A 115,343-nucleotide genomic window follows, 5' to 3' on the forward strand; every position below is an offset into this window, starting at 1 on the left:
GTAACCTCCACCTCATCTCGATATTGTTTAACCCATTTATACAATGAATACGGGGAGATTCCATGTTTTCGTGCAGTTAATGCTACATTCCCCCGGTCTAGTGCTTCCTCGACGACCTGTATTCTCAGCTCGTCAAACTTACTATGTTGCACTCTCATACGGACTACCTCCAGCTAATTTTTATTGTATATTGTTTAGCCTGAAAGTGTCCAAGGTGATTAGGGGGCTTTATAGATTTAGACGTTGTTTTGCTGAAGAAGGGCGATAATGTTGCACAAAATACAACAATCCCCCTCTTATTCCGCGGTAGGACCTGAGATTGCTGCACAATATACAACATTACTAGACTAGCTAAAAGCTTTCTGCAAGAAAGCTGTTTCGGAAGTATAAGCTCGGCTACCCTATCACATACAGTCATTTGTTCAACTTATATAGCGAGGGAGCTGCCTTCACGGTTTTATTGAAAAACCGGAGGCGGCTCTCTTTTTCTTATGTAGATTGCCATTACCGACGGCGCATTGCACTAACGCTTCCCTCTCTTAGCCTCCCGAAACGAGCTCGGCGTTTGGCCGGTCGCTTTTTTGAACAGCATGGAGAAATATTTGTCGTTGCCGTAGCCAACGCGGGCGGCGATTTCATGTACCGGGGCGTCGCTCTCGATGAGCAGGCGCTTGGCCTCCTCAATGCGGCGGGTGATCAGATACTTGAAGGGCGAGTCGCCCAGTTCTTTTTTGAACAGATGGGACAAATAGTGCTGGTTGACGTAAAGCGTGTCGGCGATCTCTTTGAGCGTGATGCTCTGCGTGTAGTTTTTATCGATAAATTGCTTGGTCCTTACGGTGATTTCATTAATATCTTTCAGAGAGTTAAAAGGATACTTCACATCGACGATCCGGTAAATGAGCGTGATGAGCGACATGAGCAGGTTATTGCTGAGCGTTTCGTAGCCGAGGATTTGCGAATCGCATTCCTGCAGCATTTCCGAGAGATAGCTTTCGACTTTATAGGCGTATTTCTCGCAAGGGATAACCGGTTCTACGTAAGCGGGGAGCAGTTGCCCGGGCGAAATGCCTTCAATATGCACGTTACCGACGCCGCAGTAAATGACTTTAAACGGCCCCGTATTCAGCGCTCGTTCCTCGTGGGGAACCCCAGAGTTATAGACAGCTACATCACCCTGCTGCAGGGGGTATACCTTCCCCCCGATGCGGAATTCTCCGGTTCCTTCAACAATATATATGATTTCGCAGAAATCATGGATTTGCGGTGGGGCATAGAAGGCACGTTCATCGATCACTTGACCGGCATAGAGCAGCTCCGGCGTCTTTTTGAAACGGAAGCGGTCGCTTTTGCTATGAGGAATTTCTATTTTTGGCACGGTGAATGAATCCTCTCCCCCACTTATTCGATACCTCCATTATATCCGAAGACCCGTCATGATGGAAAAAAGCAGGCTCTTCCGTCAAGTTCAATATATTGCGCTTTCCCGGTGAAAAATGGCAAAATAATAGGTTCTCGAACGAAGCCTTCGATCTTACAATGGGATTGAATGAAAAGATCAAGGAGGCAGAATATTCATGGTTGAAAACGATTTCAGATGGCGCAGCGGTTTCCCGAAAATTGGTATTCGCCCGACCATAGATGGCAGAAGAAGAGGCGTACGTGAATCTCTGGAAGAACAAACGATGAATTTGGCTAAATCCGTAGCCAGCTTTCTGTCTGAAGAGCTGCGTTACCCGAACGGGCAGCCGGTGGAATGTGTCATTGCCGATACGTGCATTGGCGGGGTTGCAGAAGCGGCGGCAGCTGCCAAAAAATTCAAACAAGCCGAGGTTGGTCTGACAATCACAGTAACCCCTTGCTGGTGCTACGGCACGGAAACGATGGATACCGATCCTTCGATTCCTAAGGCGGTGTGGGGCTTTAATGGTACGGGGCGTCCAGGTGCAGTATATTTGGCGGCCGTGCTGGCTGCTCATGCACAAAAGGGACTGCCGGCCTTTGGCATTTACGGGCAGGACGTACAGGATGAAGGAAATAATCAAATTCCGGATGATGTCAAAGAGAAGCTGCTGCGGTTCACGCGGAGCGGTCTTGCGGTAGCGATCATGCGCGATCAAGCCTATTTGTCCATGGGCTCCGTATCCATGGGGATCGCGGGTTCCATGGTAAACGATTCTTTCTTCCAAGAATACTTGGGCATGCGCAACGAATACATCGATATGAGCGAATTTACGCGCCGGATGGATGAAGGCATTTACGATCCTGAGGAGTATGAAAAGGCGCTGGTCTGGGTGAAAAAGAACTGCAAGGAAGGGCCGGACAACAATCCGCCGCACCTGCAAACGTCTCGTGAACGCAAGGATCAGGAGTGGGAGACGGTCGTGAAAATGACGCTCATCGCGCGTGACCTGATGATTGGCAACCCGCGGCTGGCCGAGCTTGGGTTTGAGGAGGAAGCTCAGGGCCATCATGCGATCGCCTCCGGCTTCCAAGGACAGCGGCAATGGACCGACCATGCTCCAAACGGCGATTTCATGGAAACGATGTTGAATTCCTCCTTTGATTGGAACGGAATCCGTTCTCCCTTTGTGGTAGCTACGGAAAATGACAGTCTGAACGGTGTCGGCATGCTGTTCGGCTATCTGCTCACGAACACAGCGCAAATTTTTGCCGATGTACGGACGTACTGGAGCCCGGCTTCCGTGGAACGGGTCACTGGTCATAAGTTGGAGGGCCCCGCAGCAAACGGCATTTTGCACTTGATCAATTCGGGGTCGGCTACGCTTGACGGCACCGGTGAGCAAACGAAAAACGGCGAACCGGCCATGAAGCCGTTCTGGGAAATCAATGAAGCAGAGGTCGATAAAATGCTTCAAGCGTCGCAGTGGCGTCCGGCTTCGGTCGAATATTTCCGCGGTGGCGGCTTCTCTACGGACTATCTGACTCGCGGCAATATGCCGATGACGATGATCCGGTTGAATTTGGTAAAGGGCCTCGGACCGGTATTGCAAATTGTGGAAGGCTACTCCGTGGATTTGCCGGAGGATGTGCACAATACGCTCGATCAGCGGACCGATCCAACGTGGCCATCGACCTGGTTTGCGCCGATCCTGACTGGCACGGGCGCATTTACGAGCGCCTACGATGTAATGGACAACTGGGGCGCCAACCACGGTGCGATCAGCTACGGCCATATCGGCGCCGATCTGATCACGCTGGCCTCGATCCTGCGGATTCCGGTTGCCATGCACAATGTGTCGAAGGAGAAAATTTTCCGCCCTCGCGCCTGGAGCATGTTCGGCACGGAGCATCCGGAGGGTGCGGATTTCCGGGCTTGTGAGAATTTTGGGCCGATGTATCGGTGACTCCGGTATTGCGTCCGGTGATCTGTTGTCCGTCGACTAACCGGATGGCTAACGCCATCGGTTGCGTACTCCCAAAGGATCCCCGGCCGCAAAACCATCGTCAAGCAGGTTGAAGAGCTGAGGGTAGAGCTTCGGAGGGTTAAGGCTGAAGGTGAGGCTACCGTGGCAAGTCCCCGGTGACTCCGGTATTGCGTCCGGTGATCTGTTGTCCGTCGGCTAACCGCATGGCTGACGCCATCGGTAGCGCACTTCCAAAGGATCCCCGGCCGCAAAACCATCGTCAAGCAGGTTGAAGAGCTGGGGGCAAGGCTTCGGAGGATAAAAACTGAAGGCGAAGCTCCGGGTGCATAAGGCTGAAGGCGAAGCGCTGGAGTTTTGAGGCCTCGCGTGCGCTAACCGAATGGCTAACGCCATCGCTTGCGCACGGCACAAGAACGAGGGTCTTTTTAACACAGAAAAAGGAGCGGAAGAGCTTATGGAAAATATGGTAACGCGGCGAGAGTTGTGTAAATATGGCCGAAAGATTGTGGAGAAAGGGCTGGTTGTGGGGCCGGGGGGGAATATTAGCGCCAAAGCGGGCGACAAAATGTACTTGTCGCCGAGTGGGTTTGCGCTGGAGGAAATCGAGCCTGAGCAGTGGGTGGAGGTCGATATTCCGACCGGCCAGATCACCGATAATGGGCTGCGGCCCTCGTCGGAGGTGCTGATGCATTTGTACGCATACCGGCAGAAGCCGGATATGGGGGCGATTGTTCATACGCATCCGTCGCAATGTATAGCGTTTACTTTAATAGGTCAGGATTTGCCGATCATGTTCCCGGACCAGGCAGCGCTTGTAGGTAAAACCGTCTACGTACCGTACATTATTCCGACTACGGATCTTTTGGCGAACGCCGTTGCGGCGAAGGTGAACGAAGCAAGCTCGATTTTACTGGGGAACCACGGTCTTGTGACGACAGGTCGCAATTTGCGTGAAGCCTATTATCGGACTCAGGTCGTTGAGGAAAGCGCCAAAATTTATTTGAGCGCCCGGGCGGCTGGAACTCCGGTTCCGCTGACCGATCAGGAAGTGGCGGACATCGCGGCGCTGGAGAGTGAGGATTATCGGATTCAACTGCTGAACAAAATGAAATGAGCGGACGGTGGCCTTCATGTCATTGGATAAAGCAACCCCCTGCGTTTTGGCTTTCGATTTAGGGGCTAGCAGCGGCCGGGCTTTTGTGGGTGAAATCGTCAAAGCTGACGGCGCTGGAGGGCCCAGTCAACTCAAAATTACGGAAATTCATCGTTTCTCGAACGATCCGGTTCGGATCGGCAGCCATTTGCATTGGGACACGTTGATGTTGTTTCAAGAAATTAAAAAAGGTATCCGCAAAGCATTCCAAGCCGGCTTCCGGCCGCAAAGCTGCGGTATAGACACGTGGGGCGTCGATTTCGGCTTGCTCGACCGGAACGGCGAGCTCATCGGCATCCCCTACCATTACCGGGATCACCAGACGGATGGATTGGTGGAGGAAGTATCTGCTAAGATCGGGCCGGAGCGGTTGTTCCGTGAGAGCGGCCTGCAATTTATGCCTTTCAACACGTTATTTCAGCTCTATGCCATGAAAAAAGCGACTTCTCCCATGCTGGACATCGCGGATACACTGCTGCTGACTCCGGATTTGTTGAGTTATTTTCTGACCGGGGAAAAGGTTTGCGAGTTTACGATGGCGACGACGACCCAGCTATACGATCCGGGCCGGGGAGCATGGAATTTGCCCTTGATGAAGGAACTGGGCTTGCCGCTCCACATTTTGCCGGAGCCGATTTACCCGGGAGCCGTAATTGGAGAGCTGACCGAGGACGTATGTGCAGAACTGGACGTGCCTCCCCTCAAGGTCGTAGCTGTAGCTTCGCACGATACGGAATCGGCTGCGGCGGCCGTACCGGCGGACTCGGATTCTTTTGCCTATCTGGTCAGCGGCACGTGGTCGCTGCTCGGCACGCAGATGGCGAAGCCGCTGCTTCATTCGACAGTTATGGAGCACCAGTTCTCGAATGAGGGCGGGGTGGATGGTACGTACCATTTGCTCAAAAACATTATGGGATTGTGGATTTTGCAGGAATGTAAGCGTAAGTGGGAGCAAAGCGGCAAGAGCTTATCCTTCGCTCAGCTGGTCAAGCTGGCCGGGGAGGCAGAGCCGCTGCGTTCCTTCATAGCGCCGGATGATTTACGCTTTATGAATCCACCGGATATGCCGGAGGAGATTCGCCGATACTGCGTAGAGACTGGCCAGCCTGTACCAGACACGGAAGGCCGTATCGTCCGCTGCATTCTCGAAAGCCTTGCACTGCGGTACCGGCAAGTGCTGGAGCAAGCCGAGGAGCTGATGGGCGCGCATTTTGCAAAGCTTCATATGGTGGGCGGCGGGATTCAAAACGAACTGCTATGCCAATTCACGGCGAACGCCTTGGGGCGTCCTGTCTGGGCCGGACCGGTGGAAGCGAGCACGATTGGAAATCTCCTGGTGCAATTCAGATCCGCCGGTATGATTCGGGATATGCAGGAAGGCATCGCCCTAGTGAAGACATCTTTTCCTCTGCAAGTCTTTGAGCCGGAGGAAAACGACAGTCAAGGACTGTGGGCTACGTCCTATGAACGCTTTTGTCGATTATAGTAAGTGACCATACCTAAGGTAACCTTTTAAGCAGTTTTTGATGAAATGAGACTTGCATTACTAATGATTAAGCTTGTACGATAGCAGGTAATTACCTGAAGTGTGGCTAGCTGCGCTTAACCTGATGGCTGGAGGTATGTTATGTTAAAAGGAATTTCCCCCCTTATTTCGCCGGATTTGCTGAAAATATTAGCGGAAATGGGGCACTCGGATGAAATCGTATTGGCAGATGCCAATTTTCCGGCTGCAAGTCATGCCAAGCGCCTCGTTCGCTGCGACGGGCATGGTATCCCTGAACTGTTGGAGGCGATTCTTCCGCTGTTTCCGCTTGATGTCTATGTAGACCATGCAGTCTCACTAATGGGGGTAACTCCAGGCGATGCGGTGGAGACGCCAATTTGGGAAAAATACCGGGCAATCGTAGGTCGCTATCATTCGGTCGAGGACGCATTTGAAGAGATTGAACGGTTTAATTTCTATGAAAGAGCGAAGCAGGCTTACGCGGTCGTATCGACGGGAGAGAAGGCGCTGTACGCGAATGTGATTCTTAAAAAAGGCGTCGTCATCCAAGGGTGCGATTAGGCCGCAAACCGGTGGGCACGGACAGTAATGCTCGCCCCTGCGGGTCATATCAATAAAAAACGAGCTCACCAGTAGCTTTCAAAGCGATGGCAGGCTCGTTTTTTATTTTCATAACCGCAGCTACTAAAAATAAATGTATTTGATACAGCTATTTGATCGCAATTTGGCGGGTGGGGAAAAGCAAATGCATAAAGTGCATCTAAATGGGCTGTAGAGACACGGGTTTGCAGCAGAGGGTACTTTTAAATGTACTAATTACAACTAAAACGGATAAGTTTTGAAAATATCCATCAAATAGATGTACTTAATACATTTAGATCCGGGCTGATCCTGAGCTACTCTAAGCTACCCTAATCCGATCCCACGATCTACGATATTCAATCGACGATCCTACGCACGTCTCAAATGACCTACGAGTGGACACCCTCTTCCACCTCAAGCATCTGGATGAAAGCCTGTAAAGCACTGGTGGTGAAGGAATTTTTGCGGATGATAACGACCGTTTGCCGGTAACGTATCGCTTCGGGGACCTCATGTACAAGCACGGCGCCCGCTTGCTCCTGCTTATGAATAACTACGCGCGGCAGCAGCGTAATGCCAAGTCCGGCCGACACACCTCCGATAATAGCCTCAAGCGTACCGAACTCCATGGTGTTAAGATGCGACACACCCTGGGAATGAAGCCACTGCTCCAACGTTTCGCGATAAGGACAGCCTTTGCTGTACACCAGGTTTGGCTTCGTGAGCGCCTCTTCAATCTCGGTAACCCATGGGGCAGAAACCAAGACGACTTCCTCGTTAAATGCAGGAATGGTTTGCAGGTCGGGGTGATTGCAGGGATTATTTATGAAGGCAACGTCCAATTCGTATTGGACAACTTTTTCTATTAATTTGTTGGAAAGATCGGTCGTAAGCGATAACGTCACCTTTGGATGCTGTTCATAGTATTTGCCAAGCAGGGTCGGAAGTCTAACCGCCGCTGTCGTTTGCGTAGAACCGATCAAGAGCGGACCGCTTGGTTCGCTGGAGGGGGTGAGCGCTTGGGCAGCTTCATCCAGCAAGCCGACGATTTTGTCCGCGTAGGTTAGCAGCATTTTGCCGCTGGAGGACAGCGTAATCCCTCGATGATGACGGTGAAAAAGCAGGGTGCCAAGCTCAGATTCCAGGTGCCGAATTCGTGCCGTCACGTTCGATTGGACGTAACCGAGCAGCAAAGCCGCCTTCGTGATGGAGCCCTCGCGGGCCACTGCTTGAAATATACGCAAATCTGCACTTTCCACTAACAATAACCTCCATTTTGCCCGTCTCCCAATCATATTGTTCGACAAGGCCATCCATTTCCTTCTACCATTTGATATCACAAAATGTGATATTTCATATCTCTACCAATCATTATACATATGAATAGCCTTTTACTACAATAAAGTCATGAAGGCTCATTAAGGAGACTCAAGGGAAACGCTGCAGGCAGCAGCATTTAGATCCAAATAATTATTAGTCTGGAGGGAAAATATATGGATTACAGCAACAAAGTAGTTTTAGTGACAGGCGGGGGAACGGGGATTGGGAGAGCGACCAGTCTTTTGCTCGCTGAGCGGGGGGCAACCGTGGCCGTAAACTACTCGCGGTCCAAAGCCGAGGCGGAGGAGACCGTCTCTCAAATCAATGAATCCGGCGGAAAGGCGATGGCGATCCGAGCCAATGTGTCTAAAGACAATGAAGTCAGGAAAATGGTAGAGGACATAGTCCAGAAGTTTGGGGTGATAGATTTCCTTGTCAACAACGCCAGCATTACACGCTACATTCCGATGAATGATCTGGATTCGGTAACAGAGGAGGTGTGGGATGAGCTTTTTGCGGTAAACGTCAAAGGGATGTTCAACTGTGCGCGTGCGGTTGTGCCCTACATGAAAGCCCGGAAACAAGGGGCCATCGTAAATGTAGGAAGCATTGCGGGACTGACGGGAAAAGGCTCATCGCTGCCTTACGCCGTCTCCAAAGCGGCTGTACATGGTCTTACCAAGTCGCTGGCTCACGCCCTGGCGCCGGAAATCAGAGTGTGCAGTGTGGCGCCAGGTGCCGTTAAGACTAGATGGTGGGAAGGAAAAGAAGAGCAGATGCACTCGTTAATTTCTCATCTCCCGCTAGGGCGCATATCGACAGCCGATGACATTGCTGAGCTGATCTGCGCAGTGCTTGTACAACCTTCTCTTACAGGACAAGTTATCACAGTGGACAACGGCCAGACGTTATAATTTTCCGATAGAAAATAGAGGGGCGCGAGCCTCAAAAGCTATGCCGCGAAAATAGCGGTAAAAAAGGGCCCTATTTAGGCCCTTGCAGTAAATTTTGCTTAGATAGGGGAATAAAATGGACCTATTTCTGGATTAGGCCAGCCAAAGGGACGTTTTCCGAGGGTTGATCTGGGAATAAGGCCATTAGATTCCTCTATTTCTTAAGTTTTTAGTCAAATGGCTAAAATAGGTCCCAATTTTACCCTTATAATAGTGTGGTTAAGTAAAAGTGATCTTCCTCAAGCTCTAATCCTCAATCACATCATACAGCACCCGGGCCAGCAGGTCCTGGCTGTAATTGCCAAAGTTCCTTCCGAAAATCGTAAGCCCGCGTTTATTGACCGACTCCTCGGTAACGGCCATCTTGAAGGTAAGTTCGCTTTTATAGTTGAGATTGATCTGATCCAGCGTCACGTCCGAAATTCGGCAGCCGTCGATGAAGCTACCCTCGTTGTTAATACGAATGAGCTTCAGCATGCCGTACTGATTTAAGTGTGGGGGCCACCAGTCCGGGTTGAACGTACCTCGCGCATCACCGAAATCCCCAGGACTCGTCCAGAAGCCGATTTCGACGCCGTTTAAATAGAAATAAATATCGGACGGGTAATTATCGAGAAAACCCGGGGCTTCCGAACCCAGCTCCATTGAAAATTGAATTTCTCGAAAGGTTTGATTCGGCTTTAAATAATTCGGAATGCGGTACTCCAAATATCCTTCGGCGAGCCAAATGATTTCCGCATCGATCCGCTGAGGATCAGCAAAGTAGCGAGGGTCATCAAAATCGCCGACAATGCTGTCCTTCGTAGCCAAACCGCAGGTGGGCGATGCTTGATAGTCACTGTAATGCCCGACCTGAATTTCTACTTCGTACAAGTTTTCAACTTCTTTACTACGCAGATCAATCATCAACTTATCTTTATTCAAAAAGCAAATCTTCTGAATGCCATGCTTGCCTACCGAGGTGTTAATCTCGATCAGCCCGCTTTCCTCTAGCTTCTTTACATGCATCGTGATGGCACCGTTGCTCAAGTTCAGCTTGTTGGCTAAATCGTTCAAGTTGAGTGCCTGGTTTTTGGCAAGCAATTCGAGGATTTGAATCCTGATCTCGGAACTTAAGGCTTTAAAGATGTCGATTCCACTCATCAAATCCTTAATGTAAATCATTTTAGGAACACCCTTCTTCCAAATATATAGTACTTCATTTAGTTTAAGTAATTATAAATCAACTATACTATTTTATAAAGCTAATTAATCATATTAGCGTATATTTTTTGCTGGAGAGACGAAAACTATCTATAAAAAATGATTTGAATTATAAAACACTGAAATAAACAGAGTCAAAATATGAGCTTTTGAAGTGATATTTCGATGATTTTTACCCAAATCAGCACAATTTTACAGTTTTATTTACAAAAACATAAAAAGGTTTAGTAAAATATATTTACAAGCAGACAATCATGTGTTAATTTATATTTGTAAGCGAATTCATTCATGTTCTATTAAATAAGTTTAAGTTTTATTGAAAATGGAAGGTGATGAACTTGTCGTCAATAACACTGCGAGCAAAGATGGTTGTGGATAAAGCGTTTAAGATTGCTGAGGTAGATAAACGAATATACGGCTCGTTTATAGAGCATCTTGGAAGAGCGGTGTATGGGGGGATTTATGAGCCTTCTCATCCCACTGCGGACAGCTTCGGATTTCGTAACGATGTGAAGCAACTGGTTAAAGAACTGGATGTACCGATTATCCGTTACCCGGGTGGCAATTTTGTATCCGGCTATAATTGGGAAGATGGAGTAGGTCCCGTAGAGTCGAGACCTAAACGTCTGGAACTAGCTTGGAGAACGGTGGAACCAAACTTCGTCGGAACAAATGAATTTTTTGAATGGGCTAAAGAAATTGATTCAGAAGTCATGATGGCAGTGAATCTTGGAACACGTGGTGTCGATGCCGCTAGAAATCTATTGGAATATTGCAACCACCCAAGTGGAAGCTATTGGAGCAATTTGAGACGGAGTCATGGATATGAGCAGCCGCATCGAATTAAGACCTGGTGCCTTGGCAACGAGATGGATGGTCCGTGGCAGATTGGGCAGAAGACGCCTCAGGAATACGGACGGCTAGCCTATGAAACCGCTAAAGCGATGCGCCTTGTAGATCCGAGTATTGAACTGGTTTCCTGCGGAAGCTCAAGTTCCTCGATGCCGACTTTCCCGGATTGGGAAGCCATAACGTTGGACCACACCTACGATGCAGTGGACTATGTTTCTCTACATCAATATTACGGCAATAAGGACAATGATACAGCGAATTATTTGGCAAGATCGATGGACATGGATCACTTTATTCGTACGGTTATATCTACCTGCGATTATGTGAAAGCTAAGAAGCGCAGCAAAAAGACGATGTATCTTAGCTTTGATGAATGGAACGTTTGGTATCACTCCAACAGTGCGGATGCCCAGATTGAGCCATGGAGCATTGCTCCACCGCAGCTGGAGGATATATATAACTTTGAAGATGCTCTGTTAGTGGGAAGCATGCTGATTACTCTACTCAAGCATGCTGACCGGGTGAAAATGGCCTGCATGGCCCAGCTAGTCAACGTGATAGCTCCGATCATGACTGAAAATGGAGGCCGGGCATGGAAACAGACGATTTTTTATCCATACCTGCATGTCTCTAAATTCGGAAGAGGGGTTTCCCTGCAGCCGATCGTCGATTCTCCGGTTTATGACGCTAAGGATTTCACGGATGTTCCTTATCTGGACAGTGCGGTTGTCTACAATGAAGCCGACGAGGAACTGACCATTTTCGCAGTCAATCGTCATCTGCAGGAAGCCCTGGATTTCGAATGCGACATCCGTAGCTTTGAGGGCTATCGCGTGACTGAGCACATTGTCATGGAGCACGAGGATTTGAAAGCGGTCAATACGGCTGATCAAGAAAATGTGAAACCCCATTCTAATGGAAGCGCAGCGTGCAGTAATGGCTTCATTAACGCCCGACTGTCCAAGGCTTCCTGGAATGTTATTACTTTGCGCAAGGTGTAATGACTTCGTTTGATGTAGTTTGGACTAAAGTCCGCGAACCAGGCGGTTGAGATATGACATCTAGATTAGCTAGTTCGATGGACTTTAGTTCTTTCTATATATTTTGACCATTTTTAGGAGGGGTTAGGGTGTTAAAGACAAAAAATTGGGTTACGCTTCTATCGATTGTCCTCTTGTTGTCTACCGTGCTTGCTGGTTGCGGTGGTAATAATGGAGGAGCCAAAAATGCCGGTAAAACAACGGAAGAGGGAGCATCAGGAGGAACTAAGGAATTAACCTTCATGTACCGTGGTGGTACGGATGAGCAGAAAGCCTATAGTGCCGTAGTTAAAAAGTTTGAAGAAGATCACCCTGGTGTTAAGGTCAAAATTGTGGTTACAGCGGCTGACCAATATGCAACAAAATTAAAAGCTGCAATTACAGGTAAAAAGCTGCCTGACGTATTCTACTTTGAATCTGGGGACTTGAAGGCGTATTACTACAACGATATTTTGATGAACCTGACGCCTTACATTGAGAAAAATAAAGATATCGATTTGAATAACATTTGGAAATATGGCGTGGACTTGTATCGTTATGACGGCAATATGGCGGGGCAAGGCGACATCTATGGTATGCCGAAAGACGTTGGACCGTTTGCGCTTGGATATAATAAGACTATGTTTGAAAAAGCGGGAATTCCACTTCCTGACAAGGACAAGCCTTACACTTGGCAAGAGTTCATTGATGTAGCGAAAAAATTGACCAAAGATACGAACGGGGACGGAAAAGCTGATCAATTCGGGACAGGCTTTAACGTAAACTGGGTGCTTCAATCCCTCGTTTGGAGTAACGGAGCGGATTGGCTTGATTCCTCAAAGCGGAAAGTAACGATCGACGATCCGAAGTTTGCGGAAGCCCTGCAATACTTTGCGGATATGCAAAATGTGTACAAGGTTACCCCTTCTGCAGAAGATGCGCAAACCTTGGATACTTATCAACGCTGGATGAAAGGTGAGTTGGCTTTCTTCCCGGTAGGTCCTTGGGATATGAGCACGTACGAGAAACTGCCGTTTGATTATGATTTGATGCCTTATCCTGCAGGTTCTACAGGTAAATCGGCAACATGGACCGGATCCCTCGGTATCGGTGTTTCCAGCAAAACGAAATATCCAGAGGAAGCGGTTGCCCTGGTTAACTACCTGACGGCTTCCAAAGAAGGCATGAAGATGCTTGTTGATGCAAAAGTTCAAATTCCTAACATGCTTGACATGGCGAAGGAATGGGCAGCAGATACTTCGACTAAACCGGCTAACAAACAGGAATTCCTTGATGTAGTAGGTGAGTACGGAAGAGTATTGCCAGGTCACTACACTTGGACTGCGGAATGGTATGATTTGTTCTTTACCGACATTCAACCTGTGCTTGACGGTAAAATCACGGCTGCTGACTACGTGAAACAGGAACAGCCGAAGATGCAGAAATTGCTGGACAAAGCTATCGAACAAGAAGAAAAAGCTAAAGCTAAAGGTAAGAAATAAGGTAGCATTGAAAGGTTGAACTAAAACCGGTGGAGATGATGTTAGTTGCCAATGTTGCTATAACAGAGGGACTAACATCATTTTCATTCTGGTAATTGAATGAGAGGTGACGAGCATGCAAGCTAAATCAAATCTGTATCGAAAAGAGAGAATATACGGATATTTATTCATTTTGCCACCGATTCTTGGCTTTCTTCTCTTTACATTGTTTCCTGTAGCCTATTCATTTTTCGGCTCATTGACCGATTGGGACGGCCTGGGAGAAATGGACTTTATCGGTTTAAGCAATTTTAAAGACCTGCTCACGGATGAGCTGTTTCATAAGGCGGCATTCAATACATTATTTATGATGATCGGCATTCCGATTGGTCTCGTCCTTGCTTTGCTGATCGCATTGGGGCTTAACCGGGGAATCCCCGGCACCACAACATTTCGCGTCATTTATTACGTTCCCGTTATTTCATCTTTGGCGGCAATCTCCATTATGTGGAGCTGGGCATTCAACGGCGATTATGGTCTGGTCAATCAATTCCTCGATCTGTTTGGAATCAAGGGGCCTAACTGGCTCATGAATACACACACGGTTAAGCCTGCACTCATTATGATGACCGTTTGGAAAGGGCTCGGATATACCATGCTGCTCTATTTGGCCGCACTGCAAAGCGTGCCGCGTTCCTATTATGAAGCGGCCGAGCTTGACGGTGCCAGCGGGTTCAAGTCATTCCGTCACATTACATGGCCTATGGTGAAGCCGGTTACTTTCTTCATTGTCGTAACGAACATTATCGGTGGATCGCAGATCTTTACAGAGATCAACATTATGACGAGCACAGGGGGCCCAGAATACTCCTCTGCATCCGTCGTGTTCTATATTTGGCAAAAGGCATTCGATAACTTCCAGATGGGGTACGCGTCTGCAATGGCCGTGGTTTTAGGCATATTCATATTTATCGTAACTTTGATCCAATTCAAAATGAACGAAAAGTCAAACTTCGATGTGTAATTGTTTAGGAAAGGAGAGAATATGAATATGTCACATTCGACGAGAATTAAGCTGAATAATACAATCATTTTCATCATTTTGGCCATCGGAGCTATTGCGATGATCGCACCGCTTCTATGGATGCTCTCGACGTCTATTAAGCAAAAAATCGATGTGTTCGCATTGCCTCCAGTATGGATACCAAAAGATCCTCAGTGGGGCAAGTATGCTGAAATTTGGACGGCGGGTCCGCTGCTTAACGGGATTAAAAATAGTGTCATCATCGCGCTTTCCGTTACGGTCGTAGGAACCCTTACATCCAGTTTGGCCGCCTTTTCGTTCGCCAAGCTGAAATTTCCGGGTAAGAACGTAATTTTCCTCTTGTTGCTAACGGCTTTGATGATTCCATATCCTGCGGTTATGATTCCACAATTTATCATGTTCTCGGAGCTTGGTTGGATTGATACGCTGCTTCCTCTTATTGTTCCGGGATTGTTCGGCAACATCGTAATGATCTTTTTCCTGCGTCAATATTTGATCAGCGTGCCGAATGAGGTTTTGGAGGCCGCGAAAATCGACGGCAGTTCTTACTTCCGATTGTTCTCAACGATTACGTTTCCGCTAATCAAGCCGGCCGTTGCCGCTCAGCTGATTTTATGGTTCATGGCGATTTGGAACGATTATTTGGCGCCGATTATTTATCTAACCTCTCCAGAGAAGCAAACGCTGCAGCTCGTTATTGCGAACTTTAACGCAACTTACGCGATTCAAACGGATTATCCGCTCATTATGGCCGCCTCCGTCATCGCGTTGCTGCCGGTTCTTACGATCTTCTTAGTGTTCCAGAAGCAGATCATCGAATCCGTTGCGATATCCGGGGTTAAAGGATAAACCAAACAGATCGGTTGTGAAAAATATGAAAAAACAGGTGGTGCTGCCGGGGATGTTATTGTTGCTAATGCTTGGAATGGGCGGATGCTCGGGAGATCGCACACCGGATCCCGTTTTTCCGGAGGCTCCCGAAACGACCGCGATGTATGATACTTCGGTGCTTCATAACGAAGCAAAGTGGACGATTAACAATGCTCATGATCCCGGGATTATCAAGACGGATCAGGGTTATTACATCTTCTCCACGGACGTCAAGGTTGGTGGAGATCCACGGCCGGGGGTTATGGTCCGGAAATCGGATGACTTGATCTCATGGAAATGGGTGGATTATGCTTTACCGGGCATCCCGGAGGAAGCCTTGAAATGGACGGGGGCTACCAATCTATGGGCGCCGGATGTCGTAAAACACGAAGACACTTACCGTATGTATTATTCGGCTTCAACCTTTGGCAGCAGACAGTCCATGATCGGGATGGCGACTTCGAAATCCATCGAAGGGCCATGGGTGGACCAAGGGGCCGTCATTAAAACGAAAAACGATGACCCGATTAACGCGATTGATCCGAACGTCATTGTCGATGCAGAGGGCAAGATGTGGATGGTCTATGGCTCTTTTTTCGGCGGGATTCATATTGTTGAACTGGACCCATCTACGGGAAAACCGAAAGAGCAAGGGTTCGGCCAGCTCATTGCGGCTCGCGACATGGCCACGGAGGATGGGGCGGTTGAGGGACCTTATATTGTGTACAATGAAAAGTTCAAAAAATACTACCTGTTCGTATCCTACGATTCGTTGTTTGAGGATTACAATGTGCGTGTTGCGAGATCGGACTCGATTACCGGCCCTTACGTTGATTTCAACGGGCGGGAAATGACGGACACCAAACACGAGCCGCAATATGAGGTCGGAAACAAAATTTTGGGCGGCTACAAGTTTGGCGAAGATGAGGGCTGGGTCGCTCCTGGGCACAATTCAGTTCTAAAAGACGGAGAAAACTACTATATTGTACATCATGCCAGAGGTGAAGCCGATAAAAACTGGTCTTACCTGCATGTGAGAAAAATCGTGTGGACCGAGGACGGATGGCCGGTAGTTTCGCCGGAACGTTATGCAGGAGAAAAACAGCAGGATATTCCGAAAAAGCTGCTGTCTGGAGAATGGGAGAGACTTGAGCACGATCCGTTTGTGGATGGGCAAGTGGAGTCTTCCAAGCTATCACTGCTTAGCGAGGGCAAGCTGGAGGGCAGTCGCGGCACCGGTACCTGGTCGTTTGACGGGAAGTACACCTTGACGTTGACCTGGGATGAACCGTCGGAAACCGGCGGCAAGGTGGAAAAAGTACAGCTGCTTCCTTCATGGGATTGGGAAAAAGGAGTACAGACCTTAGTCTTTACTGGTATGAGTGATAAAGGCATTGCCGTTTGGGGTAAGCAGATTTCTGCTGAAAGTAAATAAAGAAATTGTATAAGAATGGGGTGATTTGGTGGTTGCCATCAACCTAAATGTCAAGGAAACCAAGGGAACGATCAGCCGTCACTTGTACGGACAATTCGCAGAGCACCTGGGTAGATGTATTTATGAAGGACTATGGGTAGGCGTGGATTCTCCGATTCCGAACACGGACGGCATCCGTAACGACGTGCTCGAAGCGCTGAAAAAGCTGAACATCCCGGTGCTGCGCTGGCCGGGAGGATGCTTTGCTGACGAATATCATTGGAAGGACGGCATCGGCCCCAAGGAGTCACGCAAACGAATGGTTAATACACATTGGGGCGGTGTGGTTGAAAATAATCACTTTGGCACGCATGAATTTTTCCGCTTATGTGAGCTCCTGGATTGTGAGCCTTACATTTGTGGCAACGTGGGAAGCGGCACGGTTCAGGAGATGTCGGAGTGGGTTGAGTACATGACCTTTGACGGGGAGTCGCCGATGGCGGACTGGCGACGTGAGAACGGCAGAGAGCAGCCATGGGAACTTAAGTATTTCGGCGTTGGCAATGAAAACTGGGGCTGCGGCGGGAATATGCGTCCGGAATACTATGCCGATTTGTACCGCCGTTACCAGACATATGCTCGAAATTACCGGGACAATCATCTGTATAAAATCGCTGGCGGTGCGAATGTTGACGACTACAATTGGACGGAAGTATTGATGCGCGAAGCGGGCCGCTTTATGGATGGGCTCAGCCTGCATTCTTATACGATTCCCGGCAGCTGGGAGGAGAAGCGTCCAGCGCTTGGATTTGACGAAGCAGAATGGTTTGAAACGATGAAGAAATCGCTTCATATGGACGAACTGATTACCGGGCATTCTGCCATTATGGATAAATACGATCCGGAGAAACGGGTTGGATTGATCGTAGATGAATGGGGAACCTGGTTCCTTCCCGAACCGGGGACCAATCCCGGATTCCTGTATCAGCAAAATACACTACGAGATGCGCTTGTGGCGGGGATCCATTTGAATATTTTCCAAAATCACAGCAGCCGTGTGAAAATGGCTAACATTGCCCAAATGGTCAATGTGCTGCAGGCTATGATTTTAACCGAAGGCAGCAAGCTTGTACTGACACCAACTTACCATGTGTTCGATATGTACCAGGTCCATCAGGATGCGAAGCTTCTTGAAGTGGATTTTGAAAGCCCGACATACAGCTATGGAGATGAATCTATTCCTCAGATTAGTGTATCGGCCTCCATCAATGAGGTGGGAGTAATTCATATTTCAGCTTGCAATCTGCATCATGCCGAAGATGCTCCGGTTCATGTTTGCTTGAATGGTGTCGAGATAAGTGAAGTGGTGGGGACACTCTTAACCCATGCATCGCTAGGAGCCTATAACAGCTTTGAGCAACCTGAAACGGTTCACCCGATTGTCTTTGAAGGGGCCGTTCTTGAGGGTGGCAATTTGAGCTTTGTGCTTCCATCAGCGTCCGTAGCTGTTTTCGCGCTGAGATAGGAGTTCAGCGATGAAAGGCCAAGCTCAAGGCTGCAAAGGCTGTACGGAAAGCGTCAGGGTCACCCCGGAAAAATTGGAACGCCTCATAGAAATTGCTATTCAAGGTAGAGAGGTGGTTACAGAGGAGGAAGTTGAGCATCGGCTCCGCCAGTGCAGCAGCTGCTCCGGTTTACAGTACGGCACAACCTGCCAATACTGCGGTTGTCTTGTAGCCGTACGAGCTCAACTTCTCGCGTCGGAATGTCCCCATCCGTCTGCTTCCAGATGGGACAAAACATCGGCGAACCTATAAAATGACCAAGTTGCTTAAGGTACTGCTTAAGCCTAAAGTTTCTATCCTTTTAATACTGTATCAACGAACGACATCATTTGAATGAAGCCAAAAGGAGAAAATCATGGACAATAATCGAGAGTATGTAAACCCGATTGTGGAGCAGCGGGCTGACCCGTGGGTCTATAAGCATACAGATGGATTTTACTATTTTACTGCATCGGTTCCCTCATACGACCTTATCGAAGTTCGCAGAGCGGCTAAAATTCAGGGATTAGGTACGGCTGAGCCGGTAGTTGCTTGGCGTAAGTACGACTCTGGCCCGCTGAGTGCAAATATATGGGCGCCGGAAATTCACTTCATTCAAGGAAAATGGTATATTTACTTTGCTGCAGCCAGAACGACTGAAACGAAGGATGGATTGTTCGACCACCGTATGTATGTCCTTGAGAATAGCTCTGCCAACCCGCTTGAAGGAGTATGGGAGGAAAAGGGACAGATCCGCACACGCTGGGAATCGTTTGCCTTGGATGCCACAACGTTTGAGCATCGTGGACAATTGTACTACGTTTGGGCCCAAAAGGATCCTGCCATCAATGGAAACTCTAATCTTTACATTTCCAAGATGGAAAATCCTTGGACATTAACCGGGGAGCAAGTCATGATCTCCACCCCAGAGTACGATTGGGAGACGATCGGCTTTAAAGTAAATGAGGGAGCGGCTGTGTTGAAGCGGAATGGACGTATATTTATGAGCTATTCGGCTAGCGCAACTGACCACCATTACTGCATGGGCTTGCTTACGGCAGACGAGAATGCCGATTTGCTCGACCCACAATCCTGGGCGAAATCGCCTGTGCCTGTATTTCAAACTAATGAAGAAAACGGGCAATATGGACCCGGTCATAACAGCTTTACGGTGTCCGAGGACGGTCAAGATGTGTTGATTTACCACGCACGGAACTATAAAGAAATTGTCGGCGATCCGCTTTATGATCCGAACCGCCACACCCGAGCGCAATTGATTGAGTGGAACGAAGACGGTACGCCAAGCTTCGGAATCCCTGTGGAGGACGGAGTACGCTTGTAATTTTTTAGTGAAGCCACGGATACTCGCTCTAATTCCATTTGATATTATGAAAAAAAGGAGCATTATGCTGCAAAGCATATTGGCTCCTTTTTTCATATTTAAAAATATAAAATGGCTGTGGGAAAGCATCTTGTTACCCACGTAGTAATTGCATTTTGTACAGTTAATCCTTGGTATTATGACAGGCTTAGAAATGTAGTTGTAAAAAGTGCAGTTAAAAAGGGAAGAATCGTCTCTTCTGCCCGTTTAGCCCATTTTAGTTGCACGTTTTACAGTTAAAATTCAGAAATCCGTAATTTGCCGGAAAATAGATGCACAAAATGCACTTAGTGGTGTGAATTCAAGCACACCGCTACCGCAACTGGGGGGAGATGGGCAGTCGGATTCCTATTTAATCCTCCTGCACATCGTAAAGTACCCGGGCCAGAAGGTCCTGGCTGTAGTTGCCAAAGTTTTTACCGTAAATCGTTAGTCCGCGTTTGTTGGCGGACTTGTCGGTAACGGCAATTCTAAAGGTCAGCTCGCTCTTATAGTTCAGGTCAATCTGATTCAGTGTCACGTCCGAGATTCGGCAGCCGTCGATGAAGCTCCCCTCATTATTAATGCGAATGAGCTTCAACATGCCATATTGATTCAAATGCGGCGGCCACCAGTCCGGGTTAAACGTTCCGCGCGCGTCGCCGAAATCGCCGGGACTCGTCCAGAAGCCGATCTCGACGCCATTTAAATAGAAATAAATATCGGATGGGTAATTGTCGCAGAAGCCTGGGGCCTCCGAGCCTAACTCCATCGAAAACTGAATTTCTCTAAAAGATTGGTTCGGTTTCAAATAGTTTGGAATGCGATACTCCAAGTAACCGTCTGCAAGCCAAATGATTTCTGCATCGATTCGCTGTGGATCGGCAAAGTAGCGAGGATCATCAAAATCCCCGACGATACTGTCCTTAGTTGCTAAACCGCACGTAGGCGCAACCTGATAATCGCTGTAATGCCCGACCTGAATCTCTACCTCGTACAAATTTTCTACATCTTTACTGCGTAAATCTACCATTAACGTGTCCTTATTGAGATAGCAGATCTTCTGGATGCCGTGTTTGCCTACCGAGGTGTTAATCTCGATTAACCCGCTTTCCTCCAGCTTTTTAATATGCATCGTAATGGCGCCATTGCTTAAATTAAGTTTGGTAGCCAAATCGTTCAAGTTGAGTGCCTGATTTTTCGCGAGCAATTCGAGGATTTGAATTCTGATCTCAGAACTTAAGGCTTTAAAGATGTCGATCCCGCTCATCAAATCCTTAATGTATATCATGGATTGAATACCTTCTTCCAATAGGAATTATGAATATTTTTTATTTTATATTATTATAAACTAACCAAACGGGTTGATAAAGAATTAAATCATAATTTGTAAAAAAATATGAAGAGGAAATGTATACTTAAAAACATACAACCTCTTATATTTAATTATACATAAAATAAAAAGGATGATGTTAGTTTAAATATTGCCAAATAATTAACATAAAACGCAGAATTTATTTTTTATTTAAATATATATAAAAAGTTTTAATTGGTTATATTTATCGTCTTCCTTTTGTATATTATTGTGTAGCTGTAAGCGAATTCATTTACAAGTATTATCTCTATGGAAACGGAATTGATTTTTTAGGAGGGTCAAGTATGAAAAAAGGAATAGCCATTCTGATCATTTTGTCGATGACAATGATGCTCTCGGGCTGCGGAAAGTCATCATCCACTGCAACTGGGGGAAAAACGTCCGTTCTGGAGGGCGGAGCCGGAAAAAGCGCAACGGAACTTTCCTATTGGACCTTTGTGGAGCTGCATGGTCAGCATTTTGAGAAAATGCTGGAGAAATGGAACGCAGCGAACCCGGACCGTCAAATCAAGCTTAACGTAACGGTTATGCCTTACGATGATATGCACAACAAGCTGTCCATTGCCGTTCAGACGGGAGTGGGGGCCCCGGATATAGCCGATATCGAGCTGGGCAAATACCCGGACTTTATGAAGGGAACTCCACAGTTGGAATCGCTTAACGATGTAGTTGAACCATACAAAGGCACGGTTGTTCAATCTCAGCTGGATCTGTATAGCAAGGACGGGACTGTTTACGGACTCTCTACGCATGTAGGCGCAACCGTAGCGTTCTATAATACGGAAATATTAAAAGAAGCGGGCGTGGACTACAAAAGTATCGTCACCTGGGACGATTATAAAAAAGCAGGTAAACAGGTTTACGAAAAAACCGGTAAATCGATGGGCACGGCGGATACCAGCGCAACCTGGCAAACCTCGTTGCTGCTAGCTCAGCAAGGTTCCGATTTTACCGATGATGCCGGAAACCCCAAGGTAAATTCGGAGCAAATGATCAAAGCGCTGACTCTATTAAAAGATTTGCAGGACAATCACGTGATTTCCACGATTGCCGGCGGCCAACCCGATTCCGAGGAAGCCTACGGGGAATTTAATTCCGGCAACTACGTCAGCGCATTTATGCCTCTCTGGCAGATGTCCCGCTATACGAATTACATGACCGATCTCTCCGGCAAAATCGCCATTGCCCCTCTCCCTGTTTTTGAAAAGGGGATGCCCAGATCTTACGGAGGAGGCGGAACCGCAACGGTTGTAACAAAGACCGCCAAGGATGTTCAATTAGCGAAGGAATTTATCGCATATGCCAAGCTGTCTCTAGATGCCAATATCGAAATCTGGAATACGTTAGGTTTTGACCCGATCAACATGGATGTCTGGGAAATGAAAGACGTGACGCATAATCCGGAAAATAAATTCGTCAAATACTTCGTAAACAATCCGTTCGACGTCCTAAATGAGATCAAAGACGAAATCAAGCTCATCAAATCGACCTCCGCAAGTCCAACCATCAACAATGTTCTCTGTACGGTGACCCTCAATGAGATTTTTGAAGACGGCAAAGATATCAAGCAGGCGCTGGATAACGCGCAAAAGCAGATTGAACAGGAACTAAAATAGTGAGCGAAGGTGTGAAGCGTCATGTTTCGAAAGTTTATTTACTCGCAGAAGGTGGCTCCTTACGTATTTGTGCTCCCGTTTATCCTTGTCTTTGCTTTGTTTTGGGTGTACCCCTTAGCTAGTTCATTTGGTATGAGCTTTCAAAAAGTGACGCTAGGGCAGGAAGCGACGTGGATCGGTTTTGACAACTACAGCAAATTGATGGGCGATGGCGTCTTCCTAAAGGCCGTTTCGAACAGCGCCATCTATATGGTGCTAACGCTCGTAATCCTCATTCCCTTTCCAATGCTGTTTGCCGTATTAATCAACAATAAGCTGATGTGGGGTAGGGAATTTTTCAAATCCTCGTTTTTCTTTCCAGCGCTCACTTCGGTCGTTGTAGCAGGGACGATTTTTCGGCTGATGTTCGGAGAAATGGAGGGCTCACTCATTAACAGCTTTTTGGGACTGTTCGGCATCGAGCCGATCAAGTTTCTGAAGGGGCAGGCTACTGGACTTGTCGCTCTATTGGCGCTTGCTACCTGGAGGTGGATGGGAGTCAATATGCTCTATTTTTTATCCGGTCTCAAAAACATACCAAACGAATATTACGAGGCCGCCTCCATCGACGGAGCATCCCCCTTTCAGCGATTCACCCAAATCACGATGCCGCTGCTGAAGCCCACCACGATCTATGTACTGACGATCAGCATTTACGCGGGTCTGGCGATGTTTATTGAGAGCATGATGCTGTGGAACGGGAACAATTCTCCGAAAAATATCGGTCTGACCATCGTTGGCTACTTGTATCGTCAAGGGATTGAGAAGAACAATCTGGGATACGCTGCGGCCGTCGGGATCGTGCTGCTGGTCATTACGATGATCATCAATCTTTCGCAATTGGCCTTTACCGGCATGTTTAAGAAGGAGGACGAGTGATGCTATGAGAAAAGAAGCTGGGATAAAAACCATCCTTTTTGCTCTTTTTGCTGTGTTATGCGTCATTATTCTCCTACCGTTTTATGCCGTCACGATTGCTTCATTTAAGCCTGGTGAAGATTTGATTCGCTATGGACTTAATTTAAGGTTTGATTTATCCGTTATGGGCTTTGATAACTTCGTGTATTTATTTACAGGGGATCACGCATATTTTACCTGGTTCTTTAACTCCTTGATTCTAACGGTTATTCAGGTGACTTTAACCCTCCTGATTAGTGCCACGGTTGCTTACGGATTTTCGGCCTATGAATTTAAAGGGAAAAACTTTCTTTTCATATGCGTGCTGCTTATTATGATGGTTCCGTTTGAAATTCTGCTTCTTCCTCTATATACACTTACATACAACATCGGCATGATGAATTCCTATTCCGCCATCGTCTTGCCCGGTATCGCGAGCGCGGCGACGATTTTTTTCTTCAGACAATACTTGCGTGGGATTCCTAAAGAAATTATTGCAGCGGGGCGAGTGGATGGGGCCAGCGAATACGGGATTTATGCTCGATTGATTTTACCGGTAATGAAGCCGTCCTTTGCGGCGATGGCGATTTTGAATGGGATGAACAGCTGGAACAATTTCCTCTGGCCGTTTATGGTGTTGAGCGATGAAGCCAAGTATACACTTCCGATCGGGCTAAAGACGCTGCTGACCCCATATGGGAACAATTACGATCTTTTAATTGTAGGCTCCTTCTTCTCTATTCTGCCAATCTTTATTTTGTTCGTCGCTTTCCAAAAATATTTTATCGATGGGATGACGGCAGGGGCGGTAAAGGGGTGATATGAGATATCAAAATAGTGCAATAAATGAACAGAATAATGTTTGTTGACATTTGGAAAAATTACTATAATTAGATGAAAACGCTTTATTCGTGTTAGCTTTTTAACAGCACGATCACTCGCTGGAAAGGTAAGATCATATTATTTTCCGGCTGGAGGAATGCAGAATGATTAAGGTACTGATAGTAGATGACGAACCCAAGCTGAGAGAAGGACTACGTTCATTTATCGACTGGGATGCTTTAGGGTACATGGTGGTTGACACTGCTGCCAACGGAAACGAAGCACTGGAGAAATATCAGGTGCATCATCCCGATCTCGTAGTAGCGGACATTCGGATGCCGGGGATGGATGGCTTACAGCTAATTCGCAAATTGCGTGAGCAGGATCCGGATCTGCATATATTAATCCTTAGCGGTTACGCCGATTTCGAATACGCGAAGAAGGCAATCACGCAGCGGGCAGACGGTTATTTGCTAAAGCCTGTCGATGAGGATGAGTTTACGGATTATTTGGTAAAGATTAAAAAGGCGATCGATGAGGCTAATGCTAAGGAGAATTGGAATCAGGTAACAAAGGAATGGAATCGTGAAGCCCTGATTCAGTCGATATTAACTGGCTCGGAGGGGCAGGATTCATCTCCCTTGTGTGAACGTGCCAAGGATATTGGCATTGCCGGGAGATCCTTTCAAATTTTGCTTCTGGAGCTGTTTGCAGAGGATGGATCCGACCAGGATATCAATAATTTAGTGAGAAAAACTTTGGCAAAACGATTTGAAGAATCCGGGCGAGGCTGGGTATTTGGCATCCATGCCAAGCTCGGGGTACTCCTTAATGAACCCCTTTTGTCGGTAGAAACCGATGAGGTATATCGGGAAATTCAGGCTGTGTTGACCGGTAGAGACACAGTCTTTTCCGCCGCTCTTGGCGAGAAGGTCAGCTCCTTAACTGAAATAAGAGCTTCTTATGATGTAGCTTCTGAACTGCTAAAGCACCATTTTGTTCTGGATCACGGGGCAATCATGACAGAGGAATTCCTTAGGCAAGGCGGCAGCGCCGACCATGATCAGAAGGACGATTCAATAGAGGAGCTAAGTGAGCAGCTTTATTTTGCTGTAGACATCGGAAATCGAGAAGCAGTGGGCTCCTTAGTTCGGCAAATCGGGCAAAGGCTAGTTGCCGAGGGATATCCTGAAAAGGAAATCAAGCGCCGGTTTGTTGGGGTGTTGTCTTCTATTCTTAGTAAAGCGCTAAAGCAATCCCCCGAACTGCAGGACCACAGCAAAGGTTTTTCCGACCACTTGACCGAAATTCACAAGGTTCAGACTGTAGGTGCATTGTATAAGACGGCTGAGGAATTTCTTGGACTTATTATGGTTCGACTTGGTGAAGGCGGCAAGCAGCGGGAAGTTAAAATTATGTTGGACTTAATTCACCGTAATTTCAGCGAAAATTTAAAATTGGAAACGCTATCTGGAATCTTTAATTATAACAGTGCCTACTTGGGAAAATTGTTCAAAAATGAGACTGGCGAATACTTCAATACGTATTTGGACAAGGTTCGAATCGATAAGGCCAAAGGTTTCTTGGAGGAAGGATATAAGGTTTATCAGGTCGCTGAGAAGGTTGGTTATACCAATGTGGATTATTTCCACAGCAAATTCAGAAAATACGTAGGCACTTCGCCATCCGCCTATCGTAAGCAAGTAGGCAACGATTAAACAGGGCGCAAAGTAAGATGGAGACAGCGCGAGCCGGAAGCTCTTTTTGAACTTCCACGCTCGCGCTGTTTGGTTTTATTAACCCAGTGATTCGATATTTTTATATGAAAACATGACTAATATCCCGTGTATAAAGCGTTTTCTCGGCAAGCTATTATAGGTTTGGAGTATAAAAAGACTAAGAAAAGTGCGAAAGCTTGATTAAGCGCTTTCAAACGAACCTACAAAGAGGAGCGAGATTGCCGTATGACTGAAAGCTATAAATATCCTTTTCAAAATCCGGATTTGCCGGTTGGCGAACGGGTCAATGATCTGATATCGAGATTCACTTTGGATGAAAAGGTTGAATTAATGTGTCAATTTCAAGCGGAAATTCCGCGCCTTGGCGTGAAGCCATATAAGCAGGGCACGGAAGGAGCTCATGGAGTGGCTTGGCTTGGCGAAGCTACGGTGTTCCCGCAAAACACGGGGCTGGCCTGCACCTGGAACCCCGAGCTGATGCGTAAGATCGGGTCTGTGATCGGCGATGAGGCGCGGGTGTATTACCAGAAGAACCCGGCTATCAACGGGTTAACGATTTGGGCACCGACGGTTGACATGGAGCGTGACCCACGTTGGGGCCGTACGGAGGAAGCTTATGGGGAGGATCCTCATTTGACGGGAACCTTGACTACTGAACTGGTCAAAGGTCTGCAAGGGGATGATCCTTTCTACTACAAGGCTGTAGCCACACTGAAGCATTTTTATGGAAACAACAATGAAGTGGATCGAGGCTGCGATTCGGCTAGCATCGACCCTCGAAATAAAAGAGAGTATTACTTGAAGGCGTTCGAACCGGCGTTCCGCGATGGACGTGCAGGTTCCATGATGACCGCCTATAACAGCATCAATGGTACACCGTGCAACCTCAACCCTGAGGTTAACGACATCGTCAAAGGCGAGTGGCAAATGGACGGCTTTATCGTTAGTGATGCCGGAGATGTGATTGGTACTGTAAACGAGCACCATTACGTTGACTCCTATGCGGAAGCGGTGGCTGGCTCGGTGAAAGCAGGGATCGACAGCCTCACTGATGATCAGCCGATTTCGTTCCGGGCCCTGCATGACGCTTTGGATCGCGGTTTACTCACAGAAGCCGATTTGGACAAAGCGCTGCGCAATACGTTCCGCGTTCGGTTCCGGCTCGGTGAATTTGATCCGGAGGATCGCAATCCTTACAGCCATGTGCCGGAGGAGAAATTATGTGCCCCTGAGCACTCGGCGCTTTCATTAGCGGCTGCTCGGGAATCGGTCGTGCTGCTGAAGAACGACGGGCTTCTGCCGCTAAGCTCTGGTTTAGGCTCCGTAGCAGTAATCGGGCCGCTTGCAAATGAGGTGTATACCGACTGGTACAGCGGTACGCCAGCCTATCGCATCACACCGCTCCAAGGCGTTAAGGAAAAAATGAACGATCGTCCGGTTCACTACAAATCGGGGCTGGACCGCATTCGTCTTCGTTCCGCTGCCACCGGCAAATATGTGGGCATTACGACAACCTCAGACACTGAGGCGGTGCTTACTGCGGCCTGCGAAGATGTCAATCAGGCGGAAGTGTTCGAACGAAACGACTGGGGTTGGGGACAGTGTACCTTGGTCGCTGTAGGAAACGGCAAATTTGTGACCGAGAGCGAATCGGGTCTGCTTACGGCAACTTCGAAGGAAGCGGCGGGCTGGTTCGTCAAGGAAGCTTTCGGGTTTGAAACTCTTCCAAATGGCTCGGTAGCGATGAAGTCATGGGAAGGTAAACCGGTTCTCCTAGGAGAAAAGGGAAGCCTATCCGTTATTAAAGATCAAGAAGAAGGCTTGGCCAGTGAGTGGATCGTTGAAGTTGTAGAAGACGGTATAGAGCAAGCTGTACTAGCGGCAAAGCAAGCGGAAACTGCGGTCGTATTTGTAGGAAATAGCCCATATATTAACGGCAAAGAAACAACAGACCGGCCCGACATTACGCTTGCTCCGGCGCAGCAGGCGCTGATTCAAGCGGTGAAGGCTGCCAACCCGAATACGGTCGTGTTCATCGTAGGCGGTTATCCATTCGCTGTTAACTGGGAAAACGAGCATGTACCTGCGATTCTTTTTACGTCCCATGCCGGTCAAGAGCTGGGCCACGCCGCCGCCGATGTGCTGTTTGGCGATTACAATCCAGCAGGGCGGCTTAACATGACTTGGTACAAGTCGGTGGATCAGCTCCCTGATTTGAAGGACTATGACATTATTAAAGGTAAACGGACTTATCAATATTTTGATGGAGAGGTGCTATATCCTTTCGGTCATGGTTTAAGCTATACCCGCTTTGAATACAGCGAACTTTCTTTGAGCCAAGCTGCTATGAAGGCTGACGGAACGCTGACGGTTTCGGTGGGTGTCAAAAATAACGGGGACCTGGCAGGGGATGAAGTGGTGCAGTTGTATGTTCGGGCCGAATCGTCCCGCGTTATCCGCCCGCTCAAGACGCTGAAGGGCTTCAATCGGATTCATTTGAATCCGGGAGAATCGAAGACCATTTCGTTTGAGCTAAAAGGTTCGGAGCTGGCCTTCTGGGATGTCACCCGTGACCGCTACTGCGTAGAAACTGGCATCTATACGATTATGGTAGGCTCTTCCTCTGCAAACATTGCTCAGAAGGTAGAAATCAGCGTCGAGGGTGAAATTGTTCCGCCGCGTTCGCTTCAAAGTCCAGTCAGAGCCATAAATTACGATGACTATGAACAGGTTTATGTGGATGAATGCTGTGAAGGTGGGGAGAGCATTCGGACGGTTCAAGGTAGCGGCTGGATCGCTTTCCACGACGTGCAGCTCGAGCTGAGTACCGCTTCACAATTTGAAGCGCGTGTTTCTGGAAATATCAAAGGCGGAGAGATCAAGGTTAAGCTGGATTCTCCGGACGGTGAGACAATATGCACGTGTACGGTATTGCCGACAGGCGGTCGCCAAGCTTGGACTACAGTAACGGCACCGTTATCTGAGGTATCTGGACAGCGTAAAGTGTATCTGTTGCTGCAAGGAGAAGTGCAAATTAGCTGGTTCCGTCTAAGCTAATACAGCTTTGGCTGGCATATATGGGTGTACTGAATAGGACTAAGCAGGAGTGCTTAGTCCTGTTTTAACAATCTTTTACGAAATTCCGAAGGCGAGCAATTCATCGATTTTCGAAATACCCGGATGAAATAGCTAATATTATCGTAGCCTACCTCTAGGGCGATGTCCGAGACTTTTCGCTCGGGCTGCCTTAGCAGTTCGGCTGCTTGCCTAATTCGGAAGGAATTGATGTAATCCATCGGTGTTTGACGTGTCATCGATTTAAAGAACCGACAAAACTGTCCCTCACTCATCGGAATGAGCGCAGCGAGCTCGGAGAGACGAATCGGATGTCCATAATTCTGTTGGATGTGGAGAATCACCGTCTTAAGACGCTCGATTTTGGATGATTCGCTTCGGCTTCCAGTCGATGACCGGTTACTAGCACTTCCTGCTGCGGCAATGTCCGCCAACATTAGATACAGATGACCTTTTACGGCCCCCTCGTATCCCGGAGTTTCGCCCTTGCAGCTCTTCATCATGGCAAGAATATGCTCCAGCAGAGAGATTTCCGTATCGTCCTGTCGCGTGATATGCCGGGGAAAGGTTGCCTTTCGCTCCTGGAGGGGGAGGATCAGGTTTTCCTGGACCGCATCGTAGTGAGCGCTGGCTAGCAGCTGCGTGTCGAATACTAGAGAGAAGAAGGCACAGCCTTCCGTACCATGGGCATGGGCGGCGTGAATATCGCCTCCATCTATAAACACAGCTTCACCCGCACGAACCGGAAAATACTCGGTATCAACCTGAAATAAAGTCTCTCCCTCAAGGCAGTAAAAGAACTCTGCTTCATCATGCCAATGGCAGTCGATGACATGTTCTCCCGGACCATAGCGGAACCAGTAGGTGCCAAACGGCAGACGTTCGTTCCCGTGGCTACGGCTTTCTTTTAGTGCACGCCTTAGTGCTTGGTCCATTTTACGGATCACCTCATCAATATAGTGTTATATTTTCATCGAATTATGTTAGTTTATCTATGAGGATATCAGTATAATGCAAGTATAGAACGTTTCTTAACGAAAAACAATGTGACTAGGAAAGGCGGTATTTAAAGATGAAATTTACTGATGGCAACTGGCTGATTCGCGATGGATTTACACTTTCTCCAGCAGTTCAGGCCTATGACTTTACCGTTGAAAACAATACGCTGATCGCATCGGCGTCTACAACACCAATTCGCGGCCGGGGAGATATGATTAATACTACTCTCTTGACCGTTCAGTTTCATTCCCCGCTGCCAGGCGTTATTGGCGTCAAGCTGATTCATTTTGCTGGAACCGTGGATCACGGACCGTCGTTTGAATTGGCCCAAGGTGGCGACCATGTTGAAATTACCGAAAATGAACAATACGCCGAACTGAAGAGCGGAAGCCTGAGCGTTCGTATCTCCAAAGGACCTCAATGGACGGTTGACTTCTATCGCGGCGAAGAGCGGATTACGGGCAGTGGCTTCAAATCGATGGCACATGTAACCGAAACTGGCGGCAACACATATATGCGTGAAGAGCTGGACCTGCGTGTCGGCGAATGGGTATATGGTCTTGGCGAACGCTTTACATCCTTTCTTAAAAACGGCCAGATCGTTGATATTTGGAACAAAGACGGCGGTACAAGCTCGGAGCAATCCTACAAGAACATTCCTTTCTATGTAACGAATAAAGGATACGGCGTACTAGTCAATGATCCGGGTGCGGTCTCGTTTGAAGTCGCTTCGGAAAAAGTGAAAAAAGTACAATTCAGCGTACCGGGCGAATCCATCGAATACTTCGTCATCGATGGACCGGAGCCAAAAGATGTGTTGAACAAATATACAGACTTAACGGGGAAACCTTCCCTTCCGCCAGCATGGACGTTCGGTTTGTGGTTGACAACGTCATTTACGACGGACTATGATGAGTCAACGGTAAATTCGTTTGTCGATGGAATGGCCGAGCGTGATTTGCCGCTGCATGTGTTCCACTTCGATTGCTTCTGGATGAAGGAATTCCATTGGACAGACTTCAAATGGGATGAGCGTGTATTCCCAGATCCAGTAGGCATGTTGAAACGTCTGAAGGAAAAAGGCCTCAAAATCTGCGTTTGGATTAACCCGTACATCGGTCAGCGTTCCCGTCTGTTTGAGGAAGGTAAGAAGAACGGTTACTTACTCAAGAAACCGAACGGCGACGTTTGGCAATGGAATCTGTGGCAGCCGGGTATGGCAATCGTGGACTTCACGAACCCTGCCGCATGTGAATGGTATGCCGATTATCTGCGCGAGTTGGTTGACATGGGCGTCGATTGCTTCAAAACCGACTTCGGCGAGCGTATTCCGACGGACGTTGTATACTACGATGGTTCCGATCCGGTTAAGATGCACAACTACTATACGTACTTGTACAACAAGGTTGTCTTTGAAGTTCTGGAAGAGAAATTAGGCAAAAATGAAGCTGCACTTTTCGCACGTTCCGCTACGGTTGGTGGGCAAAAGTTCCCGATTCACTGGGGCGGAGACTGCTACGCGGACTATGAATCGATGGCGGAAAGCCTTCGCGGCGGCTTGTCGCTTGGCCTTGGCGGGTTCGGCTTCTGGAGCCATGATATCGGCGGCTTTGAAAATACCGCTCCGGCTCACGTATTTAAGCGCTGGCTTGCTTTCGGCTTGCTTTCCAGTCACAGCCGTCTGCATGGCAGCAGCTCGTACCGGGTGCCTTGGGCTTATGATGATGAGGCGGTTGATGTAACGCGCTTCTTCACCAAACTGAAATGCCGCTTGATGCCGTATATGTTCGATACAGCTGTGCAAGCGACGAAGCAAGGTGTTCCGACGATGCGCGCGATGTTCCTGGAATTCCCGCAGGACCCGGCGACCGAAACGTTGGACCGTCAATATATGCTTGGCGATTCCCTGCTCGTAGCTCCGGTATTCAGTGAAAAAGGCGACGTGACCTATTACCTGCCGGAAGGGAAATGGACTCACTTCCTGACCAATGAAACAGTAGAAGGCGGCAAATGGCGCAAAGAAAAATACGATTTCTTCAGCCTTCCATTGTTTGTTCGTCCAAATTCGATTGTTGCTTTAGGGGCGAATGACTCCCGTCCAGACTATGATTTCGCGGACGGCGTAGAGCTGGGATTGTATCAAATCGAAGAGGGCGCTGTTGTCACCCGGACAATTCGTAATGAAAAAGCAGTTGCCCAACTCACAGTGACCGCTACGCGTAAAGGTAATAGCCTGACGTTAACTGCAGAAGGAGCAGGTAAACCTTTCTTGGTATCACTTCATGGCATGGGCGAAGTGGCCTCAGTTCAAGGCGGCAAACTCGCCGAGAATGGTACGGTTGAGGTTTCCTCCTTTAATGGCAAGCTCGAACTGCAAATTACTCTAAAATAACAATTCACATAGTCATCGGCCGCAAGGTCGCCGTATACTGTCTATATCAAACAGGTGGCCCAGCTCATGCTAGGCTGCCTGAACATCCCCTTTTTACAAGGGGATTTTTGCCTTTTAGGGAGGTGCTCCGATTGCTAGATAAAATCGTACGCATGACCAATAATATAAAGCTGAAGCATAAGCTGATGATTACCTATGTTATGGTTGTGATGATCCCAGTCTTAATTGTCGGTATGGCCATAACCGCCTATTTTCGCAGCCAGGCTATGGACCGGGCGATTGCGCAAACCACAAACAACGTGGAGAAGGTCAAAACCCGTACGGCGACGATGCTGCGCGTACCTGCGGATATTTCCGACGCATTTATGCTGGACAAGCGACTGGGAACTATTGCAAGTACGAGGTATTCCAGTGTGCTGGAATTAACAAGGGCTTATTTGAGTTATACCGATTTTCGGGAGTACGTCCGGCGTTATCGGGAAATCTCAGGGATTCGTTTTTACTACGATAACCCAACCTTAATTAACAACTTGGAGTTAATCCCGGCGGATAGCAATATTAAAAGCACGTCCTGGTACGAAAAAGCGATGTCGAGCAAAAACTCTGGCTGGCTGTACATTCATGACCAGCAAGAGATCCCCGTCAACCGGCTTAGCTTGATTCGGCAAATATCGTTTGAGGGAATCCCGAAAAGTGGCGTACTTATGGTCACAATGAATCAGGAGGAGCTCAACCGAATGCTCCGGCAGGAGCCATTCGAAACCTTGATTGCCGATGAGCAGGGGTATATCGTCGCCTCAAAAAATCCGTCATTGGTTGGTAAAACACTCGAATCGCTTGATTTCGGTGTTGATTTGCGAAAGCAGCATAAAGGAACGCTGAAAATGAATGTGAAGGGAGAGCCCTCCTATGTTGTAGTGGATACGCTGACTCCCGAATCAAGCATGAATGGTCTGAAATTCATCTCTGTGTTTGCAACCAAGCCGATCGTCGAAGACGCCAATCGAGTGAGCTATGTTGGACTTGTCATCATCTTGCTAGTATTACTGATTGCCCTGTTTTTCGTCTATATTGTGTCGCTGCTCACCACAAACCGGATGCTCCGGCTAAGCCGTCACCTGAACCGTTTGGCTCTCGGCGATTTGAACGTTGTCTCCAACATCGATGGCAATGATGAAATCGGTCAGCTCTCCCGTCAATTCAACTATATGGTCGGCAGCATTAATCGGCTGATGGAACAAGTCGTGGAAAAGACAGAGCAGAACAACGCCTTAGAACTTGCACAGCGTGAAATCAAATTGAAAATGATGGCTAGCCAGATTAACCCTCACTTTTTATTTAATGCGCTGGAATCTATTCGAATGAACGCTATTCTCAAAGGAGATAAAGAGATTGCGAATGTGGTGCGAATGCTTGGCAAATTGATGCGTAAAAATCTCGAGGTTGGCCGGGAGCATACCCCTCTCAAGGAAGAGATGGAGATGGTGCGTTCCTATCTTGAAATTCAGAAATTCCGGTATGAGGACCGGCTAAAATATACGTTAACCGTTCAGGACGAGGTTGCCGGGATCCGAGTGCCACCGCTAATCATTCAGCCGCTCGTGGAAAATGCTGTTGTCCACGGAGTCGAGGACAAAGAGGACGGGGTAGATGTGGATGTTCGGATATGGAATGAGGCCGGACTCGTTCATGTTTTGGTTCGAGATAATGGAATGGGTATGACTCCCGAACGCCTCGCTGAGGTCACGGAGACCATAACCGGACCGGAAGAGCCTGAGCGAAATCGCATCGGTCTGCGTAATGTTCACCAACGACTGGTGTTATCGTACGGAGAGGAGCACGGGCTCAACATTTCCAGTGTCAGCGGCGTTGGAACGGAAATTACCTTCACCATTCCGATGAAAAATGAGGATAACTGATTTCCTCACCTTTGATGTCTAATTTTTATATGGTTTTCTTTAAAATGTGTCGGGTATTTCCGTCACCCCCTTTGGATTATGATAGAGCTACAGAAGAGAAGGGGGGATAGGACACATGGAAACGCTGTCAGCACAGCCTAGCACTAAAAATGTAAGCGCAACCCCTACACCGCCTAAGAAGCGGAAAAAAGGAATTTGGCAGAGTATAGTGCAGCAAAGGTATTTGTATCTGATGTCCTTGCCATTTGTCATATGGGTATTCGTATTCAGCTATTTACCGATCTGGGGTTGGACAATGGCTTTTCAAAACTATAAGCCGGCCAAGTCTTTCGCCGATCAAAAATGGGTGGGGTTTGACAACTTCGTACGATTATTCCAGGATGAACGGTTTTATCTAGTCTTGAGAAATACGCTAGCGATGAGCATATTGGGGATGATCGTCAGCTTCGTATTTCCGATTACATTCGCGATACTCTTGAACGAACTGCGAGGGAAATTTTTTAAACGCACGGTTCAGACCGTATCTTATCTGCCACACTTTGTATCCTGGGTTGTCGTTGGGGGGATCATTACGAAGATGCTCTCTATTGATGGAGGGATCGTCAATGAACTTCTCATATGGCTAGGCATCACAGACCAGCCGATACAGTTTATGGCAAAAGGACATTGGTTTTGGGGGATTTTAACCGCTTCAGATGTATGGAAGGAAACCGGCTGGAACGCGATTATCTATTTAGCCGCTATTACTGGGATTGATAAAGAGCTTTATGAAGCGGCACGAGTGGATGGTGCAGGAAGGTTCCGGCAAATATGGAACATTACACTTCCGGGAATTCGGACTACTATTGCAGTTCTGCTGATTATGTCGATCGGTCATCTGATCGGGATCGGGTTCGAAAAGCAGTTCCAGTTAAGCAATGCATTGGTTACGGATTATTCCGAAGTATTGGATATATACGCACTTAAGTATGGCATTAACATAGCTCACTTCTCCTACGGGACGGCCATCAGCATGTTTACCTCTGTGGTAGGTATTGTCCTGCTGCTGCTTGCGAACGGAATCATGAAGAAAACTACAAAAGAAAGCATCATGTAGGGGGAGGGAACAAAAGTGGCGAGCAATAAAGCGTTTAACCTTACCAGAGGCGACAAAATATTTAACGTATGCAACTTCATTTTAATGGCGGTCATCCTGTTAATCACCTTGTACCCTTTCCTGAATGTGCTAGCGATATCTCTCAATGATTCAACTGATACGGTTCGCGGGGGAATTTACATTTGGCCTCGGGAGTTCACTTTAGAGAATTATAAGACGATCTTTGGCTATTCCACGCTAATACAAGGGTTCAAAATTACAATATACAGAACAATTATTGGTACTGTGTTAGGTTTGATCAGTTCCTCGATGGTTGCTTATACCTTGAGCCGGCCGGATTTCCGGGCACGAAAATTCGTTTCGACGTTCCTGGCGATGACCATGTATGTTTCTGGTGGCTTAGTGCCGACTTACATGCTGATACGGCATCTTGATTTGATCGGAACTTTCGCCGTGTATATCCTGCCTGGGCTGATCAGTGCGTTTAACGTATTCGTCATCCGCTCGTTTATGGACGGGCTGCCTTATGCGCTACAGGAATCAGCGAAGCTGGACGGTGCGAACGATTTCATGATCTATTACAAGATTATTTTACCGCTCTGTAAGCCAGTCCTTGCAACAATCGCTCTTTTCCTGGCGGTTGGTCAATGGAACGCCTGGTTCGATACTTATCTGTATAACGGTAATAAAGAGCATTTGACCACGCTCCAGTATGAACTCATGAAGATTCTACAAAGCACCAACCAGGGTTCAAATATGGCAAATGCCAATGATCTGATAAACCAGATGTCTCAAGTATCACCGGAATCGATCAAAATGGCGATTACGATTGTAGTCACTGTTCCGATCCTGTTCATCTACCCATTCCTGCAGCGTTACTTTGTAGAAGGAATGACGCTCGGAGCAGTAAAAGCTTAAACTTACGATAATCAATGCGGTTCCGCCGCAGTGATCTGCGACGGAACCTATATTAAACCGAGTAATTCAATGTAAACACAATGTTTTTAGTTTTTATTGCTGATGAATGAAAGCCCTTACTTGATGTTGATGAAAGAAAAATGAAACGTTTTCATAAAAGGTTCACTTACATTCGGTATATGCAGGTATAGCCTGTTATACAATATAAGCTTTAATATGATACGAGGGGGAACGAGAAAATGAATTGGAAAAGTCCTAAAACATTCGCTGCGCTCTTGTTGGCAAGTACTTTGCTGGTTGGCGGATGCGGAAGCAACAATGCAGCTAATAAAGCTGACAGCAATGCTGGCAATGCCAAAAGCGAAAATGCGGCTGCTGCCGACGATAAGAGTCCGGTTACTTTTACTTTCTTCGGCGCTGATGCCAGCCCAAGCTGGAACAACATGCAGGACGAAGTAGGTAAAGTGATTACTGAAAAAACCGGTGTCACCATCGATGCTGAATACGATGTAGGCAGCGGCGGCGGGGAAAACAAAATCGCCTTGATGGCTGCAAGCGGCGACGTACCTGATCTTATTTTTGCAAAAGGTAACTTGTCCACGTTGGTTGACGCTGGTCTCATTGTGGATATGGCTCCGCTGATTGACAAATATGCGCCAAATATCAAGAAAGTTTTTAGCGATAACATGAACCGCTTGAAGTACAGCAACGATGATCCGGCCATCTATTCCCTGACTACTAACATGGGCGTAGACAACCAATACTTTGATGCTACCGGCGGCTTTGAAATCCAGCATCGCGTGCTGAAAGAACTCGGCTATCCGAAGGTTCGTACAGTTCAGGATTTTGAAAACGTACTCAAACAATATGTAGCTAAGCACCCGACGACAGATGGTCAACCAACGATTCCGCTCACGCTGAACGCCGATGACTGGAGAATTATGATTACGGTAACGAACCCTGCGTTTATCGCAACAGGCGCTCCGGATGACGGCGAATACTATGTCGATCCAAAAACGTATGACACAAAACTTCACTATAAACGTCCGGAAGAAAAAGAATATTTCCGTTGGTTGAACCATATGTACAACGAAGGACTTTTGGATAAAGATACGTTTGTACAAAAAGACGACCAATACAAAGCAAAAATTGCCAGCGGTCGCGTTGTTGGTCTGATCGACCAAGAATGGGGTTATAATGACGCTGAGAACGCTCTGAAAAAAGCCGGTAAAAATGATTATACGTATGCTCACTTCCCTGTAACGTTGAATGAGCAATACGTCGATCACTCCTTCCAACCTGCAGGGGTTGACGGTGCTGGCATCGCCATTACAACCAAATGTAAAGACCCGGTTCGTGCAATCAAATTCCTTGACTGGTTGGCATCTGACGAAGGTCAAGTGCTGAGAAACTGGGGTATTGAAGGCAAACACTATACGGTTGACGCAAACGGTAAACGTGTTATTCCTAAAGAAGTACAAGACAGAAGAGTAAATGACACAACAAACTTTACCAAAGAAACAGGTTTAGGTAATCCAGCTGGTCTGTACGCCGCTTTTGCACCTCGTTATGGCGACGGAGTGAAGGATTCAACGGGTAACTATTATACGATTAACTTCCCGGAACAAATTGTAGAGAGCTACTCTGATGCAGAAAAAGAATCGCTGAAAGCGTACAAAGCTACAACATGGAAAGACCTGTTCGAAGGCGAGGACAAATTTGAGCCTAAGGAATGGGGCGCATTGTACAACATGCCTGTTCCTACGGACGGTGACTACCAAGTTATATACAAGAAAACGCAAGATATTATTCGTAAGAAGATTCCTGAAGCTATTCTTGCCAAAACAGCTGATTTTGACAAAGTATATGATGGTTTCTTGGCCGAACTTGAGAAAGCCGGAGCTTCGAAAATGGAAGCTGAATACACGGATCTGGTTAAAGCAAGAGTATCCTTGTTTACCGGTAAAGATGTGAAATAAGGTTAGATCCACTGATAATTAGATACAAAGCATGAAAAGGCCCGTATACCCTTCGGGCCTTTTCTGCAAGTTTGGACAGTTATCGCTGACTTTTCCAGCGTGAAGTAATATTATCAATGGTAAATAGATATAAGACCATTACTAGAAAAAGTAAAGAAGGTGAATGCTCTGAAACATTCAGACGAATCAGTATGGAGGCTATGGTATAACCAGCCCGCGTCCCGATGGGAGGAAGCTTTGCCAGTCGGTAACGGGAGAATTGGGGGTATGATTTACGGAGGGGTGCTTGGTGAAGTCATTGCTTTGAACGAGGACACGCTTTGGTCGGGTTTTCCACGTGATACGCAAAACTATGATGCCATCCGGTATTTAAAAACCGCTCGTGAACTCATATTTTCCGGGAAATACAAAGAAGCTGAAACGTTGATTGAATCTAAAATGTTAGGCAGGGGAGTGGAATCTTACCAGCCTCTAGGCAACTTGATCATAGAACAGAGGGCTGCCGGAGAAGTATCGCAGTACCGCCGTGAGCTGGATTTAGAGTCCGGCATAGCTGCCGTGTCCTACCAAATTGGGGATTCGGCCTATCGGCGAGAAGTTTTTGTTAGTGCCGTGGATCAGGTCATGGTCGTTCATATCAGCGCAATGGGTGAAAAAGCGCTCGACATCACTGTCACTTTGGATTCGCTTCAGAAGTATAGAGTGGAAGGAAAAGGTACATCCGGTATCGTGTTGCATGGACAATGTCCAACCCACACGGCGGACAATTATCTAGGTAATCATCCTCAGTCCGTTCTGTATGAAGAGGGCTTGGGCTTGGAATTCGAGGCACATGTGCAAGCGTTCACTGATTGTGGGGACGTTCATGCAGATGAATCAGGAAAGCTATCGGTTTCTGGGGCACATGAGGTAACTCTTCTTTTTGCTGCTGCAACGAATTTCTTCGGATATAACGTGATGCCTCAAGCCCAGCAGCAAACCATGAACGAAAAATGCGAATTAACACTTTCTGCGGCAGGAATATTTGGATATGAGTTACTCCGAACTAGACATATAGAAGATCATAGCCGTTTGTTTAAGCGTGTAGATTTGCAGTTGGGCTGCTCGAAGAGAGCTGAATTGCCTACCGATGAGCGGCTTGAAGCATATCGCTCGGGAGCAAATGATGGAGGGCTTGAAGCTCTATATTTTCAATATGGCCGCTATTTACTGATGGCCTCCTCCAGACCGGGGACGCAGCCGGCCAATCTGCAGGGCATATGGAACCCTTTGGTGCAGCCCCCGTGGAATAGCGATTATACGACCAATATCAACACACAGATGAATTATTGGCATGCCGAGGTAGCCAATTTGAGTGAATGTCATGAGCCCCTCTTTGAGATGATTAAGGATTTAAGTGAGACAGGCGCCAGAACTGCCAAAATTCATTACGGTTGTCGTGGCTGGACTGCACACCACAACGTTGATTTGTGGCGCCAATCCGTGCCGACTGACGGGAACCCTAGCTGGGCGTTTTGGCCAATGGGCGGGGTATGGCTTTGTCGGCATCTTTGGGAGCATTACCTCTATGAGCTCGATGAAGCTTTCCTGAAAGAAACCGCCTACCCCTTACTGAAGGGAGCCTCTGAATTTTGCTTCGACTGGCTCGTTCCTGGTCCGGACGGCAAGCTTGTGACGGCACCATCCACTACGCCGGAAAATAAGTTCCTCACACCGGAAGGGGAGCCCTGCAGTGTATCCGCCGGGTCAACGATGGATTTGTTCCTCATTCGCGAGTTGTTTGATCATACGATCCAAGCGGCGGAAATTCTTAATATTGACGAGGAATGGCGTAAGCAGCTGGAGGATGCAGCATCGCGGATGGCCCGGCCCCAAATTGGACCGGACGGCAGATTGCAAGAGTGGAGCGAAAACTTTGCGGAATCGGAGCCGGGGCATCGCCATGTATCGCACTTGTATGGTCTTTACCCTGGCAATGCTATCACTATAAGAAACACCCCAGAACTGGCTGAAGCGGCCAAAAAATCTCTGGAGTACCGGATTAAAAACGGCGGGGGCCACACCGGCTGGAGCTGTGCTTGGCTGATCAATTTATATGCGCGGCTGGGTGACGGAGATTCGTCCTACCGCTTTGTACAAACGCTGTTATCCCGCTCTACGTACCCGAATTTGTTTGATGATCATCCACCGTTCCAAATTGACGGTAATTTTGGTGGAACGGCGGGCATAGCGGAGATGATCGTTCAGAGCCATATGGATGGCCTGGATCTGCTCCCGGCTTTGCCTAAAGCGTGGTCCTCTGGACATATACGCGGATTAAGGGCACGCGGAGGGTTCACGATCAGCATCGCTTGGGAGGACGAGAGCATAAGCTCGGGCTGCATAACTTCCTCCAAGGAGGGGTGGTGCACTGTCAGAGGACCTGGCTCTTTCCGGATTCAGCTCCCTGACGGCAAATTTGCCACTGCCGGTGAACGATTCTGGACTGAGTCGAACAAGTCTTACTTGATCTCAAAGGTATAATCTTTGCTTTTGTGGTAAAAAGAAATTTCTAGTGCAGGCGGCGAAACTGCTGTGGAGTCATTCCTGTATGTTTACGAAAAGTAGCGACAAAATGACTGGCATCGCGGAATCCGGTTTGTCCGGCGATGGTGGAGACGGTAATACCCGGCTCATCGGCCAATTGCTCCTTCGCTTTGTGAATGCGCATCTGTGTGAGGTAAGCATAAGGAGCAAGGCCGAATGTTTGCTGAAATAGCTTGCTTAAATGGCGCCCCGACATTCCAAGGACATCGGCTAAGTTGTCCAGACCGATGTCGGGGTTGCCGTACTCTTGCTCCATCCATTGAAGCAGGGGAGTGAGCTTCTGCATATTTTTGGAAACCGACATATTGCTGGCTTGTCCAAATTTACTAAGTATACCAAGAAATCGGTAAGCATCTGTTGAAGTTTCGAGGCCGAACAGGTCCATCCCACTGCTGACCTTCTTTAACATTTCGCCGAGCATCGGGGCGACCGGAGCCTCGGTATCCCATCGGAAAACAGAGGGCGCCTGAATATCATATGCGATAAGGATAGGAGCTGCTGCTGCTCCGCCAAACGTTAAATAATATGTTTCCCAACCCGAGCTCCGCACGGCCTCATAAGCATGGGACATCCCTGGTGGGAGCAAGACTCCTGAGCCTTGAGACAGCAGCACCGTTTCCGTCCCATAGGTTAATTTCCCTTCGCCCTCTTCGGTTTGCAGCCAGTGGTAATAAGGGTATCCATTGGGACGGGTAATTCTTTCTTGTTTCGGATTGTAGCCGATGCTTTCTACCATTAAAGGGAGATCCAGGTTTACTGATGGGGAGAAAACAAATCGGGTAAATGCCCGTGTGCTCATTTAATAAATATCTCCTTCATTTGAGTTCCATATTATTATATGTCAAAACAATATTATTATATATAAAGCTAAGAAAATTCACCTTACAATGGTTATATACTTATATTGTTAAAAAGGATGTGCTCACAGTGATTAATGAAAAGTTACCTAAAATATGGTACGGCGGAGATTACAACCCTGAACAATGGGAGTCGGAGGTATGGAAAGAAGACGAGCGTATGTTCAAGCTGGCCGGCATCGATGTTGCGACAGTGAACGTATTCTCCTGGGCTATGAATCAGCCTGATGAGGAAACCTACGATTTCAGTGTGCTTGATGAGACGATCGACCGCCTATATAAAAGCGGGGTCTATGTATGCTTGGCTACAAGCACTGGAGCTCATCCGGCTTGGATGGCCCGTAAGTATCCGGACGTGCTTCGCGTAGATGCTCAAGGACGTAAACGGAAGTTCGGCGGTCGTCACAATTCCTGTCCGAATTCACCGACCTATCGCAAGTATTCCGCTAGAATGGCCGGCAAACTCGCTGAACGCTACAAGGACCATCCGGGGCTGCTGATCTGGCACATCTCCAATGAGTACGGCGGATACTGCTACTGTGAACACTGCGCTGCAGCCTTCCGCGTATGGCTGAAACAGCGGTACGGAACTCTTGATCAATTGAACCGGGCATGGAACACCCGCTTTTGGGGCCACACCTTCTACGATTGGGAAGAAATTGTGCCACCAAGCGAGCTGAGCGAGGAGTGGGGCGGAACTCGTACCAATTTCCAAGGCATTTCTATAGATTATCGTCGTTTCATGTCCCAATCTTTACTGGATTGCTACAAGCTTGAATATGATGAACTCAAAAAGCATACGCCTCATATTCCGGTAACTACGAACTTGATGGGCTTTTACCCTGAGTTAAACTATTTTGAGTGGGCTAAATATATGGATATCGTCTCCTGGGATAACTATCCTTCCCTGGATACGCCTGTCAGCTTCACGGCCATGACGCATGATTTGATGCGTGGACTCAAAAGCGGAGATCCGTTTATGCTGATGGAGCAAACACCAAGCCAACAAAATTGGCAGGCTTACAACTCCCTGAAGCGTCCAGGTGTAATGCGTCTTTGGAGCTACCAGGCTGTTGCCCGGGGGGCCGATACGGTTATGTTCTTCCAGCTTCGCCGTTCTATCGGAGCTTGTGAAAAATACCATGGCGCTGTCATTGAGCATGTAGGACACGAGCATACCCGTGTATTTAGAGAATGTGCCGAGCTTGGCCGCGAGCTGGAACAACTAGGCGATAAGCTGCTGGATGCACGAACCGAAGCGAAAGTCGCGATCATTTACGATTGGGAGAATCGCTGGGCTACGGAATTGTCAAGCGGCCCTACCGTGGCGCTCAATTATGTGAATGAAGTACACAAATATTACGACGCCTTGTTCCAAATGCATGTTGAAACCGATATGGTATCCGTGGAAGAAGATTTGAGCAAATACGACATCGTCATCGCTCCGGTGATGTACATGGTTAAATCAGGCTTTGCCAAAAAAGTAGAGCAATTTGTGTCTGACGGCGGTACTTTCGTCACGACCTTCTTCAGTGGACTCGTCAACGAGAACGATCTCGTCACTACAGGCGGATATCCTGGCGAGCTGCGGTCTGTGATGGGCATATGGGCTGAGGAAATCGATGCCTTGTTCCCGGGCCAGAAAAACCAGGTTGTGATGAAGCAGGCTTGGGGTGAACTGAAAGGCCAGTATGAATGCGGCTTGCTGTGCGATCTCATTCATGCCGAAGGTGCCGAGGTGCTGGCCGAATACGGCTCCGATTTCTACGAAGGTATGCCGGTTCTAACCGTCAACCACTTTGGTTCCGGCCGGGCGTATTATGTGGCCAGCAGCCCGGAGGCTTCCTTCCTTCAAGGCTTCCTCTCGAATCTGTGTGAAGAGAAGGGAATCAAACCACTGCTCGGTGCGCCAGCAGGTGTAGAGGTGGCTCGTCGGGTGAAGGACGAAAAATCATTTTTGTTCCTGCTGAACCATAACGCAGAAGCCTCTGAAGTACAAATTGGCTCGGAAGAGAAGAAGGATCTGCTTGCAGATACGACCGTCTCCGGTACAGTAACCGTACCGGGCCGCGGGGTCGTTATTTTGGAGAGCAACAACACTGGGAATTAATTCTGTAAAATTGAACTAAACCGCATGCTCCCTTCGAGGAAGCATGCGGTTTTTCTATGTAATCAAAAAAAGGTGCCAAAGGCACCCTTTTTTGAAGCTATTGTCTTATTACAAGTACGTCTTGAGGCGGTCTGCCCGTACTTTGAATTTGGGAAATTTCGGAGTTTGTAAGGTTGCGACCTACCAAGATTAACGAAGATGTCACATTGTTAAAGTTAAAATTACTTAAGTTCGCTACGTTTTGGCTGCCGCGGAACACGCGGAATGACCCCTGGAAATTAATTTGTGAAAACAGTACGAGCGTTACTTGAGAGCTCTGTACCACATTTCTGAGACGGAAGCTCGACAGAACGTTGTTGAACCGAAATGCTCCAAGGTCTCGAACTGCGACACCTCCACGTCTGAAAAGAATGCGGCGAACGGAAAAATTGTTACCGGACCATAGAGCCAGACGTACATCGCTGTTTGCCAACTATATCACTCCTTTTCTGAGATTGATATAGTTTATTAGCAACATCAAGAAATGGTATAAGATAGATACACCGGTTAAAAAGTTGGTTTTTTCTTTATCAGCTATGCTCCAAGATTGTGTTCAGCGTCGTACGGTCGAGACCGCGCACGAGACGGATCAACAATTCCTTTGCTGCTTCGTAATCGTCCGTATGAATGATTGAGGACGAGGTGTGTATGTAACGCGAACAAATCCCGATGACGGCGGAAGGCACACCAATGCCGCTTAAATGTACTTGACCGGCATCTGTTCCTCCCGGGGAAACAAAATACTGATATTTGATTTTATGCGTATCCGCAGTATCTTGAATATATTCAACCATGCCCCGGTGCGTCAGCATCGTAGGGTCGAAAATACGGAGAAGCGCTCCTCCGCCAAGCTGACCGAAGGCCCGTTTGTCCCCGGTCATGTCATTGGCTGCGCTGGCATCCAGGCCGAAGAAAATGTCCGGCTTGATTAAATTAGCAGCCGTCCGTGCGCCTCTAAGTCCAAGCTCCTCCTGTACGTTGGCTCCGGCGTAAACGACATTGGGGAGCTTTTCTCCGTGTAAAGCCTCCATCATTTCAATAGCTAGACCCACACCGTAACGGTTGTCCCAAGCTTTGGCCATTATTTTCTTCGGATTGACGAGTGGTGTAAACTCGCAAATCGGCAAAATCTGCTGGCCAGGACGAACGCCGGCTGCTTCAGCTTCTTCACGGCTGTCCGCACCGATATCGAGATACATTGTTTTGATATCAACCGGTTTATTGCGCTGGGACTCATCCAGCAAATGGGTTGGAATCGATCCGACAACCCCGATGATTTTTCCCTTTGGGGCTATAATCTGCAGTCGTTGCGCCAATACGGCCTGACTCCACCAGCCTCCAAGCGGCTGAAAAGATACCATGCCATTGTCGCTGATGCCGGTCGTCATGAACCCGACTTCATCAAAATGCCCGGCCACCATGATCCGCGGGCCTTCCTCATCTCCGCGCAGAACTCCAAACAGACCTCCTAGGCGATCTTGTACAAATTCCTGTGTATAAGCTGATAATTTGTCCTTAACGAAAGCGCGAAGGTCCCGTTCAAATCCGGGCGCTGCAGGAAATTCAGTCAGCTGTTTAAACAGCCCCAACGTTTTTTCATTCATTTCTTTCTCTCCTTTTCTTGTTGTTCGTTAGTAAACATACATTATTTAGTATGGACTACCTTTTTTCAATTGTCCATGTGCCTTTTCCGCTCCGCCTATTCGAAGGCAGGACATGCACAGGCAATGGCAAAGCGGCGTATACTGCAGCAAAGTTGCAGCTATGGGCGATCGAGGAGGCCGTGTATAATGGAACGATATTCCAAGGACTGGTTGGTGATTTGTCTTCTTTTTATTCTACTGGTCATTATTCTTCAATATCTCTGATTGAAACCTTAAATTGGCAAGGACGTTTACCCGGCTGGAGTATTCCAGACGGTTTTTTTGTGTTAGCGAAGATATGGATGATTTACCAACATAACTGGCACCAAAATGACAAATAATGAATCTGCAAGCAGCTTATGAAGAGTAAGAAAGGGGGATGCTACCGTCATTGGTGTAATTCATGTGATATTCGGCTTGGGAGGAGTTCATTAGGATGCTGATCGGCGGGCAGATCTGGGAATTCCCCTCCAAACCGGCTATAACGGGGGAGGCAACCGTTGTTGGACCCGAGGAAGTAGCCGGGCCGCTAGCTTCGGATTTTGATTTTATATATGACAATCATGGGCGCGTTACTCTCACCGTTGTCCTACCAGCAGGGAGAGAGCATTCCTTGCATTGCCCACGCGGTTGCTCTGGAAAAGGAGGAAAGCAGATCATGATCTATGTTTGGGCTTTTGTAATAGGTGGGTTAATATGCGTTGTCGGACAATTGATGCTTGATGTGCTCAAATTAACACCGGCTCACACGATGAGTACACTTGTCGTCATCGGAGCTGTTATGGATGCAGTAGGCTGGTATGACCCGCTCGTGAAATTTGCTGGAGCAGGAGCTTCCGTTCCCATCACCAGCTTTGGTAATTCACTTGTTCACGGAGCGCTCACCGAACTGCAGCGGGATGGATGGATCGGTGTAATTACCGGTATGTTTAGTGTGACGAGCGCAGGTATTTCTGCGGCGATCATCTTCTCGTTCCTTGCCGCCCTTATCGTACGGCCTAAAGGGTAACAATCATTGAACTTTATGGGCTTACGAGTGTACTCCCTATCTATCTTCATGTACAATAGGAAGATATATACAGGTATTTTTGGGAGGGAAAACACGTGCCCGTTCAGGAGCAATCGATACGAACTTTGACTGCCGTAAAAAACAACTTGGAATCGTGTATTTTGGGAAAATCATTTGAAATCAATCTTCTGCTCTCCGCATTGCTGGCCGGCGGCCATGTGCTGATCGAAGACGTGCCGGGTACGGGAAAAACTCAGCTCATAAAAGCTTTGGCTAAATCGATGAGCGGTGACTATCGGCGTATTCAGTGCAATCCGGATATATTACCGAGCGACATTACTGGGGTATCGGTATTTCATCCGCACGAGGAGCGGTTCGTGTTTCGACCGGGCCCGGTAATGACGAATATTTTGCTGGCAGATGAAATCAACCGGGCGACCACCAAAACGCAATCCGCCCTGCTTGAAGTCATGGAGGAGCGCTGTGTAACCGCCGATGGCTTTACATATGAGCTGCCAAATCCGTTCATGCTCTGCGCTACGCAAAATCCGATTGATTTTGAAGGAACGTATACGCTCCCGGAAGCACAGCTAGACCGGTTTATGATGAAAATTAAGCTTGGGTATCCCGATGCTTCCACCGAGAAGTCGATGCTTCAAACCCACAGCCAGGGGCAACCCGTGGATCAATTGAAGCCGGTTACGACAATGGAAGAGGTTTATGCGATCCAGCAAGAGATTCGCGACGTCTATATAAATGAAGCTTTAACTGACTACTTACTGGAGATTGTTCGCCGGACCCGGGAGCATCAAGACATCGTTCTTGGCGCATCCCCACGGGCATCCCTGGCGTTTATGATGGCGGCCAAAGCTTTTGCTTTTGTCCAGGGCCGCGATTACGTTCTGCCTGATGACATTAAGACGTTGTCGCCATTTGTGCTTGGCCACCGTATCTTGCTGCGCCCGGAATCCCGACTGGGTCAGACCAATGCTGGCCTGGTGCTTCAGCAAATTTTACGGCAGGTCCACGTGCCGGTAGCCGCGGGACGGTAACCATGCGTGCGCTCTTGTCAGGAGTAAAGACAGGACTTGCTTCCCGTAGATTTTGGATGGTGTTTTCCGTATGGTTCATATGCTTGTTATACGTTCTGTTCCAAGGCGGAAAGACGTCGATTATGTTATTTATGATGATCTCTGTTCTGGCCTTGTATTGGATGATTGGTGGTCTGGGTGGGGTCAAGCGAATCAAGGCGACAAGAAGCTTAGCGCTCGGAATTGAGCGGGGAGGATTCCTGCAAGCGGGAGAGCAGGTATTAGTAAAGCTAAGACTCCAGCTTCCCGGGTTTATGCCGATTCCTTATCTTGTAGTCCGTGAAGTTCTGCGCCGGCACAACGGAGATTCCTGGGCTTTTGAAGACAGTGTCGTTCCCTATACACGTGGTCAAGCGGAGCTAATCTACAAGACACCGCCTTTGGAGCGAGGAACGTATATTTTTGCCGATACGACCTGCTTTGCAGAGGATATTTTCGGATTAATGGAGCACTCGAGTTCGTTTCATACCGGTGGGGAATTTCGAATTGTCCCCCGGACTGTGTTCATTCCGCATTGGGAGCTGTACAGCCGTAATTCTCCGTTAGCGGGGCCGGAAACGGCCGTAACGCTATCCCGCAGGGAGTCCACGCAAATTAACGGTGTTCGCGATTATGTTTACGGCGACCGGATTTCGCGGATTCACTGGAACGCTACCGCCAAGACGGGAACGTGGAAATCTAAAGAGTTTGAGCATGAATCGCTGCCGAAAACGATGCTGGTGCTGGATGCCCACACCTCCAGTTATCTAACGCCAAATCAGTTTGAATTAGCCGTGTCCACCGTCGCATCTCTGCTCGAGTATGGAGCGCGGGAGCGAATCAGCATGGGACTCTGCACGATGGGAAAAACGATGCGCTTATTTGCCCCGGCAGAAGGATATTTGGACCGTCAGCGCATGATCCATTATCTCGTAGATATCGATGCTGATGGATACGGAAATCACAGGGATAAACTGGAAACCCAGAAGGAGGGATTCCCACCCGGGGTATTCTTTATTCTGATTAGTCCGGTGGCAGACGAGAAGGCCCTGACCATACTTAACTGGGCCAAAACTCGCCAAATGACCCCATACTATATCCGAATCGGGCAAGAAGCCTTAACTGCTTCAAATGGCGGCGAACGACCGACTTGGCAGGCATCGCTCCAGGAAAAGGGCCTACGGGGAGTTTACGTTTCCTCACTTCGTGATCTTCCGGCTGTGATAGGAGGTGCGAAGCTGTGACGGAAATGGGAACCGCCCGAAAATTTTTCGCATACCGCCTGTTATCCATGATATGGCTTGTGCTGATCGCGTTACAGTGGATTGATTTTACGGAACCTCTATGGTTCTCCAGTACGACATCGTTAGTGACCATTACCATTATTGGCATCGCCTTGATTGAGGTACTGCTGCCGCTTAAAGCCGCATGGAAATGGACCGTGAAAATAGTATACATTTTTGGAGTTTGGCGGCTGGTGTTAACATCTTATGGAGTGTACGTGCCGACAGGTCCGTTATTTCCGGATCAGCTTCGCGGTATGGTGCTTTCCTTTACGCCTTATATATGGTTTTCGCTCGCGGCTTGGGCGCTTCTGGAAATAGTGACACGACTCATCGTCAACCGTAGATGGATTTTGTTTTTTATAGCTATAAATCTAATCGCTTTTGCAATTATAGATTCTTTTACTTCCTATTATTTATGGTCAAACGTAGCTTGGATTGTGTTCGCCGGCCTTGGCTGGCTCGTGTGCTATCATTTATACGAATATCGGCGAAAATATCCGCAGGGATGGCAGCGTCTTCGGCGGAAGCCATTGAAAATCGCCGCCAATATTTTGTTGATTTTTACTTGTGTTCTACTTATTGGGATTAGCATGCCGTCTGTTTCTCCTATCTTGACCGATCCATATACGGCTTGGAAGAACCGGTCGGAGGGGCAAGGGGGCAGCGGAGGGACGGCAAAATCAAAGGCTGCGAAAAAAGCTGTTCCTACCTCATCAGTGCAGGAGGAAGTGCTCTCCGGTTACAGTCGGGATGATAGAAAGCTAGGAAACGGTTTTGAATTCAGCTATACCCCGGTCATGACGGTTCAGTCGTCTGTAAGATCCTATTGGCGCGGAGAGACGCGCCGGATTTATTCCGGGAAGGGATGGGCTGATCTGGATGAAGAACCGCGAGAGACAAAGCGTTACAAAGGAGCTGCAACCAGTGAGCCGCTAGAAATTGAGCAGCCAGGGAAGGTCGAGAAGAGAGAAGTCGAACAAATTGTTACGATGAATACCAACAACACCTACCCTGTTTTATTTGGAGGCTATTCGATTAAAAGTGTGGAACTGCTGGACGAGCGGCAGGAGACGCCGGATATGCGCTGGACTTCCCGAGAGGCTGAGATGTTCTGGAACGGGTACAAAAGGAACAGCAAACAGCCTGATTATCCGCAAAAGTATAAGGTGGTAGCGGATATTCCCGTTTACCCGATCGAGAAGCTGCGGCAGGCCAGCTACGAAACGCTATACAAGGATGATCCCGATAAAGATTACTTGCAGCTCCCAAGCGATCTTCCACAGCGTGTGAAGGATCTCGCGAAACAGATTACTGCCGAGGGCAAAACTCCTTATCAAAAAATGGAGCTCCTGCAAAGCTATTTAAGTGTAAATTACGAGTATACAAACAAGCCGGATCTGTCCAAGAAAAAGAGCGATGATTTCGTAGACAGCTTTCTCTTCGAAATCAAACAGGGGTACTGCGATTATTACTCAACTTCGATGGTAGTCATGGCCCGCTCGCTCGGAATTCCCGCGAGATGGGTAAAGGGGTATGCTCCCGGTAGCCAGCCTAATAATGAGGCTATGATGATGAGAAATCCCGGAATGAGCGGGGAATACCGGGTCAGCAACGCTGATGCTCACTCTTGGGCGGAGCTGTATTTTGGAGATTACGGATGGGTTCCCTTTGAGGCGACTCCCGGATTCGACGCACCGATTTTGTACACAGAGGAAGAAAGTACGGAGACAATGGCGCCTGAAACGCCTGAAGAGACACAGACCGTCAAACAAGAGGAGGGCTTCCTATCAAGTATAGATCCTGTCATATTGCGCAGGATATCTGCCGTTGCAGCGGGTGTGCTGCTGGCATGGCTGCTTTATCAGTTCAGAAATGAACTATACTTCATCTGGCTCCGAATCCGTTTGGGCCATGCTTTAACGCCGGGAGAGAAAACTGTTTTCGGCACGCTGCGAGCGGTAAGAAGGCTGCGGCGGAAAGGGCTCCAGCGAAGCGATCAGGAAACACTGCGTGAGGCGTTTAGCCGTTGGAAAGAGGAACGACCGCAGCTGAAGGATGCGCTGAGCGAGCTGCTTGCCACCTTTGAGAAGGCGAGCTACAGTCCGGCTGCGATATCAACGCACGAATGGCGAAAGGTTCAGCAATTGTCTAATCAATTAGTGAAGCTAAGCCGGCAGAGGACAACCAAAGGTTAAATCGCTGATGTAATCAGCATCTATTTGACGACAAAACTTCCTTCGTGCTTGCACGGGGGATGTTTTCTTTTTTAAAATATAAGGAAGTCGGGGAAAGATTATGGTATAGTTTGTCGTATGAAACCGAGGTGAACGTATTTGTTTGAGAAATTTATGCCGAATATGCGTGTGGACAGCGTATTCGAAATCGACCTGGAAGGGCTCTACGCCAAAGGGTACCGGGGGATTATTACCGATCTGGACAACACCCTTGTCGGGGCAAAGGCGCCGTCTGCCACCCCCGAACTGGTCGAATGGTTTGAGAAGGTGAAAAAATGCGGGTTTAAACTCGTGATTGTGTCAAACAATAATTTGGACAGGGTGTCTGTGTTTGCGAACCCTTTAAATATTGAGTTTGTTCACGCGGCGAGAAAACCGGCGGGGTCGGCTTTCCACCGGGCGATGGAAATGATGAAGCTAGCGCCGAAGGAAACGATAGTCGTTGGCGACCAAATGATGACCGATGTATTCGGCGGGAACCGCTTGGGGCTTTTCACCATTTTGGTGCTGCCGATATCAATTGGTGATGAAGGTTTTGGAACTCGTATCAACCGAAGATTGGAGCGTTTCGTCAAGCGGCGGTTAGGTAAAATCGGCTTATGGCTGGAGGAGGAAAAGAAGAAATGACGGAGGTAAAGGGCGCAGATGGCGCTCTACGATGCAGCGGATGCGGCATACGGCTGCAAACGGAGGAACAAACCAAACCGGGTTATGTTCCTCAGCAAGCCTTAGAGAAAGAACCGATAATATGTCAGCGTTGTTTCCGCATTAAAAATTATAATGAGTCATCTTCGGTGACGGTAGAGCAGGACGAGTTCCTGAAGCTGTTGGCTCAAATTGGCGGTAAGGAAGCGCTTGTGATCCACATCGTGGATCTATTTGATTTTCAAGGCAGTGTGATCTCCAGTTTGCAGCGATTTATCGGCAACAATCCGGTGCTGCTCGCTGTGAATAAGATCGATCTATTGCCGAAGGTTACGAACTGGAATAAGGTACGGAACTGGGTTCAGAAGGAAGCCAAGGAGATGGGGCTCAAGGTAGAGGATGTCATTCTTTGCAGCGCCAAGCAGAGCAGCGGGTTTGACCGGCTGCTTGAAGCGGTGTCCGAGTACCGGGGAAATCGCGACGTTTATGTCGTCGGGGCAACGAATGTCGGAAAATCGACGCTCATTAATCGGCTGATTCACGATTATAGCGATTTGGATCAAGAGCTTACCGTTTCTCGATATCCGGGGACAACACTCGATATGGTACATATTCCGCTGGATGATGGGAAATCGATCATCGATACGCCGGGAATTGTATATCCATCCCGGTATAGTGAACTGGTTGCACCTGTAGATTTGGGCGTGATTCTGCCGGATAAATCGCTTAAGCCTGCGGTCTATCAATTAAATGAGGGACAAAGCATCTTTTTCGGCGGATTCGGACGTTTTGATTTCATCCAGGGCGAACGTCAATCTTTTACTTGCTTTGTCAGTGGACGAGTGCCGCTTCATCGCACCAAACTGGAGAGAGCGGACGAGCTTTTTGCGGAGCATGCCGGGGAGATGCTGGCACCGCCAAGCCGTGAAAATCTGGCCAATCTACCGGAATGGACGAGGCATGAGTTCCGGATCAACAAAGGAAGCAAACAGGACTTGTTCATTTCGGGCCTCGGCTGGATCAAAATCAACAATGACTTTGGCGCTGTGATCGCGGCGCATGTCCCAAAAGGGGTTAAAGTGATGGTTCGCCCTTCCTTGATCTAGGGACGGTTCATGGGAGCGCCAACGACCATCCCAGGTCATCTCTTTGTTTACGAAGAGATTTAGGGGGAGAAGCTATGGAGGAACAAGAGAAGGTTGTGCAGACGAAGGAGGAACGTCTGCCTTTGCTGCTCGGCGTCATTGGAGATCCAATTATTCATTCCAAGTCTCCGGCTATGCACACAGCGGCTCTGAAGGCATGTGGCATAGCCGGTACGTACCTGCCGCTGCATGTCAAAGGCGAAGCCTTAAGCGATGCCGTTCAGGGTATCAAGGCGCTCGGATTTCGCGGTATTAATGTGACGGTTCCACATAAAGTGGAAGTGATGAAGTACTTGGACATCATCGACGAGGGTGCGCTGCACATCGGCGCGGTAAATACGATCGTCAACAATGGCGGTGTTCTGACCGGCTACAATACGGACGGCGTAGGCTATATCCGCTCGCTTAAAGAGGAGACCGCCCCCGATTTGGAGGGGAAAACGGTCCTCGTGATCGGTGCAGGCGGAGCGGCCCGCGGCATTATTTATGCTCTGCTTAAAGAGAAACCCGGGCAAGTGATTATCGCTAACCGGACCGCGGATAAAGCCCGTGAACTTGCGTCGGAATGGGCTGATCTTGGGCGCATTAACGGGTGCGAGCTGGAGAGCCTCGGCGATTTTTTGCCGAAAACGGACATCCTAATCAATACCACAAGCGTGGGAATGTATCCGCAGGTGACGAAAACTCCGATTGATCTTGGTTTCCTTCCAGAAGGGATTGTTGTCAGCGACCTTATTTATAATCCGCTGCGAACGGAGCTGCTTCGCCAGGCCGAACTAAAAGGCTGTACGATTCATAATGGACTAGGCATGTTTATCTATCAGGGAGCATATGCATTCGAGCATTGGACCGGATGCCCTGCCCCGATTGAGGCCATGAGGGCGGCTGTTCTGGACAGCATGAGGCTGTAACTAGAATAGGGCTGCTGCTCGGCTCGGGTACAATGGATGAAGTCATAACATGTAAGATATAAACAGTAAGGGGTCTTGAAATTTTATGTTAACTGGAAAACAAAAACGTCATTTGCGCAGCTTAGCGCACAGTCTGCAGCCGATCTTTCAGGTTGGAAAAGGCGGCACCAATGAACAAATGATTCGTCAGATTTCCGAGGCGCTGGAGCGCAGAGAGCTGATCAAAGTATCCATTTTGAACAATAATTTGGACGATCCAAAGGAAATAGCCGAGGAACTGGCAGAAGGTGCCGAAGCCGAGATGGTTCAGCTCATCGGTAGAACGATTGTTCTTTACAAAGAATCGCGCGAATACAAGCAAATCGAGCTGCCTTAGGTTTGATGGGAGGAAGCGGGAGATGAAGAAAATCGGAATTATGGGCGGAGCATTCGATCCGATCCATCTCGGTCATCTTCTGGCGGCGGAGGCCGCCAGGGAGCAGTATCACCTGGAAGAGGTGTGGTTCATGCCTTCCCATATCCCTCCGCACAAGCATCAAGCCGGGGTTAGTGGAGAACAGCGGCTTGAGATGGTTAAAGCCGCCATCCAAAGCAATACCGACTTCAAGCCGCTGGACATTGAACTGCAGCGGGGCGGGGTTTCGTATACGGTAGATACTATTCGGGAAATCCGATCGATCCATCCCGATTTGGAGCTGTATTTCATCATCGGGGCGGATATGGTGAACTACCTTCCCAAATGGGAAGGGATTGAGGATTTGGCCGGGATGGTTCGTTTTATCGGGCTGCAGCGGCCCGGCAGTTTTCTGGAGCTCGACGCTTTGCCGCCATTTATCCAGGAATCGGTTTTACTTGCGGAAATGCCGCTGGTTGATATTTCGTCCAGCCTGATTCGAAGCCGTCTTCTAGCTGGACAATCGGTACGGTATATGGTGCCCGACCCCGTGTACGAATACATGATTAGGAGTGGATTGTATGGGATACACGCGTGAGGAACTTATGGCCGCCATTTCGGCCGGTATGCCCGCAAAGCGGTGGCAGCATGTAGAAGGAGTCATGGAGAGTGCTGTTATTCTGGCCAAGCGTTATGGGGGAGATCCCGAAAAAGCTGATCTTGCAGCGCTGCTGCATGATTTGGCCAAGTTCTGGCCGATTGATGAACAGGAGGCCATTATTCGAGATAACGACTTGAATACCGAGCTGTTGGCCTATGATAAGCAGCTGCTCCATGCCGAGGTTGGCGCTTTTATCGCCCGCTGGGATTACGGGGTGGGGGATCAGGAAGTGCTTGATGCCGTCCGCTACCATACGTCCGGGCGCATTGGGATGACGCTGTTGGATAAGATCGTATGTCTGGCAGACTACATCGAGCCGGGGCGAAATTTCCCTGGAGTCGAGAGGATCCGGGAGCTGGCCGAGACCAGTCTTGACGATGCGCTTATCGCCGGGTTTGACTCGACCATTAGCTTTTTGCTGGAGAAACACAAGGTCATATTTCCAATGACAGTACTGGCTCGAAATGACCTTATCCAAAATAAGACGGAATAAAGTTTATTACTATTAAAAGGACTATTTTAGGAGGCTGAATGAATGGCGGTAACATCCAATGAATTAATGAATATGGCGGTTCAAGCCGCTGATGATAAAAAAGCGATGAATATCGTAGCGCTCGACTTGAAGGGCATCTCGCTGATCGCCGATTATTTTGTCATCTGCCACGGGAACTCGGACACCCAGGTACAGGCGATTGCTACGGAGATTCGCAAGCGGGCTCATGAGGCCGGAGCGCATGTCCGCGGTTTGGAAGGGATGGATTCCGCCCGTTGGGTACTGATGGACCTTGGCGATGTCGTCGTCCACATTTTCCACCGCGATGAACGCGAGTATTACAATATCGAACGGCTGTGGTCCGACGCCAAAATTGTGGAGACGGTATGAGCTTAATAGCGGGTACTATTGTCTCTTTACCGATCGACCGCGAGGTGTCTCCGTACGGCTATTTTCTCAGTGGGGGCGAGCAGGATGTGCTGCTTCATTACTCCGAGCTAACGCGGAAAGTGAAGCCGGGTGAAGCTGTAGAGGTGTTCTTGTTCTATGATACCGAAGACCGGTTAGCGGCTACGATGAAGAAGCCGTATTTGACGCTTGGAGAGCTGGCCCTACTCGAGGTTGCCGACGTCCATCCACGGCTCGGCTGTTTTTTGGAAATGGGCCTGGGACGACAGCTTCTACTACCTATTCGGGAATTGCCTGAGCTAAAGGAACTCCATCCGCAGGTAGGCGATCATGTATATGTCATTATGGAGCATGATAAGCAAGGGCGGCTTAAAGCCAAACTCGCCGGTGAGCAGGAGCTTGCCCCGCTTGCCTTCCACGCGCCTTCGTCATGGAACAACCAGTGGCTGGAGGCTATTGTGTACAAGCCGCTGCAAATGGGTACGTTCGTCATTGTACAAGGCGGCGTTTTAGGCTTTGGCGCCATCGGCATGATTCATGCTACGGAACGCCATCGGCTGCTCAGACTTGGGGAGCAGATTAGTGTTCGGGTCGCTCACGTCCGCGAAGACGGACGCGTTAACCTGGCGATGGCCCCACGTAAAGAGATCGGTATGGGCGAGGATGCTGAACGCATATACGCCTATTTGACAAGCCGGTCCGGAGGCGGGATGCCTTACTCTGACGCAACACCGCCCGATTTGATCAAGCAGCGGTTCGGCATCAGTAAGGCTGCGTTCAAGCGGGCGCTCGGGAAATTGATGAAGGAAGGCAAGGTTGAGCAGAAGGAGAACTGGACTTATTTGGTTCAGCCAGCAGATGAGGCCGTCAATAAGCAGGCGGATACCGATCAGGATAAGAAGTAGGATGAAGATCGATAGCTTTACAAAAGAAAGAACGGTGACCAAGCATGGCTTCATATCGAAAATTCGCCTATGTTTATGATGAATTGATGGAGGATATGCCTTACCCGGATTGGATCCGATTTGCCCGGACGGCTTGGGAACGGTGTGGGATGCCGAGGACGGTTGTAGATCTCGGCTGCGGAACGGGAAGCATTGCAATTCCGCTCGTTAATTCCGGTTTTGAAGTAACGGGAATCGACCTGTCAGCCGATATGTTGTCGGTGGCCCGTCGCAAAATGGAGAGCACGCCGCAAGGTGTCCGCTTGTTTCGTGAGGGCAGCGTCAGATGGGTTCAACAGGACATGAGAGAATGGAATACGCCAGAGCCGGTCGATTCTGTCATCTCATTTTGCGATTGCTTGAATTATTTACTGGAGGAAGAGGACTTGGTCCGGACCTTCCGCCGTACATACGAAGGCTTAAAGCCCGGCGGATCGTTTTTGTTTGACGTGCACCACCCAAACACATTGATTCGGTACGAAGAGGAGCAGCCCTTTATTTGGGACGATCTGAACGTCTCCTATATGTGGACCTGTGAACGGGACGCTTACCGCAACGAAATTGAACATCATCTTACGATTTTTGCGCGTGAAGAGGAAAGTGGCCCTGGCCTTTACCGACGTTTTGAGGAGACGCATGTACAGCGGGCCTATGATCCAAAATGGATGAAAAGCGAGCTGCTTAAATGCGGCTTCAAAGATGTGACCTGCTATGCCGATTTCGAATGGGTAGAGGCGGAAGATGATGCGGCGCGCCTGTTTTTTGTCGCCATCAAATAACAGTAGACATGGATAACAGAGCCTCCCAACGTTGATGCCGAAATTCCGGCGGTTTGGCGGGGCTCTTTTTACCATATTAACGGCATTACAAAATGAACGTTTTGATTTGCTGCAGGCGATGAATCTCATACGTGGGACGGATCTCGGGTGGGTTCGGTAGATGCCGTGGATTAAACCAGCAGGTATCGATGCCGTAATCGATTCCGCCCTTCATATCGGAGGTTAGGGAATCACCGACAATCAGCACCTCTGCCTTATCCGGGGTACCTAACTTGGCAAATGCATAATCAAATATACCAGGGTGGGGCTTTTGATAGCCCGTGTCCTCGGAGACGATGATCTCCGTAAAAAATTCCGCCAAATCCGACCTGGCGATGCGGTTCATTTGCACTTTTTTAATCCCATTGGTAATGATACTCAGCTCTATGCCCGAATCCTTGAGATATTTGCAAATGTCATAGGCTCCCTCAACGAGAAACGCGGCTTCCCCTAGAAAATTCAAATAGCATTCGCTGAAAAAATGGACATCGGACTTTATAGGTAAGCTGAGCTCATGAATCAGTCTGGAAAACCTTTCTGTACGCAGCGTATCAAGTTTAATTTTTCTTTGCTCAAAATCATCCCAGAGCTGTTGATTGATCACTCTGTAGGCTTGCACGACTTCGTCTGTGCAGTTGATTCCTTCTTGCTTAAGGGCCCGGGCCAAGGCATAGCCTTCACCTTGGGAATAGTCAAAAAGCGTATCGTCTGCATCAAATAAAATATATGAATACCGCAAATGAACCCCTCCTGTTTGTTAACTAGGTACTATTTTAGCATGACAACGCTCTAAAGAGCCTGAATATGGGAAATGCATACAGCAAAAAATTGAATAGTTATTGGGGCTATAATTCAGTATAATTTTAATGAACCAATCGAATGAACTCTGTCAGAGAGGATTAACGACATAATGAATGTAGCTGTCAACAAACCTATGAAAACATATCAACGTTCCAAGTCATCCCCTCCCCCAGTTCGTATTTTTTCGCTTGGCGGGATTGGTGAAATCGGCAAAAATATGTATGGTGTCGAATATAAAGATGAAATCATACTGATCGATGCCGGCTTGAAGTTTCCAGATTCCAGGCTGTCTGGTATCGACTGCATTATTCCAGATATACGTTATTTGATAGATAACAAGCACAAGTTAAAAGGCCTTTTCCTTACACACGGACATGAGGATCATATCGGGGCTATTCCTTTCGTACTGAGACAGCTGTCAATTCCGATTTATGGCGGACCGCTTACGATCGGTTTGGTGAAAGCGAAGCTCGAGGAATATAGGATGCTGGGGCAGGCGGAACTGCATGTGTTTCACGAGAACGACCGGTACGCTTTTAAGCATCTGGCTGTTCATTTCTTCCGGACGACGCACAGCATTCCAGATGCCTTTGGAATCGTCGTCGATACTCCGTACGGACCAGTGGTCCATACGGGAGATTTCAAATTTGATTTTACACCGGAGGACCGCCCGGCCGACTTGTTCAAAATGGCTTCCATCGGCGGGGAAGGCGTACTTGCCCTGCTAGCCGATAGCACAAATAGTGAAAAAGAAGGCTTTACCCCTTCCGAGCGCCGGGTTGGCGACGCGATTCTTGAGTCGTTCCGAGGCTGCAGAGGGCGGATTCTGTTTGCCACGTTTGCGTCTAACGTTCATCGGCTTCAGCAGGTGGTGGAAGCTGCAGCTGTATGCAATCGCAAAATCGCTGTTATTGGGCGTAGTATGGAGCGGGTGTTTACGATCGGTCAGGAGCTTGGCTATATTCGTATCCCGGAGGGAATGCGCATTGACGTCAAGCATATCGACCGATACGAGGATCAGCAGGTTCTAATTGTATGCACCGGCAGCCAGGGTGAGCCAAATGCTGCTCTAAGCCGGATTGCTTCGGGCGCGCATCGTCACGTGCAGGTGTACCCTGGGGATACTGTCATCTATTCCTCCTCACCGATTCCGGGCAACTCGCAAAACATTAACCGCAGCATCGATATGCTGCTTCGGGCTGGAGCGAATGTCATTTATGGCTCTATCTTTGATATTCATACATCCGGGCACGGCTGTCGTGAAGACTTGAAGCTGATGCTCAGCTTTATTCGGCCTAAATTTTTTGTTCCGATTCATGGGGAATACCGCATGCTGCTTAGTCATCGAGATTTGGCCATGCAGATCGGCATTCCCGAAGAGCGTGTGTTTGTGCTGAATATCGGTGAAACGCTGTCGGTATACCGAAATCGGGCCAAACGCGGCAGAACCGTCCTGGCCGGGGAAGTATTCATTAGCAACGGTGAGATGCGGATCAATGAAGACGAGCTCCTGGCCGAGCGTATGGAACTCGCCCAGGAGGGCATCGTTATCGTTGTGATGACAGTGGATCGTCTCACGGGGCAAATTTTAGCCGGACCGGACATCGTTACGCGAGGGTTCGTTTATATGCAGGATGCCCGGCCACTGCTTCGCCGTGGAGAAACCTCGCTGCGGCGGAGCCTAAATCGACTCAGCGAGAGAAAAGCCTATGATCATGAGGGTTGGCTGCGAATGACGCACCAGGTGTTGCGGAAATTTTTTATCAAAGAGGTTGGCAGAACCCCTCATATCATGCCTTCTATCTTGGAAGTCTAGCTTCCAGGAAAAACCTAGGGAACTATCCGCTCATACGGAAGTTCCTTTTTTAATTGACCGTCTGTTCATATTTACGTATAATGTGTAAAAATATAGAAGAAAACTGGCGGAGGAGGGGATAGAATGACGAAAGAACCCACGATTCGTTCCGTGATCAGCCATCAATTAACAAGAAAAGGCTACTCATTGCACAGTTTTTCACATCGTTCGGGAATCAATCGAGGAACGCTCAGCGCCATTTTAAACGGCAATCCTCCCAAACCGATTTCTATTGGACAACTCGATCTTATGACGGAAGCTTTGGAGCAGCCACTCGGTCATTATTACTCTCTTTATATTGACGAGTGCGTAGATTCCGATCATCCGAACCGGCGCCGGCTCCGGTCATTTTTACTGCGCTGCGCGGAAATCAATGAGCTTGGGTGTATTCAGGAGGTGCTAGCCCGGCTCGTTGAAGATTTGACTTATATCCCGACGATCTTTTCGATCGGCGAGGAGCTGTATGCGGCGGGGAGGAAGGAAGCTTCAAAACTTTTTTATCAATGCGTATGTGAAAATGAAAAATATCAACATTCCGAAAGGCTGGCGATCAGCCAGTACCGATTGTTTCGGCTATCCCTTGGCGACGATGCGGAAGTGAACCTGCGAGCGGCGACCTTGTTTGAGCCGTATCGGAACCGGTTGCCGGAGGATTTAGGGTTGGACGGGCTGCTGCATTTGGCGAATGTATATTATACCCTGCAAAAGTGGAAGTACGTTGAGGTTTTTGCTGATGAATTGCGAGCTCTTGCACAAAGAGTGTACCAAAATGAAAAGCAAATGCATGCGCAGCATTTTTTCCAAAATTTAAGGACAGACCGGCATCTTGTGGTGTACTACGGACAAGGTTATTTGATCAAAGGTTCTGCACTGGAGCATCAGGGAAAATACGCTGAGGCCCTAGAATATGTTTCAGGGTATGTGGACTTAAGCTGGTTTGAGGGTTTAAACGATATCGGCCTGAAGGAAGTAACGAAGTTTAGAACATGGGCTCGGGCCAACAGATGCAACCTTGAAATATTAAGCGGCAATAAGGCGATTTTGCCGGAGTACATGGAGCTGCTCAAGGACAATCCGTGGGAAGTTCTCCCCAGTCTGCGGATTATTGTAAAGGCGGCGAATATTAACGGTTTTTTCATTGATGAGGTATTGAATAAGTTCCCCGTGAATACGGATTTATATAGCCAGCATAACAATTTTTATGAATCCAACATCAATAAGGATAGGTACTTGGACTTAAATTACCAGTTGGCCATTTATTATTTTAGAAAAAAGGATATTATGGAAGGTTTGGAGAAATTGATATGCGCCCTGAAGTATGCAGTTGTTCTCAATAACAAGGAGCATTTCATGCAGATGGTTCCTCTATTTGAGCAGCACAGGGCTTCTGCAACGAGAGAACAATTGAAAGAGTACGAATTATTGATGGAGGGGGTATTAAAGGATGCGTAAATGGATTTTGGCGTTCATGCTGGTCGTAAGTATAGGAGCTGGACTGTTTGGCGGCATCAATTATAGCGGCTCCATCAGCCATAGCGGCGGCATCACTACATACGAGAACGGGGTAGGGGGTTAAAACCAACTTACTTTGGAAGATTTGAGCTGAGCTGATCTGTACAAGAAAGTCTCTTGTGCACATCGGCTTTTTATTTTAATAACTCGACTATAATCATTTTTTACCTAGGAAACGATGTTCATTTCATGTAAACTGGTAATAATTTGATTTTCAGAGGATTCAAATTTAAAAATACATAGAAAAGGTTCACGAATGGGGGTGGGCATAGTGCCCCAAAAAGAGAAACAATCGATGTCCTGGCTATTTCAGTATTTGAAGCCAGTTCGCGGACGCCTAATCTTGCTTCTGATTATGCTTCTAACATCCACTGGGCTCCAGCTGGTTAGTCCACAAATTGTTCAGCACTTTATTGATACGGCTGCAGCTGGCGGGGTCATTGGCAGCCTAATTCAATTAGCCGGGCTGTACCTGGTTATAGCTATAGCAAATCAGTTGATTTCTGTAGCTGTGAGTTATTTTGGCAACGATATTTCGTGGCGGGCAACGAACCAAATGCGCGGAGACCTTCTGAAGCATTGCTTACGTCTGGATATGAAATTTCATAATGTTCGGACGCCTGGAGAGATGATTGAACGGGTAGATGGAGATGTAACGAGCATGTCCAATTTTTTTGCAATGTTCATCGTCCAGGTTATTGGGAGCTTTGTCCTGCTGACGGGGATCCTTGGGTATATGTTCACGCTCAATGTTCCAATTGCTATCGTCATGACGGTCTTTACGCTAATGTCGATTCTGTTCATGGTGTTCATTCGGAATTTGGGAGTAAGTTCATCCAAGAACGAACGCGAATCCAGTGCAGCATTGTTCGGATTAATTGAAGAGCGGATCGCGGGAATTGAGGATGTGCAGGCGAACGGTCATGTTCCTTATGTCATGAATCGGTTTCATCGCTTGATGCGCAGTGTGTTCCTCCGGGGAAAGAAGGCCTGGATGCTTCGCGTGATTCCTTGGAACAGTACGGTGATCATGTTCACTCTAGCAGTGACCGCAGTACTCTTACTCGGTGTTCATTATTATTTGGATGGTGTAATCAGCCTAGGCACACTCTACCTGATTTATCAATATACACAGATGCTGAATGATCCTATTGAATTGCTTGGTGATCAAGTGCAAGAGTTTCAGAAGGCCAAATCCGGGATGCTTCGTTCCAGAGAATTGCTCGCTTTACGAAGTGAGATCAAAGACGGGGAAGAGGATCAGCTGCCGGAAGGTGCGCTTGGTTTGAAATTTGAGAAAGTCAACTTTAGCTATCACGAAGATAAGCCTGTATTGCAAAATATCAGCTTTGCGATCCAACCGGGAGAGCGGCTTGGAATTATCGGGCGTACGGGTAGTGGAAAATCAAGCCTTAGCCGCCTGGTGCTCCGACTGTACAACATCGACAGCGGCGTCATCCGCATCGGGGGTAAGGATATTACTCAGCTCACACTTCCGGCACTTTATCGGAGGGTGGGCATGGTCACCCAGGATGTCCAGCTATTTGATGGGACTCTTCGGGAAAATTTAACTTTATTCGATAGCAGCGTATCTGATGAAATAATTAAAGAGACCACGGGTCGCTTGGGGCTTAGTCACTGGATTGACGAGCAGCCGCAAGGTCTGGACACACATCTGGCTGCAGGGGGGACTTCACTCTCCGCAGGGGAAGCCCAGTTGTTTGCCTTGACCCGTGTCTTTCTCACGAATCCGAGTCTGGTTATTCTGGATGAGCCTTCATCCAGGCTGGATGCGGCGACAGAAACTATGCTTCAAGTCGCAGTAGACCGTTTGATGAGTCATTGTACAGGAGTCATTATCGCCCACCGTCTGGCCACCCTTGATCAAGTGGATAAGATTATAGTGCTGGGGGATGGAAAAATTTTAGAATTTGGAGAAAGAGAGGAGCTAGCTGCAAATCCAACCTCGCATTATGCCAAGCTGCTAAGTACCGGTAGAGAGGAGGAGCTGGCATGACAGTTGCTGGTTTTATCAAAAGATTGTTTCAATTCAGGCCTTTTTTATATATTTCAAACGGTTTCTTGTGGTGTATCTTTCACTCCCTCCCGCTGTTAACGGGACTTGGGATGCAGTGGTTCTTCGACCGGGTGACCGCTCATTCAAATCAAGGTTATTTGTGGTTAGCGGTACCGCTGATCTTTATCGCCCTAGTAAGAGTTGCACGGGTCGGGGAATTCTTCGCCGCTTTTTACCAGTGGGTCACTTACATCTACCATATTCAAGCTATTCTGCGCACAAACATGCTGGCTGCCATTATGCGCTGGCCCGGACGTAACTTGCCTGCTTCACCAGGCGAAGCGATGAGCCGCTTCCGCGATGATGTAGAAGAGGTTATTGAGTACGTGGAATCTTGGACTGATTTCTGGGGTCGACTGGTGTTTGCCGTTGTATCGATCTGCATTATGGGAAGCATTAACTGGAAAATCATGCTGGTTACTGTGCTGCCACTCATCATAGTGACTTCGCTAAATAATTTATCTGGCAACCGCGCTCGGAAGTATGGGCAAAAAAACCGTGAAGCCACCGGGCGAATTACAAGCTACATTGCAGAAACCTTTGGCGCAGTTCAAGCCATTAAGCTTGGTCAAGCGGAGGATCATGTTCACGCAAGGTTTACAAAGCTGAATGAAGAACGTCGCCGTGCTGCTCTCAAGGATAACCTATTCAAGCAGTGGATGAGATCACTGAATCAGTATGTCATTGCCATTTGTACGGGATTGATTTTGCTGATGTGTGCTGCCGAGATGAAAGCCGGCCATTTTACCGTTGGAGATTTTGCACTGTTTACAAGCTATCTAACGAATATCGGCTTCAGCATCTCGTTGTTTGGATATATGGTGTTTCAGCATAAACGGCTCAAAGTCTCCTTTGACCGGATGCGGACCTTGTTCCGTCCGGGTGAAGAGGATCGAATCATCGAGCATAGTCAGATTTATCTCTATCAGGAACCTCCTGAACTGGCAGAGGTGAATAAAAATCCAAGCGAAAACTTGAAGGAACTCGAAGTGAGTCACTTGACGTATCATTACCCTGATTCAGATCGAGGGATTGAGGATATTAACTTCCGGCTTCAGCGTGGAAAATTTCTTGTCATTACAGGACGAATCGGTTCTGGTAAATCGACCCTGGTGCGCGCCTTGCTTGGACTCCTTCCGAAGCAGGAGGGGAGCATCCGCTGGAACGGGCAAGAGGTGGACCCGGCTAAGTTTTTGATTCCGCCTAGAGCGGCTTACACGCCGCAAGTACCACGTTTGTTCAGTGATACATTAAGGGAGAACATTGTCCAGGGAAAGAAGGACCATGTGGAGGAAGCCTTGGATAAGGCAATTCGTTTGTCTGTCATGAGCAAAGATATTGAGGATTTGGATGATGGACTTGAGACTTTTGTTGGTCCAAGAGGTGTCATGCTGTCAGGGGGACAAATTCAGCGTGCAGCCACGGCTCGCATGTTAATGACAGGCTCCGACCTGTTCATCTTCGATGATCTGTCAAGCGCACTCGATGTAGAGACAGAGCATGAAGTATGGGATGGAATGTTCAAGGAACATGATGTGACTTGCATTGCGGTGTCTCACCGCAGGGCGGCTCTTTCCAGAGCCGATCATATCATCGTCCTGAAGGACGGACGAATTGAAGCCGAAGGCAGCTTGTCTGAGCTGCTCGAAACTTGTGAAGAGATGCAGCTGCTGTGGCAGGGAGAACAGACTCCGGTGAAAGTATAGTCTGCTGAGGCTCCTAGGCGTTGATGGGCCCGGTCTTCGGCAGAGCGTTCGTTTTACGTTCTACTTGGAAAGCGAACGACAATTATAAGCTAAGGAGGAATTTGTTATGGATTTGGGTTTGAAAGGAAAACGGGCGATTATTACCGGCGGCAGCAAGGGGATCGGGCTGGCGACGGCCATCACGTTGGCTGAAGAAGGCGCCTTGGTCGCTATCGTGGCGCGAAATACCGGCCCGCTGCAGGAAGCTTCGGCCCGCATATTGGAGCGAACGGGCACCGCACCTCTGGTGATTGCGGCGGACGTCTCCTTGGAGGCAGATGCGCGCCGTGCGGTGGAAACGGCTGCGGAACGGTTTGGCGGCATCGACATTCTCGTGAACAATGCCGGTACGTCCGCGGCCAAGCCCTTTGAGCAGGTCGATACCGAAGCTTGGGGAGCAGATTTGGATCTCAAACTGTTCGGCGCGGTGAATTTCGCCCGGGCAGCGCTTCCCTACATGCGGGAAGGCGGCGGAGGAGCGATCCTCAATGTCACGGCAATCGGCGGCAAAACGCCGGGGGCCTCCTCGCTTCCCACCTCGGTCAGCCGGGCGGCAGGCCTCGCTTTAACGAAAGCGATGAGCAAGGATCTCGCCCGGGATAACATTCGCGTTAACGCCGTCTGCATCGGCCTAATTCACAGTGATCAGATCGAACGCAAATGGCGGCGGACGGCGCCGGAGCTCACTTGGGAGGAATTTGCCACCGATCCGCGCCACGGCATCCCGCTCGGCAGGATTGGTCAAGATGAGGAGGCGGCGAAGGTCATCGCCTTTTTGGTTTCAAACGCAGCATCTTACGTCACCGGCACATCGGTCAACATTGACGGCGGTTCCGCAGCGGTGTTGTAGCGGCAGCAGCATGTTTCTTATTACGCAGCGCAGCCCCTTTATGCAAGAAACGCGAGTAGATGGGCTTTACGTCCCCCCTTCTCGCGCTTTTTGCGTTCTCACATCTCAGCAATGCTTACCCAGCGTCGTTCCGCTATCGAGCGCTCCACCGCTTCAAGTACAGCTTGACATTTCACCCCGTCTCGGAAGTTTGGCTCCGGTTGTCTGCCTTCACGAATCGCATTTGTGAGTTCAAGTACTTCATGAGTGAAAGTATGCTCGAAGCCAATCGTGTGCCCCGGCGGCCACCAAGCCTCCGAATATTCATGTGCCGGGTCGGTGGCGAGTATGCGCCGAAAGCCCTGAACGTCCTCATCATCCGAAGTGAAATACACCTCCAGCTCATTCATTCGCTCAAAGTCGAATTTGACGCTTCCTAAGCTGCCGTTTATTTCAAAGGCATTGGTTGAGCGATGCCCGGCGGCAAATCGCGTCGCCTCGAAGCTGCCCAGCGCCCCGTTTCCAAAGCGGGCCAGAAACAGTGTCGCATCGTCAACGGTCACCTCTCCCCTTGGTGCCTTCTTGCTGCCTTTTGCGCTCAAGCCTGCCATTTGATCGGCCAGCGGCCGCTCTTTGATAAACGTCTCGCTCAGCCCGATCACTTCCTCAATATCGCCAACCAGGTAATGAGCCAGATCGACGATATGCGCACCTAAATCACCGAGTGACCCCGATCCGGCTACCTCCTTTTGCAGTCTCCAGACGAGCGGAAAATCGGGATCGAGGATCCAGTCCTGCAAAAACCATGCCCGAAAATGATAGATTGTCCCAAGCCGCCCGCTTTCTACAAGCTTGTGCGCAAGTCTTACAGCCGGGCAGAAGCGGTAGTTGAAGCCGACCATATGGGCTACGCCCGCTTTCACAGCGGCCTCTAGCATTTCCCGAGAATCTTGTAAATTTAGCGCTAATGGCTTCTCACAAAATATATGTTTGCCCGCCTTAGCTGCTGCAATGGCCATTTCTTTATGGGCGTTGCTCGGCGCGTTGATGTCAACAAGGTCGATGTCTTCCCGGACCACCACCTCTCTCCAATCTGTAGCCGTCTCGGGCCAACCCAAGCGCTCGGCAGCTTCCCGTACAGCGCTGGCATCTCTGCCGCATAATATGGCCATTTCCGGCTTCAAAGCATCCGGAAAAAACATCGGCAAAGCACGGTATGCGTTGCTGTGGGCTTTGCCCATAAACTTGTAACCTATCATACCGATCCGCAGGTGGTGCATCGAATCCCTCCATTAACTGGTCTTTATCTATTACCCAAGCATTGGGATGTTCCTCTCACCTCTTTATATGAATTGTATTCGGCGGATTTGCTAGATATACCACTCATATTCAATTTCTATCTACTAGTTGTTTGGGAATAGATGGAATTGTCCTGCATATCATAGATTGTACAAGATCAATGGAGAAATGATGGGTGATCTATGAATCGGAGATGGGTTGAAATATTTCAAATTGCCGCTACGTATATCGGAACGGTAGTAGGGGCGGGGTTTGCATCCGGTCAGTCGATCATGCAGTTTTTTACGGTGTACGGCGCGTTCGGGGGAATCGGCATTTTCATAGCAACCATACTGTTCATGTGGATCGGCACGAAAATGATGGTTTTGGCCCATCGGATCAAAGCCTTCTCCTACCAGGAATTTAACAACTACCTGTTTGGGAGCGTATTTGGCAAAATTGCCAACCTTCTCACGTTTATCATCTTGATGGGAATCACTGCGGTGATGCTGTCAGGTACAGGGTCGATTTTTGAGGAGCAGTTGGGCCTTCCCTATCAACTTGGCATCGTCATTAGCATTGCCATTGCTTTTTTGGTCATGACTAAAGAGATGAGCGGCGTACTGGTGGTCAATTCGCTAGTCGTTCCGATGATGCTCCTATTTACTGCGTTGATTGCGATTAGAGTCGTCGATGCGGACGGGATCCTAAGAATGATAGATTGGCAGCAGGTAAATCACTATAAATTGTTTCTTAGTCCTTTCGTCTATGCGGCATTGAACTTTGCATTTATTCAAGCGGTGATGGTTCCCTTGGGCAGTGAGATCAAAGACGAGAGTACGCTGAAATGGGGTGGCCTCTGGGGAGGCATAGGCCTGGGGGGGATGCTGCTGATTTACCATTTTGCCATGAACTCCAGAATGCCGGAGATTTGGAATCTGGAAATTCCAATGGGGGAGATTGTCCGCGATCTGGGTCCGTTTCTGCATATCCTGTTCCTGTTCGTCATTTACGGTGAAATATTTACAACACTGGTTGGCAACGTGTTTGGCATTGCCCGGCAAATTCAAAGTCTGTTCGAGCTCCCGAAAAAAGCCGTCATTCTCGCCATCCTTCTGGCCTGCTTCATCATCAGTCAAGCCGGATTTGCATACCTGATGACCTATTTGTATCCGCTGTTCGGCTATATGGGCATGCTACTGCTTGTTTTTTTGGTGGTGAAGCGGTTGCCAGGGAATAAACGATAAATCGAGGTATACATTTATTTAGTATATGAGCTAAAAGTCCTCTTCTTAGGAGTCAGCTTCCGCATTGTGGCGGGAGTTGACTCTTTTTATTTTTAGGTTCGAAACGGGAGAATACGTATTCGGACACGCAGGTGTCAAGTGGAAATTCCATTGTAGTTACAGTTCTCTCCGCTCCGGTCACCTTTGGCGCAAACTATCGCTTATTCTCCTGGAAGGACAAGCCCGGTGAAGCGATTTCCAAACAAATTCTACATCTGGGAGAGTCTTATACGTTTACAAACACAGGCTCGAAGCTGATTACCTTATCCAGTGATGCGCTGCAAGTTGGCGGTAAGTTTGATGTGGCCGTATATGATAGTGACGGAAGTGTCCACAATGCTCAATTTGATGAGAAGGGGAACGTAGCTATTCCAGCAGGAGGATACGCCATTGTTACAGGGCAGTCTCCTAATCCGGTGAATATTTCTTATACGGATACAATCACTGTATCAACGGCAGAGCATCCTGCGCTATTAAGAGCGAGTGTTACAAAGGGATACTCGTATACTTATGAAAACACTAGCAATGAGACGGAGAATTTGTTCAGCGATGCTACCTCTGGAACGAATGAATTCGCTTATGTGCTTCGGCGTCCAGATGGAACGATTCTTAGAGAAGAAACTAGCCGGTACTCTACAGTGCAAGTTCCGGCGGGTCATTCGATCACTGTGGCACCGTTAACCGCAACGCTAACTTACGGAGGGATATACACTTCGTTTAAGGGAACGCCAGGCGACAACCCAACTGTGAAGTAGGTTACATTACACAAAAATGAAAGCTATTTGTTCACAAATCAACTAACCTCGCCGCAAACTTTAACGAGCAACGCATCCAAGGGAGCGTTGTCGATGTTCGATTACGTGATGTACGGCGCTGATGGTAAGCCGGAAGAAGCAAAGCTGAATCCAGATGGCAATTTGTCCGTTTCCAAAGGAAGCCAGGTTGTAGTCACGGTGGTCACTGATCAACCTGTAACCTTCACGTATGGACAAGCTTTTCAAGCCTCTCCAAGTGGATAACCGGCGTTTCTGAAGAGAACGCTGGAGCCAAACAAGGCCATTGCCTTTAAGAACAGAAGCAGCTATGAAGCCAAACTTACTACAGATGCCAGTACAGTGGCAGATAAATATTATGATTTTACGATCCTCAATCAAAGTGGAGCTCTAGTTAAACAAGGAGAGCACAACGCGGTTTCCTACGGCGTACCGGCCGGCGGGAAAATCCAAGTTAAGACGACTTCGGTGTATCCGATTGTGTTTGCGGCGCCATATCGAGTGTTTGAGCTTGCGGAGGCCCAGGAGTACGTATTTGAAGAGCTACAGCACCGTCAGCACCTTTTTGTTAATAAGGCGTCGGGGGAAAGTGGCTATTATCGTTTTGTCGCCCCGGAATCCGGACGTTATCGTTTTGCGGCTTGGACGACGACTGTTGAGGCTTCCCGTTCCAAAAATACACTTGAGTTTCGCAAGGCTTTCAAGGGTAACGAACAGCCGGATATTCATTACCTGGACGGGCAACGCAGTGATGCCGCTTCCACACAGTACAGACAACAGTTTTCTTACGATGAAGCTAGCGGCTGGAACGTACCAGTTCAGGTAACGGAAAGTTATTTACAGGGAGGAACTGAATCGCAGCCCCTAACTGCTACCTATAAATACAACGATCAAGGGTTAGTCTTGTCGGAAAACTGGAGTACGGGGCAGGAATCCGTCTATGAATATGCTACATCTACGGCCCCGTATTTCTGGACATTACCGAGTCAAGTTCAGACGAAAATAGGCGAGGGGCAGAAACGAGTCGAGTTGACTCAATATAATCAGCAAGGTAGTGTATCGCAATCCGCAGTACGAGAAAATAGCGCAAACGGCAAGCTACTGGCTCAAACGGATGTGGAGTATGACACCTATGGAAATGTGGCCACGGCAAAAATTAAGGACGATAAGCGAACGAATACCGTCAATTATCTGTACCAATCTCCTTACGGGAAGCATTTGCTTACGAATCAATCGGTATTGGTTCACTCTGTTGACGGAACATCCTCAGAGTCCCAGCAAAAGTTTGCTTACACAGCTGCCGGAGATGTTTTAACGACTGAAGATGCGGCCGGAGACGTCACAACTTATTCGTATGATGCACTTGGCCGGTTGACCCGGACGAAGTATAGTGATCAGACGTCGACAACGATGCAGTATGACGATGTTCAGAGTACAATAACCACTACCGGACCTGAGGGCATCGTAACCTTGGAAAAGTACAACCCGCTGGGGCTTTTGACCAAACAAATCGTGGATGATGCCATATTCCAGTATACGTATGATGACGAAGGAAATATGGAGCAGGGGATTGATGCTGAACAAAATATAACGAAGTATGTGTATGACGGATTTGGTCGATTAACGAACACGATATATGCTGATGGTTCTAAGGACGAAACCAGCTACGATATGATAGGGCGGACGGTTACTTATACCGATCCTGCCAGTGTCAAAAACAGACAAAAATTAGACCTGCTCGGAAATACGCTGGCGGTGGAGGAATGGAGAAACGGAGCCTATGCTCCGCTGGAGCAAACCACCTATGACCTTGCTGGAAACGCGATTTCCGTAACTGATGGCAAAGGGCAGCAAACCCAATATCACTATGATGCGCTGGGAAGAAATATATCCGTTATTGATCCGGAACAGCGCGCTACGGATTATACCTACAGTTTGGCTGGCAACCTGATCAAAATTCAGTACCCGGACAAGACCTATATTGAAAAGGAATATAATGAAACGGGAAATCTGATTCGTCAGGTGAATGAGGCACGTTTGGTAGAGGCATTCTTCTACGATTCCAGGGGCAACCTGACGAAGTCGTTGGATCATGCCAGTCAATTTACGGAGTACCAGTATAACAGCGATAACCTGTTGACGATGATTAAAGCGCCTGATCAACAAATCAATTACACCTATGATGCGATGGGGCGCCGTACAGGGATGACCGATACAACGGGGAATACAAAATATACTTACGATTCGACCGATGGCTCCCTATCTGTAATCACATATCCGGATGGAACCCAAATAAACTACACCTATAATAAGCAGCTGCGGACAGGTTATACACTAACCGATGCTTCCGGGAAAACGACAAGCGTAAGCTACACCATGGATAAAATGAACCGGGTCGGCGCTTTGGACGTAAGACAAAACACTGCAGGTGCAATGAAGTCGGCTTTGGCTGCCGCTGCACCTGCTGCAGGACGGATGACGTTTGATTACAAAGCAAACGGGCTGCTGGAGCGTAAATTGTCCGGCAATGGGCCGAGTATGACCTATACCTACGATGGATATGATTTGACGGGGATCAAGCTGGAGCCAGGAAGTGCCGCAATTTCGCAGAAAGCGCAAAAAGCGACTGTAAACTCTGATTCGGCAGCCGGGGAGAGCTCGGATTCCTCTATCAAAGCATCCGACAACTCGAAGAAGTCCATGAATAAATCTACGGAACAATCCGCGACCGCAACCGAAGCAACCTATGGGCTTACCCGCCAGTTCAGTGCTGTGGCAGGATATGAGTTTACGTATCAGTACGACCCGAACAAGAACATGATCTCTCGGACGCAAAACGGGGCAGCAGATACTTTTACGTACGATCCGTTAAACCGAATCCAGGCTGAGAGCGGCCAAGGAAATAGCAAGAAGTACACCTATGACGAACGTGGCAATCTGCTGAACGTGGAGGGCCGGAAGCTTCGCGGACTGTCGAATGCCGATTTCACCTTTGATAGCCTGAACCGATTAACGAAAGTCAAAGGTGAAGACGGCAAGGAAATAAGCTATAGCTATAACGGCGACGGTCTGCTGTACGAGCGGGTGGAAGGAGAGAAGCGGACCCGTTATTATTATGATGAGGAAGCGAAGCTGATCGCCGAAGCCAATGTAACCGCTGGGAAACCAAACCTGACCTACACATATATCTATGACCTAAACGGCCGTCTATGGTCTCGCGTGGACCAAGCCACAGGAGAAGTGCAGTATTATCAATTCAACGGGCACGGCGATGTCGTTGGTCTGACCGATAGTCAGGGCAAGCAACTCAATACGTATACCTACGACATTTGGGGGAATCCGGAAACTACGGAAGAGACCGTACCCAACGTCTTCCGTTATGCCGGCGAATATTGGGACAGCACTACGAAACTGCAATACCTGCGGGCGCGCTGGTACGATCCGAATGCGGGTAGATTTGTTTCGAAGGATTCATATGAAGGAAGCATCGACAACCCACTGAGCTTGAATCGGTATTCGTATGTGGAGAATAATCCACTGATGTATACGGACCCAAGTGGAAATTTCAAATTTAAACCCTATGATGTCCAGGAAATAACAAGCTTACTGGATGACGCCAGGGTGAAATCAAAATTCAGCAAAAAAAATAAATATTATCAGGTATACAAGGATTTCATATGGGATCGCTACAACTTTGAATCGTTCATGGATGAAAACCGCTATAATTACTTATACGGCCTGGTAACAGGAACGAGTGCCTATAAGAATAGTGCTGGGAATGCAAGCTGGGCAAGAGACCAATTAGTAGATGCGTATTTTGAATCGAAAGAGGCAGAATATGTTGCAGCATTTGCCCTTGGAATGTCAGGTGGCATAGGTGGCAGGTATACAGGTTCTAAAAGTGGTGTTAAGGGGACGGGTAAAGCAACACCAAGTGGGAATAGGCTGAAGTTGAATTTGCAGCAGTTTGGTGGTATGACAACCAAAGAAGCTACAGCGGCAGCAAAAAAACTCGGGTATACAAAAACCAACTTTACATCTCATGGTCAACCTGTCTTTAAGAAAGGAAATAAATATATTACCCCTGATGTAGATGGACATAATGGTGGACTATGGAAAATGGCGGATTCTGTGAAAAACTTAGGTAGTAAAAGTACTAGGATGGGTACTTACGATGAAAACTTAACTAGGATTGGGGATTAAATATGATGTATTGTTGGAGAATAACCAAGTATGATCCTGCTTATCGTGACCACAAAGGAAATTTTGAAAAGGAAGAATGGACATCATTTTCTGATATTGGGAAAGTTTTTGGAGGAAGCCAATTTGCCATATCAGATTATCTGTCTATAGAAAGTAAGTATATCAGTGCAGTAACCATTCTTATGAAATGTATGAATGCATCTTCATTGGAAATTAGTAATGTAGAGAAGTTTGAAAATAGTATTGTTCAAAATCAGTATGTTGCAAGAAATATGGTCGAGATGTTCACGACTATTAAAAATGGTGATAATATTGACGTTACTAATATCCCTGATCTATGCAAACTAATTCTTCGTGATCATTTATGGGGAAAGTTGTCCACATCTTCAATGTTTGTTCATTTTGGTTATGACTATTACATGTATATTGGACTGCAAAAAGAATGCCAACTTGGTCTAAACGAGATTAGAGAGTCGGGGTTATTTGTAGAGGCATTTACCTCGCCGTATCTAATCTAAAGATTACGATTAAACCTTGATTGGCTTCTTGCCTTTCAAGGTTTCTTTTTTTGGAGAGGCTTCCCTGTACCGAATGTCTCATCATGCAACCAATAACACATTTCACCTTTGATAGCCTGAACCGATTAACGAAAGTCAGTGGCGAAGACAGTAAGGAAATAAGCTATAGCTATAAAGGGGACGGCCTGCTGTACGAGCGGGTGGAAGGAGAGAAGCGTACCCGTTATTATTATGATGAGGAAGCGAAGCTGATCGCCGAAGCCAATGTAACCGCTGGGAAACCAAACCTGACCTACACATATATCTATGACCTGAACGGACGTCTGTGGTCTCGCGTGGACCAAGCCACAGGAGAAGTTCAGTATTATCAATTCAACGGCCACGGTGATGTCGTCGGTCTGACAGATAGTCAAGGGAAGCAAGGGTGAATCCGGAAACTACGGAAGAGACCGTACCCAATGTCCCGTCTTGATAAAATGCAGGGGCAAAGACGAATGAAAGCGTCCCGCTAAACAGGAATTTAATTATTCCAATTTACCGCATTATGTGGCTTTCGTATCAAGCATTTTTCAGCAATTCAAGTACCGTTGAGCTGACATTTTCCATAGTATCAGAGGATATTTTTTTACGATCATAGCTAAATCCAATCTGCATTGTATCGCCTAATGTGACTACTCCAAGCACAACATAACTGCCGGGAGCTTTGGGCGCAAAGAATACCATATCACGAATGCGGCATGAACCAATCCGGCAATCAAAATTCAATCGTCCAAGATTAGATACTGCCGTAGAAGAAGGATTATCAACCGAAAGCATAGCCGCCGCTTTCTTTGCCGCCACATCATCACATTTGCCATAAGCGGCAAAATACATAGCGTCAATAAGCAAAGGATTCAAGAGAGCATAAAGATTTAAGACTACCCACGGCGCTTTAGCCGATTTCAACTTTGATTTCAACTTGCTTCGCACCTGAACGGCATTTTGCCAAAAATCTTTTTTTGTATCGTAGCGGTCTTTGATGGTAACAGCCGAAGCAAAGTTGCCCAAGCAATCATCAGCGGATAGTGAAAGTTGTTTCCTCATATTTATTGGAATCCCTACAACCGTTTTTTCATTGCTCATGTGTGGCCGATTTTCTTGCATAGCCAAAATAAATGCTGTAACAATCGCTTCATTTATGGTTACGCCATGCGCTTTACATGCTTTGTGTAAGTCATTCATTTCACTTGCGTTTATCGTTGAATAAGATAATCCAATATCTGCTATTTGATGGTAGTTACAAAACATTTCTTGATATTCATGTTCTCCAAAACGGGGCTGCTCACCTTTATCCCACATTTTATTTATTGATCGGGTAAATGCTTTTACAAGGAAAGTTGGTTTTGCGATATGCGGGAAATCATTTTGACTTGAAATGAGTATTTGTTCTTGATGTGACAAATCAATACCCACATAAGCAGCTACCACGTCCCGCAACAAACGGGCAATAGCGTCACCGTCGCCAATCAAATGATGAACAGTGGCAAGAATATCGAAGTCCGTTTCACTGTAAAGCACGAAGAATCGAACGAGTGGCCCTTGTTCACAATTAAAAGGCCGCTTGTTTTCGGTTTCGGCAACCTCCAACCATTGATTTTGCCGCTCACGTATAGCACAATGCAATTCAAGCTGTTGGACGGCATTTTCACGATAATAAGCCACTCCGTCATGATCAATGATAACGGACGAATACAGCAATGGGTGAACATTTTTTAATGTCAGCAATGCCTTTTCAAAACGTGGTTCATCAAAATGCCCATCAACGCTCATTTTCATCAAAACAGTAAGTGCCGGGTTTCGCAAAATATGACGTTCAGTAAAGATGTGCAGTTTATTGCTTTTCATTATGATACCTCCTACTATTGATTCATTCCAAAAATAGCCAAGAGTGCATTGAAAGAACTGACAGCTTACTGACTTATGCCTCCCCCAACTTTGTATCCAATATTTTAGAAAGAAGTGCTTTGATATGGCTGAATTTTTCTTCCATAGAGTTCACTTCAATGTCGTGTATAACAGCGCTCATACCAAAAAGAATAAATTGACTTAGCAAATGAATATTGGGTACAGGTGCGTTCATGATATTCTTTTCTAAGCCATCAAGAATGATCTCTTCAAACAAAGGAACCATTTTAAGCAACGTTCTGGAAAGCAATACCGCCATAATTTCAGGATTTATTTTTTCGGTATACATCTGGCTATATTCGAAAATAGAATCTGGTAGGCGGGTAAATATTTGATTCAGCTTCTCTTCAAAACTCAAACTGGAAGAGTTGACAATTTCGGTGAATTCGGAAATGTATTTCTCATTGTAATTATCTAAAGCCGCTTCGTATATCTCATTCTTGGATTTGAAGTAGTGATAGAACATGCCAATTTCTCCATCCGCTTCTTTCAAAATAGAGCGGACAGATGTTTTTTCATAGCCGTTTTCTAAAAATTGTTTCAAAGCAATTTCTATAAGTTCCTGCCGCCTTACATCTGGCGCTTTTACAATTCGAGACATAACGCCCTCCTTATCCACAAAACAATGTTCTGTAGTTATGATAGCTACAGAACATTGTTTTGTCAACGGGCGAAAAGAGACCCTATATAAAATTGAGATTGATGCTGTTGGTGGATGCAGACGCACAGGGGTCTGACGGTTATTCGCGACCCAAGTGGGTAGTTCAGATTTATACCGTATGATGTTCAGGAGGGATTAAAGCTCGTTAATTGGGGGAGACAGTGTTTAGGCATTTTGAACCATGGAAAAAATATCTTTTTTTATCTTAGTTAGGTATGTAATAATTTAAACTATACAGCAGTGGAAGCAGTCACCATAATATTACATAAAAGTAGTATGCTTCAATTTGTAGGTTACGAGTGAACGACAGAAAAACCTATAGAGTGTTTCCTAAAGATCGGTAATATCATTAAGAGGAGAAGATAGGATGAGTCAAAACCAGAATCAGAATGAAAATCAGAACCTAAGCCAGGACAATTATCGGTTCCAGGTCAATTTGAGCGGGATGATCGATATTTTATCCAATCATTTGTATAGCAGTCCGAGAGTGTTTCTGAGGGAATTGCTGCAAAATGCCGTCGATGCCGTTACAGCAAGAAAACAGATGGATGATGGCTATGAAGGCCGGATTTCTGTAGAGGTTACAGGCTCGGGAAGCACCGCCACGCTGATGATCGAGGACAACGGCATCGGCCTGACGGAGGAGGATGTTCACGAATTTCTGGCGATGATTGGACAGTCGTCAAAAAGAGGTGGAAAGGGACTGCTGACCGAGGAAACCTCCTTTATCGGCCGTTTTGGCATCGGGCTGCTCTCGTGCTTTATGGTCAGCGATGAAATCGTGATGCTGACGCAATCGGCGAAGGGCGGACTTTCGCTCGAATGGCGAGGCAAGCCCGATGGGACTTACAGCATCCGCAGGCTGGATACCCGGATGTCGCCGGGGACAAGAGTGTACCTGCGTTGCAAGCCAGGCTGCGAAGTATATTTTGACCCGATGAATTTGCAAAATTGGCTCTACAACTACGGCGCCCTGCTTCCTTATCCGATCACGCTTCATGCGGAGGGTCTATCCAGAACCATTAATGTAATGCGACCGGATTGGCTGATTAATCCCGAGCTTGCCCGCGGGAAAAGAGATGAAGCTCTTCGCTTCGGTGAACGTCTGCTTGGGGAGCGGTTCCATGATTTTATTCCGCTTTTCACCTCATCGGGGAGAACCGGGGGAATCGCTTATGTGCTACCGCAAGCCGTGAACCTAAATTCCAAGAAAGCCCATCGCGTCTACCTGAAAAATATGCTTGTCTCCGAATCGGCGGAAAATATTTTACCGGACTGGGCGTTTTTTGTGAAGTGTGTGGTCTGGACTGATGAGCTGCAGCCAACAGCTTCCCGGGAGCATTTTTACGAAAATGAAAAGCTTGAAACGGTGAGGGAGCAGTTGGGTGAATCGCTGCGCCGCGAGTTAATGAGAATGGCGGAGGTTGATCCCGACCGCCTGCAGCATATTATTCGTCTGCATACATTATCGATGAAAGCTCTAGCGGCGGAGGATTTGGACTTTTTCCGCATCATTCATCGCTGGCTGTCCTTTGAAAGCAGTTTTGGTCGAAGACAGCTGGGCGAGCTTCTTGATGAAGGAAGGGATATCTATTTTACTTTAACGCTGGATGAATTCCGGCAAATTACGCATGTTGCCTCTGCGCAGTCGCTTCTGGTGGTGAATGGCGGTTACATTTATGATGCCGAGCTGATCGATGGTTTAGCCCAGGTGTATCCGGACATGAACATCGCCCGATTGCTCCCCGAAGATGTTTCCATGGCCTTTACGGACATTACTCGGGAGGAGCGCCTGCAATATTATGAAAATATACGGCACGCCGATGCTGCACTGCAGCGATTCCGCTGTCAGGTTGAGCTTAAACGGTTTAAACCGGTAGAATTGCCTTCTCTATTTACCTTATCCAAGGAATCTTCGGAGCTTCGCTCTCTGGAGGCCGCCGAGCAGGTCAGTTCGTCTGAGTTGTCCTCCATACTGAATACGCTAGGCTCTGCGTATAAGGAAGCCGCCTATTCAACGTTGTATTTGAACCTGGACAATCCGGTCGTATCGCGTATATTTAGCTCTGCCGAGAGCTCTATGCTTGTTGCCGCCGTAGAGATGCTCTATGTCAATGCGCTAATGATGGGGCATTATCCGATGAATCGGCAGGAGATGGCAGCGCTGAATCTTGGAATTTTGCGCTTTATCGATTGGGGCTTGTCAGCCGGAACACCACAAACGGAGAGGAAGGATAATGATGATGGATTTTGAAAGCTTGATGGAGGAAGCCACAGAATTACCTAACGGTCCGGCAAAAATCGAACTGTTGGAGCAGGCGATCCGGGTGGCCGATGCTGCCGGAGATATTGAGCAGGGATTTGAGGCTCGCTCAGAATTGGTTGAAGTGGCATCCTTTAGTGGCTATCCCAAAAAAGCGCTGGTGGCCTTCTCCTGGCAGCTTGGCCAATACGACAAAGATCCGGAGCTTTTCATGGATGAAATGTACGATCTGCTTTGGTCATACAAGTGGATTTTGGACAATATTACCTCCTTTCCCGAGATTAGCATGAAGCAAATTGAGGACCTGCTGGAGGATATGAAGCGGCGGGTGAAAGCTGAGGGCTATAGCGACCGCCTCTACCATTACTACCGATTTACATTGGAGGTCATGACAGGAAATTTGGAGCATGCGGAGGATCATCTGCGCAAAGCTCAAGCAGAAGAACGCGATGATTTAAGCGACTGCATCGCTTGCGAGCAAAATATACTCGTTCAATACTACACAAATGCAGGCAAAGATGAAAAAGCTATTGCAGCAGCAAAGCCGATGATGGACGGCAAGATGAGATGTGCTGCGGTTCCGCATGCTACCTATCCGATGATTTTGCTGCCGCTGTATCGGGCGGACCGTTTGAAAGAAGCGGAGGACCTGGCGCGTAAAGGCTACCGACTTATTCGTGGCAATCGTGACTTTATCAATTCGGCCGGGTATTTGATATCGTATTTGAAACATACAGATCCGATCAGGGGTCTTGAAGTGTTCGAAGAGTTCGCACCGCTGGCGATCGACCATGAAAGTCCGCTCGACCGGCTGTTTTTCTACGGACCTGCAGCAGCTCTGCTCAAACGCCTATCCCAGGAAAACGAGAGAATCAGCATCCGTTTTCCAGCGTCATTCCCGTATTTCGGCGCTAGGGAGGACGTCGAGCAATTAGCGGCCATTTATGAAGAAGAGGCACGAAAGCTTGCTGCTCAGTTTGATAGACGGAATGGTAACAGCTATCATAGCGATTACTTGAATAGCTTACTTTCCTAGTAGAAGTTTTTCTAAAACTAGCATGGTCCTCTTAAATGGCCAATGTTGTATATCATACAACATTATGCTTATACAAGAAGAGCCAAAGGGCCAATTGTTGTATAGTGTACAACAAATTGGCCCTCTTTCTTGTGAAACTCGCAAAATTGTTGTATGGAATACAACAATAGCTTAAATATGCTTCACTTATGCCTGCAATTGTTGCGCAAAATACAACATTTGGGGAATCAACTCCGCTCCGACGATCCGGTAGGCTGATACTTTTTATAGTCGAGCGGGCAGTAGCCAACCTTGCTTTTGAATATCCGGCTAAAATAGTATTGGTTCTTGTATCCTACCTTAATGGCCAAATCCCCGATTTTGATGTTTGAATTGATATCTACCAAGATTTCCTTCGCTTTTGAGATCCTTAGCTCCGTTATGTAGTCCATGAACGATTTCCCGGTTTCCTGCTTCATCCGTTTGCTAAGATAAGTCGGATTAATGTGGAACAAGGAGGCGATGCGGCCAATGGACAGCTCGGGATCCTGATAGTGATTGTCAATAAACTCCGTCACCTTATGAACGAGCACCGTTCCATCCCCCGTATGGGCTAGCGGCTTTTGCTCCTGAGCTATGCTGCCGGCACTCCATTCATTGGGTAATTTTTCCTGCAGATGTTTATCCAAGCGGTCCAAGAGCTTATTCAAATCGCTCTTAGGTACCGGCTTTAAAACATAGTCGAACGCTTGCAACTGTACTGCCTGACGCGCATATTCGAAGTTGTCATAGCCGCTGATAATGACGACAATGACCGAGGGCCACCGCTCTCTCATGAGGCTGATCATATCCAATCCATTCATGTTCGGCATACCGATATCAACAAAACAAACATGTGGAGGAGCCATCTCCAGCTGATGTAGTGCTTCACCGGCACTTTTAGCTTCGCCGACGACCTCAAATGGATAAGGGCTTTCCTCGATAAATTGTTTTAGCCCTTTGCGAATGATCTTTTCATCATCGACGATTATGATCTTCCACATCCTCATTCCACTCCCAATTCAAAGGAATTTTGACAATCATCTTTGTAACCCCACCTCCGCTACATACCGTAAGTCCGTATTCATCTCCAAACGCAAGTCGAATACGATGATTGACGCTGTACAATCCAAAGCCTGTGGCGGAACTATTATACTTGTCCTCTTGCAGCGCATGATTGATCTGCTCCAGCCTATCTGTCGGGATCATGGCCCCATTATTCTCGACCTGAATGATGATATATGGAGCCTCCTCATAGGCGAGGATAGAAATCGTATACTTCCGATCTCCTAAAGGCTTAATCCCGTGATAGATGGCATTCTCTACAAGCGGCTGAAGCATAAACCGGATTACCTTGTGTCGAAGCAGTTTTTCATCATAGCGAAGCTCATAATCGAGGATATCCTCATAGCGCACGCATTGAATATGCAGATAGCTCTCGATGTGGTAAAACTCCTGCTCCAGGGGAATATAGAGGCTGCCGGAGCCTAGGCCGAGTCGAAAATAAGTGCTCAATGCCTCAACCATTTCCACGACATTGTCTGCACCGTAATCTTGTGCCATCCACTGAATCGTGTCCAGTGTATTGTATAAAAAATGCGGCTTTATCTGCTCGTAAACAAGCTTGAGCTCGATCTCCTTCTTCTCCTGCTCTGAACGATACAGCTGAACGAGCATTTCGTTGAGGCTTCGTCCCAGATCGCCGATTTCATCCTTGCGGGATTCATCGGCACGGATAGCCTGGTCGCCTTCCTGCACTTTTTTCATCACCAGGCGTAAGGATTGAATCGGTCGAATGATGGACGATGCGAGCAGGGTAAGCAGAACTATAAATACACCGCCGATCAGGACGCCTACCAGCAATGCCGTTCGTTGGGTCTTCATGACTGCTAGCGACAGCTGCGAGTTCGGCACCTTAAGTACCAGCTTCCATCCCTGCACACTTTGAATCGGAGCCTTAAACAAACTGACCTCCTCGTTTGAATCATCTTTTATCTTATGTATTTGGCTCGTAGAGCCGTTCGCTAGGACGCTGTGGTTGACAATCAGTTGCCCAGATTGGTCGTACAAGGCGATATCCTGCGCGATCTCCTTCACCTTATCAGTAGAGACTGCGGCTGCAATATAGACGACTTCTTGATTTACAGCTGGATTCACCCTATATAAAATAACGACGATCTCCGCACCGTTTGCCTTTGAAATGATCGGGTTGCTTACCACATACCGGGCCTTGGAATCGATCATATTCCGGTAGTAATGCCTGTTTAGAATTGAGAAGGGCCGATCATTTAGGGACCAGGAATTGGCCTTGGAGTCTACCACGCGGATTGACTCATATTCCTCTTTCTTTTTTGCTTCCAGCTTACGAGTTTCCTGGAGCAGCTCTTTTCTCGTCCATTGATGATCCGAAGCCAGTGATGCAAGCATGTCAATCTCATCGATGCGCTGGTTGAACCAATCATTGATCTGATCGCTCCGTGCGTTGACGACCTGTTGCGTTAGACTCCTGTTCAAAGGAACAACGGTATGATTCATTTCCATGTAAATAGCGACAAGCAGTGCAACGAACAATAACATAAAGCAGCCGCCCGCATAAAGTATCGTTTTGCGCTGAATGGAATGCATTGATTATCAAAGCCTCCATATGTATTTTTTTCATGAAGCCCGAAAAAGACAAAAAAAGACCGGAATGTGCAAATACATCGAGACATGTCATCTCTATAATAAACATTGTGCATAATTTCACATGAATTCCCATTCATGTTCAGGCCTATCATACAAGATTTCCATCAAACGGCCTAGCACAATTATTACTTTTTAAAGGAGATTAGAGAAGATGGTGAGTACTCGCGCAAGAAAGCTATTACCGATTTTGCTGATCGTATGTCTCATGATGACTTTGTCGGCTTTCGGCGGAAAAGCTTTAGCCACCAACTCCAGCACTGGCGGGACAGTAGTTATGGAGGGAGTTGGAGAAGGAAAGCATGGGGATATCAAAGTCGAGGTATCCTTCTCGGACAACAAAATAACGGACATTAAAGTTATGGAACAAAAAGAAAATCCAGTGCTAGCCGAGCCTGTATTTAAGCAGCTTAAAGAGAATGTTATGACTGCGAATAGCCCGGAGGTCGATGTGATCAGCGGTTCAACCGTTACAAGCAAGGGCTATCTTGAAGCGATCCGGAACGCTATTAAAAAATCCGGTCTAACACTCGCAGCAGCGGGCGCAGCTTCAAACACGCAAAAAACCAAGGAAGCAGCCGATCAAACCTATGATGTTGTAGTAATCGGCGCCGGAGGTGCGGGATTCAGCGCAGCCATTGAGGCCAAAAAGGCGGGGGCGAGCGTCGTTATTCTGGAAAAAATGCCGACTGTAGGCGGGAATACCCTGATCTCAGGCGGTGAGATGAACGCTCCGAATAACTGGGTTCAGCGTGCTCTCGGAATCACTGGCGATTCCGCAGATTTGTTCTATGAAGACACAATGAAGGGCGGAGACAATCTGGGTACGCCTAAGATGGTTCGCATCTTGGCTGACAATGCGCTCGCTTCTGCGGAATGGCTGCGCGACGACATTAAGGTTCAATTCCTTCCGGATCACCTGTTCCAGTTCGGCGGACACTCCAAGCAGCGGGCTTTGATTCCTGTAGGTCAAACAGGTGCCGAAATGATCACCAAGCTCAAAGCTAAGGCCGATACGGACAAAATCGTGATCAAAACCAACATGAAGGCCGAAACGTTATTAACGAATGACCAGGGAAAAGTTACCGGAGTTACCGCAACATCCAGTACTGGCGACAAAATTACGTTCCATGCCAACAAGGGTGTCGTGCTTGCTACCGGCGGCTTCGGCTCCAATATTGAAATGCGCAAGAAGTATAATCCCGAAATGGATGAAAAATATATGTCCACCGATTCGCCAGGATCGACTGGAGACGGGATCGTTATGGCGGAGGCCGTTGGGGCCGAGCTGACGAATATGAAATATATCCAAACGTACCCGGTTTGTAATCCAGTAACAGGTGTGATTTCCCTTGTTGCTGACTCTCGCTTCGACGGCGCCATCCTGATTAACCAAAAAGGTAAACGCTTCGTGGAAGAGTTGGAACGTCGTGACGTCATTTCCAAAGCTATTCTGGCCCAACCTGGCGGTTACACCTATCAATTGTGGAACCAAAAGATTGCGGACATCGGCAAAACCAATGAAGTTCATAAAGACGAATATGATCAAATGATCAAGCAAGGCGTGCTCTACAAAGCCAAAACGATTGAGGATGCCGCCAAATTTTTCAAAATCGATGTTAAAACGTTAAAAGCGACGATCCAAAAAGTAAACAAATATGCGAAAACAGGCAAAGACCTTGATTTCCATCATCGTGCAGGACTGAAATCGCTTGAAAAAGGCCCTTATTACATTCAAAAGGCAGTTCCGTCCGTTCACCACACGATGGGTGGCTTGGTCATCGACGAGAAGGCTCGCGTGATCAATGAAAAAGGCGAAATCATTTCTGGACTCTACGCAGCCGGCGAGGTTACCGGAGTAATTCACGGGACCAACCGACTGGGCGGAAACGCGATCGCCGATATCATTACGTTCGGACGTATCGCAGGACAAAACGTAGCTGCTAAGAATTAATGCAGTACAGAAGCAAGTAAGGGTGGACAGAAGAGTCTACTCTGTGGATTTGAACAGGTCGATTATGGCTTAATAACGCCATGATTGGCCTGTTTTATTATTTTACGGGGAAGAAGTTCTGAGAATTGATACGGGTGGCCGGAATCTTCAACCTAATTTAAAATCTTCATTATCCAGCGCGGGATATATAGGACTAGATCAGACACCAGTGTAACGATGTCGGATGCCTTATCTAGCTTTGTTCTTCCTGGCCATTTAACCAAGATATCCACCTCACTCTAAATTATTATTGTTATATTATCATATTTTATAAAAAAATACATGATTATACAGTAAAACCTTAATATCGCCTTGACTCTCGCTTAACAAGTTACCTAATGTTAAAATGGGTATAATTGGAATTTGTCTTGATAGTAGATTGACAGAGTGTTCAAGTCTTTCTTAAGGACCTGGGGCTGGAGTTTAGCACAATACTGGTAAAGGAGTACGTCATGTTCGACTGGATCAGAAACCACAGCTTGATTGAATACATTGAAGAAGAACCGAGAATAGATGTGAGCCATCCGGGGTTTCGTATGGAACAGCTTTTGCTGGATCAGGAGCCCGAGCAGATGACGGCTTTAGCACAATTTTTTGCAGCAGTCAGTGTTTGGGGAAACGATAATACGATGAATATTATACCCGTGGACGATGAAGAAGTGCGTAAACTGGTAATGGACGAGCTATCTATTCATTATCAAAATGTGAGGCTTTGCATTGAGGAACATCGGACTCAGTTAGTCTACCTACAGCAAATGAAAGCTAAATCAGCTGAGCTTTTTGCCACGGCTAATCCAAAATTCATGATGGTACTGGAGGATCTGTACCGGGAGCCACGCAGTAAGGATCAGATGCATTTGATGGGGAAAAAACGCAGCTTGTTGTACTATTCGGTTGATCCAAGTAGTCTTACGTCTTTTGACGTAGACGGCACGGCTAGTTTAAAACTATTGCTGAACCAGACTTATTTCGAGCGAGGCGAATCTTTTGTGCTTCAGCCACGGGGCTGGGTATTTGATGATGGATTGAGCGAATCGTTGGCTCTGCGTTTTTTTGCCGGATTTGTACCGGCTCTTACGTTAGTAGTTGATGGCGAGACGGATCAAGTAATAAGTCTTGAGCTGTCGCGTGCTGAAATCAGGCATCAGGTTGAATTAATTGGGGCAAGGCCGTCGGCGCCTCGCAGAAATAACCACTTTCTATATTTGGATCTCGGCGGGGGATTGGTTTACGTCATCGATTTGGAAGGGCAACCCGAGGTGAAGACGTGGGAGGACATAAATAAGCGCGATGTCTATAAACTGGCGGAAAAAGAGAGATTTGCACAATTTGATCACGAGCGGGCGGAGCCAATATCAGGCGGGGTCGGCATTTTACTCGATCAGGATTCTATTGAATCCCTGCTTGAGACGGTCAATCGGGAGTTGAAGAAAGGCTAAGAAACTATGCTTTGATAGCGCTGGCGAGAGTTAAGCTCATAGTTGGAATTCATTTGAATTCTAACGAATCTGAGACACGTTAATCAATCAAAAACAGAGGTCTACCCATTCTAAAGAACCTGAGGAAGCTTATTTAGTACTTTTTCGTTCGTTTTGCCATTATTTCAGGTAAATAAGATCATCTGGGTTCGTTAGCGCGAGAAAGTCTACATTTTTGTCCAAATAAGCTCCATAGGATTCGTTAGGGTGTGAACGATAGCAGCCACATCGAGAAAGTGGCAGGTTCAAGGAAAGTATCTGGGAAGTTACTCGCAGCAAACAAGAGGGAGGAAATTTGATGAATCATTCCTATTGCATTAAAAAGGTTTTCGTTTTGATATTGACAATTACATGTATAATTACGACAAGCTGTAACAAATCCAACCCTTACATAATTTTCGCGGAAAAGAATGTTCTTACCAACGAATCACGAATGTCTTTGGAGAAAAGACTTGACGACAACAAGATTGAGTTCAAAATAGATGAATTAGGTAATATTCTTATAAAAGAATCGGATATCAATAAAGCTGTAATATGCTGTAGCTAATACTTGGATTATGTAAATAGGTAATAGCGTGGAAAGACTAAGGTATAACAAGAGTTAATCTACTTTTTTAGAAAAATAAAAAAAGCCTTGAAAATCAAAGCTTTCTGAATGTTAGATATGGTCGAGACGACAGGATTTGAACCTGCGACCTCTTGCTCCCGAAGCAAGCGCTCTACCAAGCTGAGCCACGTCTCGTTAATCAAAAGTCTATCAAAAACGGTGGAAACATTTATAAATTATACTCCTTTGATGAAAACTGTAAAGGGGGAGGTGTATGAAAAATTTGCGAACGGGTGACAGCAGCTAGCCATTGACGATATGGGGTATCTTTTTATATAATAATGGGTGATTAAATTGGATATTCTGGAACTTTGAAGAGGAATATTAGTTTGAATTACACTACACAGAGAGCCGGTATTTTGGTGCAAGCCGGTTGGTGAATCCAAATGAACTCGCCTTGGAGTTATGATGCCAAAAGCATCATCGTCTTGCCCGCGTTAAGGGTGTAAAGTGAGCGGAGGACAAAGCATGTTCGACGCTAACTAGGGTGGTACCACGGGAAACTTCCTCTCGTCCCTAGCGATGATACGCTACGGGACGGGAGGTTTTTTACATTTGAGAGCAGTTTAAGGAGGATCACACAATGGCGGATAACAACATTCCCCATGACGTTTATGAGGCCCAGGCGATTGAGCCGAAATGGCAGAAATACTGGGATGAGCATCATACTTTCAAGACTCGTGAAGAGAAGGGCAAACCGAAGTTTTACGCGCTTGATATGTTCCCTTACCCATCAGGAGCAGGGCTGCATGTAGGCCATCCGGAAGGGTATACAGCGACAGATATCGTCTCCCGCTATAAACGATTGAGAGGGTACAATGTGCTGCATCCGATGGGCTGGGACGCTTTCGGGCTGCCGGCCGAGCAGCATGCGCTTGATACAGGCGAGCATCCGAGGGATATCACGGTTAAGAACATCAATAACTTCCGGCGTCAGATCAAATCGCTGGGCTTCTCCTATGACTGGGACCGCGAGATCAGCACGACCGATCCGGCGTACTACAAATGGACGCAGTGGATCTTTATCCAGCTGTATAAAAGAGGTCTAGCTTACGTAGCCGAGGTACCTGTAAACTGGTGCCCTGCGCTGGGAACGGTGCTGGCGAACGAAGAAGTTATCGATGGGAAGAGCGAACGCGGCGGTCACCCAGTTATCCGCAAACCGATGCGTCAGTGGGTGCTGAAAATTACTGAATACGCAGACCGTTTGTTGGACGATCTTGAGGAGCTTGACTGGTCAGAAAGCATTAAAGATATGCAGCGCAACTGGATCGGCAAGTCCAAAGGGGCGGAGGTCGTGTTCGGCATCGAAGGACATGATGCTTCCCTGACCGTCTTCACAACGCGTCCGGACACCTTGTTTGGAGCCAGCTATGCGGTGCTTGCACCAGAGCATGAACTGGTGAAGACGATTACGACAGGTGCCCAGCTTGAAGCGGTTAAGGCTTATCAAGACCAAGCCGCACGCAAGAGCGACCTTGAACGTACAGATTTGGCAAAGGAAAAAACAGGCGTATTCACCGGGGCGTATGCGATCAATCCGGTCAACGGCGCTAAGCTGCCGATTTGGATTGCCGACTACGTGCTGGCGGGCTACGGAACTGGGGCCATCATGGCCGTACCGGGTCATGACGAACGGGACTACGAATTTGCCAAGCAATTTGATCTGCCTATTATTGAAGTCGTTGAAGGTGGAGATTTGGACAAGGAAGCGTATGCCGGTGACGGACCGCATGCCAACTCCGACTTTTTGAATGGGTTGAACAATGAAGAGGCCATTAAGAAAATGATCTCCTGGTTGGAGGAGAGCGGAAAAGGGCAAGGCAAGGTAACTTACCGCCTGCGCGACTGGCTGTTTAGCCGCCAGCGTTATTGGGGCGAGCCGATCCCGATTATCCATCTGGAGGACGGCACGATGAAGCCGGTACCAGAGGATCAGCTTCCGCTTGTATTGCCGGACGTAGATGCGATCAAGCCGTCAGGCACCGGAGAGTCTCCGCTGGCAAATGTGACGGAATGGGTCAACACGACCGATCCGGAAACCGGTCTTCCTGCCCGTCGCGAGACGAACACGATGCCGCAATGGGCTGGCAGTTGCTGGTACTATCTACGCTACATCGATCCGCATAACGACCAGGAGCTGTGCTCCAAGGAGAAGCAGCAGGAATGGCTGCCGGTTGACCTGTACATCGGCGGTGCGGAACATGCCGTTCTTCACCTTCTGTATGCGCGCTTCTGGCATAAAGTATTGTACGACCTCGGGGTGGTTTCGACGAAAGAACCGTTCCACAAGCTGGTTAACCAAGGTATGATTCTCGGCACCAATAACGAGAAAATGAGTAAATCCCGCGGCAACGTCATCAATCCGGACGAGATCGTTAATGAATACGGTGCGGATACGCTGCGCGTCTACGAAATGTTTATGGGTCCGCTGGAAGCTACGAAGCCTTGGAACGCAAACGGCGTAGAAGGAACACATCGTTTCCTTTCCCGGGTATGGCGTTTGTTCATCGGAGAAAACGGCGGCTTGAATACGAAAATTACCGCAGATGGCGGTAGTGATGAGTTCAAGCGGACTTGGCACAAAACGATCAAGAAGGTAACCGAGGATTTTGAGGGGCTGCGCTTCAATACGGCGATTAGCCAGCTGATGATTTTTGTGAACGAGGCGTACAAAACCGACGTTGTTCCGAAGGCGGCCGCTGAAGATTTTGCGAAGCTGTTGTCACCGCTCGCACCACACTTGGCAGAAGAACTGTGGGAACGTCTGGGACACAAGGACACGATCACTTACGAGGCTTGGCCAACCTATGATGAGGCTTGGACCGTTGATGCCGAGGTGGAAATCGTCGTTCAGGTGAACGGTAAGATCGTAGAGCGGACGAAAATTGCCAAGGACCTCAGTCAAGTGGAAATGCAGGAACACAGCTTAAGCTTGCCGAACGTGAAGCAGGCTGTGGAAGGAAAAACGATTCGTAAGGTTATCGCGGTTCCAGGTAAGCTCGTCAATATTGTGGTTGGTTAAAATTAACCATAGCAATAATGGTAATGATGCGGCCCCCAAGCTTTTCTTATTTGTCCAGCTCTATTTAGGCAAAAATGAGGGAGCCGCAGCTTTACTGGGTTCTCGCACCATTAGTTATGGATTCTTTGTGGAACTTAAAGGTCCAAACAAGGTATGTAGCTTGCTGAGATCTTCATCGTATTTGCGATGCGTCGCTTCGATTAATCGGTCGAATACGCCGCGAAGGCCGGATTCCAATACGGCTAAGCCTTGGGCGGTTACGCCGCCGGGAACGGAAACGCGATCGATCAATTGGTTCGTTGTAAAGCCGCCTTCCGTCAGTAATTTACCGGTACCGAGCAGCATTTGCGAGCCAAGCTTTAAGGCGTCCTCACGACTTATGCCGGTTAGCTCCTCAGCGGATTCCGCCCAGAGTTGCAGCATGTATGCCATAAAAGCCGGACCGCAGCTGGCAATGTCCGAGGCAATCCGGGTTTCGGTCTCCTTTAAAGTAAATGGAGTACTGATCGACGACATAAGCTGTTCCAGCAGAAGGCGATCCTCAGGTCGGATTCGTTTGCCGTAAATGCATAGGGAAGATCCGCTATGCACGGAATGCGTTATGCTAGGAACGATTTTGGCGACTTTGGCCGGAGTTAACTGTTCCAGAATTCCAACCTCAACAGGGCTTGTAATCGATACGATGATCTGCTTCTCATCCAGTGCATCCGTAATTTCTGCAATAACTTTTGAAAAATCCAGAGGCTTAACGCAAAGGAAAATAATTTTGCTTCCTTGCACTGCTTCCACATTGCTTCTGACAACATGTAGTCCGGGATGCCTTTGGGCGAGCAGTTTTGTTTTGGATTGAGAGCGATTGCTGGCACATATGCTTTGCGGAAGAAGCGCGCCGGAACGCAAAAATGCTTCAATTAGCAAGCTACCCATGGAGCCAGTTCCAATAAAGGCTACTCTCATCCGTTTCCCCCTTCCGTGCTTTCACGCACCATTTCTTGACTTTAGCGAAGCGTAAGGGCCGCCTGCTTATACTTGTATATAAATATGTATGCATCTTGAATGGATCTTCATGACCTAGGTAGACAGATTCTTTTAAGATTGGGGGCAATAAGCTTGAGGAGAGAGTATGTGCTGACTTCGATCGTATCGGCCGCCATTGGGGCCGGATTGATGCTGTTCGCTGTGGGAGGGAGCAACCCGGCCGGGATTGAAGGTTGGACTCCTATAAATACGGAAGTAGCGTCAGCGATGCAGAAACATGAGGACATGTCGGAGGCAGCCAAGGAATCGAAGGGGGCGGCATCTGCTTCTGCAGTGAAAAGCCAAGGTTCTACTGGAAAAGCTGAAGCAAACCAACCATCCGGTTCCGCTGGCTCAGCTGAATCATCCCAGCCGCCGAAGCAAAACCTGATTAACATCAACCAGGCAGGATTAACTGAACTGCAGGAAATTCCCGGGATCGGCAAGAAAAAAGCAGAAGCCATTATCGACTATAGGAATGCTCACGGCGCTTTCACTTCCGTAAATGACCTGAAGAAGGTAAAAGGAATCGGGGACAAAATGCTTGAAAAAATGAAGCCCTATATCGGGCTTTAAGAACAGGAGAGCCAAAGAGATGAATCCGGACAAACGTAAAGATTGGGATACGTATTTCATGGATATCGCTTATATGGTGTCTACGCGGTCACGCTGCAACCGCCGCCATGTTGGAGCTGTGCTGGTCCAGGGTAAAAAGCTGCTGGGAACGGCATATAACGGGGCTCCATCCGGCGTGCCGGATTGCTCGGAAGCCGGATGCATGATCGCTGAAGATTTTGAGCTGGTACGCGTTGACGGCAAGGAGACGATGGTCAAAAAGCAACGCTGCGTTCGTACCATTCACGCGGAGCAGAATTTGCTGTTGTTCACCGACCGGATTGATCGGGAAGGGTCGAGCGTATATGTTACGGACGAGCCTTGTTGGACCTGTGCCAATATGCTCGCCAACAGCGGTATTACGGAGGTCGTCTTCCATCGACCTTATCCGAAGGATACGGGTAAAGTGACCGCGATGATGGAGCAAAAGGGCATTACGTTCCGTAGACTGGAAACTTACCAACCTCCACAAGAAACGGTTTCCGAGGTCGAGGAGTAAGGGGACTTTGGTTTGACCCGGTAGAGGCTATTTACAACTGAAAACTCGATGAATTACATGACGAGAGATGATGGAAGCACCACATCTGCTTTTAAAGCAGATGTGGTGCTTTTTTATTCCCTCGTAAGGGAAGGAAGTGAGACGATTGTTGCGAAGACCGCTGACTGGAATAGTCTGCTGCTGGATAGCCGGAAGCGCTTTGGCTCATTTGATAGACGCCAGCCGTTTTTGGCTTCTGTGGAGCGGAATATTGCTATTATGTCCGGCGATTTGTATCTTCGGACGCTGGCCCTGGCGGAAGCTTGGAGTGCTTTTGCTGGCATTCACGGTTGGGGCAGTGTACTGGATGTATAACGAATCGAGGAACGTAAGTCAAATTTCTGAGGGATTATCGGCACTGGAGAGCTCAGGTAAAGGAACAGAACAAGATAAGCTGGACGGTCTTTCGGTTCGCACAATAGGAACCATTGTATCTGACGTAGAGATCGATGGAGACCGTGTTGATTTCACGGTGAAGCTCAGTCAGATTACACGGCTCGGCGGGGAAAAGGTGGATCAGTCAAATAAAGCAAATCAGCAAAATCAGGAAGGTGAAGGGAATATCCCTGGAGGCGAAAAAGCACGGGTTCAGCTCCGTTTAGCGGCTCCTGAGCAATTAAAGGCGGCGGCGACCTGGCGACGCGGTCAAGAAATTTCGCTAACAGGAAGTTTAGAACGTCCACAAACGGCGAGAAACTTCGGCGGTTTTGATTATCGCAAGTATCTTCATTATCAGCGAATTCACTGGCTGATCAAATCAGCCGGCTCAGAAGCTGTCACTGTTCTTCCCGGTAAATGGGGAGCTAGTCGCTTCCTCGGAACGGTCGATACGCTTCGCGTCAGCTTAGGGGAGCGCTTGGAGAGGTTATTCCCGGATTGGCAGGCTGGTTATATGAAGGGGCTGATCATCGGCTTGCAGGATGAACTTGAGCCGGCTAAATACGCACAGTTTACTCAGCTTGGCCTAACGCATATTTTAGCGATCTCCGGCAGCCATGTAGCAATAAATGTTGGCATCATTTTTGGACTGCTGCGCCTGTTGCGGGTGAGCCGGGAAACAGCGCTTTTGGTCGTCTTAATTTTTGTGCCCGCTTACGTTCTTTTGACCGGATTTTCACCTTCGGTAATCCGCTCGGGAATCATGACGATGCTGGGCATCTATTTGCTGCGGCGTGGGCTTATGAAGGACAGCATCAACGTGCTTTCGGCAGCAGCGCTGCTAATGCTGCTCTGGGAGCCTTATTTTTTACTAAACGTCAGTTTTCAGCTCTCGTTTGCCGTTACGGCCGGGCTTATCATTTTTGTGCCTCTGATCCGCCCTTACTTCAACGGGTTACCCGCTAAAGTAAGCGGAACGCTTGCCATCACACTCGCTGCTCAAATCGTTTCTTTTCCCCTGACTATTTACTACTTCAATCAATTTTCGCTACTGTCCTTGTTAGCTAATTTGCTGCTTGTTCCGGTGATCGGTGGAATCGCGCTGCCGTTAGGCACTGCCGCCTTGCTGCTTAGCTTCCTTGCATTTCCGCTTGGAATGTGGGTGGCCGTACCGGTAAAGCTGCTAAACTCTGCCACCTTTTGGACTACGGAATGGCTTGGAAGCCGGAGCGGATTTATGACTTATTGGAAATCGCCTTCCTTGCTTTGGATAGCCTTATTCTATGGATTCTGCTTTATACTCTTATATTTGGGAGCAAGGAGGGCCAAATTGCACGTCGGTGGCCAAGAGGCTATTGATGATGAGACGGCTCCGTTATCACGGCTTCATGGGCAGCGTGAAGAGAAACGGAATCAACGTCCCCCCTCAGTCAAAGTATACCGCATCAGAGGAACTTACTCACTGAGCCAGTGGATTACAGTCCACCAAAGAGTACTGCTCAGAAGTGCAGTAGCCATCAGTCTTACGATGATGCTCTGGTTCGGATACGCGCCGGAGAATGATAAGGGAGCAGTGGGGCACCTTCAATTTATTGACGTGGGGCAAGGCGATTGCACGTTGATTACAACGCCGTCAGGCGCTAATATTTTGGTTGATGGCGGCGGAACGGTTTCATTTGGAAAGCCATCCGATGCCTGGAGAAAACGGAGAGACCCTTATGAAGTCGGGGCAAAAACGGTCGTCCCGCTGCTTAAAAAAAGGGGAATTCACCGGTTAGATGCCATGATTTTGACGCACGGCGATCAAGATCATATCGGCGGGCTGCAGGCTGTTCTGGAGCAGTTTCCAGTTGATGCCGTACTCATTAACGGCAGTCTTGCCGAATCCAAAACGATGGAGAAGATCATGAATACAGCCCTAAACCGGCACATCCCGATATACTCCGCATATCGCGGAATGGTTTTAAAGCCGGATGAACGGACTAGGCTTGATTTTTTGTATCCATTGCCACAGGATAAAAAAACGGCTTCCTTACCTTATGCGGAGGATCAAAACCCTAGGTCGATCGTTTTTCGGCTGGAAATGAACGAAGCTGCGTTTTTATTTGTAGGTGATCTGGATGAGGCCTCCGAAGAAGAGGTGCTGAAGCTGGAGAAGACGGAGCAGCGGGTCGATGTGCTGAAAGTGGCTCATCATGGCAGTAAGACCTCAACCACTGAGGATTGGCTCTCCTATTGGAAGCCCGCGGTGGGGGTCATTTCTGTTGGAGCTACAAACCGCTATGGACATCCTCACGAATCTGTCCTGACCCGCTTGCAGAAGCGGGGAATGGCGGTATTTCGAACTGATCAGCAAGGAGAGATACAAATTGAAGTGCAAAACGGGTTTATGAAGGTCAGGTACAAAGAGCCCTAGCTTAGCCTAGCCCAAAACCGTTTTCATAGGAAGAGATGCCGATATAACAGCTATTTTGAGCAAATAGGCAGGATGACGCGCTTTGTTTTTTTTGGTATCCTTAGGTGAGATTAATGGGACACCTACGGTCATAAGACCTTTTTCCCATATTTTTTTTAGAAATAGTAACAACATTGCAACATATTGCCGAACTCTAGCGTCAGTAAGGTTGCAAGGAAGGGGGAGCCTTTGTGGTAGAGCAGGGACTCATCAGAGCCGCTCAAACGGGCGATCGCGACGCTCTAATCACCCTATTGCGAGAGATTGAGAATCACGTATACCGGACAGCCTATTACATTTTAAACGATGAGCAGGATGCACACGATGCGGCCCAGGAAGCTCTAATTCGAATTTATACAAAAATTGATTCTTATGAAGAAAAGGCTCAATTTAAAACCTGGGTTCAACGGATTGTCACCAACATTTGCATCGACAAGTTTCGGAGAAGCAAACCGACCGTTTCGATTGAAGAACATGATTTGGTTTTTCAAGGAAATGAAAGTGTAGAACGGGAGGTAATGTCTGGCTATATGGCCGAGGACATTCGCCAGGCGATCGAGAAACTGCCGGAGCATCATCGTTCTGTCGTAGTGCTCAGGTATTTGCAGGACTTTTCATATAACGAAATTGCTGACAGTTTGAATTTACCGCTGAACACCGTGAAATCCTATTTATTTAGAGCGAGACAACAGCTGCAGCATTTACTCCAAGATTATCAGAAGGGTGGTGTATCAGGATGAAATGCCCGGAGGCGGTGGAATGGATGCATCGTTATATTGACAATGATTTGAGTGCTGATGAAAGCTCACTCTTGTTTGAGCATATTCGTCAGTGTTCGGAATGTGCCGAGACGTTCGAGCTGCTTAACAAGCTATCCGCCCGGCTTGAAGAGCTTCCAAAGGTCGTTCCGAACTACAGCTTAGTCGATGCTATACTTCCTCAATTGGACGAGATTGACCGGGCACGCCGTGAAGAGGGGAGTACCGTTGAAGCGGAAGTTGTGACGATGGAAGCATCAGATCATAACGCGCTGAATCGGCGCAGGCTTCGCGAGCGGGATGCAGCGGGAGCATCACGGCGGAGTCGCGCATACCGAATCGGTTCGCTTGGCGTGGCGGCCGCATTGATTTTGGGTGTCTTTATATACCAGTATGAGCCTCGAACCGCTCCAGATGCGGAAATGGCGTCAAAGAGCTTGGATCATTCCCAAGCGACTGAGACGTATTCCTCATTGGATGCACCGGCGGAAAATAAAGATACGACTGTGCCAAAAGCCGATGCTGGAAATAGCTCCAGCAAGGACGATGCTGCTGCTTCGACTTTGAGTAAGAAGGGGCAAACAGGCGAAGTCTCCGGCGGCAAAGCTCCATCGGAGCATAAGGATAGCACTGATTATAGTGGATCCTCTGAAATGGGACTTCCCTCTAAAGCGAATAGCCCGGCTACGGGAGATGCTCCATCCGTGGGTGTGCCGCCGAAAAGCGGCGATTCCGCGGTGAAAGATGATAGATCATCCGATCCCAACAATTCGGCCGCCGGTAACGCTAAGACCGATACACCTGTTCAAAATTTCAAGAGCAGCTCTAAATCGGGAGCAGGTGGAGGAGGCGGAGGAGGCGGCGAGAGCAAAGGCCAGGACCAAGCTGATCGGGAGTCATTAAATCAAGAATCGAGCAATCTGGACAACAAGATGATGACCTTTGCGGCGCCGCATATACAGACCATGTGGACGTCGCCGGATGGAGCCTTTGAAGCAGAGCTGAAGGAAGGACATTTATACATTTATAAACTTCAGTTCTCGGATCGGTCACTGGTTTCAGATGTTGCCTTAGCCGGAACTTGGGTAAAGGGTAAATGGTCCGAAGACAGCAAAACGTTCAGCTACGAAACGGAAGAGGACAGTGCGCCTGCGACCCATACCTTTGATGTGGAGAAAGCGGATGGTGACAATGCACCGACAAATTCGGCACCAGCAAATCAGCCTTAAACGTGGTCGGCATAGATGATTTCTATAATGAAATTGGCTGAACAAACAAAAGAAGCATGCACCTTTTCAGAAGCTGTTGAATAGGTTATATGTATAGTAGAGAGTAATATTTACCCCTGATCGTCGTATGACCGCTGGCGAGAAGTTTCTAGAGCTTTTTCGCCCGCGTTTATATAGATGTTCCGGGACAGAGGGACCTTTCGCCATGAGGCAGAGGTCCCTCTGTTGCTTTTTAGATTAAAGAAGCGGACCCTTCCCTGAATATACGTCGATAGACGTTTTTCTTGGGATGGGCTTGGACGAATCCCCGAAATCGAAGTATTATAATAAGAGCTAAAAGCGGAAGGGAGAACCCGAATGGACACAAAAACAGCAGTTAAGGATATTAAGCAGGGGCGGATCTCTCCGTTATATTTATGTTATGGAACGGAAAAATATCAGATCCAGGAGTTTACCTCGCTCCTACAGGAACGGCTGGTAGACCGGGACCAGCGAGATTTTGCTATGGTGGTCTTTGATCTATCGGAAACGCCAATCGAGGCGGTTGTGGAAGAAGCGGAGACGCTGCCGTTTTTGGTGGAGCGCAAGTTGATCATCGTCCGGGACTCCTCAGTGTTTACGGCAGGTAAAGAAGGCGGCAAAATCGAGCATAAGATCGAGGCCTTGCTATCATATATCAGTAATCCGGCAGAGCATAGTGTTATTGTGTTTATCGTCTATGGCGAGAAGCTGGATGAGCGAAAAAAGGTCGTCAAAGCGATGAAGGCTGCAGGAACGGTGCTATCCTTCATGCCGCTTGGCGGGGGAGAGCTCGTACAGTGGGCCATCCGCGAGGTCGAGAAGCGCGGATGTTTGATCGACAAGGCGGCTGCGGAGGCGCTCATTGCATCCAGCGGCGTACAAATGGCGGCATTGGCGGCGGAGGTGGATAAGCTGTGCTTATACGCCGGAGTTGGAGGATCGATTGATACGAATGCCGTAGAGCAGTTGGTAGCGCGCAGCACGGAACAAAATATCTTTGTTATGGTGGAGCATATTGCCGAGCTGAGACTGGAAAAAGCGTTTAGCATCTTCTATGAGCTGCTGAAGCAGAGAGAGGAACCGATTAAAATTACCGCGCTCATCGCCAGACAATTTCGTATCATGCTGCAGGTGAAGGAGCTGGCTCGCCAAAGCTATTCGCAGCAGCAAATCGCTTCACAGCTAAGTCTGCATCCGTACGTAGTCAAACTGGCCGGAGAACAGGCTCGTAAATTTGATGCAGGAAGGCTGCGGTCGATACTTTCCGACTTGGCCGAGCTCGATTACCGCATGAAAAGCGGAGGGATCGACAAAGTGCTTGGACTGGAGTTGTTCCTGCTGAAGCTGGGCGCTTAACGCGAATATGAGGCAACCCGTTGTCCCGAATTCTCACAACGTATCACTGCGGAGGATTCGGGACTTCTTTTTGTGCGTTTGACTTTTGCGATACACCGATACTATAATCGTTGGTGTAAACAGCACCTATATGTAATTAACATATAGGTGCCTAATAGAAAGCCGCCCTGCGCTGTGGCATACAGAACGGCTCTACCTAGGTGGAAGTTGACTATACGTGCTAAGGAAGAAATCCAGGTTTCTTTTTCGCTTTTCGATATCTCCATAATAGTTTGCCAGCTTTTGAAGGCCGATATCGGTAATTTCGTACCACTTGGTGGCTGGCCCCGGTGTTTCCGTATTCCAACTCGATTTGAGGGAGCCTTCCTTCTCCAGCTCCTGCAACGAGCGGTAGATCACGGCGCTATCCACGCTGTAGTCGGGCAGCCTGTCCCGAAACTCGCTTAGAATGGCGGAGCCATATAGGCTTTTTTCTGCAAGAAACAATAAGATAAAGGCCGGTGCAAACCGGTAGGTACGTCGATTTTTAGCCCTGCTATCCATATGCTACACTCCGTGACGACATAATTTAGGCATTCCTTTATACAAAGAATACTACATAACGATACATAAGCAAAGAAACAGCGCTTAAGCGGAAGCTGAAAGGAAGGGACGGCCGATGCGTTACCTAGGAAAATACGTCAAGAAGTATTATAAGTTTGCTCTGCTGGGCATCTTCTTTTTATCGATTGAGGTGTTCTGCGATCTGCTTCAGCCGACGATTATGTCGAAAATGGTAGACCACGGCATTGCAAACCGGGACCTGCGCTATGTTCTGGTGGCGGGTTCAGTCATGCTGATGATGACAGGAATAGGTGCCGTCGGCGCCGTGATCCGCAACAATATTTCCAGCATTGTCTCCCAGCGATTTGGAACTGAGCTCCGTCTTGACCTGTTTCGCAAAATCCAGTCGCTTTCTTATGAGAAAGCCGGCAAATTTGACACCGCCTCCCTGGTGACACGTCTCACCAATGACGTGACTCAAACGCAAAACTTTGTGAACGGCCTCATGCGTATTTTTGCCAAAACCCCACTTATCTGCATCGGCAGCATCGTAATGGCGGTTTCCCTCGACGCCAAACTCTCGCTAATTATCGCTTTTATCGTCCCGATGGTTATTGCCATCATATATCTCAATACCCGGATCGGTTATCCGTTGTTTCAAAAAGTACAAAGAACTCTCGACCACATTAACGGCGTCATGCGTGAGTATTTATCCGGCGTTCGTGTTGTTAAGGCTTTTAACCGGTTTGATTATGAGGAGAATCGCTTTTCTGAGTCTAACGAAAGGCTGATGAACACACAAACCTTAACGATGCGGGTCATGGCCGTATTTTCGCCGATCGTCATGCTGATCATCAATTTAGGCATTATTTGTGTGCTGTGGTTTGGCGGCATTGCAGTAAATAACGGCTCGCTTGAAGTAGGCAAGACGATTGCGTTTATTAATTATATGACTCAGCTCTCCTCCTCGCTAATGATGCTCTCCATGGTATTCACGGCATTTGTTCGTGCTCGCGCTTCCGCGGAACGGATCGGCGAGGTGATGAACGTGGAGGAGCCAGTTAGACCTGAGCAGCTAGATATGCACGAGCACGAGCATATCACAAACATAGATTTTAAGAACGTCAGCTTCTCATACACCGGCAAAGAGAATGAAGCGGTCTTGAAGCAAATCAATTTTTCGTGCCGCTCTGGGATGACGCTGGGGATTATCGGTTCAACCGGCTCGGGGAAATCTACGCTGGTCAATCTGATTCCGCGATTTTACGAGGCGACCACCGGGGGCGTATATGTATCCGGTCTTAATGTATGTGAGCTCGACGAGCAGGCACTGCGCTGCAGAATTGCAATGGTGCCGCAGCAAAATACACTGTTTACAGGAACCATCATTGACAATATTCGCTGGGGGAACGAACATGCAACCGATGCGGAGGTGGAGCAAGCAGCCCAAATCGCGCAGGCGCATGATTTCATAATGTCCTTTCCGGATGGCTATCACACAGTGCTGGGACAAGGTGGCGTCAATCTGTCCGGCGGTCAGAAGCAGCGTATTTCCATTGCCAGGGCACTTGTGAGACAATCGGACGTTCTGATTCTGGATGATTGTACAAGTGCAGTGGACGTGATTACCGAGTCCAAAATATTAACCGGTCTGCGGAGCCGGTCCAAGGAACTAATCTGTATGATTATCGCCCAGCGCATCACCTCGGTGATGGGCGCAGATTTGATTATGGTGCTCGATAACGGCGAGATTGTGGGGCAAGGCACACATGAGGAGCTTCTGCAAAGCTGCTCCATTTATCGTGATATTTACGTGTCACAATTCGGGGAGGTGGCTGTCTGATGGCCGAATCCAGGACCGAACGAGTACCGGACAACTTTGTGCCTATCCGTCCGCCCGGCCGCGGGGGGAGAATGCCTGGATTTCCTGTACAGAAGCCGCGAGATTTCAGAGGAACGATGCGGCGGCTGTGGAGCTTTTTTGGAACCGAGAAAAAAAGTCTGCTGCTTATATTCGGTTTTGTCGTGGTGGACGCGCTGCTACTGCTTGCTGTACCTTACATGATCGGCCGTGCGGTCGATGATATGGCCGCAGGACGGGGCGCAGTGCTTTTCGGGGCAGTCCAATCAGCCATTGCCATATTGTTAGCTGTTTACATTTGTGACCTGCTGCTGACGGTTACGAACAACTTCCTGATGGCCGGCGTATCGCAGCGTATCGTAAAAAATATAAGAAAAAAGCTCTTTGCAAAGCTGCAGCGGCTTCCGATTTCCTTCTTCGATAAACGTACGCACGGCGATCTGATGAGTCGCTTCACCAACGATATCGACAACATCAGCACGACGATTTCAAATTCTACCGTATCGCTAATGTCCGATGTTGTTGCAATCGGGGGTTCCTTTTTGCTGATGTTGTTTTTGAACCCGATCCTTACGCTGGCGAGCATGATTACGGTGCCGCTCGTATTTCTGCTGTCAAGAACGATTGCCAGGCGCACCCGAGTGCTGTTCAAGGAACAGCAAAATGCACTGGGACGGCTTAACGGACATATTGAGGAGAATATTTCCGGGCTGCAGGTGGTCAAAGCATTTAATCGCGAGCAGGAGGCTATCAAGGAGTTTGAGACGATTAATGATGAGCTGTATCAAGTTGGTGTCAAGGCGCAGATTATGTCGGGCTATCTAATGCCGCTCATGAACATCATCAGCAATTTAGGCTTTGCCGTCATTGCCAGCGTAGGCGGTGTTCTGGCCGTGAACGATATGATAACTGTGGGCGTAATCGCGAGCTTTCTAACTTATTCCAAGCAATTTTCCCGGCCGCTGAATGAGGTGGCGAACATCTTCAACACTTTGCAGACGGCTGTTGCTGGGGCAGAGCGAATATTTGAAGTATTGGATCAAGATGAAGAGGTGGAGGACAAACAGCATGCCCCAGTGGTTTTAAGGCCGCGGGGAGAGGTTGAGTTTCAAAATGTGAATTTTGCATACCCTGGCGGTGTACCGATTTTAAAAGGCATCAGTTTTAAGGCGAAGGCGGGCAGTACGATTGCTTTGGTCGGGCCGACAGGGGCGGGCAAAACGACGATCGTCAACCTCGTCAATCGGTTTTACGATGTGACGGATGGGCGAATTTTGCTCGACGGGACTGATATTCGCGAGTTTACGCGAAAAAGTCTAAGAGAGAGCTTCGGTATCGTGCTGCAGGATACGTACCTGTTCTCCGGTACAATCGGCGAAAACATCCGTTATGGCAAGCTGAGTGCAACGGACGAGGAGGTTAAACAGGCTGCTGTGGAGGCCGGGGCAGACGGGTTTATTCGCAGGCTGAAGAATGGCTACGACACCGTACTGTCCGAGAGTGGTGACAACCTGAGCCAAGGTCAAAGGCAGCTTCTGGCCATCGCTCGGGCGATTCTCGCGGATCGTCCGATCATGATTCTTGATGAGGCGACCAGTAGTGTTGATACCCGCACGGAGATGAGGATTCAGAGGGCGATGGTGAAATTGATGCACGGCCGGACATGCTTTATTATCGCTCATCGGCTCAGTACGATTCGTGATGCAGACACGATCATGGTCATCGAAGGCGGGCAGTTGCAGGAAATCGGCGATCATGAAAGCTTGCTGGCGCAGCACGGATTTTACTATAATTTATACAACAGCCAATATAATAACGTAACTTTATAAATTCTAGTATATTCAAAAAGACCTGAACAAAATGTTCAGGTCTTTTTGGGCTTAAGTTTGTATGAATAGCGACGCTTACGCTTGAGACGTAAGGGCGTTCAATTTTTTAGCCAAGCGGGATTTCTTACGAGCAGCTGCGTTCTTATGGATCAAACCTTTAGTAACGGCTTTGTCCAACTTTTTGGTAGCAGCAGCGAAAGCAGCTTTAGCTGTATCTACTTCATTGTTCGCCAAAGCGGTGTCGGCATTCTTAACTGCCGTACGCAGAGCGGACTTTTGCGAAGCGTTCAAAGCGCGACGCTTATCGTTTGTTTTCACACGTTTGATTGCGGATTTAATGTTTGGCATTGCATTCACCTCCCGTAAAGCATATATCATCCCAGATGATTCACAACTTAAAATAGTTTATCACGCGAACCGGTAAATTGCAATAAATTCATCTTTCTTAAATCGTTTACGTTTGCCTGACTAATGAATAAACCTATTCCCTCTCCCGCACAATATAGGCAACAAGAGGAAATGGAGGTCATTATGCTATGAGTTTGGATTTGCAGCAATACTCTGTAAGAACCGATCTGGCGCTAGAATCCAAGGAAATCGTAGAATCATCCCAAGGAGGACCTATACCGGGGTTAAGTGAACAAGTTGAGGAGCAGAACGGTATTAAAATTACCCGGCTTGATGTGGCGAATGAGGAGGCCTCAAGGCAGATTGGAAAAGTCCAGGGACACTATATCACACTCGAGGTACCGGGGCTGCGAAACCAAGATACCGAGCTGCAAGAACAGGTATCTGCTGCTTTTGCTAAAGAATTCAGCTCCTTTTTGACCAAAATCGGAATTTCCTCCGAAGCGAAGGTGCTTATCGTCGGACTAGGGAACTGGAACGTTACCCCGGATGCGCTAGGACCGCTCGTCGTGGAAAATGTGATGGTAACCCGCCATTATTTCGAGCTAACTCCCGATCAAGTGTCCCCGGGCTATCGTCAAGTCAGCGCCGTTGCCCCCGGCGTGCTTGGCATAACGGGAATTGAATCGAGCGAGGTTGTACGTGGTATCGTGGATCGAACTAAGCCAGATCTGATCATTGCTATTGATGCGTTAGCATCACGGTCGCTCGAGCGAATCAACACAACAATTCAAATTGCCGACATCGGGATTCACCCGGGCTCCGGAATTGGAAACAAGCGTAAAGGGCTTACCAAGGATATTTTAGGAGTTCCCTGCATCGCCATTGGGGTGCCGACGGTATGCTACGCCTCAACGATTGTCAACAATGTGTTTGATTTGATGAAGACTCATTTCAATCAGGAAAGCGGCGGGAACGGACAAACGAAGCAAATTATGGGGCTGCTGACCGAACTGAGCGAGGGAGAGAGATTGGGACTCGTTAAGGAGGTGTTGGAGCCTCTCGGTCATGATTTGATTGTAACGCCGAAGGAAATCGACGAATTTATCGAGGACGTCGCGAACGTCATTGCGAGCGGCCTGAACATTTCCCTTCACGAGGCTATTACTCCAGATAACGTAGCAGCTTATACCCACTAATATGGGCTGCCAGCATGCAGCTATAGCGATTTCTACACGTTGAAAGTTCAAGGGAATCCGTGAATCTAGCGGATTTCTTTTTTTTGTGAGAATTCGAGGTTCTAGCCTAGCAAATAGGTTCATAGATTTGGAATATACCGGTAAGAAAGCGGCTGGAGGAGGACCTGCGATATGAAATTTAGAGCTTGGAACATTGGAAAAATAAGAAGTAATCTGCTGCATGTGCTGGCGATGGGGCGGACATTTCTATTGTTATCCGTCATGTCGGTCGTATTTTTTATTCTGCTTGGCGTGTTTGGCATAGCGGAGAAAAACCTGAACACCTCTCCCGTTTCCTCCATGAAAGGATTGGCGGCTTCGCTATCAAGCGACTTTTTTGTGAATATGGTCGGGATGGAGCTGCCGCATGCTTCGAATGAAAAAACGGCAAAAGCCTTTTCAGGCAAGCAAATGACGAACTTCGTATTTCAGCTGTTAACGGATGTGAATCCGTCCGATCCCAAAAGCCTTGTCGCCCGTGAAGTTCCGGGGCTAGGCGCTGACAGCCCGATACTGCTTCGTACTGGCTCCGGAAACGGAATTGCACAAGCGCCAGAGGATTACCGGCCAGGCACAGGTGCTGACGGAAGCGCACCGGACCATCCGGAACCGGATGACGGGGAAGGGAATGAGCCTGGCTCAGGTGGAGATGAAGGCGACGTGGCACCCGGAAAACCAACGAAGCCGGGAGATGATAAGCCAGGCCAAGCCGGAGAATCTACAGTCAAACCGGGAAGTAAAAACATCGTTATGATCTATCACTCCCATCCACAGGAATCTTTTAACCCGGTATTAGGTTCGAACGTAGACAACCCAAGCTCTCCGGAGAACATGAAAAATGTAGGATTAGTTGGCGATGCTCTGACTAAGGAGCTGGAGCAAAAGGGCGTGGCAACGCTGCATTCCTTTGAGAATTATGCATCCAAAGTTAGCAATTATAACTATAACTATTCATATAAATACTCGCGGGAAACCGTAAAATCGGCGATGGCCGAGAATGGTAAGCTGCAGTATTTTATCGATATTCACCGCGATTCCCAGAGACATGAGAAGACGACAACAACGATTGATGGAGTGTCGTATGCCCAGGTGTACTTTATCATCGGACACGGCAATGAGAACTGGCGCAAAAATGAGGCCTTTGCCAGCTCTATTCATGAGAGGCTGGAAAAATCGTATCCCGGGATATCTCGAGGCATCTGGGGTAAAACTTCGGCACAAGGTAATGGAGAGTACAATCAGTCCTTGTCGCCAAACAGCGTATTGATCGAAATTGGGGGAATCGATAACGATCAGAAGGAATTAGAGCGAACTTCCAGCGTATTAGCTGATATTCTGGCTGACTTGTATTGGGAAGGCCAGGAGGCGAAGAAGGCGGGATCTTTGACGAAGGCAGGAAGCCAGGAAAGCCTCAATAACGCAAAGGCAAGCAAGAAGTCCTAAGTTAAGTGGTGACTTGATAGACTGAAGGGAGTGTGCAATCATGGCCAAGAGGATGCGAAGAACAGCGCTGTACGTGATTCTTCTTGCAGCAGGGGTGACGCTAGGTATGCAGTTAGCGGAAAGCGGGACGGCGGACATATACGGTCCGGGCTTTCAAAGTGGGGGCTTCCTAGTCAACGGACAGGAGTCTCCGTCTCATACCGAAGGTCAACTGCAGCAAAACATGGGGCAGAACCCTGATTCCGGCATGACTCCTGGCGGTGCGCCCAACTGGTCTGTCAACCAAGAAGCCAACTCACATCAGCAAAATAACCAAGCTGGCGGGGGCTCCGTTATTCAGACTCCCGCAGATGTATTGCTACCGCCACAGGAGCCCCCAGCGGTGGACCGGTTCGCGGATAAAGCAGCGAATCTGCTGCAGCGGATCTCACAAAAAAGTATACACTGGGTCGCTTCGCTGTTTGGACCCGCGGAAGAATAACAAAGGGCAAAAAATGCGCTAACGAAAATAACAGCTTGTTGGCAATATGAAGTTTGTTATAATATTGTTATATTGTTGTTATCTAATTCGTTAGTTCTATTTACGTCCGGAGGTAGGTCTGTTTGAAAAAAGTCACGATGCAGCAAATCGCCGAACATTTAGGCGTCTCGAAATTTGTCGTCTCCAAAGCGTTATCTGGCAAAGGGGGCGTGAACGAAGCTACGAAAGAACGTGTCATTCAAGCCGCCTCCAAGCTTGGTTATTTTAATCAAAAAAGCGGCTATGTCAAAAATACGATACAGCCCGGCCCTATGGCAACTAACGCGCAAGGAAAGTCGGTTGTCGTTCTAATGCCTAATATTCGCTATCAAAACAAAGAATCTCTGTATTGGGGCAGATTGCTGGAGGGTATTTCTCGGGAGCTTGAAAAGCAGGGACTCGGGATGATTATCGTGACCGAGCCGAACAGCGACAACTATTTTAATATTTTAAAGCCAGAAGCTATTCTCGGGATGATCGGGGTTGGCCAAATCGCGACATCGCCTCTGCTGGAGGTCCACCGAATCGGTTTACCGATTGTACTCGTAGATCACGAGGACCCGTTGATTCCTTGCGACACGGTTTTCGCCAACAATTTGGACGGTATGGCTAGAATAACTAACTACTTGATCGGTCTAGGGCACCGTAATTTGCATTTTTTAGGGGATCTCTCATTTTCGAGAAGCTTCCGAGATCGGTGGACCGGCTTTCGGAGTATGCTGGAGGAGAACGGTTTGACGCCTCAGCCAAGCGATGATCCAATGCTATGGTTGGATGGGATTGATACCGGGTCGTACAGCGAAAAACTCTTAAATTGGATGCAGCTTAGAAAAAAGACTAAAACAATGCCCAGCGCGCTGGTGTGTGCCAATGATGAGATAGCCATGTCGGTATGCGATTTGCTAAATGAACTGGGATTTAGCGTACCGACCGAAGTATCGGTAAGCGGATTTGACAATATCGATGTGGCTTCGCAAAAAGCTCCATCGATCACTACCGTCAATGTTCCAAAAGAGGATCTAGGGCAAAGAGCCGTCAAAAGGCTATTGGATCGGATTGCCGATCCAGGTTCACCTAAGGAGAAAATTATGCTGTCCGTCGATATCGTCTACCGGAATTCCACTTCGGGAAATGTTGAAAAGCAGGCCTCGAAAAATATGGGCTAATTGTAATTTCGAAAAAAAGCGCGAGTACCCATTGGAAAGTTCCAAAGGGCTCGCGCTTCTTGCGTTTCGTGCGATTTACTATTTTATTTACGCCCTGCCATGAACTGCTCGTTGCGCTTAATCAGGTCTAATCTTTGCTGCACGCAGGCATAGGAACGCAAAGGATCTTCTGGCGTATGAAGCACATAGTCGAGCAATCGATCAACGGTCGTTGTTGCGACGTGTACTCGGGTATCGGAGGAGGCGTAATATATAAACACTTCTCCATTATCGCGGGCGATAACGCCATTGCAGAACACAACGTTCGATACATCCCCGACGCGTTCCTCGCCCTCGGGTGCAATCAGATGGCCGCCAGGGCGATGCGTAACAACTTCAGGATGCTCAAGATTCGACAGAAAGGCATACAGCACGTATCTCAGCCCAGCTGCTGTATTGCGAACACCGTGGGCAATATGGAGCCAGCCTTTTTCTGTTTTAATTGGAGCTGGCCCTTGGCCGTTCTTAACTTCTTTGATCGTATGGTATTTCCGGTCGTCAACGATAACTTCCTCATTAATGACTGCATGTTCGATCGAATCGGACAGCCCCCACCCGATGCCGCCGCCGGAGCCAGCGTCAATGAAGCCGTCCTGTGGACGGGTATAGAACGCGTATTTACCGTTCACGAATTCCGGATGCAGCACAACATTACGCTGCTGCGGAGATTTTGTCTTAAGGTCTGCCAGCCGCTCCCATGTAACAAGGTCTTTGGTGCGGGCGATGCCGCATTGAGCTGTGGCGCTCGAAAGATCGCCTCTTGGGGCCTCAGGGTCTTTGCGCTCCGTGCAAAACAATCCGTAAATCCAGCCATCCTCGTGTTGTACGACCCGCATATCATACACATTAACGTCAGGGTCTTCCGTCTCGGGCATAACTAGGGGATGATCCCAGAAGCGAAACCCGTCAATACCGTTGTCGCTCTCGGCTACGGCAAAAAATGATTTTCGATCGACACCTTCGACGCGTGCTACAAGATAAAATTTACCGTTTAGTTCAATGGCTCCTGGGTTAAATACGCCATTAACCCCGATGCGCTCGGAGAAGAAAGGGTTCGTATTTGGATCGAAATCGTACTTCCAAATTAACGGGGCATGTTCTGCCGTCAAAACCGGGTAATTGTAACGATCATAGACTCCGTTGCCGCAAGGCAGCTTCTCGTTGCGACGTGCGATCAAGGCCTCATAATGCTCTGTTAGTTGCTGTTTTCTCTCTTCGAATAAACTCATCATTTTCCCCTCCGTTATTAAATTATTTCTGGTCCAAACGAACAAGCATTTCCAGACAGGCTCGACTGTTATGATAAGGGCATTTCCAAGGACTTACTTTAGGCATTCCGGCTAGCGGTTTTCCTGTCTGGTCTACCCCCCAGAACCACTCTCCATTGGTGTGGTCAACCATATGAGACTGAATGAATTTCCAGGAGTTGACCGAGGCAGTCCGGTATTTGTCGTCACCTGTGAGCTGGTAGGCATTGTAAAACCCGACCATCGCTTCCGCCTGCGGCCACCAATCTTTATTCTGATCGATTAGACCGCTAGGATCGGCTTCATTAAAAATCCCACCTTCGGCATCAATACCTTCCTTGTAAACGGCTTCCGCCATAGCGACTGCCATTTTCTGTACACGCTGCAGCAAGGAAGAATCGGCGAGAACCTCAGCAGCCTCGACCAGCAACCAACTCCCCTCGATGTCGTGGCCGTAGGAGATATGATGGCTTTTAACCTGCCAAGCCTCATCGAAAAACAGCCCAAAATGGGCGCTGTTTGGATCGATAATATGGTTAAGCGTAATTTCGATCAACTCAGAGAGGCTTCTCTTGAGCTCTGGAGATTTCCATACTCGGTACAGATTTGTATACGCCTCCAGAACATGCAGGTGGGTGTTCATCGATTTTTTCTCATTTAAATCCTTATCACTAAGACTGAGGTCTTCGGTTGGTTTCCAATCCCGTGATAACGCCTCGACATATCCTTGGTAGGTTGGATCGTAGCTGTATTTTTCCAGTAAGCGATAAATTTCGATGGCTAAATTCAGCGTTTCCTCATTCGAGGTGGCCCGATAATACTCAGCCAATGCATAGATTACAAACGCCTGACCGTAAATCTGCTTCTTATCCTGGGTTGGATGCCCGGTATAGTCGACCATCCAGTAAAGTCCGCCGTTCTCGCGGTCCAGGAAATAATCTCGCAGGTATTCGTAAGCACGCCCGGCTAACTCCAGGTATTTTGCTGAAGGGAAGAGACGGTAGGCGGAAGAAAACGTCCATAGAATTCGGGCATTCAGAACGAGTCCCTTGTCGGCTTTATGGTTTATTTGAAGTTGTTGGTCGATATAGCCGATAAATCCGCCATGCTCCGCATCAACCGTATGGGTCATCCAAAAATGCAAAATATGCTCCTGCAGCTCCTCCTGCAGCTGTGCTTTCCAGTTTTGGTTATCCACTGAACGAAATGCCTCCTTTTTGATGACTAAATTTGAATGGGCTAACTCGTTCGTTATATTTTGTTATAGTTAATAATAACAAACATGATAACATATTACTAATATAAATCTATCGATGGGGTTAATCAACACTTTTAATTTGTTACATTTTGAGCTTCATTTGATCTTATGATTAGTGGAAAAAAGACTGCTGAATCTAATGAGTTGTGCAGTGGCTGCTATCATTAGTTTGAATGAAGATTTGTTATTGGAATTGGTGATGACGATTGCTAATTTTTAGCGGAGAGAAAGCTAATATTTTCCTGAATATAGCTTTAGTAGCGATGTTGGAGAAATTGGCAGCATTTAAAAATAAAATAAAAACAGCGGCCCGATTGCTGCCACCCCTTGCAATTGATATAATAAATTGATTGTACTTCAAGGATTTGTGGTGGGGGTAAGCATGACTGATATCAGGACAAGACAACAAAAAATTCGGAATTTCTGTATTATTGCACATATAGACCATGGGAAATCGACGCTTGCCGACCGCATACTGGAGTATACCGGCGCTCTGTCTTCCCGCGAAATGCAGGATCAGGTGTTGGACCAAATGGACCTGGAGCGGGAACGCGGTATTACGATTAAGCTGCAGGCCGTGCGATTAACTTACCGTGCTGATGATGGCGAGGAGTACTTGCTCAATTTGATCGATACGCCAGGACACGTCGATTTCACGTATGAAGTATCGCGGAGTTTAGCGGCTTGTGAAGGTGCGCTGCTCGTTGTCGATGCGGCTCAAGGCATTGAAGCTCAGACCCTTGCAAATGTCTATTTGGCGCTCGACAACAATCTTGAAATTTTACCGGTGATCAACAAAATCGATTTACCTAGCGCAGATCCCGAACGGGTGAAGCAGGAGATCGAAGATGTGATCGGTCTGGATGCTAGTGAAGCCGTTCTGGCTTCTGCCAAGGCAGGAATCGGTATTAAAGAAATTTTGGAGCAGGTGGTACAGAAAGTACCGGCACCGGCAGGTAACCCGGATGAACCGCTTAAAGCGCTCATTTTTGACTCGCATTACGATCCGTATAAAGGCGTTATCGTGTATGTGCGCGTCATCGATGGCCACATTAAAGCAGGCTCCAAAATTAAAATGATGGCAACGGACAAAACGTTTGAAGTTATCGAGGTAGGTGCGTTTAAGCCGCGGATGACGATTGTGGACGAGCTGAACGTCGGCGATGTTGGATTTATCGTTGCCGGTATTAAGACCGTGGGGGATACCCGGGTCGGGGATACGGTAACGGATGCCAAGAATCCGACAGCCGAACCGCTCCCAGGCTACCGCAAAATCAATCCGATGGTATACTGCGGTCTGTACCCGATTGAGAGCTCAGAGTACAATGATCTGCGTGAAGCCTTGGAGAAGTTGCAGCTCAACGATGCATCTCTCAGCTTTGAGCCGGAAACGTCCAGCGCGCTGGGCTTCGGATTCCGCTGTGGCTTTCTTGGTCTTCTGCACATGGATGTTATTCAGGAACGGATTGAACGGGAGTTCAATATTCCGTTAATCACGACAGCGCCGAGCGTTATTTACAAAGTCAAGCTGACCAATGGCGAGATGATTTCGATCGATAATCCGTCGAACTACCCAGAAGTGGGCAAGATCGATTATGTTGAGGAGCCTTATGTGAAAGCTGCCATTATCGTACCAAACGATTACGTGGGTACAGTTATGGAGCTTTGTCAAAATAAACGTGGCGAGTTCGTCAACATGGAGTATCTGGATACAACGCGTGTGACGATTACTTACCAGGTTCCATTATCCGAAATCGTCTACGATTTCTTTGATCAGCTCAAATCAAGCACGAAGGGATATGCGTCCTTTGACTACGAGCTGTCAGGATACCGTCAATCCAATCTGGTGAAGATGGATATTTTGCTGAACGGCGAACAGGTCGATGCCCTGTCCTTTATCGTTCACCGTGAACGGGCTTACCAACGCGGACGGATCATTTGTGAGAAGCTGCGCGAGCTTATCCCGCGGCAAATGTTCGAGGTGCCGATTCAAGCTTCAGTCGGAACGAAGGTTATCGCGCGCGAAACGGTTAAAGCGATGCGCAAAAACGTTCTTGCCAAATGCTACGGCGGCGACATTTCGCGGAAGCGGAAGCTGCTCGAGAAGCAGAAGGAAGGCAAGAAGCGGATGAAGCAGGTCGGCAATGTTGAAGTGCCGCAGGAAGCATTTATGGCGGTGCTCAAAATTGATGATAACTAATCCCCGAGCTGGGATGAATAAAGCGCAAATTAGGCATATGTAGCGAAAGGAAAGCCATTCGGCTTTCCTTTTTACGATAATGGGAGTAACCGTGTTCTAACTTATATATAGAAGAAAGTCAATTCTTGAAGTATTAAAGAATTTTTAAGGAGGCATTACCATGGACCAACAGAAAATTCGGCAAGGACAGGGAATGCCGGGAATTAGTCAGCCACAACCTCCCCATGCGGTTTATATACACATTCCTTTTTGCACCAATAAGTGCTTTTACTGCGATTTTAACTCCTATGTGCTGAAGGATCAGCCGGTGATGGATTATTTACGGGCGCTTGACCACGAAATGGAGTTAACTACTTTGCAGACGCCGCCGGGTGAAATTAAGAGCATTTTTGTTGGGGGCGGGACCCCGACTGTACTAAGTCCGCAGGAGATGGAGTTTTTCCTGAATTCGGTGCGTCGCCATTTTCCCCACTGGGCAAATGACTTAGAATTTACAATGGAAGCAAACCCAGGTACGACGGATCGGGAGAAGCTAGCCGTGATGAAGGCAGGCGGCGTCAATCGGGTGAGCTTTGGGGTACAAGCGTTTCAGAATGAACTATTGAGCGGGATCGGCCGGATTCACAATACCGACGATGTGTATAAGAGCTTGGATAACGCTCGGGCTGTGGGGCTAGACAACCTCTCTATCGACCTAATGTTCGGACTTCCCAATCAGACTGTCGAGATGCTGGATTACAGCGTGACGAAAGCGCTCGAGTTAGGGCTTCCCCATTACTCGATATACAGTCTCAAGGTGGAGGAGAATACCCTTTTCCATACGATGTATCAAAAAAATCAGCTGCCGCTTCCAAATGAAGAGGACGAGCTCAAAATGTATTTGCTGCTTATGGAACGGATGAAAAGGGCGGGTTACAAGCAATATGAGATCAGCAACTTTGGCAAGCCCGGATTCGAAAGCCGCCACAACATCACTTATTGGCGAAATGAGGATTATTACGGACTTGGTGCCGGAGCTCACGGCTATGTTGCCAGACAGCGTCATGTCAATATCAAGGGAGTGAACCCTTATGTGGAAGCGGCGAAGCAAGGCTTTCCACGGCTTGAGCAGTTTGAGGTATCTCGGGAAGAAGCGATGGAGGACTTTGTGATGGTCGGCCTTCGTATGCTCGATGGCATCCGCAAGGCGGATTTCTATGCACAGTTTGATGAAAACCTGCAGCAGGTGTTTGCCGAGCCGCTTCACAAAATGCTGGAGGCCGGCTTGCTTGAGGCTCACGAGGATCATGGGGGTTACCGCCTTAGTGAGCGAGGTGTCTTATTCGGGAATGAAGTGTTTGCCGAGTTTATAGATGTTTTGACCGCTTAACTGAATAGAAAATTGAAGCAGCAGTCTTTTCTTCGATATGAAGATAGGACTGCTGCCTTTTTGTTTGATTGTGAATATACTTTCGGTAAGGGGAACATTACCCTTGAAATATTATACTTAATAATGTATATTTATTCATATTATTTAAGATCGAGGGGGATTCAAATGCAAGCCGTTGCCGTATGCAGACAAGCGAAACTTGAGGACGTGGAGCCTTTATACAAGATGATTGAGGAATATGCTCGCCGGGGGATCATGCTGCCCCGCTCTCGCGCCGTGCTCAAGAAGCAAATTCAAGATTTCGTTGTCGCAGAAATGGACGGTCATGTCGTAGGCTGCGGCTCGCTATGTAAACTCGGGGATGAGCTTGTGGAAATCCGCTCTCTAGGTATTGCCGAAGGCTACAAGGGGAGAGGGCTCGGCTCCATGTTGGTTGAGCAACTGGTTAAGGAAGCGAAGAAACAATCCATTCCAAAAATTATGGCACTGACTTATGAGGTATCCTTTTTTGTGAAAAACGGCTTTACCATCGTAAACAAAGACATATTTCCCGAAAAAGTTTGGACGGATTGCGTCAATTGCGCGAAGCAACATTGCTGCGATGAAATAGCGGTGCTTAAGATACTGGACTGACTTGACAATCGTCAGGTCGGTTTGGTATTTTTGTATTAGCGATTAGCACTCTACGCTATCGAGTGCTAACGAACGAGAGAATTGATCAGGAGGGATTACCATGTTGACGGAACGCCAAAGAATGATTTTGACAGCGATTGTGGATGACTATATTCGATCGGCGGAACCGGTGGGATCCCGGAGCATCTCCAAGCGGGGAGACGTTGGCTATAGTCCGGCTACGATCCGCAACGAGATGGCAGACCTGGAGGAACTCGGATTTTTGGAACAACCCCATACCTCAGCAGGCCGCATCCCTTCCCATAAAGGCTACCGGTATTATGTGGATCATCTGTCTCCGCTTAATTTGCTGACTCCTGAGGAGTTGACCACACTTAAGACGTTTTTCGCTGAAAAGCTAAACGCGGCTGAGCAGGTCATTCAGCATGCCGGGACGATCCTATCCAATATGACCAACTACACTTCCATCCTCCTGGGACCGGAAGTTTTTCACACGTCTTTGCGGCATTTTGGACTGCTTCCGCTTAATGAGAGCACGGCAGTGGCAATTGTCGTAACGAATACAGGTCAAGTGGAGAATAAGACGGTGACTATTCCCGCAGGGGTTTCCGTTTCGGAAATGGAGAAGGTTGTCAATCTGCTGAACCATAGACTTTCAGGTGTGCCGATCTATAAGTTGAAATCGGCGCTATATACGGAAATCGGGCAAGAAATGCAGCGGTATGTTGAACACTTTGAAGAGCTGATGAAAGTGATGGATGAAGTGCTCGATACGAGTGCGGATGCTCAGCGCCTCTTCCTAAGCGGTGCAACAAATATGCTGACACAGCCGGAATTCCGCGATGTCGATAAGGTGAAGAGCATACTAGATTTGTTGGAGGAGACAC

At 48.0% G+C, this 115,343-nt stretch carries 92 protein-coding genes, 1 tRNA gene, 1 pseudogene and 1 other annotated feature (1 of these 95 running past the window's edge); of the genes and pseudogenes, 73 read left to right on the top strand and 21 right to left on the bottom strand.

The features are described 5' to 3' along the window. Both ACFQ3W_RS15305 and ACFQ3W_RS15310 read right to left on the bottom strand, forming a co-directional pair. A partial coding sequence (locus tag ACFQ3W_RS15305; RefSeq protein ID WP_379320245.1) for a transposase occupies nucleotides 1–158 on the bottom strand: 158 nt, incomplete at its 3' end. Nucleotides 159–523: 365 nt separating this feature from the next. Then, entirely contained in the window at nucleotides 524–1,378 is an 855-nt protein-coding gene (locus ACFQ3W_RS15310; RefSeq protein ID WP_379320114.1) for an AraC family transcriptional regulator, read from the bottom strand. Between the two features lie 199 nt (nucleotides 1,379–1,577). Here ACFQ3W_RS15310 and ACFQ3W_RS15315 point away from each other — a divergent pair, with 199 nt between their 5' ends. The 4 genes from ACFQ3W_RS15315 to fucU all read left to right on the top strand — a co-directional run bounded on the left by ACFQ3W_RS15315 (nucleotide 1,578) and on the right by fucU (nucleotide 6,610). Then, complete coding sequence (locus tag ACFQ3W_RS15315) at nucleotides 1,578–3,368, top strand: L-fucose isomerase (protein ID WP_379320115.1); 1,791 nt, start codon at nucleotides 1,578–1,580, stop codon at nucleotides 3,366–3,368. A gap of 475 nt (nucleotides 3,369–3,843) precedes the next feature. Beyond that, complete coding sequence (locus tag ACFQ3W_RS15320; protein WP_379320246.1) at nucleotides 3,844–4,503, top strand: class II aldolase/adducin family protein; 660 nt, start codon at nucleotides 3,844–3,846, stop codon at nucleotides 4,501–4,503. Nucleotides 4,504–4,519: 16 nt separating this feature from the next. Continuing rightward, nucleotides 4,520–6,028 carry a rhamnulokinase gene (locus ACFQ3W_RS15325; protein ID WP_379320116.1) on the top strand — a complete coding sequence of 503 codons (1,509 nt, stop codon included), beginning with the start codon at nucleotides 4,520–4,522 and terminating at the stop codon, nucleotides 6,026–6,028. A gap of 141 nt (nucleotides 6,029–6,169) precedes the next feature. Next, complete coding sequence (gene fucU / locus ACFQ3W_RS15330) at nucleotides 6,170–6,610, top strand: L-fucose mutarotase (protein WP_379320117.1); 441 nt, start codon at nucleotides 6,170–6,172, stop codon at nucleotides 6,608–6,610. A 410-nt stretch (nucleotides 6,611–7,020) separates the two neighbouring features. Here fucU and ACFQ3W_RS15335 read toward each other — a convergent pair whose 3' ends face one another. After that, the gene (locus ACFQ3W_RS15335; RefSeq protein ID WP_379320118.1) at nucleotides 7,021–7,890 is read right to left on the bottom strand and encodes a LysR family transcriptional regulator; all 870 of its coding nucleotides are present in this window, start codon (nucleotides 7,888–7,890) and stop codon (nucleotides 7,021–7,023) included. 234 nt (nucleotides 7,891–8,124) lie between these two features. Here ACFQ3W_RS15335 and ACFQ3W_RS15340 point away from each other — a divergent pair, with 234 nt between their 5' ends. Next, the gene (locus tag ACFQ3W_RS15340) at nucleotides 8,125–8,865 is read left to right on the top strand and encodes an SDR family NAD(P)-dependent oxidoreductase (protein WP_379320119.1); all 741 of its coding nucleotides are present in this window, start codon (nucleotides 8,125–8,127) and stop codon (nucleotides 8,863–8,865) included. A 285-nt stretch (nucleotides 8,866–9,150) separates the two neighbouring features. Here ACFQ3W_RS15340 and ACFQ3W_RS15345 read toward each other — a convergent pair whose 3' ends face one another. Next, complete coding sequence (locus ACFQ3W_RS15345) at nucleotides 9,151–10,068, bottom strand: ArsR/SmtB family transcription factor (protein WP_379320120.1); 918 nt, start codon at nucleotides 10,066–10,068, stop codon at nucleotides 9,151–9,153. 371 nt (nucleotides 10,069–10,439) lie between these two features. Here ACFQ3W_RS15345 and arfA point away from each other — a divergent pair, with 371 nt between their 5' ends. The 8 genes from arfA (at nucleotide 10,440) to ACFQ3W_RS15385 (ending at nucleotide 19,674) form a co-directional block, all read left to right on the top strand. Next, on the top strand, nucleotides 10,440–11,960 hold the full coding sequence (gene arfA, locus ACFQ3W_RS15350; RefSeq protein WP_379320121.1) for an arabinosylfuranosidase ArfA: 1,521 nt from the start codon (nucleotides 10,440–10,442) through the stop codon (nucleotides 11,958–11,960). Nucleotides 11,961–12,088: 128 nt separating this feature from the next. Further along, nucleotides 12,089–13,480, top strand: a complete 1,392-nt coding sequence (locus ACFQ3W_RS15355; protein WP_379320122.1) for an ABC transporter substrate-binding protein — start codon at nucleotides 12,089–12,091, stop codon at nucleotides 13,478–13,480. 115 nt (nucleotides 13,481–13,595) lie between these two features. After that, the gene (locus tag ACFQ3W_RS15360) at nucleotides 13,596–14,483 is read left to right on the top strand and encodes a carbohydrate ABC transporter permease (RefSeq protein ID WP_379320123.1); all 888 of its coding nucleotides are present in this window, start codon (nucleotides 13,596–13,598) and stop codon (nucleotides 14,481–14,483) included. 27 nt (nucleotides 14,484–14,510) lie between these two features. Then, entirely contained in the window at nucleotides 14,511–15,353 is an 843-nt protein-coding gene (locus ACFQ3W_RS15365) for a carbohydrate ABC transporter permease (protein WP_379320124.1), read from the top strand. Between the two features lie 52 nt (nucleotides 15,354–15,405). Then, nucleotides 15,406–16,809, top strand: a complete 1,404-nt coding sequence (locus ACFQ3W_RS15370) for an arabinan endo-1,5-alpha-L-arabinosidase (RefSeq protein WP_379320247.1) — start codon at nucleotides 15,406–15,408, stop codon at nucleotides 16,807–16,809. 25 nt (nucleotides 16,810–16,834) lie between these two features. Beyond that, the gene (locus tag ACFQ3W_RS15375; protein ID WP_379320125.1) at nucleotides 16,835–18,313 is read left to right on the top strand and encodes an alpha-N-arabinofuranosidase; all 1,479 of its coding nucleotides are present in this window, start codon (nucleotides 16,835–16,837) and stop codon (nucleotides 18,311–18,313) included. A 10-nt stretch (nucleotides 18,314–18,323) separates the two neighbouring features. Next, nucleotides 18,324–18,605 carry a DUF6171 family protein gene (locus ACFQ3W_RS15380; protein WP_379320126.1) on the top strand — a complete coding sequence of 94 codons (282 nt, stop codon included), beginning with the start codon at nucleotides 18,324–18,326 and terminating at the stop codon, nucleotides 18,603–18,605. 103 nt (nucleotides 18,606–18,708) lie between these two features. Then, complete coding sequence (locus tag ACFQ3W_RS15385; protein WP_379320127.1) at nucleotides 18,709–19,674, top strand: glycoside hydrolase family 43 protein; 966 nt, start codon at nucleotides 18,709–18,711, stop codon at nucleotides 19,672–19,674. A 391-nt stretch (nucleotides 19,675–20,065) separates the two neighbouring features. On the opposite strand, the gene ACFQ3W_RS15390 is transcribed toward ACFQ3W_RS15385, so the two are convergent. Next, a complete protein-coding gene (locus tag ACFQ3W_RS15390; protein ID WP_379320128.1) occupies nucleotides 20,066–20,983 on the bottom strand; it encodes an ArsR/SmtB family transcription factor in 918 nt (305 codons plus the stop codon). Between the two features lie 368 nt (nucleotides 20,984–21,351). On the opposite strand from ACFQ3W_RS15390, the gene ACFQ3W_RS15395 reads away from it, so the two are divergent. The 5 genes from ACFQ3W_RS15395 to ACFQ3W_RS15415 all read left to right on the top strand — a co-directional run bounded on the left by ACFQ3W_RS15395 (nucleotide 21,352) and on the right by ACFQ3W_RS15415 (nucleotide 29,237). Then, a complete protein-coding gene (locus ACFQ3W_RS15395) occupies nucleotides 21,352–22,683 on the top strand; it encodes an ABC transporter substrate-binding protein (RefSeq protein ID WP_379320129.1) in 1,332 nt (443 codons plus the stop codon). 21 nt (nucleotides 22,684–22,704) lie between these two features. Continuing rightward, nucleotides 22,705–23,601, top strand: a complete 897-nt coding sequence (locus tag ACFQ3W_RS15400) for a carbohydrate ABC transporter permease (RefSeq protein ID WP_379320130.1) — start codon at nucleotides 22,705–22,707, stop codon at nucleotides 23,599–23,601. Between the two features lie 4 nt (nucleotides 23,602–23,605). Continuing rightward, complete coding sequence (locus ACFQ3W_RS15405) at nucleotides 23,606–24,439, top strand: carbohydrate ABC transporter permease (RefSeq protein ID WP_379320131.1); 834 nt, start codon at nucleotides 23,606–23,608, stop codon at nucleotides 24,437–24,439. A 166-nt stretch (nucleotides 24,440–24,605) separates the two neighbouring features. Further along, the gene (locus ACFQ3W_RS15410) at nucleotides 24,606–26,159 is read left to right on the top strand and encodes a response regulator (RefSeq protein ID WP_379320132.1); all 1,554 of its coding nucleotides are present in this window, start codon (nucleotides 24,606–24,608) and stop codon (nucleotides 26,157–26,159) included. A 246-nt stretch (nucleotides 26,160–26,405) separates the two neighbouring features. Beyond that, the gene (locus ACFQ3W_RS15415; protein ID WP_379320133.1) at nucleotides 26,406–29,237 is read left to right on the top strand and encodes a glycoside hydrolase family 3 C-terminal domain-containing protein; all 2,832 of its coding nucleotides are present in this window, start codon (nucleotides 26,406–26,408) and stop codon (nucleotides 29,235–29,237) included. 53 nt (nucleotides 29,238–29,290) lie between these two features. Here the strand turns inward: ACFQ3W_RS15415 and ACFQ3W_RS15420 are convergent, their stop codons facing one another. After that, nucleotides 29,291–30,190, bottom strand: coding sequence for an AraC family transcriptional regulator (locus tag ACFQ3W_RS15420; protein WP_379320134.1), 900 nt, complete (start codon nucleotides 30,188–30,190; stop codon nucleotides 29,291–29,293). Between the two features lie 137 nt (nucleotides 30,191–30,327). Here ACFQ3W_RS15420 and yicI point away from each other — a divergent pair, with 137 nt between their 5' ends. The 6 genes from yicI to ACFQ3W_RS15450 all read left to right on the top strand — a co-directional run bounded on the left by yicI (nucleotide 30,328) and on the right by ACFQ3W_RS15450 (nucleotide 41,081). Beyond that, complete coding sequence (gene yicI / locus ACFQ3W_RS15425; protein WP_379320135.1) at nucleotides 30,328–32,646, top strand: alpha-xylosidase; 2,319 nt, start codon at nucleotides 30,328–30,330, stop codon at nucleotides 32,644–32,646. A 152-nt stretch (nucleotides 32,647–32,798) separates the two neighbouring features. Next, nucleotides 32,799–34,565 carry a sensor histidine kinase gene (locus tag ACFQ3W_RS15430; protein WP_379320248.1) on the top strand — a complete coding sequence of 589 codons (1,767 nt, stop codon included), beginning with the start codon at nucleotides 32,799–32,801 and terminating at the stop codon, nucleotides 34,563–34,565. Between the two features lie 115 nt (nucleotides 34,566–34,680). Then, the gene (locus tag ACFQ3W_RS15435; RefSeq protein ID WP_379320136.1) at nucleotides 34,681–35,661 is read left to right on the top strand and encodes an ABC transporter permease; all 981 of its coding nucleotides are present in this window, start codon (nucleotides 34,681–34,683) and stop codon (nucleotides 35,659–35,661) included. Between the two features lie 15 nt (nucleotides 35,662–35,676). Further along, complete coding sequence (locus ACFQ3W_RS15440) at nucleotides 35,677–36,579, top strand: carbohydrate ABC transporter permease (protein WP_379320137.1); 903 nt, start codon at nucleotides 35,677–35,679, stop codon at nucleotides 36,577–36,579. 239 nt (nucleotides 36,580–36,818) lie between these two features. Continuing rightward, nucleotides 36,819–38,558 carry an ABC transporter substrate-binding protein gene (locus ACFQ3W_RS15445; RefSeq protein ID WP_379320138.1) on the top strand — a complete coding sequence of 580 codons (1,740 nt, stop codon included), beginning with the start codon at nucleotides 36,819–36,821 and terminating at the stop codon, nucleotides 38,556–38,558. Between the two features lie 159 nt (nucleotides 38,559–38,717). Next, a complete protein-coding gene (locus ACFQ3W_RS15450) occupies nucleotides 38,718–41,081 on the top strand; it encodes a glycoside hydrolase family 95 protein (RefSeq protein ID WP_379320139.1) in 2,364 nt (787 codons plus the stop codon). A 28-nt stretch (nucleotides 41,082–41,109) separates the two neighbouring features. Here ACFQ3W_RS15450 and ACFQ3W_RS15455 read toward each other — a convergent pair whose 3' ends face one another. After that, nucleotides 41,110–41,943: an AraC family transcriptional regulator gene (locus ACFQ3W_RS15455; RefSeq protein ID WP_379320140.1), complete on the bottom strand. Its 834-nt coding sequence runs from the start codon at nucleotides 41,941–41,943 to the stop codon at nucleotides 41,110–41,112. 128 nt (nucleotides 41,944–42,071) lie between these two features. Between ACFQ3W_RS15455 and ACFQ3W_RS15460 the strand changes: the two genes are divergently transcribed. Next, on the top strand, nucleotides 42,072–44,111 hold the full coding sequence (locus tag ACFQ3W_RS15460) for a beta-galactosidase (RefSeq protein ID WP_379320141.1): 2,040 nt from the start codon (nucleotides 42,072–42,074) through the stop codon (nucleotides 44,109–44,111). Nucleotides 44,112–44,208: 97 nt separating this feature from the next. Here the strand turns inward: ACFQ3W_RS15460 and ACFQ3W_RS15465 are convergent, their stop codons facing one another. Both ACFQ3W_RS15465 and ACFQ3W_RS15470 read right to left on the bottom strand, forming a co-directional pair. Beyond that, the gene (locus tag ACFQ3W_RS15465; RefSeq protein WP_379320142.1) at nucleotides 44,209–44,583 is read right to left on the bottom strand and encodes a hypothetical protein; all 375 of its coding nucleotides are present in this window, start codon (nucleotides 44,581–44,583) and stop codon (nucleotides 44,209–44,211) included. A gap of 97 nt (nucleotides 44,584–44,680) precedes the next feature. Continuing rightward, entirely contained in the window at nucleotides 44,681–45,754 is a 1,074-nt protein-coding gene (locus ACFQ3W_RS15470) for a M42 family metallopeptidase (protein ID WP_379320143.1), read from the bottom strand. 179 nt (nucleotides 45,755–45,933) lie between these two features. Here ACFQ3W_RS15470 and ACFQ3W_RS15475 point away from each other — a divergent pair, with 179 nt between their 5' ends. The 15 genes and pseudogenes from ACFQ3W_RS15475 to ACFQ3W_RS15550 all read left to right on the top strand — a co-directional run bounded on the left by ACFQ3W_RS15475 (nucleotide 45,934) and on the right by ACFQ3W_RS15550 (nucleotide 57,772). Further along, nucleotides 45,934–46,134 carry a hypothetical protein gene (locus tag ACFQ3W_RS15475; protein ID WP_379320144.1) on the top strand — a complete coding sequence of 67 codons (201 nt, stop codon included), beginning with the start codon at nucleotides 45,934–45,936 and terminating at the stop codon, nucleotides 46,132–46,134. Nucleotides 46,135–46,229: 95 nt separating this feature from the next. Further along, nucleotides 46,230–46,301 (top strand): annotated as a pseudogene (locus ACFQ3W_RS15480) (hypothetical protein); the annotation flags it as partial. A 150-nt stretch (nucleotides 46,302–46,451) separates the two neighbouring features. After that, on the top strand, nucleotides 46,452–46,802 hold the full coding sequence (spoVAE, locus tag ACFQ3W_RS15490; protein WP_379320249.1) for a stage V sporulation protein AE: 351 nt from the start codon (nucleotides 46,452–46,454) through the stop codon (nucleotides 46,800–46,802). Between the two features lie 95 nt (nucleotides 46,803–46,897). Then, a complete protein-coding gene (locus ACFQ3W_RS15495) occupies nucleotides 46,898–47,854 on the top strand; it encodes an AAA family ATPase (protein WP_379320145.1) in 957 nt (318 codons plus the stop codon). A gap of 2 nt (nucleotides 47,855–47,856) precedes the next feature. Next, entirely contained in the window at nucleotides 47,857–49,116 is a 1,260-nt protein-coding gene (locus ACFQ3W_RS15500) for a DUF58 domain-containing protein (protein WP_379320146.1), read from the top strand. A 5-nt stretch (nucleotides 49,117–49,121) separates the two neighbouring features. Next, nucleotides 49,122–51,353, top strand: a complete 2,232-nt coding sequence (locus ACFQ3W_RS15505; RefSeq protein WP_379320250.1) for a transglutaminase domain-containing protein — start codon at nucleotides 49,122–49,124, stop codon at nucleotides 51,351–51,353. Between the two features lie 138 nt (nucleotides 51,354–51,491). Continuing rightward, on the top strand, nucleotides 51,492–52,019 hold the full coding sequence (locus ACFQ3W_RS15510; RefSeq protein WP_379320147.1) for a YqeG family HAD IIIA-type phosphatase: 528 nt from the start codon (nucleotides 51,492–51,494) through the stop codon (nucleotides 52,017–52,019). Beyond that, nucleotides 52,016–53,143, top strand: a complete 1,128-nt coding sequence (gene yqeH / locus ACFQ3W_RS15515; RefSeq protein ID WP_379320148.1) for a ribosome biogenesis GTPase YqeH — start codon at nucleotides 52,016–52,018, stop codon at nucleotides 53,141–53,143. The genes ACFQ3W_RS15510 and yqeH overlap by 4 nt, the downstream gene beginning before the upstream one ends. 74 nt (nucleotides 53,144–53,217) lie before the next feature. Beyond that, nucleotides 53,218–54,093, top strand: coding sequence for a shikimate dehydrogenase (aroE, locus tag ACFQ3W_RS15520; RefSeq protein WP_379320149.1), 876 nt, complete (start codon nucleotides 53,218–53,220; stop codon nucleotides 54,091–54,093). Nucleotides 54,094–54,178: 85 nt separating this feature from the next. Further along, a complete protein-coding gene (gene yhbY / locus ACFQ3W_RS15525) occupies nucleotides 54,179–54,469 on the top strand; it encodes a ribosome assembly RNA-binding protein YhbY (protein WP_379320150.1) in 291 nt (96 codons plus the stop codon). A 22-nt stretch (nucleotides 54,470–54,491) separates the two neighbouring features. Continuing rightward, on the top strand, nucleotides 54,492–55,085 hold the full coding sequence (locus tag ACFQ3W_RS15530; RefSeq protein WP_379320151.1) for a nicotinate-nucleotide adenylyltransferase: 594 nt from the start codon (nucleotides 54,492–54,494) through the stop codon (nucleotides 55,083–55,085). Next, complete coding sequence (gene yqeK / locus ACFQ3W_RS15535) at nucleotides 55,069–55,641, top strand: bis(5'-nucleosyl)-tetraphosphatase (symmetrical) YqeK (protein ID WP_379320152.1); 573 nt, start codon at nucleotides 55,069–55,071, stop codon at nucleotides 55,639–55,641. Before ACFQ3W_RS15530 ends, yqeK begins: the two co-directional genes overlap by 17 nt. A gap of 42 nt (nucleotides 55,642–55,683) precedes the next feature. Further along, nucleotides 55,684–56,031 (top strand): ribosome silencing factor, encoded by a 348-nt coding sequence (rsfS, locus tag ACFQ3W_RS15540; protein WP_379320153.1) that lies wholly within the window; start codon nucleotides 55,684–55,686, stop codon nucleotides 56,029–56,031. Beyond that, the gene (locus ACFQ3W_RS15545) at nucleotides 56,028–56,954 is read left to right on the top strand and encodes a CvfB family protein (RefSeq protein WP_379320154.1); all 927 of its coding nucleotides are present in this window, start codon (nucleotides 56,028–56,030) and stop codon (nucleotides 56,952–56,954) included. The genes rsfS and ACFQ3W_RS15545 overlap by 4 nt, the downstream gene beginning before the upstream one ends. Nucleotides 56,955–56,998: 44 nt before the next feature. Beyond that, nucleotides 56,999–57,772 (top strand): class I SAM-dependent DNA methyltransferase, encoded by a 774-nt coding sequence (locus tag ACFQ3W_RS15550; RefSeq protein ID WP_379320155.1) that lies wholly within the window; start codon nucleotides 56,999–57,001, stop codon nucleotides 57,770–57,772. 85 nt (nucleotides 57,773–57,857) lie between these two features. Here the strand turns inward: ACFQ3W_RS15550 and ACFQ3W_RS15555 are convergent, their stop codons facing one another. Beyond that, nucleotides 57,858–58,550, bottom strand: a complete 693-nt coding sequence (locus ACFQ3W_RS15555; protein WP_379320156.1) for a YjjG family noncanonical pyrimidine nucleotidase — start codon at nucleotides 58,548–58,550, stop codon at nucleotides 57,858–57,860. Nucleotides 58,551–58,745: 195 nt separating this feature from the next. Between ACFQ3W_RS15555 and ACFQ3W_RS15560 the strand changes: the two genes are divergently transcribed. The 6 genes from ACFQ3W_RS15560 (at nucleotide 58,746) to ACFQ3W_RS15585 (ending at nucleotide 66,651) form a co-directional block, all read left to right on the top strand. Beyond that, nucleotides 58,746–60,428 carry a ribonuclease J gene (locus ACFQ3W_RS15560; RefSeq protein WP_379320157.1) on the top strand — a complete coding sequence of 561 codons (1,683 nt, stop codon included), beginning with the start codon at nucleotides 58,746–58,748 and terminating at the stop codon, nucleotides 60,426–60,428. Nucleotides 60,429–60,551: 123 nt separating this feature from the next. After that, the gene (locus tag ACFQ3W_RS15565) at nucleotides 60,552–61,919 is read left to right on the top strand and encodes an XRE family transcriptional regulator (RefSeq protein WP_379320158.1); all 1,368 of its coding nucleotides are present in this window, start codon (nucleotides 60,552–60,554) and stop codon (nucleotides 61,917–61,919) included. Continuing rightward, the gene (locus ACFQ3W_RS15570; protein WP_379320159.1) at nucleotides 61,912–62,043 is read left to right on the top strand and encodes a hypothetical protein; all 132 of its coding nucleotides are present in this window, start codon (nucleotides 61,912–61,914) and stop codon (nucleotides 62,041–62,043) included. Before ACFQ3W_RS15565 ends, ACFQ3W_RS15570 begins: the two co-directional genes overlap by 8 nt. Nucleotides 62,044–62,274: 231 nt before the next feature. Continuing rightward, entirely contained in the window at nucleotides 62,275–63,996 is a 1,722-nt protein-coding gene (locus ACFQ3W_RS15575) for an ABC transporter ATP-binding protein (RefSeq protein ID WP_379320160.1), read from the top strand. Then, the gene (locus tag ACFQ3W_RS15580; RefSeq protein ID WP_379320161.1) at nucleotides 63,993–65,762 is read left to right on the top strand and encodes an ABC transporter ATP-binding protein; all 1,770 of its coding nucleotides are present in this window, start codon (nucleotides 63,993–63,995) and stop codon (nucleotides 65,760–65,762) included. Before ACFQ3W_RS15575 ends, ACFQ3W_RS15580 begins: the two co-directional genes overlap by 4 nt. 106 nt (nucleotides 65,763–65,868) lie before the next feature. After that, complete coding sequence (locus ACFQ3W_RS15585; RefSeq protein WP_379320162.1) at nucleotides 65,869–66,651, top strand: SDR family NAD(P)-dependent oxidoreductase; 783 nt, start codon at nucleotides 65,869–65,871, stop codon at nucleotides 66,649–66,651. A gap of 98 nt (nucleotides 66,652–66,749) precedes the next feature. Here ACFQ3W_RS15585 and ACFQ3W_RS15590 read toward each other — a convergent pair whose 3' ends face one another. After that, entirely contained in the window at nucleotides 66,750–67,910 is a 1,161-nt protein-coding gene (locus ACFQ3W_RS15590; protein ID WP_379320163.1) for a Gfo/Idh/MocA family protein, read from the bottom strand. A 201-nt stretch (nucleotides 67,911–68,111) separates the two neighbouring features. On the opposite strand from ACFQ3W_RS15590, the gene ACFQ3W_RS15595 reads away from it, so the two are divergent. From ACFQ3W_RS15595 to ACFQ3W_RS15620, 6 genes are all read left to right on the top strand, one after another. Then, the gene (locus ACFQ3W_RS15595) at nucleotides 68,112–69,155 is read left to right on the top strand and encodes a YkvI family membrane protein (RefSeq protein ID WP_379320164.1); all 1,044 of its coding nucleotides are present in this window, start codon (nucleotides 68,112–68,114) and stop codon (nucleotides 69,153–69,155) included. A gap of 131 nt (nucleotides 69,156–69,286) precedes the next feature. Next, the gene (locus ACFQ3W_RS15600; RefSeq protein ID WP_379320165.1) at nucleotides 69,287–69,949 is read left to right on the top strand and encodes a hypothetical protein; all 663 of its coding nucleotides are present in this window, start codon (nucleotides 69,287–69,289) and stop codon (nucleotides 69,947–69,949) included. Between the two features lie 27 nt (nucleotides 69,950–69,976). Continuing rightward, on the top strand, nucleotides 69,977–70,213 hold the full coding sequence (locus tag ACFQ3W_RS15605; protein ID WP_379320166.1) for a hypothetical protein: 237 nt from the start codon (nucleotides 69,977–69,979) through the stop codon (nucleotides 70,211–70,213). A 96-nt stretch (nucleotides 70,214–70,309) separates the two neighbouring features. After that, nucleotides 70,310–74,170 carry a toxin C-terminal domain-containing protein gene (locus ACFQ3W_RS15610; RefSeq protein WP_379320167.1) on the top strand — a complete coding sequence of 1,287 codons (3,861 nt, stop codon included), beginning with the start codon at nucleotides 70,310–70,312 and terminating at the stop codon, nucleotides 74,168–74,170. Between the two features lie 2 nt (nucleotides 74,171–74,172). Continuing rightward, nucleotides 74,173–74,688 (top strand): hypothetical protein, encoded by a 516-nt coding sequence (locus tag ACFQ3W_RS15615; RefSeq protein WP_379320168.1) that lies wholly within the window; start codon nucleotides 74,173–74,175, stop codon nucleotides 74,686–74,688. Nucleotides 74,689–74,771: 83 nt separating this feature from the next. Beyond that, nucleotides 74,772–75,116, top strand: coding sequence for a hypothetical protein (locus ACFQ3W_RS15620; RefSeq protein ID WP_379320169.1), 345 nt, complete (start codon nucleotides 74,772–74,774; stop codon nucleotides 75,114–75,116). Nucleotides 75,117–75,246: 130 nt separating this feature from the next. On the opposite strand, the gene ACFQ3W_RS15625 is transcribed toward ACFQ3W_RS15620, so the two are convergent. After that, entirely contained in the window at nucleotides 75,247–76,572 is a 1,326-nt protein-coding gene (locus ACFQ3W_RS15625) for a condensation domain-containing protein (RefSeq protein WP_379320170.1), read from the bottom strand. Nucleotides 76,573–76,645: 73 nt separating this feature from the next. Further along, complete coding sequence (locus ACFQ3W_RS15630; protein WP_379320171.1) at nucleotides 76,646–77,233, bottom strand: TetR/AcrR family transcriptional regulator; 588 nt, start codon at nucleotides 77,231–77,233, stop codon at nucleotides 76,646–76,648. A gap of 427 nt (nucleotides 77,234–77,660) precedes the next feature. Here ACFQ3W_RS15630 and ACFQ3W_RS15635 point away from each other — a divergent pair, with 427 nt between their 5' ends. Beyond that, complete coding sequence (locus ACFQ3W_RS15635) at nucleotides 77,661–79,547, top strand: HSP90 family protein (RefSeq protein WP_379320172.1); 1,887 nt, start codon at nucleotides 77,661–77,663, stop codon at nucleotides 79,545–79,547. Continuing rightward, on the top strand, nucleotides 79,531–80,592 hold the full coding sequence (locus tag ACFQ3W_RS15640; protein WP_379320173.1) for a hypothetical protein: 1,062 nt from the start codon (nucleotides 79,531–79,533) through the stop codon (nucleotides 80,590–80,592). Before ACFQ3W_RS15635 ends, ACFQ3W_RS15640 begins: the two co-directional genes overlap by 17 nt. A gap of 227 nt (nucleotides 80,593–80,819) precedes the next feature. Here ACFQ3W_RS15640 and ACFQ3W_RS15645 read toward each other — a convergent pair whose 3' ends face one another. Both ACFQ3W_RS15645 and ACFQ3W_RS15650 read right to left on the bottom strand, forming a co-directional pair. Further along, nucleotides 80,820–81,614 carry a response regulator transcription factor gene (locus tag ACFQ3W_RS15645; protein ID WP_379320174.1) on the bottom strand — a complete coding sequence of 265 codons (795 nt, stop codon included), beginning with the start codon at nucleotides 81,612–81,614 and terminating at the stop codon, nucleotides 80,820–80,822. Then, complete coding sequence (locus tag ACFQ3W_RS15650; RefSeq protein ID WP_379320175.1) at nucleotides 81,589–83,235, bottom strand: sensor histidine kinase; 1,647 nt, start codon at nucleotides 83,233–83,235, stop codon at nucleotides 81,589–81,591. The genes ACFQ3W_RS15645 and ACFQ3W_RS15650 overlap by 26 nt, the downstream gene beginning before the upstream one ends. A gap of 211 nt (nucleotides 83,236–83,446) precedes the next feature. Between ACFQ3W_RS15650 and ACFQ3W_RS15655 the strand changes: the two genes are divergently transcribed. Both ACFQ3W_RS15655 and ACFQ3W_RS15660 read left to right on the top strand, forming a co-directional pair. Next, on the top strand, nucleotides 83,447–85,246 hold the full coding sequence (locus tag ACFQ3W_RS15655) for a flavocytochrome c (protein WP_379320176.1): 1,800 nt from the start codon (nucleotides 83,447–83,449) through the stop codon (nucleotides 85,244–85,246). 491 nt (nucleotides 85,247–85,737) lie between these two features. Further along, complete coding sequence (locus ACFQ3W_RS15660) at nucleotides 85,738–86,724, top strand: hypothetical protein (protein WP_379320177.1); 987 nt, start codon at nucleotides 85,738–85,740, stop codon at nucleotides 86,722–86,724. 704 nt (nucleotides 86,725–87,428) lie between these two features. Here the strand turns inward: ACFQ3W_RS15660 and ACFQ3W_RS15665 are convergent. Then, nucleotides 87,429–87,505, bottom strand: a tRNA-Pro gene (locus ACFQ3W_RS15665). 167 nt (nucleotides 87,506–87,672) lie between these two features. Then, nucleotides 87,673–87,891 (top strand) — a binding site (T-box leader). Nucleotides 87,892–87,953: 62 nt separating this feature from the next. Here ACFQ3W_RS15665 and leuS point away from each other — a divergent pair. Next, nucleotides 87,954–90,395 (top strand): leucine--tRNA ligase, encoded by a 2,442-nt coding sequence (gene leuS / locus ACFQ3W_RS15670; RefSeq protein WP_379320178.1) that lies wholly within the window; start codon nucleotides 87,954–87,956, stop codon nucleotides 90,393–90,395. A 114-nt stretch (nucleotides 90,396–90,509) separates the two neighbouring features. Here the strand turns inward: leuS and comER are convergent, their stop codons facing one another. Further along, nucleotides 90,510–91,352, bottom strand: coding sequence for a late competence protein ComER (gene comER / locus ACFQ3W_RS15675; RefSeq protein ID WP_379320179.1), 843 nt, complete (start codon nucleotides 91,350–91,352; stop codon nucleotides 90,510–90,512). 153 nt (nucleotides 91,353–91,505) lie between these two features. Between comER and ACFQ3W_RS15680 the strand changes: the two genes are divergently transcribed. From ACFQ3W_RS15680 to holA, 6 genes are all read left to right on the top strand, one after another. After that, a complete protein-coding gene (locus ACFQ3W_RS15680) occupies nucleotides 91,506–91,988 on the top strand; it encodes a helix-hairpin-helix domain-containing protein (protein ID WP_379320180.1) in 483 nt (160 codons plus the stop codon). 19 nt (nucleotides 91,989–92,007) lie between these two features. Next, complete coding sequence (locus tag ACFQ3W_RS15685) at nucleotides 92,008–92,526, top strand: deoxycytidylate deaminase (protein WP_379320181.1); 519 nt, start codon at nucleotides 92,008–92,010, stop codon at nucleotides 92,524–92,526. 136 nt (nucleotides 92,527–92,662) lie between these two features. After that, nucleotides 92,663–95,359, top strand: coding sequence for a ComEC/Rec2 family competence protein (locus ACFQ3W_RS15690; protein ID WP_379320182.1), 2,697 nt, complete (start codon nucleotides 92,663–92,665; stop codon nucleotides 95,357–95,359). Between the two features lie 230 nt (nucleotides 95,360–95,589). Then, entirely contained in the window at nucleotides 95,590–96,138 is a 549-nt protein-coding gene (locus ACFQ3W_RS15695) for an RNA polymerase sigma factor (RefSeq protein WP_379320183.1), read from the top strand. Beyond that, entirely contained in the window at nucleotides 96,135–97,385 is a 1,251-nt protein-coding gene (locus tag ACFQ3W_RS15700; RefSeq protein ID WP_379320184.1) for an anti-sigma factor family protein, read from the top strand. Before ACFQ3W_RS15695 ends, ACFQ3W_RS15700 begins: the two co-directional genes overlap by 4 nt. Nucleotides 97,386–97,742: 357 nt before the next feature. Then, the gene (gene holA / locus ACFQ3W_RS15705; protein ID WP_379320185.1) at nucleotides 97,743–98,762 is read left to right on the top strand and encodes a DNA polymerase III subunit delta; all 1,020 of its coding nucleotides are present in this window, start codon (nucleotides 97,743–97,745) and stop codon (nucleotides 98,760–98,762) included. A gap of 192 nt (nucleotides 98,763–98,954) precedes the next feature. Here the strand turns inward: holA and ACFQ3W_RS15710 are convergent, their stop codons facing one another. Further along, nucleotides 98,955–99,305 (bottom strand): PadR family transcriptional regulator, encoded by a 351-nt coding sequence (locus ACFQ3W_RS15710; RefSeq protein ID WP_379320186.1) that lies wholly within the window; start codon nucleotides 99,303–99,305, stop codon nucleotides 98,955–98,957. A gap of 115 nt (nucleotides 99,306–99,420) precedes the next feature. Here ACFQ3W_RS15710 and ACFQ3W_RS15715 point away from each other — a divergent pair, with 115 nt between their 5' ends. Both ACFQ3W_RS15715 and ACFQ3W_RS15720 read left to right on the top strand, forming a co-directional pair. After that, complete coding sequence (locus ACFQ3W_RS15715) at nucleotides 99,421–101,148, top strand: ABC transporter ATP-binding protein (protein ID WP_379320187.1); 1,728 nt, start codon at nucleotides 99,421–99,423, stop codon at nucleotides 101,146–101,148. Further along, complete coding sequence (locus ACFQ3W_RS15720; protein ID WP_379320188.1) at nucleotides 101,148–102,995, top strand: ABC transporter ATP-binding protein; 1,848 nt, start codon at nucleotides 101,148–101,150, stop codon at nucleotides 102,993–102,995. Before ACFQ3W_RS15715 ends, ACFQ3W_RS15720 begins: the two co-directional genes overlap by 1 nt. Before the next feature lie 75 nt (nucleotides 102,996–103,070). On the opposite strand, the gene rpsT is transcribed toward ACFQ3W_RS15720, so the two are convergent. Beyond that, nucleotides 103,071–103,343 (bottom strand): 30S ribosomal protein S20, encoded by a 273-nt coding sequence (gene rpsT, locus ACFQ3W_RS15725; RefSeq protein WP_379320189.1) that lies wholly within the window; start codon nucleotides 103,341–103,343, stop codon nucleotides 103,071–103,073. Between the two features lie 188 nt (nucleotides 103,344–103,531). Here rpsT and gpr point away from each other — a divergent pair, with 188 nt between their 5' ends. From gpr to ACFQ3W_RS15745, 4 genes are all read left to right on the top strand, one after another. Beyond that, on the top strand, nucleotides 103,532–104,542 hold the full coding sequence (gene gpr, locus ACFQ3W_RS15730; RefSeq protein ID WP_379320190.1) for a GPR endopeptidase: 1,011 nt from the start codon (nucleotides 103,532–103,534) through the stop codon (nucleotides 104,540–104,542). Between the two features lie 171 nt (nucleotides 104,543–104,713). Next, nucleotides 104,714–106,024 (top strand): stage II sporulation protein P, encoded by a 1,311-nt coding sequence (locus tag ACFQ3W_RS15735; protein ID WP_379320191.1) that lies wholly within the window; start codon nucleotides 104,714–104,716, stop codon nucleotides 106,022–106,024. 40 nt (nucleotides 106,025–106,064) lie between these two features. Further along, entirely contained in the window at nucleotides 106,065–106,505 is a 441-nt protein-coding gene (locus ACFQ3W_RS15740; protein ID WP_379320192.1) for a hypothetical protein, read from the top strand. Between the two features lie 122 nt (nucleotides 106,506–106,627). After that, on the top strand, nucleotides 106,628–107,710 hold the full coding sequence (locus tag ACFQ3W_RS15745; RefSeq protein WP_379320193.1) for a LacI family DNA-binding transcriptional regulator: 1,083 nt from the start codon (nucleotides 106,628–106,630) through the stop codon (nucleotides 107,708–107,710). 83 nt (nucleotides 107,711–107,793) lie between these two features. On the opposite strand, the gene ACFQ3W_RS15750 is transcribed toward ACFQ3W_RS15745, so the two are convergent. Together ACFQ3W_RS15750 and ACFQ3W_RS15755 are read right to left on the bottom strand one after the other, a co-directional pair. Then, a complete protein-coding gene (locus tag ACFQ3W_RS15750; protein ID WP_379320194.1) occupies nucleotides 107,794–108,981 on the bottom strand; it encodes a glycoside hydrolase family 130 protein in 1,188 nt (395 codons plus the stop codon). Between the two features lie 19 nt (nucleotides 108,982–109,000). Then, complete coding sequence (locus ACFQ3W_RS15755; RefSeq protein ID WP_379320195.1) at nucleotides 109,001–110,194, bottom strand: AGE family epimerase/isomerase; 1,194 nt, start codon at nucleotides 110,192–110,194, stop codon at nucleotides 109,001–109,003. A gap of 442 nt (nucleotides 110,195–110,636) precedes the next feature. On the opposite strand from ACFQ3W_RS15755, the gene lepA reads away from it, so the two are divergent. From lepA to hrcA, 4 genes are all read left to right on the top strand, one after another. Next, a complete protein-coding gene (gene lepA, locus ACFQ3W_RS15760; RefSeq protein WP_379320196.1) occupies nucleotides 110,637–112,454 on the top strand; it encodes a translation elongation factor 4 in 1,818 nt (605 codons plus the stop codon). Nucleotides 112,455–112,647: 193 nt separating this feature from the next. Beyond that, nucleotides 112,648–113,823 (top strand): radical SAM family heme chaperone HemW, encoded by a 1,176-nt coding sequence (hemW, locus tag ACFQ3W_RS15765; RefSeq protein ID WP_379320251.1) that lies wholly within the window; start codon nucleotides 112,648–112,650, stop codon nucleotides 113,821–113,823. Between the two features lie 165 nt (nucleotides 113,824–113,988). Further along, on the top strand, nucleotides 113,989–114,456 hold the full coding sequence (locus tag ACFQ3W_RS15770) for an N-acetyltransferase (RefSeq protein ID WP_379320197.1): 468 nt from the start codon (nucleotides 113,989–113,991) through the stop codon (nucleotides 114,454–114,456). A 100-nt stretch (nucleotides 114,457–114,556) separates the two neighbouring features. After that, nucleotides 114,557–115,343: the 5' portion of a heat-inducible transcriptional repressor HrcA gene (gene hrcA / locus ACFQ3W_RS15775; protein WP_379320198.1), read on the top strand. Its footprint extends 245 nt past the window's final position; 787 of the gene's 1,032 nt are visible here — the first part of the coding sequence; the start codon lies at nucleotides 114,557–114,559; the stop codon falls past the right edge of the window.

It is taken from the genome of Paenibacillus puldeungensis, from assembly GCF_042678945.1.
GTDB classification, from domain to species: domain Bacteria; phylum Bacillota; class Bacilli; order Paenibacillales; family Paenibacillaceae; genus Fontibacillus; species Fontibacillus puldeungensis.

Excerpts from the sequence above, each read along its gene's own strand:
- ACFQ3W_RS15315 (WP_379320115.1), top strand. The coding sequence starts at position 1,578 with ATGGTTGAAAACGATTTCAGATGGCGCAGCGGTTTCCCGAAAATTGGT.
- ACFQ3W_RS15320 (WP_379320246.1), top strand. The coding sequence starts at position 3,844 with ATGGAAAATATGGTAACGCGGCGAGAGTTGTGTAAATATGGCCGAAAG.
- ACFQ3W_RS15325 (WP_379320116.1), top strand. The coding sequence starts at position 4,520 with ATGTCATTGGATAAAGCAACCCCCTGCGTTTTGGCTTTCGATTTAGGG.
- fucU (WP_379320117.1), top strand. The coding sequence starts at position 6,170 with ATGTTAAAAGGAATTTCCCCCCTTATTTCGCCGGATTTGCTGAAAATA.
- ACFQ3W_RS15340 (WP_379320119.1), top strand. The coding sequence starts at position 8,125 with ATGGATTACAGCAACAAAGTAGTTTTAGTGACAGGCGGGGGAACGGGG.
- ACFQ3W_RS15345 (WP_379320120.1), bottom strand. The coding sequence starts at position 10,068 with ATGATTTACATTAAGGATTTGATGAGTGGAATCGACATCTTTAAAGCC.
- arfA (WP_379320121.1), top strand. The coding sequence starts at position 10,440 with ATGAACTTGTCGTCAATAACACTGCGAGCAAAGATGGTTGTGGATAAA.
- ACFQ3W_RS15360 (WP_379320123.1), top strand. The coding sequence starts at position 13,596 with ATGCAAGCTAAATCAAATCTGTATCGAAAAGAGAGAATATACGGATAT.
- ACFQ3W_RS15365 (WP_379320124.1), top strand. The coding sequence starts at position 14,511 with ATGTCACATTCGACGAGAATTAAGCTGAATAATACAATCATTTTCATC.
- ACFQ3W_RS15370 (WP_379320247.1), top strand. The coding sequence starts at position 15,406 with ATGTTATTGTTGCTAATGCTTGGAATGGGCGGATGCTCGGGAGATCGC.
- ACFQ3W_RS15380 (WP_379320126.1), top strand. The coding sequence starts at position 18,324 with ATGAAAGGCCAAGCTCAAGGCTGCAAAGGCTGTACGGAAAGCGTCAGG.
- ACFQ3W_RS15385 (WP_379320127.1), top strand. The coding sequence starts at position 18,709 with ATGGACAATAATCGAGAGTATGTAAACCCGATTGTGGAGCAGCGGGCT.
- ACFQ3W_RS15390 (WP_379320128.1), bottom strand. The coding sequence starts at position 20,983 with ATGATATACATTAAGGATTTGATGAGCGGGATCGACATCTTTAAAGCC.
- ACFQ3W_RS15395 (WP_379320129.1), top strand. The coding sequence starts at position 21,352 with ATGAAAAAAGGAATAGCCATTCTGATCATTTTGTCGATGACAATGATG.
- ACFQ3W_RS15400 (WP_379320130.1), top strand. The coding sequence starts at position 22,705 with ATGTTTCGAAAGTTTATTTACTCGCAGAAGGTGGCTCCTTACGTATTT.
- ACFQ3W_RS15405 (WP_379320131.1), top strand. The coding sequence starts at position 23,606 with ATGAGAAAAGAAGCTGGGATAAAAACCATCCTTTTTGCTCTTTTTGCT.
- ACFQ3W_RS15410 (WP_379320132.1), top strand. The coding sequence starts at position 24,606 with ATGATTAAGGTACTGATAGTAGATGACGAACCCAAGCTGAGAGAAGGA.
- ACFQ3W_RS15415 (WP_379320133.1), top strand. The coding sequence starts at position 26,406 with ATGACTGAAAGCTATAAATATCCTTTTCAAAATCCGGATTTGCCGGTT.
- ACFQ3W_RS15420 (WP_379320134.1), bottom strand. The coding sequence starts at position 30,190 with ATGGACCAAGCACTAAGGCGTGCACTAAAAGAAAGCCGTAGCCACGGG.
- yicI (WP_379320135.1), top strand. The coding sequence starts at position 30,328 with ATGAAATTTACTGATGGCAACTGGCTGATTCGCGATGGATTTACACTT.
- ACFQ3W_RS15430 (WP_379320248.1), top strand. The coding sequence starts at position 32,799 with ATGACCAATAATATAAAGCTGAAGCATAAGCTGATGATTACCTATGTT.
- ACFQ3W_RS15435 (WP_379320136.1), top strand. The coding sequence starts at position 34,681 with ATGGAAACGCTGTCAGCACAGCCTAGCACTAAAAATGTAAGCGCAACC.
- ACFQ3W_RS15445 (WP_379320138.1), top strand. The coding sequence starts at position 36,819 with ATGAATTGGAAAAGTCCTAAAACATTCGCTGCGCTCTTGTTGGCAAGT.
- ACFQ3W_RS15455 (WP_379320140.1), bottom strand. The coding sequence starts at position 41,943 with ATGAGCACACGGGCATTTACCCGATTTGTTTTCTCCCCATCAGTAAAC.
- ACFQ3W_RS15470 (WP_379320143.1), bottom strand. The coding sequence starts at position 45,754 with ATGAATGAAAAAACGTTGGGGCTGTTTAAACAGCTGACTGAATTTCCT.
- spoVAE (WP_379320249.1), top strand. The coding sequence starts at position 46,452 with ATGATCTATGTTTGGGCTTTTGTAATAGGTGGGTTAATATGCGTTGTC.
- ACFQ3W_RS15500 (WP_379320146.1), top strand. The coding sequence starts at position 47,857 with ATGCGTGCGCTCTTGTCAGGAGTAAAGACAGGACTTGCTTCCCGTAGA.
- ACFQ3W_RS15505 (WP_379320250.1), top strand. The coding sequence starts at position 49,122 with ATGGGAACCGCCCGAAAATTTTTCGCATACCGCCTGTTATCCATGATA.
- yqeH (WP_379320148.1), top strand. The coding sequence starts at position 52,016 with ATGACGGAGGTAAAGGGCGCAGATGGCGCTCTACGATGCAGCGGATGC.
- aroE (WP_379320149.1), top strand. The coding sequence starts at position 53,218 with ATGGAGGAACAAGAGAAGGTTGTGCAGACGAAGGAGGAACGTCTGCCT.
- yhbY (WP_379320150.1), top strand. The coding sequence starts at position 54,179 with ATGTTAACTGGAAAACAAAAACGTCATTTGCGCAGCTTAGCGCACAGT.
- ACFQ3W_RS15530 (WP_379320151.1), top strand. The coding sequence starts at position 54,492 with ATGAAGAAAATCGGAATTATGGGCGGAGCATTCGATCCGATCCATCTC.
- yqeK (WP_379320152.1), top strand. The coding sequence starts at position 55,069 with ATGGGATACACGCGTGAGGAACTTATGGCCGCCATTTCGGCCGGTATG.
- rsfS (WP_379320153.1), top strand. The coding sequence starts at position 55,684 with ATGGCGGTAACATCCAATGAATTAATGAATATGGCGGTTCAAGCCGCT.
- ACFQ3W_RS15545 (WP_379320154.1), top strand. The coding sequence starts at position 56,028 with ATGAGCTTAATAGCGGGTACTATTGTCTCTTTACCGATCGACCGCGAG.
- ACFQ3W_RS15550 (WP_379320155.1), top strand. The coding sequence starts at position 56,999 with ATGGCTTCATATCGAAAATTCGCCTATGTTTATGATGAATTGATGGAG.
- ACFQ3W_RS15560 (WP_379320157.1), top strand. The coding sequence starts at position 58,746 with ATGAAAACATATCAACGTTCCAAGTCATCCCCTCCCCCAGTTCGTATT.
- ACFQ3W_RS15565 (WP_379320158.1), top strand. The coding sequence starts at position 60,552 with ATGACGAAAGAACCCACGATTCGTTCCGTGATCAGCCATCAATTAACA.
- ACFQ3W_RS15570 (WP_379320159.1), top strand. The coding sequence starts at position 61,912 with ATGCGTAAATGGATTTTGGCGTTCATGCTGGTCGTAAGTATAGGAGCT.
- ACFQ3W_RS15575 (WP_379320160.1), top strand. The coding sequence starts at position 62,275 with ATGTCCTGGCTATTTCAGTATTTGAAGCCAGTTCGCGGACGCCTAATC.
- ACFQ3W_RS15580 (WP_379320161.1), top strand. The coding sequence starts at position 63,993 with ATGACAGTTGCTGGTTTTATCAAAAGATTGTTTCAATTCAGGCCTTTT.
- ACFQ3W_RS15585 (WP_379320162.1), top strand. The coding sequence starts at position 65,869 with ATGGATTTGGGTTTGAAAGGAAAACGGGCGATTATTACCGGCGGCAGC.
- ACFQ3W_RS15590 (WP_379320163.1), bottom strand. The coding sequence starts at position 67,910 with ATGCACCACCTGCGGATCGGTATGATAGGTTACAAGTTTATGGGCAAA.
- ACFQ3W_RS15595 (WP_379320164.1), top strand. The coding sequence starts at position 68,112 with ATGAATCGGAGATGGGTTGAAATATTTCAAATTGCCGCTACGTATATC.
- ACFQ3W_RS15615 (WP_379320168.1), top strand. The coding sequence starts at position 74,173 with ATGATGTATTGTTGGAGAATAACCAAGTATGATCCTGCTTATCGTGAC.
- ACFQ3W_RS15620 (WP_379320169.1), top strand. The coding sequence starts at position 74,772 with ATGCAACCAATAACACATTTCACCTTTGATAGCCTGAACCGATTAACG.
- ACFQ3W_RS15625 (WP_379320170.1), bottom strand. The coding sequence starts at position 76,572 with ATGAAAAGCAATAAACTGCACATCTTTACTGAACGTCATATTTTGCGA.
- ACFQ3W_RS15630 (WP_379320171.1), bottom strand. The coding sequence starts at position 77,233 with ATGTCTCGAATTGTAAAAGCGCCAGATGTAAGGCGGCAGGAACTTATA.
- ACFQ3W_RS15635 (WP_379320172.1), top strand. The coding sequence starts at position 77,661 with ATGAGTCAAAACCAGAATCAGAATGAAAATCAGAACCTAAGCCAGGAC.
- ACFQ3W_RS15640 (WP_379320173.1), top strand. The coding sequence starts at position 79,531 with ATGATGATGGATTTTGAAAGCTTGATGGAGGAAGCCACAGAATTACCT.
- ACFQ3W_RS15645 (WP_379320174.1), bottom strand. The coding sequence starts at position 81,614 with ATGTGGAAGATCATAATCGTCGATGATGAAAAGATCATTCGCAAAGGG.
- ACFQ3W_RS15650 (WP_379320175.1), bottom strand. The coding sequence starts at position 83,235 with ATGCATTCCATTCAGCGCAAAACGATACTTTATGCGGGCGGCTGCTTT.
- ACFQ3W_RS15655 (WP_379320176.1), top strand. The coding sequence starts at position 83,447 with ATGGTGAGTACTCGCGCAAGAAAGCTATTACCGATTTTGCTGATCGTA.
- ACFQ3W_RS15660 (WP_379320177.1), top strand. The coding sequence starts at position 85,738 with ATGTTCGACTGGATCAGAAACCACAGCTTGATTGAATACATTGAAGAA.
- leuS (WP_379320178.1), top strand. The coding sequence starts at position 87,954 with ATGGCGGATAACAACATTCCCCATGACGTTTATGAGGCCCAGGCGATT.
- comER (WP_379320179.1), bottom strand. The coding sequence starts at position 91,352 with ATGAGAGTAGCCTTTATTGGAACTGGCTCCATGGGTAGCTTGCTAATT.
- ACFQ3W_RS15685 (WP_379320181.1), top strand. The coding sequence starts at position 92,008 with ATGAATCCGGACAAACGTAAAGATTGGGATACGTATTTCATGGATATC.
- ACFQ3W_RS15700 (WP_379320184.1), top strand. The coding sequence starts at position 96,135 with ATGAAATGCCCGGAGGCGGTGGAATGGATGCATCGTTATATTGACAAT.
- holA (WP_379320185.1), top strand. The coding sequence starts at position 97,743 with ATGGACACAAAAACAGCAGTTAAGGATATTAAGCAGGGGCGGATCTCT.
- ACFQ3W_RS15710 (WP_379320186.1), bottom strand. The coding sequence starts at position 99,305 with ATGGATAGCAGGGCTAAAAATCGACGTACCTACCGGTTTGCACCGGCC.
- ACFQ3W_RS15715 (WP_379320187.1), top strand. The coding sequence starts at position 99,421 with ATGCGTTACCTAGGAAAATACGTCAAGAAGTATTATAAGTTTGCTCTG.
- ACFQ3W_RS15720 (WP_379320188.1), top strand. The coding sequence starts at position 101,148 with ATGGCCGAATCCAGGACCGAACGAGTACCGGACAACTTTGTGCCTATC.
- rpsT (WP_379320189.1), bottom strand. The coding sequence starts at position 103,343 with ATGCCAAACATTAAATCCGCAATCAAACGTGTGAAAACAAACGATAAG.
- gpr (WP_379320190.1), top strand. The coding sequence starts at position 103,532 with ATGAGTTTGGATTTGCAGCAATACTCTGTAAGAACCGATCTGGCGCTA.
- ACFQ3W_RS15735 (WP_379320191.1), top strand. The coding sequence starts at position 104,714 with ATGAAATTTAGAGCTTGGAACATTGGAAAAATAAGAAGTAATCTGCTG.
- ACFQ3W_RS15740 (WP_379320192.1), top strand. The coding sequence starts at position 106,065 with ATGGCCAAGAGGATGCGAAGAACAGCGCTGTACGTGATTCTTCTTGCA.
- ACFQ3W_RS15750 (WP_379320194.1), bottom strand. The coding sequence starts at position 108,981 with ATGATGAGTTTATTCGAAGAGAGAAAACAGCAACTAACAGAGCATTAT.
- lepA (WP_379320196.1), top strand. The coding sequence starts at position 110,637 with ATGACTGATATCAGGACAAGACAACAAAAAATTCGGAATTTCTGTATT.
- hemW (WP_379320251.1), top strand. The coding sequence starts at position 112,648 with ATGCCGGGAATTAGTCAGCCACAACCTCCCCATGCGGTTTATATACAC.
- ACFQ3W_RS15770 (WP_379320197.1), top strand. The coding sequence starts at position 113,989 with ATGCAAGCCGTTGCCGTATGCAGACAAGCGAAACTTGAGGACGTGGAG.